Origin of the sequence: Pseudomonas putida (genome assembly GCF_025905425.1) — a bacterium.
Classification (GTDB): domain Bacteria; phylum Pseudomonadota; class Gammaproteobacteria; order Pseudomonadales; family Pseudomonadaceae; genus Aquipseudomonas; species Aquipseudomonas putida_AF.
The window spans coordinates 2471715-2587057 of the sequence record NZ_CP109603.1 but is presented as its reverse complement, the minus strand read 5'-3'; the positions used below and the strand labels follow the sequence as shown (position 1 = coordinate 2587057).

The 115343-nt window shown below is 62.5% G+C and carries 99 protein-coding genes and 1 pseudogene (2 of these 100 cut by a window edge); 75 read left to right on the top strand and 25 right to left on the bottom strand.

Annotated features, from left to right (window positions below; genetic code table 11):
• The 22 genes from OGV19_RS11575 to OGV19_RS11470 form a co-directional block, all read left to right on the top strand.
• Positions 1-615, top strand: partial view of an SCO family protein gene (locus tag OGV19_RS11575; protein WP_264313486.1) — the 3' portion only. 78 nt of this gene lie to the left of the window's left edge; the window shows 615 of its 693 coding nt (coding positions 79-693); its start codon lies beyond the left edge, outside the window; its stop codon occupies positions 613-615.
• Positions 612-1277: an SCO family protein gene (locus OGV19_RS11570; RefSeq protein WP_264313485.1), complete on the top strand. Its 666-nt coding sequence runs from the start codon at positions 612-614 to the stop codon at positions 1275-1277. Before OGV19_RS11575 ends, OGV19_RS11570 begins: the two co-directional genes overlap by 4 nt.
• A gap of 5 nt (positions 1278-1282) precedes the next feature.
• Positions 1283-2836: a cytochrome c/ABC transporter substrate-binding protein gene (locus OGV19_RS11565; protein WP_264313484.1), complete on the top strand. Its 1554-nt coding sequence runs from the start codon at positions 1283-1285 to the stop codon at positions 2834-2836.
• Between the two features lie 12 nt (positions 2837-2848).
• Positions 2849-3490, top strand: coding sequence for a SurA N-terminal domain-containing protein (locus OGV19_RS11560; protein WP_264313483.1), 642 nt, complete (start codon positions 2849-2851; stop codon positions 3488-3490).
• Positions 3491-3738: 248 nt separating this feature from the next.
• Positions 3739-4272, top strand: a complete 534-nt coding sequence (locus tag OGV19_RS11555) for a response regulator (RefSeq protein ID WP_264313930.1) — start codon at positions 3739-3741, stop codon at positions 4270-4272.
• A 61-nt stretch (positions 4273-4333) separates the two neighbouring features.
• Positions 4334-6004, top strand: a complete 1671-nt coding sequence (locus OGV19_RS11550) for a GspE/PulE family protein (RefSeq protein WP_264313482.1) — start codon at positions 4334-4336, stop codon at positions 6002-6004.
• Complete coding sequence (locus tag OGV19_RS11545; protein WP_264313481.1) at positions 5985-6779, top strand: hypothetical protein; 795 nt, start codon at positions 5985-5987, stop codon at positions 6777-6779. Before OGV19_RS11550 ends, OGV19_RS11545 begins: the two co-directional genes overlap by 20 nt.
• Position 6780: 1 nt before the next feature.
• Positions 6781-7323, top strand: coding sequence for a PilN family protein (locus tag OGV19_RS11540; protein WP_264313480.1), 543 nt, complete (start codon positions 6781-6783; stop codon positions 7321-7323).
• A complete protein-coding gene (locus OGV19_RS11535) occupies positions 7310-7873 on the top strand; it encodes a GspMb/PilO family protein (RefSeq protein WP_264313479.1) in 564 nt (187 codons plus the stop codon). Before OGV19_RS11540 ends, OGV19_RS11535 begins: the two co-directional genes overlap by 14 nt.
• Positions 7873-8382, top strand: a complete 510-nt coding sequence (locus OGV19_RS11530; protein WP_264313478.1) for a hypothetical protein — start codon at positions 7873-7875, stop codon at positions 8380-8382. Before OGV19_RS11535 ends, OGV19_RS11530 begins: the two co-directional genes overlap by 1 nt.
• The gene (locus OGV19_RS11525; RefSeq protein WP_264313477.1) at positions 8379-10244 is read left to right on the top strand and encodes a secretin GspD/PilQ domain-containing protein; all 1866 of its coding nucleotides are present in this window, start codon (positions 8379-8381) and stop codon (positions 10242-10244) included. Before OGV19_RS11530 ends, OGV19_RS11525 begins: the two co-directional genes overlap by 4 nt.
• Positions 10241-10714 carry a type II secretion system protein gene (locus OGV19_RS11520; RefSeq protein ID WP_047583339.1) on the top strand — a complete coding sequence of 158 codons (474 nt, stop codon included), beginning with the start codon at positions 10241-10243 and terminating at the stop codon, positions 10712-10714. The genes OGV19_RS11525 and OGV19_RS11520 overlap by 4 nt, the downstream gene beginning before the upstream one ends.
• A 5-nt stretch (positions 10715-10719) precedes the next feature.
• Positions 10720-11094, top strand: coding sequence for a type II secretion system protein (locus tag OGV19_RS11515; protein ID WP_264313476.1), 375 nt, complete (start codon positions 10720-10722; stop codon positions 11092-11094).
• On the top strand, positions 11069-11596 hold the full coding sequence (locus OGV19_RS11510) for a type II secretion system protein (protein ID WP_264313475.1): 528 nt from the start codon (positions 11069-11071) through the stop codon (positions 11594-11596). The genes OGV19_RS11515 and OGV19_RS11510 overlap by 26 nt, the downstream gene beginning before the upstream one ends.
• A complete protein-coding gene (gene csgE, locus OGV19_RS11505; protein WP_264313474.1) occupies positions 11593-11994 on the top strand; it encodes a curli production assembly/transport protein CsgE in 402 nt (133 codons plus the stop codon). Before OGV19_RS11510 ends, csgE begins: the two co-directional genes overlap by 4 nt.
• On the top strand, positions 11991-12404 hold the full coding sequence (locus tag OGV19_RS11500) for a curli assembly protein CsgF (RefSeq protein ID WP_264313473.1): 414 nt from the start codon (positions 11991-11993) through the stop codon (positions 12402-12404). Before csgE ends, OGV19_RS11500 begins: the two co-directional genes overlap by 4 nt.
• Positions 12405-12438: 34 nt before the next feature.
• Positions 12439-13290: a CsgG/HfaB family protein gene (locus tag OGV19_RS11495; RefSeq protein WP_264313472.1), complete on the top strand. Its 852-nt coding sequence runs from the start codon at positions 12439-12441 to the stop codon at positions 13288-13290.
• Between the two features lie 502 nt (positions 13291-13792).
• Positions 13793-14038: a hypothetical protein gene (locus tag OGV19_RS11490; protein WP_319026083.1), complete on the top strand. Its 246-nt coding sequence runs from the start codon at positions 13793-13795 to the stop codon at positions 14036-14038.
• 160 nt (positions 14039-14198) lie between these two features.
• Positions 14199-16109, top strand: a complete 1911-nt coding sequence (locus tag OGV19_RS11485; RefSeq protein ID WP_264313470.1) for a sigma-54-dependent Fis family transcriptional regulator — start codon at positions 14199-14201, stop codon at positions 16107-16109.
• A gap of 1 nt (position 16110) precedes the next feature.
• The gene (locus OGV19_RS11480; RefSeq protein WP_264313469.1) at positions 16111-17844 is read left to right on the top strand and encodes an ABC transporter ATP-binding protein; all 1734 of its coding nucleotides are present in this window, start codon (positions 16111-16113) and stop codon (positions 17842-17844) included.
• Complete coding sequence (locus OGV19_RS11475; RefSeq protein ID WP_264313468.1) at positions 17834-18511, top strand: subtilisin-like serine protease QhpE; 678 nt, start codon at positions 17834-17836, stop codon at positions 18509-18511. The genes OGV19_RS11480 and OGV19_RS11475 overlap by 11 nt, the downstream gene beginning before the upstream one ends.
• Complete coding sequence (locus OGV19_RS11470; RefSeq protein ID WP_264313467.1) at positions 18504-19796, top strand: flavin-dependent monooxygenase QhpG; 1293 nt, start codon at positions 18504-18506, stop codon at positions 19794-19796. The genes OGV19_RS11475 and OGV19_RS11470 overlap by 8 nt, the downstream gene beginning before the upstream one ends.
• Before the next feature lie 36 nt (positions 19797-19832).
• Here OGV19_RS11470 and OGV19_RS11465 read toward each other — a convergent pair whose 3' ends face one another.
• Both OGV19_RS11465 and OGV19_RS11460 read right to left on the bottom strand, forming a co-directional pair.
• The gene (locus OGV19_RS11465; RefSeq protein WP_264313466.1) at positions 19833-21146 is read right to left on the bottom strand and encodes an alginate export family protein; all 1314 of its coding nucleotides are present in this window, start codon (positions 21144-21146) and stop codon (positions 19833-19835) included.
• A 153-nt stretch (positions 21147-21299) separates the two neighbouring features.
• Positions 21300-22793: an aldehyde dehydrogenase family protein gene (locus OGV19_RS11460; protein WP_264313465.1), complete on the bottom strand. Its 1494-nt coding sequence runs from the start codon at positions 22791-22793 to the stop codon at positions 21300-21302.
• Between the two features lie 497 nt (positions 22794-23290).
• Between OGV19_RS11460 and peaA the strand changes: the two genes are divergently transcribed.
• From peaA to OGV19_RS11435, 5 genes are all read left to right on the top strand, one after another.
• Entirely contained in the window at positions 23291-24856 is a 1566-nt protein-coding gene (gene peaA / locus OGV19_RS11455; protein ID WP_264313464.1) for a quinohemoprotein amine dehydrogenase subunit alpha, read from the top strand.
• 47 nt (positions 24857-24903) lie between these two features.
• Entirely contained in the window at positions 24904-26334 is a 1431-nt protein-coding gene (gene peaB, locus OGV19_RS11450; protein WP_264313463.1) for a quinohemoprotein amine dehydrogenase maturation protein, read from the top strand.
• 1 nt (position 26335) lies between these two features.
• Entirely contained in the window at positions 26336-26659 is a 324-nt protein-coding gene (qhpC, locus tag OGV19_RS11445; protein ID WP_054891339.1) for a quinohemoprotein amine dehydrogenase subunit gamma, read from the top strand.
• A 32-nt stretch (positions 26660-26691) separates the two neighbouring features.
• On the top strand, positions 26692-27813 hold the full coding sequence (peaD, locus tag OGV19_RS11440) for a quinohemoprotein amine dehydrogenase subunit beta (RefSeq protein WP_264313462.1): 1122 nt from the start codon (positions 26692-26694) through the stop codon (positions 27811-27813).
• Positions 27814-27951: 138 nt separating this feature from the next.
• Entirely contained in the window at positions 27952-29631 is a 1680-nt protein-coding gene (locus tag OGV19_RS11435) for a fatty acid CoA ligase family protein (protein WP_264313461.1), read from the top strand.
• Between the two features lies 1 nt (position 29632).
• Here the strand turns inward: OGV19_RS11435 and mobA are convergent, their stop codons facing one another.
• From mobA to OGV19_RS11420, 3 genes are all read right to left on the bottom strand, one after another.
• A complete protein-coding gene (gene mobA, locus OGV19_RS11430; RefSeq protein WP_264313460.1) occupies positions 29633-30208 on the bottom strand; it encodes a molybdenum cofactor guanylyltransferase MobA in 576 nt (191 codons plus the stop codon).
• 61 nt (positions 30209-30269) lie between these two features.
• Positions 30270-33392 (bottom strand): multidrug efflux RND transporter permease subunit, encoded by a 3123-nt coding sequence (locus tag OGV19_RS11425; protein WP_264313459.1) that lies wholly within the window; start codon positions 33390-33392, stop codon positions 30270-30272.
• A gap of 11 nt (positions 33393-33403) precedes the next feature.
• Positions 33404-34591: an efflux RND transporter periplasmic adaptor subunit gene (locus OGV19_RS11420; RefSeq protein ID WP_264313458.1), complete on the bottom strand. Its 1188-nt coding sequence runs from the start codon at positions 34589-34591 to the stop codon at positions 33404-33406.
• 157 nt (positions 34592-34748) lie between these two features.
• Between OGV19_RS11420 and OGV19_RS11415 the strand changes: the two genes are divergently transcribed.
• Both OGV19_RS11415 and OGV19_RS11410 read left to right on the top strand, forming a co-directional pair.
• The gene (locus tag OGV19_RS11415; protein WP_264313457.1) at positions 34749-35450 is read left to right on the top strand and encodes a response regulator; all 702 of its coding nucleotides are present in this window, start codon (positions 34749-34751) and stop codon (positions 35448-35450) included.
• 6 nt (positions 35451-35456) lie between these two features.
• Complete coding sequence (locus OGV19_RS11410) at positions 35457-36758, top strand: ATP-binding protein (RefSeq protein ID WP_264313456.1); 1302 nt, start codon at positions 35457-35459, stop codon at positions 36756-36758.
• A gap of 51 nt (positions 36759-36809) precedes the next feature.
• Here OGV19_RS11410 and OGV19_RS11405 read toward each other — a convergent pair whose 3' ends face one another.
• Positions 36810-37904, bottom strand: coding sequence for a GGDEF domain-containing protein (locus OGV19_RS11405; protein WP_264313455.1), 1095 nt, complete (start codon positions 37902-37904; stop codon positions 36810-36812).
• Positions 37905-38058: 154 nt separating this feature from the next.
• On the opposite strand from OGV19_RS11405, the gene OGV19_RS11400 reads away from it, so the two are divergent.
• Together OGV19_RS11400 and ilvA are read left to right on the top strand one after the other, a co-directional pair.
• Positions 38059-38490, top strand: coding sequence for a PACE efflux transporter (locus tag OGV19_RS11400; protein ID WP_264313454.1), 432 nt, complete (start codon positions 38059-38061; stop codon positions 38488-38490).
• A gap of 181 nt (positions 38491-38671) precedes the next feature.
• Positions 38672-40234, top strand: a complete 1563-nt coding sequence (gene ilvA / locus OGV19_RS11395) for a threonine ammonia-lyase, biosynthetic (protein ID WP_264313453.1) — start codon at positions 38672-38674, stop codon at positions 40232-40234.
• Between the two features lie 67 nt (positions 40235-40301).
• Here ilvA and OGV19_RS11390 read toward each other — a convergent pair whose 3' ends face one another.
• The 4 genes from OGV19_RS11390 to OGV19_RS11375 all read right to left on the bottom strand — a co-directional run bounded on the left by OGV19_RS11390 (position 40302) and on the right by OGV19_RS11375 (position 47727).
• Positions 40302-41483 (bottom strand): DUF8534 domain-containing protein, encoded by a 1182-nt coding sequence (locus tag OGV19_RS11390; protein ID WP_264313452.1) that lies wholly within the window; start codon positions 41481-41483, stop codon positions 40302-40304.
• Between the two features lie 80 nt (positions 41484-41563).
• Positions 41564-42031 carry a VOC family protein gene (locus OGV19_RS11385; protein ID WP_264313451.1) on the bottom strand — a complete coding sequence of 156 codons (468 nt, stop codon included), beginning with the start codon at positions 42029-42031 and terminating at the stop codon, positions 41564-41566.
• A 110-nt stretch (positions 42032-42141) separates the two neighbouring features.
• Positions 42142-43761 carry an NADP-dependent glyceraldehyde-3-phosphate dehydrogenase gene (locus OGV19_RS11380; protein WP_264313450.1) on the bottom strand — a complete coding sequence of 540 codons (1620 nt, stop codon included), beginning with the start codon at positions 43759-43761 and terminating at the stop codon, positions 42142-42144.
• A gap of 120 nt (positions 43762-43881) precedes the next feature.
• Positions 43882-47727, bottom strand: coding sequence for a leucine-rich repeat domain-containing protein (locus OGV19_RS11375; protein WP_264313449.1), 3846 nt, complete (start codon positions 47725-47727; stop codon positions 43882-43884).
• Positions 47728-48059: 332 nt separating this feature from the next.
• Between OGV19_RS11375 and OGV19_RS11370 the strand changes: the two genes are divergently transcribed.
• From OGV19_RS11370 to OGV19_RS11340, 7 genes are all read left to right on the top strand, one after another.
• Positions 48060-49214 carry a GNAT family N-acetyltransferase gene (locus tag OGV19_RS11370; RefSeq protein WP_264313448.1) on the top strand — a complete coding sequence of 385 codons (1155 nt, stop codon included), beginning with the start codon at positions 48060-48062 and terminating at the stop codon, positions 49212-49214.
• Between the two features lie 44 nt (positions 49215-49258).
• Positions 49259-50377: a glycosyltransferase 61 family protein gene (locus OGV19_RS11365; RefSeq protein ID WP_264313447.1), complete on the top strand. Its 1119-nt coding sequence runs from the start codon at positions 49259-49261 to the stop codon at positions 50375-50377.
• A 410-nt stretch (positions 50378-50787) separates the two neighbouring features.
• Entirely contained in the window at positions 50788-50964 is a 177-nt protein-coding gene (gene eppA / locus OGV19_RS11360) for an EPS-associated small membrane protein EppA (RefSeq protein WP_077068395.1), read from the top strand.
• 350 nt (positions 50965-51314) lie between these two features.
• Positions 51315-51872, top strand: coding sequence for a polysaccharide biosynthesis/export family protein (locus OGV19_RS11355; protein WP_264313446.1), 558 nt, complete (start codon positions 51315-51317; stop codon positions 51870-51872).
• A gap of 23 nt (positions 51873-51895) precedes the next feature.
• Entirely contained in the window at positions 51896-53011 is a 1116-nt protein-coding gene (locus tag OGV19_RS11350; protein ID WP_264313445.1) for a hypothetical protein, read from the top strand.
• Positions 53012-53031: 20 nt separating this feature from the next.
• On the top strand, positions 53032-54591 hold the full coding sequence (locus OGV19_RS11345) for a GumC family protein (RefSeq protein WP_264313444.1): 1560 nt from the start codon (positions 53032-53034) through the stop codon (positions 54589-54591).
• Positions 54592-54602: 11 nt separating this feature from the next.
• On the top strand, positions 54603-55409 hold the full coding sequence (locus tag OGV19_RS11340) for a CpsD/CapB family tyrosine-protein kinase (RefSeq protein WP_264313443.1): 807 nt from the start codon (positions 54603-54605) through the stop codon (positions 55407-55409).
• 63 nt (positions 55410-55472) lie between these two features.
• On the opposite strand, the gene galE is transcribed toward OGV19_RS11340, so the two are convergent.
• The 3 genes from galE to OGV19_RS11325 all read right to left on the bottom strand — a co-directional run bounded on the left by galE (position 55473) and on the right by OGV19_RS11325 (position 60682).
• Positions 55473-56441: a UDP-glucose 4-epimerase GalE gene (gene galE, locus OGV19_RS11335; RefSeq protein ID WP_264313442.1), complete on the bottom strand. Its 969-nt coding sequence runs from the start codon at positions 56439-56441 to the stop codon at positions 55473-55475.
• 108 nt (positions 56442-56549) lie between these two features.
• The gene (locus OGV19_RS11330; RefSeq protein ID WP_264313441.1) at positions 56550-59150 is read right to left on the bottom strand and encodes a cellulase family glycosylhydrolase; all 2601 of its coding nucleotides are present in this window, start codon (positions 59148-59150) and stop codon (positions 56550-56552) included.
• 5 nt (positions 59151-59155) lie between these two features.
• The gene (locus tag OGV19_RS11325) at positions 59156-60682 is read right to left on the bottom strand and encodes an O-antigen ligase family protein (RefSeq protein ID WP_264313440.1); all 1527 of its coding nucleotides are present in this window, start codon (positions 60680-60682) and stop codon (positions 59156-59158) included.
• Positions 60683-60777: 95 nt separating this feature from the next.
• On the opposite strand from OGV19_RS11325, the gene OGV19_RS11320 reads away from it, so the two are divergent.
• The 11 genes from OGV19_RS11320 (at position 60778) to OGV19_RS11270 (ending at position 72927) form a co-directional block, all read left to right on the top strand.
• Positions 60778-62154: an oligosaccharide flippase family protein gene (locus OGV19_RS11320; protein WP_264313439.1), complete on the top strand. Its 1377-nt coding sequence runs from the start codon at positions 60778-60780 to the stop codon at positions 62152-62154.
• 274 nt (positions 62155-62428) lie between these two features.
• On the top strand, positions 62429-63895 hold the full coding sequence (locus OGV19_RS11315) for a GMC oxidoreductase (RefSeq protein ID WP_264313438.1): 1467 nt from the start codon (positions 62429-62431) through the stop codon (positions 63893-63895).
• 106 nt (positions 63896-64001) lie between these two features.
• Positions 64002-64619 (top strand): acyltransferase, encoded by a 618-nt coding sequence (locus OGV19_RS11310; RefSeq protein ID WP_264313437.1) that lies wholly within the window; start codon positions 64002-64004, stop codon positions 64617-64619.
• Complete coding sequence (locus OGV19_RS11305; protein ID WP_264313436.1) at positions 64612-65568, top strand: glycosyltransferase family 2 protein; 957 nt, start codon at positions 64612-64614, stop codon at positions 65566-65568. The genes OGV19_RS11310 and OGV19_RS11305 overlap by 8 nt, the downstream gene beginning before the upstream one ends.
• Positions 65569-65576: 8 nt before the next feature.
• Complete coding sequence (locus OGV19_RS11300; RefSeq protein ID WP_264313435.1) at positions 65577-66107, top strand: serine O-acetyltransferase; 531 nt, start codon at positions 65577-65579, stop codon at positions 66105-66107.
• 5 nt (positions 66108-66112) lie between these two features.
• Positions 66113-67090: a glycosyltransferase family 2 protein gene (locus OGV19_RS11295; RefSeq protein WP_264313434.1), complete on the top strand. Its 978-nt coding sequence runs from the start codon at positions 66113-66115 to the stop codon at positions 67088-67090.
• Between the two features lie 7 nt (positions 67091-67097).
• Positions 67098-68099, top strand: a complete 1002-nt coding sequence (locus OGV19_RS11290) for a VirK/YbjX family protein (protein ID WP_264313433.1) — start codon at positions 67098-67100, stop codon at positions 68097-68099.
• Positions 68100-68147: 48 nt separating this feature from the next.
• Positions 68148-69350, top strand: coding sequence for a glycosyltransferase (locus OGV19_RS11285; protein WP_264313432.1), 1203 nt, complete (start codon positions 68148-68150; stop codon positions 69348-69350).
• Complete coding sequence (locus OGV19_RS11280) at positions 69347-70534, top strand: glycosyltransferase family 2 protein (protein ID WP_264313431.1); 1188 nt, start codon at positions 69347-69349, stop codon at positions 70532-70534. The genes OGV19_RS11285 and OGV19_RS11280 overlap by 4 nt, the downstream gene beginning before the upstream one ends.
• Positions 70534-71298, top strand: coding sequence for a WecB/TagA/CpsF family glycosyltransferase (locus tag OGV19_RS11275; protein ID WP_264313430.1), 765 nt, complete (start codon positions 70534-70536; stop codon positions 71296-71298). The genes OGV19_RS11280 and OGV19_RS11275 overlap by 1 nt, the downstream gene beginning before the upstream one ends.
• A gap of 213 nt (positions 71299-71511) precedes the next feature.
• The gene (locus tag OGV19_RS11270; protein WP_264313429.1) at positions 71512-72927 is read left to right on the top strand and encodes an undecaprenyl-phosphate glucose phosphotransferase; all 1416 of its coding nucleotides are present in this window, start codon (positions 71512-71514) and stop codon (positions 72925-72927) included.
• Between the two features lie 34 nt (positions 72928-72961).
• Here OGV19_RS11270 and OGV19_RS11265 read toward each other — a convergent pair whose 3' ends face one another.
• Positions 72962-73897, bottom strand: coding sequence for a LysR substrate-binding domain-containing protein (locus OGV19_RS11265; RefSeq protein WP_264313428.1), 936 nt, complete (start codon positions 73895-73897; stop codon positions 72962-72964).
• 146 nt (positions 73898-74043) lie between these two features.
• On the opposite strand from OGV19_RS11265, the gene OGV19_RS11260 reads away from it, so the two are divergent.
• Positions 74044-75420, top strand: coding sequence for an L-serine ammonia-lyase (locus OGV19_RS11260; RefSeq protein WP_264313427.1), 1377 nt, complete (start codon positions 74044-74046; stop codon positions 75418-75420).
• 90 nt (positions 75421-75510) lie between these two features.
• On the opposite strand, the gene OGV19_RS11255 is transcribed toward OGV19_RS11260, so the two are convergent.
• The 4 genes from OGV19_RS11255 to OGV19_RS11240 all read right to left on the bottom strand — a co-directional run bounded on the left by OGV19_RS11255 (position 75511) and on the right by OGV19_RS11240 (position 80205).
• Positions 75511-76188 carry a DUF3313 domain-containing protein gene (locus OGV19_RS11255; protein WP_264313426.1) on the bottom strand — a complete coding sequence of 226 codons (678 nt, stop codon included), beginning with the start codon at positions 76186-76188 and terminating at the stop codon, positions 75511-75513.
• Positions 76189-76383: 195 nt separating this feature from the next.
• Entirely contained in the window at positions 76384-77679 is a 1296-nt protein-coding gene (locus OGV19_RS11250) for an NAD(P)/FAD-dependent oxidoreductase (protein WP_264313425.1), read from the bottom strand.
• Between the two features lie 14 nt (positions 77680-77693).
• The gene (locus OGV19_RS11245) at positions 77694-78782 is read right to left on the bottom strand and encodes a polyamine ABC transporter substrate-binding protein (RefSeq protein ID WP_264313424.1); all 1089 of its coding nucleotides are present in this window, start codon (positions 78780-78782) and stop codon (positions 77694-77696) included.
• Between the two features lie 64 nt (positions 78783-78846).
• Complete coding sequence (locus OGV19_RS11240; protein WP_264313423.1) at positions 78847-80205, bottom strand: glutamine synthetase family protein; 1359 nt, start codon at positions 80203-80205, stop codon at positions 78847-78849.
• 152 nt (positions 80206-80357) lie between these two features.
• On the opposite strand from OGV19_RS11240, the gene OGV19_RS11235 reads away from it, so the two are divergent.
• Both OGV19_RS11235 and OGV19_RS11230 read left to right on the top strand, forming a co-directional pair.
• Positions 80358-81257, top strand: a complete 900-nt coding sequence (locus OGV19_RS11235; protein ID WP_264313422.1) for a helix-turn-helix domain-containing protein — start codon at positions 80358-80360, stop codon at positions 81255-81257.
• Positions 81258-81331: 74 nt separating this feature from the next.
• Complete coding sequence (locus tag OGV19_RS11230; RefSeq protein WP_264313421.1) at positions 81332-83245, top strand: DEAD/DEAH box helicase; 1914 nt, start codon at positions 81332-81334, stop codon at positions 83243-83245.
• Between the two features lie 36 nt (positions 83246-83281).
• On the opposite strand, the gene OGV19_RS11225 is transcribed toward OGV19_RS11230, so the two are convergent.
• Positions 83282-84667: an aldehyde dehydrogenase family protein gene (locus tag OGV19_RS11225; RefSeq protein ID WP_264313420.1), complete on the bottom strand. Its 1386-nt coding sequence runs from the start codon at positions 84665-84667 to the stop codon at positions 83282-83284.
• 106 nt (positions 84668-84773) lie between these two features.
• Between OGV19_RS11225 and ptrR the strand changes: the two genes are divergently transcribed.
• The 4 genes from ptrR (at position 84774) to OGV19_RS11205 (ending at position 87666) form a co-directional block, all read left to right on the top strand.
• Positions 84774-85640: a putrescine utilization regulator PtrR gene (gene ptrR / locus OGV19_RS11220; RefSeq protein WP_264313929.1), complete on the top strand. Its 867-nt coding sequence runs from the start codon at positions 84774-84776 to the stop codon at positions 85638-85640.
• A 106-nt stretch (positions 85641-85746) separates the two neighbouring features.
• Entirely contained in the window at positions 85747-86190 is a 444-nt protein-coding gene (locus OGV19_RS11215) for a carboxypeptidase regulatory-like domain-containing protein (protein WP_264313419.1), read from the top strand.
• A 57-nt stretch (positions 86191-86247) separates the two neighbouring features.
• Positions 86248-86994 carry a phytanoyl-CoA dioxygenase family protein gene (locus OGV19_RS11210; protein ID WP_264313418.1) on the top strand — a complete coding sequence of 249 codons (747 nt, stop codon included), beginning with the start codon at positions 86248-86250 and terminating at the stop codon, positions 86992-86994.
• Positions 86995-87144: 150 nt separating this feature from the next.
• Positions 87145-87666 (top strand): acyloxyacyl hydrolase, encoded by a 522-nt coding sequence (locus OGV19_RS11205; RefSeq protein ID WP_264313417.1) that lies wholly within the window; start codon positions 87145-87147, stop codon positions 87664-87666.
• A gap of 167 nt (positions 87667-87833) precedes the next feature.
• On the opposite strand, the gene OGV19_RS11200 is transcribed toward OGV19_RS11205, so the two are convergent.
• Together OGV19_RS11200 and OGV19_RS11195 are read right to left on the bottom strand one after the other, a co-directional pair.
• Positions 87834-89960, bottom strand: a complete 2127-nt coding sequence (locus OGV19_RS11200) for a TonB-dependent siderophore receptor (RefSeq protein ID WP_264313416.1) — start codon at positions 89958-89960, stop codon at positions 87834-87836.
• 163 nt (positions 89961-90123) lie between these two features.
• Positions 90124-91014, bottom strand: a complete 891-nt coding sequence (locus tag OGV19_RS11195; protein ID WP_264313415.1) for a universal stress protein — start codon at positions 91012-91014, stop codon at positions 90124-90126.
• A 143-nt stretch (positions 91015-91157) separates the two neighbouring features.
• On the opposite strand from OGV19_RS11195, the gene hisN reads away from it, so the two are divergent.
• Together hisN and OGV19_RS11185 are read left to right on the top strand one after the other, a co-directional pair.
• Entirely contained in the window at positions 91158-91949 is a 792-nt protein-coding gene (gene hisN, locus OGV19_RS11190; RefSeq protein WP_264313414.1) for a histidinol-phosphatase, read from the top strand.
• 88 nt (positions 91950-92037) lie between these two features.
• Positions 92038-92769, top strand: a complete 732-nt coding sequence (locus OGV19_RS11185; protein ID WP_264313413.1) for a hypothetical protein — start codon at positions 92038-92040, stop codon at positions 92767-92769.
• A gap of 7 nt (positions 92770-92776) precedes the next feature.
• On the opposite strand, the gene OGV19_RS11180 is transcribed toward OGV19_RS11185, so the two are convergent.
• The gene (locus tag OGV19_RS11180; protein WP_264313412.1) at positions 92777-93751 is read right to left on the bottom strand and encodes a LysR family transcriptional regulator; all 975 of its coding nucleotides are present in this window, start codon (positions 93749-93751) and stop codon (positions 92777-92779) included.
• A gap of 414 nt (positions 93752-94165) precedes the next feature.
• Between OGV19_RS11180 and OGV19_RS11175 the strand changes: the two genes are divergently transcribed.
• The 16 genes and pseudogenes from OGV19_RS11175 (at position 94166) to OGV19_RS11100 (ending at position 110532) form a co-directional block, all read left to right on the top strand.
• Entirely contained in the window at positions 94166-95044 is an 879-nt protein-coding gene (locus OGV19_RS11175; protein WP_319026060.1) for a quaternary amine ABC transporter ATP-binding protein, read from the top strand.
• Positions 95045-95064: 20 nt separating this feature from the next.
• Positions 95065-96018 carry a glycine betaine/L-proline ABC transporter permease ProW gene (proW, locus tag OGV19_RS11170; protein WP_264313411.1) on the top strand — a complete coding sequence of 318 codons (954 nt, stop codon included), beginning with the start codon at positions 95065-95067 and terminating at the stop codon, positions 96016-96018.
• A 57-nt stretch (positions 96019-96075) separates the two neighbouring features.
• A complete protein-coding gene (proX, locus tag OGV19_RS11165) occupies positions 96076-97104 on the top strand; it encodes a glycine betaine/L-proline ABC transporter substrate-binding protein ProX (protein ID WP_264313410.1) in 1029 nt (342 codons plus the stop codon).
• 139 nt (positions 97105-97243) lie between these two features.
• Entirely contained in the window at positions 97244-98299 is a 1056-nt protein-coding gene (locus OGV19_RS11160; protein ID WP_264313409.1) for a GlxA family transcriptional regulator, read from the top strand.
• Between the two features lie 369 nt (positions 98300-98668).
• Positions 98669-99625, top strand: a complete 957-nt coding sequence (gene benR, locus OGV19_RS11155; protein WP_264313408.1) for a benABC operon transcriptional activator BenR — start codon at positions 98669-98671, stop codon at positions 99623-99625.
• Between the two features lie 131 nt (positions 99626-99756).
• A pseudogene (locus tag OGV19_RS11150) lies at positions 99757-100017 on the top strand (RHS repeat-associated core domain-containing protein); the annotation flags it as partial.
• Positions 100018-100520: 503 nt separating this feature from the next.
• Positions 100521-101879: a benzoate 1,2-dioxygenase large subunit gene (gene benA / locus OGV19_RS11145; RefSeq protein WP_264313407.1), complete on the top strand. Its 1359-nt coding sequence runs from the start codon at positions 100521-100523 to the stop codon at positions 101877-101879.
• The gene (gene benB, locus OGV19_RS11140; protein ID WP_264313406.1) at positions 101876-102361 is read left to right on the top strand and encodes a benzoate 1,2-dioxygenase small subunit; all 486 of its coding nucleotides are present in this window, start codon (positions 101876-101878) and stop codon (positions 102359-102361) included. The genes benA and benB overlap by 4 nt, the downstream gene beginning before the upstream one ends.
• Before the next feature lie 70 nt (positions 102362-102431).
• On the top strand, positions 102432-103442 hold the full coding sequence (gene benC / locus OGV19_RS11135; protein ID WP_264313405.1) for a benzoate 1,2-dioxygenase electron transfer component BenC: 1011 nt from the start codon (positions 102432-102434) through the stop codon (positions 103440-103442).
• A gap of 134 nt (positions 103443-103576) precedes the next feature.
• A complete protein-coding gene (locus tag OGV19_RS11130) occupies positions 103577-104338 on the top strand; it encodes a 1,6-dihydroxycyclohexa-2,4-diene-1-carboxylate dehydrogenase (RefSeq protein ID WP_264313404.1) in 762 nt (253 codons plus the stop codon).
• A 55-nt stretch (positions 104339-104393) separates the two neighbouring features.
• Positions 104394-105722: an MFS transporter gene (locus OGV19_RS11125; RefSeq protein WP_264313403.1), complete on the top strand. Its 1329-nt coding sequence runs from the start codon at positions 104394-104396 to the stop codon at positions 105720-105722.
• Positions 105722-106921, top strand: a complete 1200-nt coding sequence (locus OGV19_RS11120; RefSeq protein WP_264313402.1) for a benzoate/H(+) symporter BenE family transporter — start codon at positions 105722-105724, stop codon at positions 106919-106921. Before OGV19_RS11125 ends, OGV19_RS11120 begins: the two co-directional genes overlap by 1 nt.
• Positions 106922-106975: 54 nt before the next feature.
• On the top strand, positions 106976-108226 hold the full coding sequence (locus tag OGV19_RS11115; protein WP_264313401.1) for an OprD family porin: 1251 nt from the start codon (positions 106976-106978) through the stop codon (positions 108224-108226).
• Between the two features lie 117 nt (positions 108227-108343).
• Positions 108344-109420, top strand: a complete 1077-nt coding sequence (locus tag OGV19_RS11110) for a metal-dependent hydrolase (RefSeq protein WP_264313400.1) — start codon at positions 108344-108346, stop codon at positions 109418-109420.
• Positions 109421-109423: 3 nt separating this feature from the next.
• Complete coding sequence (locus OGV19_RS11105; RefSeq protein ID WP_264313399.1) at positions 109424-110128, top strand: TraX family protein; 705 nt, start codon at positions 109424-109426, stop codon at positions 110126-110128.
• 191 nt (positions 110129-110319) lie between these two features.
• On the top strand, positions 110320-110532 hold the full coding sequence (locus OGV19_RS11100) for a cold-shock protein (protein WP_027595420.1): 213 nt from the start codon (positions 110320-110322) through the stop codon (positions 110530-110532).
• 214 nt (positions 110533-110746) lie between these two features.
• Here OGV19_RS11100 and OGV19_RS11095 read toward each other — a convergent pair whose 3' ends face one another.
• The 3 genes from OGV19_RS11095 to OGV19_RS11085 all read right to left on the bottom strand — a co-directional run bounded on the left by OGV19_RS11095 (position 110747) and on the right by OGV19_RS11085 (position 114991).
• Complete coding sequence (locus tag OGV19_RS11095) at positions 110747-111757, bottom strand: aldo/keto reductase (protein ID WP_264313398.1); 1011 nt, start codon at positions 111755-111757, stop codon at positions 110747-110749.
• A gap of 269 nt (positions 111758-112026) precedes the next feature.
• Positions 112027-113547 (bottom strand): FAD-dependent oxidoreductase, encoded by a 1521-nt coding sequence (locus OGV19_RS11090; protein WP_264313397.1) that lies wholly within the window; start codon positions 113545-113547, stop codon positions 112027-112029.
• A gap of 115 nt (positions 113548-113662) precedes the next feature.
• Complete coding sequence (locus OGV19_RS11085) at positions 113663-114991, bottom strand: MFS transporter (RefSeq protein ID WP_264313396.1); 1329 nt, start codon at positions 114989-114991, stop codon at positions 113663-113665.
• Between the two features lie 160 nt (positions 114992-115151).
• Here OGV19_RS11085 and OGV19_RS11080 point away from each other — a divergent pair, with 160 nt between their 5' ends.
• On the top strand, positions 115152-115343 hold the 5' end (the start) of the coding sequence (locus tag OGV19_RS11080; protein WP_264313395.1) for a sugar diacid recognition domain-containing protein. Its footprint extends 906 nt past the window's final position; 192 of the gene's 1098 nt are visible here — the first part of the coding sequence; it begins with the start codon at positions 115152-115154; its stop codon lies off the right edge, out of view.

Below are 115343 nucleotides of genomic sequence, written 5' to 3'. Positions count from 1 at the left end.
GCCCACGCCGGGCATGACCACAGCGGCCATGCCGAGCAACCGCCTGCAGCGCGACAGGAGAAGGCCAGCCTGCGCTTCGCCGATGTCTCGCTGCTGGACCAGGACGGCATGCCGGTGCGCCTGGAGCGGGATCTGGTCGGTGATCACCTGGTGGTGATGGGCTTCATCTACACCAGCTGCACCACGGTGTGCCCGGTGGTGTCGTCGATCATGGGCAAGGTCCAGCAACAGTTGGGCGGCCGTGTGGGCGAGGAAATCCACCTGGTATCGATCAGCGTCGACCCCCAGCGCGATGACGCCAAGCGCCTGCAGAACTACGCCAAGTCCTTCCAGAAAGGGCCGGGCTGGAGCTGGCTAACCGGTACGCCGTACGCCATCACCGAAACCCTCAAAGGCCTGGGCAGCTTCAGTGCCGACCTGAGCCAGCACCCGCCGCTGATCCTGGTCGGTGACGGCCGCAGCGGGCACTGGACCCGCTACTACGGCTTCACCGACCCGGCGGTACTGGTCGAGGAAATCAACCGCCTCAGCGCCCGCCGGGTACATGCCAAGAGCACGGCCATTGCCGAGCATAGCGCCGAACACATTGCCGACGACAGCGAGGTGCAACCATGAGCCATCTGACCTCTCGCCGCGTCGGCATGCGCACGTTCGACTGGCTGGTACTGGGCGGCTGCCTGTGGATTCTTGCCTCGGTGGCCTTCGCCCATGAAGGCCATGCGCAGCAAGCACCCCAGCCACAGCCTGCGCCCCAGACCATGACCAGTGGCGGCGGCACCCGCGATGCCCAGACCTGGTTCACCGACACCGTGCTCAAGGACCAGAACGGCCGCGAGCTGCGCTTTTACAGCGACGTGCTCAAGGACAAGGTGGTGATGCTCAACGTGATCTTCACCCACTGCACTGACGCCTGCCCGCTGATCACCCGCAAGCTGCGGGAGGTGCGCGAAGCCATGGGGCCGGAGCTGGCCGGGCGGGTGACCTTCGTCTCGATCAGCAGCGACCCGCAGAACGACACCCCGGCGGCGCTCAAGGCCTTTGCCGAGAAGCAGGGCGTAGATGGCCCCAACTGGTTGTTCCTGACCGGCGACAAGGCCAGTGTCGATCTGGTACTGGGCCGTATCGGCCAGTTCCTGCCCAGCCCCGAGCAGCATTCCACGCAACTGATTGCCGGTGACGTGGCGGGCAAGCGCTGGAGCAAGATCCGCCCGGATGCGCCACCGGTGGCGATCGCGCAGCGCATGCAACTGCTGACCCAACCTCTGGCAGGGCGGTGAACATCATGAACCTTGCGCGCGCCAAAGCCCTTGTAGGCGCGGCCTTGTGTCGCGCGTGCGTGCTAGGTGTCAGCCTATGTAGCACTGCCTTCGCCCTCGACCTCACCGAGCACGAACAAGCGGGAAAACGCCTGTACCGCGAAGGCTTGTCGAGCAGTGACGCGCAGTTACTGGCGCGGGTGGGGGCCAGCGACATGAGCGTGCCGGCCAGCGTGTTGCCCTGTGCCAGCTGCCACGGCAGCGACGGCCGCGGCCGTGCCGAAGGCGGGGTGCGCCCACCGAGCCTTGACTGGCAACGCCTGGCGCTGGGCCAGGGCGAGCGACAGGCCAACGGCCGCAGTTACCCCGGTTACACCGACGCCAGCCTGGCCAGGGCGATCCAGCAGGGGGTGGACCCTGCCGGTAATCACCTCGACGCAGCCATGCCGCGTTTCGAGCTGACCTTGGCCGACCAGCGCAACCTCACGGCCTACCTCAAACGCTTGGCCGAGGACCGCGACCCAGGCGTTGAGGAGGGTGTGCTGCGGCTGGGGACGTTGCTCCCCGCAAGCGGGCCGCTGGCCGAAGCAGGCCATGTGGTGCGGGCGGTGCTCGAAGACGGCCTGGCGCAACTCAATCAGCAAGGCGGTGTGCATGGGCGGCGCCTGGAACTGGTGGTGCTCGACCCCGGCAGCGACCCGCAAAGCGCCGAGCAGGCTCTGCATCAGCTGTTGGACCAGGAGCAGGTGTTCAGCCTGATCTCGCCACTGGCGCCGATGCTCGACCAACGACTGGCGGCGGTGCTGGCGCAACAGAACGTGCCGCTGATCGGCAGTACCCCGCGCAGTGGCGGCAGTGCCCAGATCTTCGACCCCCTGCCGGGCTTGCCCGCGCAGCTGCTGAGCCTTGCCGGCCATGCCCGCACAGCCTTGGGCCTGGCTCCAGAGGGCCTGCGCGTAATCTATGCCGGTGACGAGCAAGCGCCGCTGGCCGAGCAGGTGCGCGAACGCCTAGTGCAGCAAGGCTGGTCCCCAGGCCCACTGCTGGCTTTCGATGGCCAGGCCGTGGATGGCCAGGGCATCGTCTTTCTTGGCCGCGCCCAAGCCTTTGCCGAGCTGGCTGCGACGCTCCAGGCGGCAGGCCGTCAGCCTTATCTGTTCGCGGCGTCCAGCCAGGTTGTCGGGGCGGTGGCGAGCTTGCCTGAGCAGTGGTCGCAGCGGGTTTTCCTCGCCTATCCATTCGTGCCCGAAGACTGGACCGAACAGGGCCTGGCGACCCTGGCTGGCCTGCAGCAACGCCGGGGCCTCGACCCGCGTCAGGCGTCCTTGCAGGTCAATACCCTGTGCGCCTTGCGCCTGCTCACCGAAGCGTTGAAGCAGATTGGCCGGGATGCCAGCCGCGAGCAGTTGATCAGCGCCCTGGAAGGCCTGCACGATGTCAGTACCGGTCTGACCCCGGCCTTGGGTTTCGGCCCCGGTCGCCGGCAGGGCATGGCCGGTGCCCACGTGGTTGCGGTGGCCTTGCCTGGGCCGCGTTTTACTTCGGTCACCCCGTACCGGCCTGTGCCGGACACTCCTTGAGCGGAGGTCGCCATGCGTATCCTGTTGCTGTGCCTGTTGCTGATGGTCGCCAAGGCGAGCTGGGCCGATGTGCCGGTCGCGCGGGTGAACGGTGTAGAGATCAATGCCACGCGCTTGGAGCGCTACTTCACCGAATACCTTGAAGCCCAGGGGCGAGCGGTGGCCAGCATCCGCAACCCGACCCTGTACAAGCGCCTGCGCGACCAGGCCTTGGACGATCTGATCGATAAGGAGCTGCTCTGGCAGGAGGCCCAGCGTCAGGGCATCGCCATCAGTGATGAACAAGTATCAGGCCATCTCGGCGAAGTGGAAGCGGCGTTTGGCAGCCCGACGGTGTTCGAGCGGCGGCTGGCGGAGGCGGGCTTTGATAGGGCAGAGTACGCTGAATACACCCGTCGCGAGATGGCGGCCCAGCAGGTGTATGCCCAGCTGAGTGCGGTCGACGCGCCCAGCCAGGCACACGTGGAGGCCTTCTATGAGGCCAATCGGCAAACACTGCAAGGAGCGCAGAACCAAAGTGATAACACTTCTGTCATACGGGAACAGGGCTTGGTATTGGCCAGGGCCACGCTCACGGGGCAATTGCAGGCGCAGGCCCGGCAAGCCGTGCGCCAACGTTTGCGCGAATCCGCTAAAGTGGAAATCGCCGACTGAGGCCCCTGATGGTGCTTCCCCAAAGCTGGGGAATAACGGCTTGGCAAAGTGCCATCAAGTTCCCCGGATATGGGGAACCGGGCGAGCCTGCCTGCTCGCAGCGCGCCGGGTGCTCTCGGGCACCCTTGCAAGATCAACGACTTACAGTGGTGCAGCATGACTATTCACGCCTGGCACGAAGCCTGCTCAAGCCTTATCGAGGCCGCACTTCGCAGACCGGGAAACCGGGCAGTATTTGGGAGTCGACCTTGGTGAACAGAGTATTGGTAGTCGATGACGAACAGACTCTTGCGCAGAACCTGCAAGCGTATCTGCAGGCGCAAGGCCTGGAAGTTCATGTTGCCCACGACGGTGCCAGTGGTATCGAGCAGGCTGAGTGCCTGGCACCGAAAGTGATTGTGCTGGATTACCGCTTGCCCGATATGGAGGGTTTTCAGGTCCTGGAGACCGTGCGCAAGAACAGGCAGTGCCACTTCGTGCTGATCACCGCCCACCCGACCGTCGAGGTCCGTGAGCGAGCTGCCGAAATTGGCGTGACCCATGTCCTGTTCAAGCCGTTCCCGTTGGCGGAACTGGCCCGCGCGATCTTCGACCTGATGGGCATCGAGCGCCGGCGCAGGGCCACGGACAACCCGGCAGAAGGGTTCGTCGAACGACGCCAGAACAGGAACCAATCGTTCCCCCTGCAGTTGTACGATGGTAGCTGGGTACTGGCCGACCGCCGCCGTAATGGCGCCAAGCCCCCAGGTCCCGACGACGAACAACTGCTCACAGGGGAATAGCGGCGCCCGCTGCCCTGGCTGAGCCAGCCTGCGACGCGCCCCCTGAGCGGAGTCGCAGGCCATGCCCGAAGTACTCGAGATTGTCGGTTTTTCACGCGAGCTGCTGGCCCAGGCCCGTCTGCAAGCCGATGACGAACGCCTGCTCAATTGCCTGGAACGCCTGGCCAACGACACCCCCGACACCTTCACCCGCCGCCTGGGCATCACCCTGCATTACCCGGTGCTGCACAGCCAGGCCCTGCTGGCCAGCACCCCACGCTTTGATAAGGTCAGCCTGGCCCAATGCCTGAAACGCGAGTTCGTGCTGATCGAGCAGGGCGGTGAGCTGCTGGGTGTGTTCGCCGACCCCTTCGACGCTGCCCGCCTGGCCTGGATTGACGATGTGCTGCAAGGCGCGCCGCTGTACCTGGCCCACGCCGCGGAGCTTGCGACGTTTCTGGCCCGCCATGAAGAAAGCTTCCATGCAGTCGATGCCCTTGGCCATGACAGCGAAGCCAGCAGCGAAAGCGACCCACTGCAACGCCTGTCGCTGACCAGCATCAGTGAAGATCAGAGCCGGGTGGTCAAACTGGTCAACTCGACCCTCTACGACGCCCTCAAGCTGCATGCCAGCGATATCCACCTGGGCATGACCGGCCAGGGCCTGACCATCAAGTACCGTATCGACGGCGTGCTCAATGGCGCGGGCAAGGCCAGCGGCAGCGCCTTCGCCGACCAGGTGATCTCGCGCATCAAAGTCATGGCCGAGCTCGACATCGGTGAGAAGCGCGTGCCCCAGGACGGCCGTTTCAAGGTTGCCGTGGGCGAGCGGCAGATCGACTTCCGTGTCTCGATCATGCCCAGCATCTTTGGCGAGGACGCGGTGCTGCGGGTGCTCGACAAACAGGACCTGTCCGACAAGGTCAGTGGTGTGCAGTTGCAGGCACTGGGGTTTGCCGACGAGACCCTGCGCGCCCTGCGCCGACTGGCCGCCGAACCCTACGGCATGATCCTGGTCACCGGCCCCACCGGCAGCGGCAAGACCACCACCCTGTACGCCATGATCAGCGAGATCAACCATGGCGTGGACAAGATCATCACCATCGAAGACCCGGTCGAGTATCAACTGCCAGGGGTGTTGCAGATCCCAGTCAACGAAAAGAAAGGCCTGACCTTCGCCCGCGGCCTGCGCTCGATCCTGCGCCATGACCCGGACAAGATTCTGGTTGGCGAAATCCGCGACCCGGACACCGCACAGATCGCCGTGCAGTCGGCTCTGACCGGGCACCTGGTATTCACCACCATCCACGCCAACAACGTCTTCGATGTGATCGGCCGCTTCAGCCAGATGCAGGTCGACCCCTACAGCTTCGTCTCGGCGCTCAACGCCATCCTCGCCCAGCGCCTGATTCGCCTGGCCTGCCCGCATTGCGCCACGGCGTGCGAGGTTGACGATGAAACCCTGCAGGCCTCGGGCCTGACCCGCGCCGCCGTGGTCGGCTGGACGTTCGTTCGCGCCCAGGGCTGCGGCCAGTGCCGTGGCAGTGGCTATCGCGGGCGCAGTGCCATTGCCGAGCTGCTGCACCTGGACGACGACCTGCGGCAGATGATCGTCGAACGCCGCCCCCTGTCGCAGATCAAGACACTCGCCTGCCAGCGCGGCCTGCGCTTGCTGCGGGCCTCGGCCCTGGACCTGGTCCGTGACGGCCGCACCACCCTTGAGGAGATCAACCGTGTCACATTCATTGCGTGATCGTGGTGCTCATAAATACTGTGCCGTGCTCGGCGCCGAGGGTGTAGGCCTGGGTTGCTGGCATGGCAATCAACACCAGTGGCTGGGCAGCCGCGAGTTCAACTGCGACGCTGCCCAACCGGCCTGGGAGGCCGCCGTCGAGGCGCTGGCCGCACTGCTGACCGAACACGCCGTGCGCGGTGCCCAGTTGCGGGTGCTGCTGTCAGCCCGCTACAGCCGCTTCTGTCTGGTGCCCTGGAGCGACGCCATTGGCCATCCACGCGAGCTGGAGGCTTATGCGCGGGCCTGCTTCGAGAACCTCTATGGGCAGTCGTTGGGCGACTGGCGCATCGTCCTCTCGCCGGAGCCGGCAGGCGCCGCACGCATTGCCACGGCGTTGCCTGAGGCGTTGCTGCAGCGGCTGCAGGCACTGGGCCGGGAAAGCCGCCTGAACCTGCGTTCGGTGCAGCCGTACCTGATGGCCGCCTACAACCGTTGCTCGTCGCAACTGGCACCGGGCGACTTCCTCTTCGTGCTTGCCGAGCCGCGCCGCAGCGTGCTGCTGCTGGCCGCCGGCGGTGCCTGGCAACAGGTGCTGGCGCAAGGCTGTGCCGACAGCGACCAGGCCCTGCAGGCGTTGATCGAACGCACCTGCGAGTTGTACGGCGAGCATATGCCGCAGGTCTACCTGCATGCGCCTGGCCGGGGCGACGTGCCGCAACTGGCGGCGGTGCAGCTGTGCCAACCGGCCAGCGAAGCCGACCCGCTGTGCGCCATGTGGCGGGCGGTGGCCTGACATGCGCCGCCTCGACCTGGAATTCCAGCCCCGCCGCAACGGCGCCTTGGCGTGGTCGCTGCTGGCCCTGGGCTGTGCAGTGGTGGCCGCACTGGTGCTGCTGCAACAACGCTTGCAGGTCGAGCAGGTAGACCTGGAAGACCGCCTGCACAGCCTGGAACTGCAACTGGGCCGGCGCCCGGCCACCGCAGCCCCGCAAAGCAGCGCTGCCAGCCGCGAGCAGGCCGAGCGCCTGGCGCAGATGCGCAGTGTCTCGCAGCAACTGCAACGGCCCTGGCAGCAACTGTTCGCCATGCTCGAAGCGCAGCCGCAGGACGATGTGGCGCTGCTTGGCCTGACCCCGGACGCCCGCAAGGGCCAGGTCCGTATCGCCGCCGAAGCGCGCAACCTGGAAGCGATGCTGCAGTACCACCAACGGCTGGAGGCCAGTGCCGAGCTCAGCGATGTTTCGTTGCTCAACCACGAGGTGATGATGGGCCAGCCGGAGCACCCGGTGCGCTTCACCCTTACCGCTACCTGGGAGACCGGCCATGCGCGCCCCTGATCCGCTCAGCAGCCTGATCATTCAGGAGCACCTGCGCCGCGTAGGCCCGGTGGGCCTGGCTGCCGTCGCCGTTGGTTTGCTGGCCGTCGGTGTGGCATTGGCCGGTGTGTTGCCGCACTGGCATACCGTGCGCGAACTGCGCGCCAGCGAGGCGGACGCCAGTGTGCAAGTAGGGCGGGTGCAGCGCGGCGAGCTGAAAATCGCCGTCAAACCCGAGCAGCAGGCCCTCGACACCCTGCGTCAGCAACTGCCCGGTCAGCCGCAGGCCAGCGAACTGATCGAGCGCCTGTATCACCTGGCCAGTGCCGAGCACATCAGCCTGGCACGCGGCGAATACGCCTTGGGCATCGACCCGAAAACCCAGTTGGCGCGCTACCAGATCGTGTTGCCGGTACGCGGCAGTTACCCGCAGATTCGCGGCTTCCTCAAGGGGCTGCTTGGCCAGCTGCCAACCTTGGTGCTGGAAGACCTTGAGCTGCAACGCAAACGCATCGGCGACAGCGAGCTCAACGCCCGCCTGCGCATGACCCTCTACTTGTCGAGGTCGTGATGAATACTCAACGTGCGCTGATCTGGGTTGGGTTTTTGGGGCTTTCTGCCGTGTTGGCGTGGGCGCCTGGGCACTGGTTTGGCCAGGAGGACGGCGTTGCCGCCTTCGCGGGCAAGCCCGCTCCCACAGGATCGGGGGTGCCCATGGAACCTGTGGGAGCGGGCTTGCCTGCGAACAGGCCGGAACAGGCCTCCACCGATCTGTTCCCGAGCCAGCGCTGGAGCAAACCTCAAACCCTGGCCACCGTCACCGAACAACCGGTCATCGCCGCACCCGTGGTGGTCGCCGCACCCACCGCCCCGGAGCTGCCCTTCCAGTTCGTCGGACGCCTGGGCGACCGCGATGACCTGCAGGTGTTTCTGCAGAGTGGCGAAAAGCTCTACGTCGTGCGCCAAGGCGACGTCATCGAAGACACCTACCGCCTCGACCGGGTCTCGGCCAACGAGCTGAGCCTGGTCTACCTGCCTTTGCATCAGTCGCAGACCTTGTCTGTCGGGAGCGCACCATGAAGTCATCGAAGCTGTGCAAGCCTGCTCCGTTCCTGCTGTTGGCGCTGTGCGTGGCCATCGCGGGCTGCGGCTCCAGTGCGGTACGCGAAGACAGCGCAGAACTGATGAAGGAGGGGCAGTACGAAGCCGGGATCGCGCGCCTGGAAGAGGCCCTGCGTGACGACCCGCGCGACACCGAACTGAACATCGCCCTGGCCCATGGCCGCCAGGCAGCGGTCGAGGCACTGTTGAGCCAGGCCGACAGCGACCGTATCCGTCACGACTTTGCCGGTGCGCGCATGGGCTATGGGCGGGTGCTGAGCATCGAACCGAACAACCGCCGCGCCCAGGAGGGCAACCGCCAGCTGGAGCTGATCCGCACCCTTGACGAACGTGTCGCTCTCGGCCAGGCGGCCCTGCGCCAGGGTGACTTGTTTGGCGCCGAGCGCTACATGCGCGAAGTGCTGCGCCTGGACCCGCAGAACCAGAAGGGCATGACCCTGCGCAGCGACATCGAGAACGTCCAGGCGCGCACCGCACAGCCATTCCCGCAGCTGCGCAGCAAGCTGGAGCGGCCGGTGACCCTGGAGTTTCGCGATGCCAACCTGAAGACCATCTTCGAAGTGCTGTCCCAGGTTGCCGGTATCAACTTCATCTTCGACAAAGACCTGCGCCCCGACATGAAGGCCACCATCTTCGTTCGCGAGGTGCGCATCGAGGACGCCGTGGCCCTGCTGCTGGAGCAGAACCAGCTGCGCCAGAAGATCGTCAACGACAACACCCTGATGATCTACCCCGACTCGCCGCAGAAGACCAAGGACTATCAGGAACTGGTCATGCGCACCTTCTACCTGACCAGCATCGACGCCAACACGGCGCTGAACATGGTCAAGACCATGCTCAAGACCCGTGACGTTTTCGTCGACGAGCGCCTCAACACCTTGACCATGCGCGACAGCCCGGATGCGGTGCGCATGGCCGAGAAACTGCTGCAATCCCAGGACCAGTCCAACCCTGAGGTGGTGCTGGAAGTGGAGGTGATGGAAGTGGCCACCTCGCGCATCCTCGACCTCGGCCTGCAATGGCCCAATACCTTCGGCGTGCTGACCTCCGACGGCAAGCCGGTCAGCGTGCTAGACCAGTTGCGCGGCATCGACTCCAGCCGCATCGGCATCTCGCCGGCGCCGCAGGCCAAGATCAACGCCCAGGACAAGGACATCAATACCCTGGCAAGCCCGGTGATCCGCGTCAGCAACCGCGAGCAGGCGCGCATCCACATCGGCCAGCGGGTGCCGATCATCAGCGCCACCTCGGTGCCTTCGACCCAGGGCCCGGTGATCACCGAGAGCGTCACCTACCTGGATGTGGGTCTGAAACTCGAAGTGCAGCCCACCGTGCACCTGAACAACGAAGTGGCGATCAAGATCGCGCTGGAGGTGAGCAACGCCACCCCGCTGGAAGCCACGCGCCAGGGCACCATCCCGGTCCAGGTCGATACCCGCAACGCCCAGACCAGCCTGCGCCTGCACGACGGCGAAACGCAGGTGCTGGCCGGGCTGGTGCGTAACGACCACAACGCCAGCGGCAACAAAATCCCGGGCCTGGGTGACATTCCCGGCCTGGGCCGGCTGTTTGGCAGCAACAAGGACGACATGAGCAAGTCGGAACTGGTGCTGGCGATTACCCCACGCATCGTGCGCAACCTGCCGTACCAAAGCCCTTCGGACATGGAGTTCGCCACCGGCACCGAATCGAGCCTGCAGGTGCGCCAGATGGCGCCATTGCCACCGACCGATGTACCGGGCAATGCGCCGTCCAGTGACACGCCGACCGTGCAAAGCCAGATGGCCGTAGTGCCCGCCACTGGGAGCCCGCAGCCATGAAACGCCGCATGCAAGGCTTCAGCCTGATCGAGGTGGTGCTGACCCTGGCACTGCTCGGGCTGCTCGCCAGCATGGCCGCGCCGCTGACCGAAACCGTGGTCCGTCGCGGTAAGGAGCAGCAACTGCGCGAGGCGCTGTACCAGATCCGCGATGCCATCGATGCCTACAAGCGCGCCTTCGACGCCGGGTACATCGAGAAACGCCTGGATGCCAGCGGCTACCCACCCAACCTGCAGGTCCTGGTCGAGGGCGTGCGCGATGTACGCAGTGCCAAAGGGGCCAAGTTCTACTTCCTGCGGCGCATCCCCCACGACCCGCTGCTGGCGGCCAAGGATGACGATGAGGGCGCCTGGGGCCTGCGTGCCTACGACAGCAGCCCCGACAGCCCGCGTGAAGGCGAAGACGTCTTCGACGTGTACTCCAAGGCCCGTGGCAAAGGCCTCAACAACATCCCCTACGGGCAATGGTGACGGCCATGAAACGCAGCCAAGGCTTCACCCTGATCGAACTGCTGGTGGTGATGGCGATCATCGCCACGCTGATGACCATTGCCATGCCGCGCTACTTCAACAGCCTGGAGAGCTCCCGCGAGGCCACCCTGCGCCAGAGCCTGGCGGTGTTGCGCGAGTCGCTGGACCACTTCTATGGCGACACCGGGAAGTACCCCGATTCGCTGGAGCAATTGGTCGAACTGCGCTACCTGCGCAACACCCCGGTCGACCCCATCACCGAGCGCAGCGATGCCTGGCAGCTGGTGCCGCCGCCAGAAGGCGTGGCCGGTGGTGTGGCCGACATCAAGAGCGGTGCAACAGGGAGGGCGCGTGATGGCAGCCTCTATGCCGAGTGGTAAGGCCTGTGCCGGCTTCACCTACCTGGGCGTGTTGCTGCTGATTGCAGTCAGCAGCGTGGCCCTGGCCGCCACCGGGACGATCTGGTCGAGCGCCGCTCAGCGCGATCACGAGCGCCAGTTGCTGTGGGTCGGCAGCCAGTACGCCCAGGCGCTGCGCAGCTATTACCGAGCGTCGCCGGGGCTGGCCCAGTACCCACAGGAGCTGGCCGACCTGTTGCAGGACAACCGTTTCCCCGAGGCCAAACGGCACATCCGCAGGCTCTACCCGGACCCGATCACCAACAGCGACGACTGGGGCCTGCTGCGCTCGATCGACGGCCGCATCACCGGCGTGCATAGCCGCTCGGATGCCACGCCGTTCAAACACAGTGGCTTTGCCGCCGAGTGGTCGGGTTTTGAAGGGTTGGAGCACTACAGCGACTGGCAGTTCGTCGCCGAGCAGGCGTTCGCCGACAGCCCCAATGGCCTCCAGCCCCAGGCTGGCGCGGGAGACACACCATGAAGCGCCTGGCTGCACTGTGCCTGAGCCTGCTGCTGGCGGCGTCGTCGAGCAGCCTGCTGAAGGCGGCTGAAGAGGACGAGATGATGGGGTTTATCGTCGACAACACCATCTCGCACATCGGCCACGACTTCTACTACTACTTCGCCGACCGCCTGCGCGCCACCAGCCGCCTGGATTTCAACCTGGTGGTGCGCGAACGCCCGGATGCCCGCTGGGGCAGCCTGGTTACCGTGGAGTTCGAACGCGAAGTGATGTACCGCCGTTTTCTGCCACCCAACACCACGGAACTCAAAGACGAGGCCATCGCGGCCGCCGACCTGGTCAAGCAGCAGATCATTCAACGCAAGCTGCAACGCTTGCTGCAGGACACCACCGATCTGGAGAGGGACGAGCTATGAACACCCGCATTCCCCGTTGCATCGCCGCCTGCCTGTTGGCCAGCGCCTGTGCTGCCCAGGCCACCGAGCTGGTGTACACCCCGGTCAACCCGGCCTTCGGTGGCAACCCGCTCAATGGCACCTGGCTGCTCAACAACGCCCAGGCGCAGAACGACTACGACGACCCCGACCTCAAGGACCGCGCTTCAGCCTTCTCCGGCACCACGGCCCTGGAGCGCTTCAGCAACCAACTGGAGTCGCGGATGTTGTCGCAGCTGTTGGACAACATCAGCAATGGCAGCACCGGAAGCATGGCCACCGATGCCTTCCTGATCGACGTCATCGACGATTCAGGGGCGTTGAGCATCAAGGTCACCGACCGCGTCACTGGAGAAATTTCGATCATTGAGGTCAGCGGCCTGAACCCCTGAGAGGGAAGGGCTTTTATGTTGGGGAGAGAACACCATGAAACGTCTGCTGAGCACGCTGCTGATTCTCACCGCCCTGGGCCTGCAAAGTGGTTGCAGCCTGCGCGAACCCATGTCGGCCGAACAGGACTCGGAAACCCCGACCCTGACCCCGCGCGCCTCGACCTACTACGACCTGATCAACATGCCACGCCCCAAGGGCCGGCTGATGGCGGTGGTGTACGGCTTCCGCGACCAGACCGGGCAGTACAAGCCGACCCCGGCCAGTTCGTTCTCGACCAGCGTCACCCAGGGCGCGGCAAGCATGCTGATGGATGCGTTGAGCGCCAGTGGCTGGTTCGTGGTGCTGGAGCGTGAAGGCCTGCAGAACCTGCTGACCGAACGCAAGATCATCCGCGCCTCGCAGAAAAAGCCGGACGTGGCCGAGAACATCATGGGCGAGCTGCCGCCGCTGCAGGCCGCAAACCTGATGCTCGAAGGCGGCATCATCGCCTACGACACCAACGTGCGCAGTGGCGGCGAGGGCGCCCGCTACCTGGGTATCGATATCTCCCGCGAGTACCGGGTGGACCAGGTGACCGTGAACCTGCGCGCGGTGGATGTGCGCACCGGGCAGGTGCTGGCCAACGTGATGACCAGCAAGACCATCTATTCGGTCGGGCGCAGTGCCGGGGTGTTCAAGTTCATCGAATTCAAGAAGTTGCTGGAGGCCGAGGTGGGGTACACCACCAATGAACCGGCGCAGCTGTGCGTGCTGTCGGCGATCGAGGCGGCGGTGGGGCACTTGCTGGCGCAGGGGATTGAGCGGCGGTTGTGGCAGGTGCAGGGGGATGCGGGGGATGGCAAGGCGACGGTGGACAAGTACCTGAGCCAGAATCAGCAGCCGTGATTGGCGTTTAGGGCCTATTCGCGGGCAAGCCCGCTCCCACGGGTACTGCGTAGTCTTTGATATCACGCAATCCCTGTGGGAGCGGGCTTGCCCGCGAAGGGGCCGGTGCATCCAATCAAAGTGTTACGGCAAATGCCCTCGGCTTGAAACCCTTCCCTGACCCCGGTAGTCTTTGCCCGCTGCTGTCAATCCAGCAGTCGGGTTTGGTCACCCGCAATCATCAAGGCGCACAAGCGCCCGCTCTGCGATACAGTTGGCGCTTTTTTGTGCTCGGCTGTTTCGTTTTATGGCGGCTGTGCGTGGGGCGCCTCCGTGCGCGCCGGTTTCCTTGATTCCCGGTTGACCAACCCGCGTACAGTCGCCACCCATTCGTTTGGTCACGTTGTGTGGCGGCTCCATTGAATCAAGGAGCGACACGATGACAAAAGGCTTACCTGATCCTCCCGTACGCGCCACCACGGCATCTTCCAGTTTTTCTACGTGTGAATGCAGCCACCCGCCGCTGTTTGCCGTGCGTTCGGGGGTGGACTACGAAGATGCGCTGGTGCATCTGTCTACGCTGCTCAAAGGGGCGTTTGCGACCAACCTCAAGGCGTTGGAGCTGGCCAAAGGGACTTGTCGCGATCTGCTGCTGAGCAATGACCATGGGCTAGATTCGGCCAAGGCGGTGGTGGAGGCGCTGTTGGATGGGGTGGAGGGGCAACAGTTGGCCGAACGGGGGAAGGCGGCGCAGATCCAGGGTGTTTGAGGGCTGGCTCGATTTCTGCGCGCACTCAAAACCCAAGCCATGCACGCCCAGCCATATCCCAACCCATCAACCAGATGACGCCCAGCCTTTTCTCCCGCACACTGCGCAAAATTCCCAAGCCCGTACCCCGCCACCTTGCGGGGCGCAGCCGGAGTAGAAAATGGCGCGACAATTAATAACAAACGCCCAAGACCCGCTTCACGAATCCCGCCAAGCCCGGCTCAAGCTGGCCAGCGAAGGCGAGCTGCCACTGGGCATGCTGCGCGACGAAATCGACGCGTCCTGGCGCCGCAGCCTGGGCCATGGCCTGGACTGCCTGCAAGGCGAGCAGGTTGGCCTGGGCCTGGGGCAGGGTAACGACCTGCGCATGCTGCTGGAGCGCAACCGCCTGCTGGTCGACGCCGTCACCCCCGAGCTGGACTACCTGGTCTCGCGCCAGGGCAAGGCGGGCATCATCATCCTTGGCGATGCTCAGGCCAACGTGCTGGCTATCGAAGGCCAGACCCACGTGCTCAGCCGCGAAGGCCTGCGTGACCTGCACCCCGGCAGTTGCTGGAGCGAATCCTTGCGCGGCACCAATGCCATCGGCACGGCCGTGGTGGAAGGGCGACCGACCCTGATCAACTGTGGCGAACACTACCTCGACCGCCTCAGCCCATTCTCCTGCACCTCGGTGCCGCTGCGTGACCCGCGCGGCGAGGTGATCGGCGTGCTCGACATCACCCGCGAAGGCGTGATGGCCCAGCCGCAGGACAGCCTGTCGACGCTGATGCTGGCAGCAGGCAACATCGAAGGCCGGCTGTTCGGCCTGTGCCACCCGGAGCAGCTGGTGCTGGCCTTCCACAGCCGCCCGCAGTACCTCAACAGTGCCTGGCACGGCCTGTTGGCGTTGAGCATGGACGGCGAAGTGCTGGCAGCCAACGACAGTGCCTGCCAATTGTTGCAGGTGCCGCGCCAGGAGCTGATCGGCCGCCGCAGCAGCGACCTGCTCGGCGAGCGTTCGCCTGCCTTCATTGCCAGGCTGTGGCAGGGCGGTGTCAGCAGTGTGCAGACCGCCAAGGGCGAATTCTTTTTCCGTGCGTTGCAACTGCCACGCCATGGCCAATTGAATGGCAGCGTGGCGGTAAGCAAACCGGCGCAGGCCAACAAGTCACCTGCGCTCGATGCACTGGCCGGCGGCGACCCACGCCTGGCGCGCAACCTGCGCATGGCCCGGCAGGGCCTGGGCAACGGCCTGCCGGTACTGCTACTGGGTGAGACCGGCACCGGCAAGGAGGTCGTCGCCCGGGCCCTGCACCAGGCCAGCCCGCGGGCCGACAAGCCGTTCGTTGCGGTCAACTGCGCGGCCATTCCCGAAGGGCTGATCGAGTCCGAACTGTTCGGCTACCGCGAGGGTGCGTTCACCGGCTCGCGCCGTGGCGGCATGGTCGGGCGGCTGATGCAGGCCCATGGCGGCACGCTGTTCCTCGACGAGATTGGTGACATGCCGCTGGCCCTGCAGGCCAGGCTGTTGCGGGTATTGCAGGAGCGCCGGGTGGCGCCGCTGGGCGCGGGCGACGAGCAGGACATCGACGTGGCGCTGATCTGCGCCACCCACCGCGACCTCAAGCGCCTGGTGCTCGAACAGCATTTTCGCGAAGACCTCTACTACCGCGTCAATGGCGTATCGCTGCGCCTGCCGGCCCTGCGCGAGCGAGAGGACTTGGCCGGGATCATCCAGGGCCTGCTGGACAAGTCCGGCGCCAAGGGGGTGACCCTGGACCCGGCGCTCAGCGCCTTGCTCGATGGCTTTGACTGGCCGGGCAACATCCGCCAGCTGGAGATGGTCGTGCGCACCGCGCTGGCCATGCGCGAGGACGGTGAGCAGGTGCTGACCCTCGATCACCTCACCGATTGCCTGCTCGATGAACTGGCCAGCGGCACGACGCCGTCCGGCAGCCTCAAGGACAACGAACTGGAGCTGATTCGCAGCGCCCTTGGCCGCCACCAGGGCAATGTCTCGGCCGCCGCCGAGGCCCTGGGTATCAGCCGGGCAACACTGTACCGCAAGCTCAAACAGTTGCGTAGCTGACATGGGCAGTCTGTTCGCAAGGCTGGTGGAGTCCAGCGACCCTGTGCTCATGCGTCAGGCCCTGGCCTGGCTGTATGGTTTCGTCCGCCCCCACCGGCGCGCCATCGGCGTGTTGCTGGGCCTGTCCCTGGGCGCCTCGCTGCTGGCCCTGGCGCAACCCTGGCTGGTCAAGACGCTGATCGACGAAGGCCTGCTCGCCAAGGATTACCAGACCCTGTGGCACATGGCAGCGATCATGATCGTCGCCGGCCTGCTCGGCACCGTGCTGGCCGGGGTCAACCGCTACCTGCACACGCGGCTGTCCGGGCGCATCCTGTTTGCCCTGCGTGATGACCTTTACCGGCACCTGCAACAGTTATCGCCGACCTTTTACGGACGGCGGCGCATCGGCGACATTCTCTCGCGGCTGGACGGCGATGTTGCTGAAATCCAACGCTTTGCCGTGGACTCGCTGTTTTCGGCGGTGTCTGCCGTGATCGGGCTGATCGGCGCGGTGGCCTTGATGCTCATGTTGTCCTGGCAGTTGTCGCTGTTACTGGCGCTGCTGATCCCGATCGAGGTGCTATGGCTGCGCTGGATGCGGCGCAAGGTCGAGCGCGAGGTGCGTAGCCTGCGCGAGCGTTCGGCGGATGTGTCGTCGTTTCTGGTCGAGACGCTGCCCGCCATGAAGTTCATCCAGGCGGCCGGCCAGCAGGAGCGGGAAGCCGGGCGCCTCGACCAGTTGGGCCAGGGCTACATGAGCCAGTTGCTCAAGGTTCAGGTGACCGAGTTCTTTACCCAGGCGATACCCGGCACGTTGACCTCCTGGTGCCGTGCCTGCGCCTTTCTGGTGGGCGGCTGGTGGGTGATCCAGGGCACCTGGCAACTAGGCGCGCTGATCGCATTTTCCACCTACATGGGCATGGCGGTCGGGCCGGTGCAAAGCTTGTTGGGCTTGTATGTGGCGGTACAGCGCATGGCCGTGAGCCTGGGGCGGGTGATGGAGCTCAAGCAGGAAGCCGTGGCCGTGCGCCCGGCGGCCACACCACGGCCGATACCGGAGGGGCCAGGCGAACTGCGCCTGGAAGCACTGCACTTTGCCCACGACGGGCGCCAAGGGGCGGTACTGAACAACGTGGAGGTGTGCGTGCCGGGTGGCCTGAAGGTCGCCATCAGCGGTGCATCCGGGGTTGGCAAATCGACCCTGATCGATTTGCTGCAACGGTTCTACGACCCTGACGCCGGGCGCATTCTGCTGGACGGTACCGACCTGCGCGAGCTGGATTTGGCCGCACTGCGTCGGCGCATCGCCGTGGTCAGCCAGGACATCGTGCTGTTTCGTGGCACCCTGGCGCAGAACCTCGCCTACGGGGTGCCGGAGGCCAGCCGTGCGGAGCTTGAGCGAGTGGTGCAGTTGGCGCGGCTGGACAGCCTGGTCGAAAGCTTGCCGCTGGGCCTTGACGGCATGCTGGGTGAACGCGGCCAGCAGTTGTCTGGCGGGCAGAAACAACGCATCGCCATTGCCCGCGCCGTGTTGCAGGCCCCCGCGATACTGGTGCTGGACGAGGCCACCTCGGCGGTGGACGAAGCGACCGAGCGGGAGGTGATCGCGGCTATCGACCAGTTGTTCGCCGGGCGCACGCGCATCCTCATCAGCCACCGCGCCTCGACCCTGGCCGATGCCGATTTGCACTTGCAGCTGCGCGATAGGCAGTTGCAGGTCTTGCCCCAGGAGGCCGTCAAGCATGGGCACTGAGTTGCGCGTTGGGGTTATCGACAGTGGCTGTTCGTCGGCCCAGGTAGCGCAGCTGCTGGGGGCGCGCCGGTTCTGGCTTGAGCAAGGCCTGCTGCGCGAAGGCGAAGCGCTGCCTGACCAGTTGGGGCATGGCAGTGCGGTTATCGCGGGCTTGCTGCGTGAGTCGGGCGCCGTGCCACTGCTGTTGGCCCAGGTGTTCAGCGCGCAGGCGAGCACCAGCGCGTTGCAGGTGGCCGCCGCGTTGTTGTGGCTGGTGGAAGAGGGTGCGACGCTGATCAACCTCAGCCTTGGCCTGCTTCAGGACCGGCCTGTGCTGCACCAGGCCTGTGCCGAGGCCCAGGCCGCGGGCGTGCTGCTGTGCGCATCCAGCCCGGCGCAGGGGGGGGCGGTGTATCCAGCCAGCTATCCGGGGGTGATTCGCATGACGGGTGATGCCCGTTGTGCCCCCGGGCAGTGGTCGTGGCTCGGCAGCCCTCAGGCGGACTTCGGTGGCCATGTGGGCGCAGGTGGCCTGGCCGGCGCAAGCCTGGGCTGCGCCGCCTTGAGCGGGCGGGTGGCAGCGTTGCTGCGCGAGCGGCCCGGCATGGGCCGGCAGCAGGTGTTCGACTGGTTGCGCACCCATGCGGCGTTCAATGGCCCTGAGCGGCGAGGTGGCGAAGGTGTCTGAACCGCACATCGTGGTGCTTGGCGCGGGCCCTGCGGGGGCGGCCACGGCCATCGGTTTGCGACGCCTGGGCTACCCCGTCACGGTGGTGTCCGAATGGCGCCGCTTTGCCGCCGTTGAAGGCGTTTCGCAGCGGGTGCTGGAAGGCTTGCGCCACGCGGGCCTTGGCGGCGCACTGGGGCTGGCAGCGATGCCCGCGACCCGGCAGGTGCGCTGGAACGGCCAGCACCTGCACCTGAACCAGGAGTTTCTGCTCGACCGACAACGCTTTGACCGGGCGCTGCGTGACGACCTTTCACGTGCTGGCGTGACGGTGATCGAAGGCCGGGTACGCGAGGTGTCGCAAGCCGATGGGCACCGTGTGCGCCTGGAGGATGGCCAGGTACTGGCGGCGCAGTTCCTGGTCGAAGCCCGCGGCCGCCAGGCACCGCTGGCAGCCGACCGCCTGCGCGGGCCAGAGACGGTCAGCCTGCTCAACACCTGGCAAGCTCGCCCAGGCACACCGGCATCGGCGGTGGAGAGCCTGGAGGATGGCTGGGCATGGATGGCTCGTCTTGAAGATGGCCGCTGTTACTGGCAGGTCACCCTGGACGCCGAAGGGCTGCCGGGCAAGGCCGCTCTGGCCGAGTATTGCGCCAACCGTCGGCGGCAAAGCGCGCTGGTGGCCGAGCTGTTCGATAGCCAGGCCCTGGAGCCGGCGCAGGTCCATGCCCGCAGCAGCACGGCAATCCTTGCGGGCGACTGCGTTGGGGAGGACTGGCTAAGGGTAGGGGATGCCGCCATGGCGGTTGACCCCTTGTCGGGCAACGGCATTTTCCAGTCACTGTCTTCGGCGCTGCAGGCGCCCGTGGTCATCAACACACTGCTGCGCAGGCCCGAGCGGGCAGGGTTGGCGCGCCAATTCCATCAGCAGCGCATCGAGCAGTTGTTCCTGCGCTTTGCCCGTATTGGCCGGGACTTTTATGCCCAGGAGCAAACCCGGGTGGGGCAACCGTTCTGGGCCCGGCGCCAGGGCTGGCCAGATGCGCAGCCGCTGCACCTGGCGGCGGACTGGCAGGCGGTACGGGTGGCGCGCCAGCCGGTGTTGCGTGACGGGCTGGTGGATGAAACCGAGGTCGTGGTGACGGCGGACCAGCCGCTGGGGGTCTGGCATGTGCAGGGGGTGGAACTGGCGCCGATAGTACGCGGGCTGCAGGTTGGCCAGGCGTTAAGTGTTCTGATTGCACATCAGCCCGTGGAGCAGCAGATGAGGGTGCGGCGTTGGCTTACAGAGCAGGGCTACGCCTGAGAACCAGGGGCGCAAAGCACCCCCAGAAATGTCAAATCAGAAAAACGTCCCGACTACCAACTGCATATAGGTGCCGGTATCGCGGCTGCCCATCTGCGTGCCGCCATTGGCCGCACTGCGTTCAGGCGTGTAGAACCCTACCAGCGGGCTGATCAACAGGTGGTCATTGACCATCCATTCCACATACAGGTCCAGCTCCCGCCCACCCAGGTTGCCCTGGTCGGTGTCGAGCGTGTCGAAGTCGAAATACAGCGCCCCGACGGTCAGGTTGTCGCGCGGCTTGCCCTTGAGCGCCACGTGGTGCACTTGGCTGTTGCTGTTGAACGGGCCGGCATAGTTGGCTGCCACCTCGCCTTGGAACCAGGTGCCGTAGCCACGGCTCAGGCCATAGAACAAGGGGTCGAAGTCTTTCGAGAAGCGGCTGTAGCGGTAGGTGGCGGTGGGCGTCCAGGGCAGTTCGGAAAAGGTCCAGTTGCCTTCCAGGTACCAGGCGTTCTCGCGCCCGCCCGTGCGGTCCTGGCTGACGTATTCGCCGGCCAGTTCCAGGTCTTTGACGCCCAGGTTGCCACGCCCGCGCACGCTGACCGTGTCCATGCCGTCGCGGTGTTCCAGACCCATGATCTGTGCATAACGCTGATCCACGTCCAGGCCACGGATCCAGCTGAGCCCGAGCGTGCCAGCGTCAGCGACATGCTCGATGTTGGTCACCGCCATCGACGTGTCGGCCTGGTAATGGTTGTCGGACTTGAGCCACATCAGGTCGCCGCGCCAGCCTTGCTTGCCGCCCAGGCGCAGCACGGCGGTGCGGTCAAACGCCTTGCGCGCGGCCAGGTAATAGGCGCCGCCGCGGTCGAAGTTGGCGCCTAGGTCGACCTTGCCCAGGTTGACCGGGTCGCCCTGGATCAGGAAGCCATCGCCCAGGGTCACTACCTGACGGCCGCCGGAGAGGTCGATGCCATCTTCGCCCAGAGCGGGGAACAGGTTGGCCGAACGCCAGCCCAGGTACAGGTCTTCGATGGCCGTGCGGCGTTCGTCGCCGAGGGTCAGGCCAGCGGCGTCGCCATCACCCCAGGTGGCCGAGCTGAGCAGGTTGACGGCGCCGTACAGGGCGCCACGCTCGGCCAGCGCCTGGCTGCCGCTCAGGCCGTATTTGACGTAGCCCTCACGCCAGTTACTGCTGCCGGGCTGGCGGTTGCCGGCCTGGTTGAAGCTTTCGTCGCTGTGGAAGACGCCGAACAGGGCTTCGAGGTCGGCGTTGAGGGTGGTGCCGTTTTGGTTGTAGAGCTCGTGGGCTTGGGTGAGGGATGCGGTGAACAGCAGGGCCAACGTGCAGGCGAGCGTGTGCTTCATGGTGTGCTCCATGTTTTTATTTTGGGTGTTGGATTGCCTGTGCTGGCCTCTTCGCGGGGCAAGCCCGCTCCCACAGGGACCCCACCGTTTTCAGCCTTGTGGTGATCCTGTGGGAGCGTGCTTGCCCCGCGAAAGGGCCGAAACAGGCAGACGTCAGAGCTTGATCAGCACCGACTTGAGCTCGGTGTAATGCTCGATCGCCGCCGCGCCCATCTCGCGGCCGACGCCGGACATCTTGTAGCCACCGAACGGCAGGGCCGGGTCGAGCGCGCTGTGGCAGTTGACCCACACCGAACCCGACTTGATACGCGGAATCATCCGGTGCACCGCGCCCAGGTCGTTCGACCAGATGCTGGCCCCCAGCCCATAAGGGTTGTCGTTGGCCATGCCGATTACCTCGTCAAGGTCATCGAACGGCATCGCCACCAGCACCGGCCCGAAGATTTCTTCCTGCACCAGGCGATGGCGCTGATCGACATCGACGATCACCGTCGGCTTGACGAAGTACCCTGGCCCAAAGCCTTCGCCACCGCAGGCGATGGTCGCGCCCAGCTCGCGGCCGAGCTCGATGTAGCCGGTGACCCGGTCCTGCTGCTTGGCCGAGATCAACGGGCCCATCTGTACTGCGGGGTCCAGCCCGCTGCCCAGCTTCATGCCGTTGGCAATACCGGCGATGTCCGCCACCACGTTGTCGAAGTGCTTGCGGTGCACGTACAGCCGGGAGCCTGCGCAGCACACCTGGCCCTGGTTGAAGAAGATGGCCGTGGCGGCGCCGGCAGCGGCTTCCTGCAGGTTGGCATCGGGCATGACGATGGTCGGCGACTTGCCGCCCAGCTCCAGGGTGACGCGGGTCATGTTGTCCATGGCCGCCTTGCCGATCAGCTTGCCGACCTCGGTGGAGCCGGTGAAGGTCAGCTTGTCGACGCCTGGATGACGGCTCAGCGCCGCGCCGGCATTCAGGCCGGTGCCGGTGATCACGTTGAGCACACCGGCGGGGTAGCCGGCTTCATCTACCAGTTCGGCCAGTTTGAGCGCGGTCAGTGGGGTTTCGTCGGCTGGCTTGAGCACTACCGTGCAGCCGGTGGCCAGGGCTGGGCCCAGCTTCCAGCAGGCCAGCAACAGCGGGAAGTTCCAGGCGACGATGGCGCCCACCACACCCACCGCCTCGCGGCGAACGAAGCCATGGAACTGGTCGTTGGGCATCAAAGGCATCGAGGCTTCGACGGTGCTACCCTCGATCTTGGTGGCCCAGCCTGCCATGTAACGCAGGAAGTCGATGGCCAGTTGCACGTCCATGACCTTGGCCACGGCGGCACTTTTACCGTTGTTCAGGCACTCAAGCTCGGCCAGCTGTTGCGCATCGCGCTCCATCAGGTCGGCCAGGCGCCACAGCATGTTCTGGCGCTCACGCGGGCGCAGGCGGCTCCAGGGCGAATCGTCGAAGGCTTGGCGCGCGGCACGCACGGCGCGGTCGACATCGTCGGCGTCGGCGGCGGGTACTTCGCCGAGCACCTCGCCAGTGGCCGGGTTGCGGAACGACAGGGTGCGACCGCTGGCGGCGTCCTGCCAGTCGGCGCCAATGCGCATCTTCAGCTTGCGCTCGAGAAAGGCGCGGGTGGCGGGCAGGATGGGCAGTTCGGAAAGCATGGGACGGTGCCTCTTGTCATTGGAATGTGACGGGCACTGGCGCAATGGCCGTGCCAAGGTTGTCGATTGGCTGCAAGGGCTTGAAGTACCTGGGGTTTGCTGCAGTGCAAGGGTGTGATTGCAGGGTTGCGCTGTTGCACATTGAGACGGTGTGAGACGGTGGTGAAACAGTGCCTGCGCCGGCCTCTTCGCGGGGCAAGCCCGCTCCCACAGTACTTGACCGGCCTCAAGGACAGTGGAGTACCTGTGGGAGCGGGCTTGCCCCGCGAATGGCCTGCACAGCAGGCCCCTGTCTCAACATGAAACACCCAGTCGCGAAATGGCACGGTCCGGCTGCACCCTGGTGTGCCTGCGCACCCATGCGAAAGCTGCTAAGAGGCTGAAACACAACGTTTTTCCAACATGTGGCACAGTTTCTGTATCGCAACTGTCACATGCACACCTGCTGTACCAAAACGTGCGAGAACGATAAGAACAACAACCGTGGAGGTCTGACCTTGAACACGACTCGACTCCGGCGGCATGCGGGCAAACTGGCGCTGGTCGCCGCCGCACTGCTGGGCACCCAGGCCATGGCGGCCGAGCAGGGCCCTAACCTGTTGCAATCCAAGTGCATGGGGTGCCATATCCCCGAGGGCAACGATACCTACAGCCGCATCAGCCATCAGCGCAAAACGCCTGAAGGCTGGCTGATGAGCATCGCCCGCATGCAGGTCATGCACGGCCTGCAGATCAGCGACGATGACCGGCGCACCCTGGTCAAGTACCTGGCCGACAAACAGGGCCTGGCGCCCAGTGAGACCGATGGCGTGCGCTACGCCATGGAGCGGCGGCTGAACACCGTCGAGCACTTCGACCCGCTGCTCAGCGAAACCTGCGGCCGTTGCCATTCCGGTGCCCGCGTCGCCTTGCAGCGCCGCCCCGCCCAGGAATGGGAGCACCTGGTCAACTTCCACCTCGGCCAATGGCCGTCTCTCGAATACCAGGCCCAGGCGCGTGACCGCGACTGGCTTGAAATCGCCCTCAAACAAATGGTGCCGGACCTGGCCAAGCGCTTCCCGCTCGACAACCCGGCCTGGGCCGAATGGCAGCAAGCCCGGCCTAAAGCCGACGCACTGCCGGGGCAGTGGGCGTTCAGCGGCCATATGCTGGCCAAAGGCGATGTCCGTGGGGTGATGAGTGTCAGCGCGGGCGAGGGTGACACCTTCAAGGTCGAGGTCAAAGGCAGCTACGCCGACGGTACGCCGTTCAATGGCAGCGGCTCGGCGATCCTCTACAACGGCTATGAATGGCGCGGTAACGTGAAGGTCGGCGACAACAACTTGCGCCAGGTATTCGCGGCGCTGGATGGCGAAATGAAAGGCCGCATGTTCGAGGCCGATCACGACGAGCGTGGCCTGGATTTCAGCGCGGTGAAAGAGGGCAAGGCGCGCCTGCTGGCGGTGCAGCCGGCGTTCATCAAGGTGGGTACTGAAAGTGAGATCACCCTGGTCGGCAGTGGCCTGTCGGGCAAGCCGGAGCTGGGCGCAGGCGTTGAAGTGACCGAAGTGCTGGAGGCCACCCCGACCCTGGTAAGGGTCAAGGCGCGTGCTGCGGCTGACGCCAAAGCGGGCCAGCGAGACGTGGCAGTGGGCGCACTCAAGGGCGTCAACCTGGCGGTTTACGACAAGGTCGACGAGGTCAAGGTGGTGCCGGCGTTCTCGATTGCCCGCATCGGCGAGAACGGCGCGTCGGTACCGAAGGTTCAGGGGCGTTTCGAAGCCGAAGCCTGGGGCAAGGACGCCAGCGGCCAGCCGCTGCGCATCGGTTATCTGCCCGCCAAATGGAAGGTCGAGCCGTTCAACGAACGTGCAGCCGAGGATGAGGATGTCAAATTCGCCGGGCAGATGCAGGCCGACGGCGTCTTCGTCCCCGGCGGCGCAGGGCCTAACCCGGCACGCAAGATGATGACCAACAACGCCGGCAACCTGAAAGTCATCGCCACCCTGGCTGACGGCGGCCAGACCGGCGAGGGCCACATGATCGTCACCGTCCAACGCTGGAACAACCCGCCCTTGCCATGAGGCAGGTGTGAACGCGTTTTTCAACGGATCGATTATCGGAGGTCGCCATGGGCGCACTATTGAACCTGGTCGAACGCAACCTGCACGAAGTGCAGGTCGATGCCGACCGCATGCTGTTCCATATCCCCAGCAGCTCGCTGTTCGCCACTGACGCGGTGACCGGCGGCATCATCGACACCCTGCGCCAGCAAGGCTGCTCCGCCGAGGAGCTGATGCAGCGCCTCGGCCAGCAGTTTGCCGGTGCCGACATCCAGGAGACCCTGCGCGAGCTGATCGCCCTGGAAGTGGTCAGCGACGGCTCGCCACTGACGCCTGAAATCGCCCTCAAGCAGGTCGAACGCACGGCATTGAACACCGTGGTACTCAACGTCAACACTGGCTGCAACCTCAGTTGCACCTATTGCTACAAGGAAGACCTGGACAAACCTTCGGCGGGCAAGAAGATGAGCACCGCCACCGCCGAGGCATCGGTGGAGATGCTGCTCAAGGAGTCCCCCGACGAGCAACGCTACAGCGTGGTGTTCTTCGGCGGTGAACCGTTGTCCAACCGGCCCTTGATCGAGCACATGGTGGCCTACTGCGAACGGCGCTTCGCCGAAGCCGGCAAGCAGGTGGAGTTCATCATGACCACCAACGCCACCTTGCTCACCGAAGAGATCATCGACTGGCTCAACGCCCATCGCTTCGGTTTGTCGATCAGTATCGACGGGCCGAAGACCGTGCATGACCGCAACCGCATCACCGTGGGCGGGCAGGGTACCTACGACGTGGTACGGCGCAAGGCCGAGATGCTGCTGTCGCGCTACAACAGCCGCCCAGTGGGGGCGCGGGTTACCCTGACCCGTGGCATCACCGATGTCGAGACCATCTGGAATCACTTGTTCAACGAGCTGGGCTTTGCCGAAGTCGGCTTTGCCCCGGTGACCTCGGGCGACCTGTCGGCGTTCAACCTCACAAGCGATGAGCTGGTGCAGGTGTTCGCCAACATGAAGGCCCTGGGCCGACGCTACCTGGAAGCGGCGCTGGAGCACCGCAACATCGGTTTTTCCAACCTGCACCAACTGATCACCGACATCCACGAGGGCCACAAGAAGGCCCTGCCGTGTGGCGCGGGGTTGAAAATGCTGGCGGTAGACCACGAAGGCGAGCTGAACCTGTGCCACCGCTTCACCGGCTCCAGCCTGCCGACCTTCGGCAATGTGCATCAAGGCGTGAAGCAGGCCCAGCTCAATGACTTCTTGTCGCAACGCCTGGACCGCAGCAATACGGGTTGCGAGAGCTGCCGTATCCGCAACCTGTGCTCCGGTGGCTGCTACCACGAGAGTTATGCCCGCTACGGCGACCCGCAGCACCCGACCTATCACTACTGCGAGCTGATGCGCGACTGGGTCGACTTCGGCATCGAGGTCTACAGCCGCATCATGGCCGCCAACCCGGCCTTCATCGACCGCTATATCACCCCGCGGAAGGCGCACTGACATGAAGCACTTGAAGCCCCTGAACAACAAGGCGCGCATCCTCGAACAGGCCGCTGCCGAAGACCGTGTCGAAGAAGTCATGGCGATGAGCGCGGTGGCGGGCTGTACCGCCACCACCGACCCGGGTTGGGAAGTGGACGCCTTTGGTGGCGTGAGTTCGCTGTGCCAGCCCATGGAGGCTGACCTCTACGGCTGCTCCGACCCCTGCTGGTGGCCGGCCCAGGTGCCGGACATGATGAGCACCTACCAGGACTGGAACGCCCAGGCGAGCAACTCCCAGGACGACTGGCGCAACCTCGGCACCGTGTTCCCGAAAGACAAGTGACCGGCCCAACAAGAATGACAAGGGGAAACCGCATGAAACCTGGACTCTGCGCGCAACTCGCGCTCACCGTCGCCGCCACGGCCAGCGCCTGGGCGGTACAGGCTGAGGACACCGGGCCGGCCTTGAAGGCTGGCCATGAATACCTGATCGTGACCAACTACCCAAACAACCTGCATGTGGTCGATGTGGCCAGTGATGCGCTGTACAAAAGCTGCCGCATGCCCGATGCGTTCGGCCCTGGCACCGCCATGATGGCGCCGGACAACCGCACCGCCTACATCCTCAACAACCATTACGCCGACATCTACGGCATCGACCTGGACACCTGCAAGACCACCTTCCACGCCAACTTGTCCAGTGTGCCAGGGGAGGTCGGCAAGGCGATGTATTCCTTTGCCATCAGCCCGGACGGCAAAGAGGTGTATGCCACGGTCAACCCAACCCAGCGCCTGAATGACCACTATGTGGTCAAACCGCCGCGCCTGGAGGTGTTCCGCACCGCCGACGGCCTGGCTGCCAAGCCTGTGCGTACCTTCCCGATGCCGCGCCAGGTGTACCTGATGCGCGCCGCCGACGATGGCAGCCTGTTCGTGGCCGGCCCGGACATCTACAAGATGGACGTGCAAACCGGCAAGTACGAGGTGGCGTTGCCGTTGCGCACCTGGAACCGGCCAGGCTACAGCGCCCCGGACGTGCTGTATTTCTGGCCGCACCAGAGCCCGCGGCACGAGTTCTCGATGCTCTATACCATCGCCAAGTTCAAGGATGAAAAGCGCGACCCGAATACCGCCGAGCTGCTCTATGGGTACTTGAGTGTCGACCTCAAGACCGGCAAGACCCACACCCAGGAGTTTGCCGACCTGACCGAGCTGTACTTCACCGGGCTGCGTTCGCCAAAAGACCCGAACCAGATGTATGGCGTGCTCAACCGCCTGGCGCGGTATGACATCAAGGAACGCAAACTGATCAAGGCGGCTAACCTTGAGCACACCTACTACTGTGTGACCTTCGACAAGAAGGGCGACAAGCTGTACCTGGGCGGCACCTTCAATGACCTGGCGGTGTTCGACCCCGAAACGCTGCAGAAGGTGAAGAACATCAAGCTGCCGGGTGGGGATATGTCGACCACTACGCCGCAGGTGTTCATCAGGTAAGTCGCCGGGGCTGCTGCGCGGCCCTCTCGCGCCACAAGGCCGCTCCCGCAATGGCAGCGGCCTACCTGTGTAGGAGCGGCCTTGCGTCGCGAAAGGGGCGCGCAGCGCCCCCAACAATCTAAAAGGGTGCACACGTTGATGACCCAACCCAGTTATACCCAAGGTAATACAATCAAGGCCTTGCTCAGCCAATGCATCGGCGATGCCTTCGACACGACCGTGGCCCGCTTCCCCGACCGCGAAGCCCTGGTCGTCCGCCACCAGGCCTTGCGCTACACCTGGCGCCAACTGGCCGAGGCGGTTGATCAGCACGCCCGCGCCCTCATGGCCCTGGGCGTGCAAGCCGGCGACCGCCTGGGTATCTGGGCGCCCAACTGTGCCGAGTGGTGCATCACCCAGTTCGCCAGCGCCAAGGTTGGCGCCATCCTGGTCAACATCAACCCCGCGTACCGCACCAGCGAACTGGACTATGCCCTGGGCCAGTCGGGCTGCCGCTGGGTGATCTGCGCCGACGCGTTCAAGACCTCCGATTACCACGCCATGCTGCTGAGCCTGGTCCCCGGCCTTGCCAATGGCACGCCGGGCGCACTGGCCTGTGAGCGCTTCCCCGAGCTGCGCGGAGTGGTGAGCCTGGCCGTTGCGCCGCCGCCGGGTTTTCTCGCCTGGCACGCCCTGCAGGCCCGTGCCGACGCTGTCAGCGGCGAGGCCCTTGCGGCGCGACAGGCGCAATTGCACTGCGACGACGCAATTAACATCCAGTACACCTCCGGCACCACTGGTTTCCCCAAGGGCGCCACGCTGAGCCACAGCAATATCCTCAACAACGGCTATATGGTCGGCGAAAGCCTCGGCTTGACCGAGCACGATCGCCTGGTCGTGCCGGTGCCGCTGTACCACTGCTTTGGCATGGTCATGGCCAACCTCGGCTGCATGACCCATGGCAGCACCCTGATCTACCCCAACGACGCTTTCGACCCGTTGGCCACGTTGCGGGCAGTCGCCGAAGAGCAGGCCACTGCGCTGTATGGCGTACCGACCATGTTCATCGCCGAACTGGATCATCCGCAACGCCGCGAGTTCGACCTGTCGAGCCTGCGCACCGGCATCATGGCCGGCGCCACCTGCCCGATCGAGGTCATGCGCCGGGTGATCGACGAGCTGCACATGGCCGAAGTGCAAATTGCCTACGGCATGACCGAAACCAGCCCGGTGTCACTGCAAACCGGCGCAGACGACGACCTGGAGCGCCGCGTGACCAGCGTCGGTCGCACCCAGCCACGGCTGGAACACAAGGTGATCGATGCCGACGGCGCCACCGTGCCGCGTGGCGAGATCGGCGAGCTGTGCACCCGTGGCTACAGCGTGATGCTGGGTTACTGGAACAACCCCAAGGCCACGGCCGATAGCATCGACGCCGACGGCTGGATGCAGACCGGTGACTTGGCGGTGATGGACGAGCAGGGCTATGTGCGCATCGTCGGGCGTAGCAAGGACATGATCATTCGTGGCGGCGAGAACATCTACCCACGCGAGCTGGAAGAGTTTTTTTTCACCCACCCGGCAGTCGCCGACGTGCAGGTGATTGGCGTGCCGTGCAGCAAGTATGGCGAGGAAATCGTGGCTTGGGTGCGGTTGCATCCGGGGCATGCGGCCACTGAAAACGAATTGCGCGAATGGGCAAGGGCGCGGATTGCCCACTTTAAGGTGCCGCGCTACTTCCGCTTTGTCGATGAGTTCCCCATGACGGTGACCGGCAAGGTGCAGAAGTTCAGAATGCGGGAAATCAGTGTCGAGGAATTGTCTGCAGACAACCGATAATTCAACCTTGGAGCAAATCTGGGCTGTTGAAATTGCTTAACCGCGGGTCATCCTCGGCACACTCCAACCCCTGCACCGGCTCAAGCAGCAGGGCCTTCTGCAAACTCCGCTCACCGGCTGCCCAGGCCTGCTGCAACACCGGCAGCAGCCTGCGCGGCAACACACTGAACATCGGCTGCCAGTAACCCCCCTGGCGCACCATCGCAGCACTGTCGCCAACCACCGCCAATTGCAGCAAATCCTCGATCAACCCTTGGTCAATCAGCGGTGCATCGCAGGCCAGCACCACGACCCAGTCACGCCGCGCCGCCGTCAGCCCGGCGATCACCCCGGCCAACGGCCCGGGGAAATCCAGCTCCGCGTCGCCCACTATCTGGTCGGCGTAGGTGGCGTAGGTCTTCTGGTTACGGTTGCAGGAAATCACCAAATCAGTGCTGATTGGTCGCACAGTCCGTTGCACGTGTGCAACCAATGGCTCTCCTCGCCACTCCACCAAACCTTTGTCACGGCCGCCCATGCGCTGACCGCGCCCGCCAGCGAGGATGAGAATTGAGCAGGGGGGGAGGTGGGTAGTCATGAAAAAGGGTTCCGGCAAATCGATGCCCGGAACCCTCTCATTCAATGCGATGCTTGTCCAGTCAAGCGTCGCGGGTCTGCGCCTGATCGGCGTGGGCTTTTTTGCGCCCAGCCAACCGCATCACTACTACGAAGAACACCGGCACGAACACCACTGCCAGGGTTGCGCTGAGCATCCCGCCGATCACCCCGATACCGATCGCCTGTTGGCTCGCTGAGCTGGCACCGGTGGCGATGGCCAGGGGGACCACCCCGAGGATGAAGGCCAGCGAGGTCATGACGATCGGCCGCAGGCGCAGACGGGCGGCCTGCACGGCGGCGTCGACGGCATCGACACCTTGGTCCACCAGGCTCTTGGCGAACTCGATGATCAGGATCGCGTTCTTTGCCGACAGGCCGATCAAGGTGATCAGGCCGACCTTGAAGAACACGTCGTTGGGCATGCCGCACAGGGTCACTGCCAACACTGCGCCGAGCACGCCGAGCGGGACAACCAGCAGCACGGCGGTCGGGATCGACCAGCTCTCGTACAGCGCTGCCAGGCACAGGAACACCACCAGCAGCGACAGCGCCATCAGCATCGGTGCCTGGCTGCCGGACAGCCGCTCCTGCAGGGACAGGCCGGTCCATTCCAGTCCCGTGCCGGCAGGCAACTGCGCAACCAGGCGCTCGACTTCGGCCATGGCCTCGCCCGAGCTGTAGCCTGCGGCCGGTTCACCGGAGATCGAAACCGCCGGATAACCGTTGTAGCGGGTCAATTGAACGGGACCGCTGACCCACTTCGCCTGGACGAATGCACCCAACGGCACCATCTTGCCTCTGCTGTTGCGCACGTGGATTTTCAGCAAATCCTCGACCTGGCTACGCTGATCGCCTTCGGCCTGCACCACTACCCGTTGCATACGGCCCTGGTTGGGGAAGTCGTTGACGTAGTTGGAGCCTACGGCGGTATCCAGCACCGCGCCGATGTCGGTGAACGACACACCCAAGGCGTTGGCCTGACGGCGGTCGATCTCCAGTTGCACCTGTGGGCTTTCGGCCAGCGAACCCTCGCGCACGTTGACCAGCACCTTGCTTTCGCCAGCACTGGCCAGCAACGTGTCGCGGGCTGCCATCAGTGCGGTGTGGCCCATGCCGCCACGGTCCTGCAGGCGGAATTGGAAACCCGTCGATTCGCCGAGCCCGTCGATGGGCGGCGGCAGCACGGCGTAGGCCACGGCATCCTTGAGCTGGGTGAAGGCCATGGTCGCGCGGTCGGCGATCGATTGCGCGCTATCATCGTCACCGCGCTCGGACCAGTCCTTGAGTGTGGTGAAGGCCAGTGCTGCGTTCTGCCCGCTGCCGGAGAAGCTGAAGCCGAGGATCAGCGTGGTATTGCCGACACTGGGCTCTTCGGCGTTATGCGCCTCGATCTGTGCGGCCACCTGTTCGGTGCGCATGCGGCTCGCGCCTGGCGGCAGCTGGATGTCGGTGATGGTGTAGCCCTGGTCTTCGGTGGGCAGGAACGCCGTGGGCAATTGGCTGAAGCCATAGCCCAGCACGGCCAGCAGCACGCCATACACCAGCAGGTAGCGGCCACTGCGCTTGAGCGCCTGCACCACCCAGCGCTGGTAGCCGTTGCTCATGCTGTCGAAGCGTCGGTTGAACCAGCCGAAGAAGCCCTTGCGTTCGTGGTGCTCGCCCTTGGCCAGCGGTTTGAGCAAGGTCGCGCACAGGGCTGGGGTCAGGCTCAGGGCGAGGAACGCCGAGAACAGGATCGACACCGCCATCGACACCGAGAACTGCTGGTAGATCACCCCCACCGAACCTTTCATGAAGGCCATCGGCAAGAACACCGCCACCAGTACCAGGGTAATGCCGACGATCGCCCCGCTGATCTGGCCCATGGCTTTGCGCGTGGCTTCCTTGGGCGGCAGGCCTTCTTCGGCCATGATCCGCTCGACGTTTTCTACCACCACGATGGCATCGTCAACCAGGATGCCGATGGCCAGGACCATGCCGAACAGGGTCAGCACGTTGACCGAGAAACCCAACGCCAGCATCACGGCGAAGGTGCCCATCAGCGCCACCGGCACCACCAGCGTCGGGATCAACGTATAACGCAGGTTCTGCAGGAACAGGAACATGACCGCGAACACCAGCAACATGGCCTCGAACAGGGTAGTGATGACCTGCTTGATGGACACCTTCACGAACGGCGAGGTGTCATACGGAATGTCGTATTTGACCCCATCCGGGAAGTAGCGCGACAGTTCCTTCATTTTGGCCCGCACCAGGTCGGCGGTTTCCATGGCGTTGGCGCCGGGCGCCAGCTGTACGCTGAATGCGGTGGCTGGTTTGCCGTTCAGGCGTGTGCCGTACTGGTACTCCTGGGCGCCGATCTCGACCCGGGCGACATCGCCGATGGTCACGGTAGAACCGTCCGCGTTGGCGCGCAGAACAATCGCCGCGAATTCTTCCGGGGTGCTCAGCTGGCCCTTGACCAGCACGTTGGCGGTGATTTCCTGGGTGCCACGGGCGGGCAGATCACCAATGCTGCCAGGGGCGACCTGGGCGTTTTGCGCATTGATGGCATCGGCCACATCGTTGGGCGTGAGGTTGAACCCGATCAGCTTGCTCGGGTCGATCCAGATGCGCATGGCGCGCTCGGAGCCATACAACTGGGCCTTGCCCACGCCTTTCAGGCGACGGACTTCGTTCATCACATTACGCGCGAGAATATCCGACAAGGCGGTTTCGTCGAGTTTGCCGTCTTCCGAGGTCAGGGTGGCCAGCAGCAGGAAGCCGGTGGACACCTTTTCCACCTGCAGGCCCTGTTGGGTCACAGGGCGAGGCAGGCGTGACTCGACCACCTTCAGACGGTTTTGCACATCGACCTGGGCCAGGTCGGGGTGGGTGCCAGGCTCGAAGGTGGCGGTGATGGTGGCGCTGCCCAGGCTGCTTTGCGACTCGAAGTACAGCAGGTTGTCGGCGCCATTGAGCTCCTGCTCGATCAGGCTGACCACGCTTTCGTCCATGGTCGCCGCCGAGGCGCCTGGGTACACGGCGTAGATTTCCACTTGTGGCGGGGCCACGTTGGGGTACTGGGCCACCGGCAACTGCGGGATGGCCAGGGCACCGGCAAGCAGGATGAACAATGCGACCACCCAGGCGAACACCGGGCGGTCAATGAAGAATTGCGGCATGGATCAGCCCCTCACTGGCTGTTGTGCTGTGCGATGGGCGGCGCGCCGGGCGCTGTGCCCTGGCTCGTTTCGACCTGCACCTGGTCGCCGGCCTTGACGTGCTGCAGGCCTTCGATAACCACTTGTTCACCGGGCGCAAGGCCTTCGCTGACGACCCAGCGGTCGCCCTGGGCGCTGCCCAGCACCACCTGGCGGTCGCTGATGCGGGCCTGCGGGTCGACCACCAGCACTTTTGGCACCCCGGCGCTGTCACGCAGGATGGCGCGTTGCGGCACGCTGAGGCCTTTGGGCTGCACCGCCTGCTCCAGGCGCACGCGCACGTAACTGCCAGGCAGCAGGTCGAGGTCCGGGTTGGGGAACTCGCTGCGCAGGGTGATCTGGTTGGTGCTCGGGTCGACGCTGATGTCGGAGAACAGCAATTTGCCGGGCAGCGGGTAGGCGCTGCCATCGTCCTGGATCAGCGTGGCGCGGGCCTGGCCGTCGCCGACCTGCTGCAACTCGCCGGCACGCAGGGCACGGCGCAGGACATTGAGCTCGCGGGTCGACTGGGTGACGTCGGCGTGGATCGGGTCCAGTTGCTGGATGGTGGCCAGGGGCGTGCTCTCGTTCTGGCCGACCAGTGCACCTTCGGTCACCAGCGCGCGGCCGATGCGCCCGGAAATGGGCGCGGTCACCGTGGCATAACCCAGGTTCAGGCGGGCGCGCTCCAGCGCGGCCTTGGCTTCGGCGACTTCGGCGTCGGCCTGCAGGAAGCTGGCTCGGGCATTGTCGTATTCCTGGCGGCTCACGGCCTTGTCGTCGACCAGCTCGCGGTAGCGTTGCTCCTGCAGGCGGGCTTGATACAGGGTGGCCTGGGCCTTGGCCAGGGTGGCGCGGGCACTGTCGTGGTCGGCCTTGAAGGGCGCCGGGTCGATGAGGAACAGCACGTCGCCTTGCTTGACGTCACTGCCCTCACGGTACACCCGCTTGAGTACCACACCCGCCACCCGTGCGCGCACTTCGGCGGTACGCGGGGCGAGGATACGGCCGCTGAGTTCGCTGCTGATGGCCAACGGCTGCAGCTGCAGGGTTTCCACGCGCACTTGCGGCGTGGGCATTTCTTCTTCCTGCTCGGCGCTGTCGCCACAGCCGGCCAGGGACAAGCTCAGAAACGCCAGAAGCGCCACGGGGCGCAGGCGAGGGGGGAGGCTAGTAGGCATACGGATCTTCCGATGATGACGCGGTGTATGCTACGGCAGGCGTTCCCTCGGTGGCTGTTAATACCTGTAGGGCGAGTGTGAAAAAGTGTGAAGAAGCGTCCTGCCAGGGCGTAGGATTCTATATCCTGCCTGGACTTTCTCATGTGTCAAAGCGCTTATGCCAAACCTCCTACTGGTCGAAGACGACAGCGCCCTGTCCGAACTGATCGCCAGCTACCTGCAACGCAACGATTTCCATGTTCAGGTGATCGCCCGTGGCGACCACGTGCTGGACGAATTTCGCCGGCAGAAACCTGACTTGGTTATCCTCGACCTGATGTTGCCCGGCATCGACGGCCTGCAACTGTGCCGCTTGCTGCGCCAGGAATCGCAGAGTTTGCCGATTCTCATGCTGACCGCCCGTGACGACAGCCATGACCAGGTACTGGGCCTGGAGATGGGTGCGGACGATTACGTGACCAAACCCTGTGAGCCGCGCGTGCTGCTGGCCCGCGTGCGGACGTTGCTGCGCCGCAGCAGTGTCAACGAGCCACGCCTGGACAGCGACCTGATCCAGATCGGTGGCTTGTGCATCAACTTGGCCGAGCGCACCGTCAGCTGGCGCGGCGAAGAGGTGGAGCTGTCCAGCGGTGAGTACAACCTGCTGGTGGTGCTGGCGCGCAATGCTGGCGAAGTGCTTAACCGCGACCGCATTCTCCAGCAACTGCGCGGCATCGAGTTCAACGGCACCGACCGTTCGGTGGATGTCGCCATCTCCAAACTGCGCCGCAAGTTTGACGACAGCGCTGGCGAGGCGCGCAAGATCAAGACCGTATGGGGCAAAGGCTACCTGTTCAGCCGTGTCGAGTGGGAGTGCTGACCGAGCATGTTGAAGATCCTGGTGCGCCTGTACCTGGTGATTATCGTCGCCTACGCCGGTGCGCTGCTGCTCATCCCCAACACCATCGTCGGCCTGTTCCACGAGCGCTTCATGGCCTACAACCTCGACCAGGCCAAAGGTGTGCAATCGCTGATCGTGCGCCAGTTTCACCAGGCCCCGCGTGAGCAGTGGCCAGCGGTAGAGCAAGACCTGGCCGACGCCTTCGCACCCCTCGAGGTCAAGCTGCTGCGCAGGGACCAGGCCGACCTGAGCACTGATGAACGGGCGCGCCTGGAACATGGCATGCATGTGGTGCGCATCGCTGACTGGGGTTATTACGAGACGGTGCTGGCCCCCCTCGACAAAGACTGGCTGGTGCGCCTGCATGCGCCCGAGGACCCGCTGGACATCAACGTGCTGTCGTGGGGCGTGACGGTGCTGATCGGTGCAGCCATGCTCGGTTGCCTGCTGCTCTGGGTGTGGCCGCACTGGCGTGACTTGGAGCGGCTCAAGGAAACCGCCCGGCGCCTGGGCCAGGGGCAGATGGCAGAGCGAACGCACATCTCGGCGCACTCGAACATCGGTGAACTAGCCGGGGTGTTCGACACCATGGCCACCGACCTTGAGCGCCACGTCAACCAGCAGCGCGAGCTGCTCAATGCGGTGTCCCACGAACTGCGCACCCCGCTGACCCGTCTGGACTTCGGCCTGGTGCTGCTGTTTGACGAAGTGCCGCCTACCAGCCGTAAACGGCTGCTGGAGCTGGTCGGCCATGTGCGCGAACTGGATGAACTGGTGCTGGAGCTGTTGTCCTACAGCCGCCTGTACAACGCCGATCAGGCGCGTGAGCGGGTCGAGGTGTCGCTGCTGGAGCTGGTGGACAGCGTGCTCGGCAGTTTTGCCGAAGAGTTGGACAGCCGTGGCATTGAGTGGGAAGTGCGTGCCGAGCGCGAACTGCCACGTTTCGTGCTCGACCCCCGGTTGACGGCGCGGGCGGTGCAGAACCTGGTGCGCAACGCGATGCGTTATTGCGACCAAAGCCTGCTGTTGAGGTTGCGGCTTGAGGATGACGGCGCCTGCCTGCTGACGGTCGAGGACGACGGGATCGGTATTCCGGTCGAGGAGCGTGAGCGGATCTTCCAGCCGTTCTATCGCTTGGACCGTAGCCGTGATCGCAATACCGGCGGGTTCGGCTTGGGGCTGGCGATCAGCCGGCGGGCGATCGAAGGGCAGGGCGGTACGTTGACGGTGGCACAGTCGGCGCTGGGTGGGGCGCAGTTCATGATTCGTTTGCCGGCGGGTGGGTAGGTTGGCTGTACCGGCCCTTTAGCGGGCTTGCCCGCGAAAGGGCCTAGCCTGCTAGGTGCTGCTTTCGGCCAGACGACTCGTCCACAGCACAACCCGATCCTTGCCAGTGTGCTTGGCCTCATACAGCGCCTGGTCCGCCCTGACCAGCGCCATGGTCAGGGTATCGGCACTGTCCACCTGGGCCAGCCCGATGCTGATCGTCACCGGATGCGCACCCAGGTCTTCCCGCACCCGCCTGCATAACGCCGCAACCTGTTGCTCGGCAGCCGCTTGATCCAGCCCCTGGAAGAAGATCGCAAACTCCTCGCCGCCGAGCCTTGCAAATTCATAGCCTGCCATCGACGCCTTGATGTGCACCGCCACACGCTTGAGCACTTCATCGCCAATGTCATGCCCGAAACGGTCGTTGACCTTCTTGAAGTTGTCGATGTCGATCATTGCCAGGTACTGCCCAGGTGTTTTCTGCTGCAGCTGGCGCTCGGCCTTGGCCATGAACGAGCGGCGGTTGGGGATCTCGGTCAGTACGTCAACGTATGCCTGGTCGAGCAACAGCTTGGACATGTAGAAATTGTGCAGCTTGGCCTGCCGGATACGCAGGTAGCTGTAGATCACCAGGCCACTGAGGAACACCGCGTAGCTGATCAGCATGGCGGCTTCCAGGTCGTCCGGGTTGATGTTGGTGCCGTAGAAGGGGTTGAGCATGACCCACGTGATGGCCATGGCACAGAAGAATGACCAGCGCCGCACCGGCAGTACCGAGACGCTGTACAGCACAGTGGACGTGCCCAATACCAGCCAAACCGGACGCAGGGCGATTGGAATGCCATCGATGAGCAGGCGCATGCCCAGCGTGATGACGGTGATGAACACGAGGTTGAGGACGTCGAAGTGCTGGCTTTTGCGGGTGAAGCCGAGCACCACGGTGAGGCTGCACATCAGTGTGATGAACAGGCCAGAGAGCCAGGTGAAACGTTGGCCACCCAGGTAGCTGACGATGACGTCGAAGACCAGCCAGACGGCGATGCTGACGCCGAAGATCAGTTGGCAGAAGCGGCGCGAAGCATCGAACTCGTGCTGGCGGAACTCGGCACGCAGGGCGGCGGGGGCGACCTGCTGGCGGACATGTTCCTCAATGGTCTTGAACATCGGCTGAGCTCCTTTGAGGCATGCATTGTCAACACTGGCCTCTTCGCGGGCAAGCCCGCTCCCACCGATTCACCCCACGGCCAACAAACACTTCAGGCTTTTGCTTGTGGGCCACATCTTGTAGTTTGGTAGGTCATTTTTCAGGGAGTTGAACATGCAAGGCAAGGCACGCAAGATCGTCCAGGCCCTCCTCTACGAAGCCATCGCCGTTGCCTGTGTGGCACCTGCCCTGGAACTGGCCTTTGCTGCAGGCATGGCGCAATCGACCGTGCTGTCAGTGCTTATGTCGGGCATCGCCATGAGCTGGAACATGGGCTTCAACTGGGCGTTCGAGCGCTGGGAGGCGCGCCAGCGCCAGCGCGAACGCACCTTCAGGCGCCGGGTATTGCATGCCCTGGGTTTCGAAGGCGGGCTGGTGGTGATTCTGCTGCCGCTGGTGGCGTGGTGGCTGGATGTCAGCCTGTGGGCGGCCTTCCTCACCAACCTGGCACTGTTCGTGTTCTTCTTCGTGTATGCGTTCGTTTTCCAGTGGGGGTTCGACAAGGTGTTCGATGTGCCGCTCTCGGCGCAGCAGGCAAAGTGTTGACTTGCTGCCGTGCGGCGGGATAAGTTCCCATCCCATGAACACATTCGCGCACGTGAACGCCATTATTATTACCGCCATTATCAGTTTGGCGGGCTAGCGCGTACGTGCACCTAACCCGCCCTGGAGGCGGGTTTTCACTCTCTGACTCCTGGGCAACGTGAAACAAGCCAAGGAGTCATCGATGACCAGCTTCAGCGCCAACCTGCGTACACCTGCCACTCCCCAGCAACTGCTGTCGGAGCAGGTGCGGCGCATTCTCGCCGCTCCGGTTTACGACCTGGCCATCGAAACGCCGCTGCAGGTAGCGCCTGCGCTGTCTGCCAGCCTGGGCAACCAGGTGCTGCTCAAGCGTGAAGACCTGCAACCCACCTTCTCGTTCAAGATCCGCGGTGCCTACACGCGGCTGTCGCGGCTGACACCCGCCCAGCGCGAACGCGGGGTGATCACCGCGTCGGCGGGCAACCATGCCCAGGGCGTCGCCCTGGCGGCCTCGCACCTGGGCCTGAAAGCCACCATTGTCATGCCAACCACCACGCCGTCGCTGAAGGTCGAAGGGGTGCGTTCGCGGGGTGGCCACGTGGTGCTGCACGGTGAGAGCTTCCCCCATGCGTTGGCCCACGCCTTGAAACTGGCGGACAGCGAAGGCGCCACTTTCGTGCCACCGTTCGACGACCCGGACGTAATCGCCGGCCAGGGTACAGTGGCCATGGAAATCCTGCGCCAGCGCCCGGGTGCGCTGGATGCGATCTTCGTCCCGGTGGGGGGTGGCGGGCTGGTGGCGGGCATCGCCGCCTACGTCAAATACCTGCGGCCCGAGGTCAAGGTGATCGGCGTCGAGCCGGAAGACTCCAACTGCCTGCAGGCTGCCTTGGCCGCAGGCGAGCGGGTGATCCTGCCGCAGGTCGGCACGTTTGCGGATGGCGTGGCGGTGGCCCAGGTCGGCGCCCACTGCTTCGAGCTGTGCCGGCACTTCGTCGATGAGGTGGTTACCGTCAACAGCGATGAACTGTGCGCGGCGATCAAGGACATCTACGACGACACCCGCTCGATCACCGAGCCTTCCGGTGCCCTGGCCGTGGCCGGCATCAAGAAATACGTGGCCCGTGAGGGTGTCCAGGGGCAGACCCTGGTGGCCATCGACTCGGGTGCCAACGTCAACTTCGACCGCCTGCGCCATGTGGCCGAGCGGGCTGAATTGGGCGAGCAGCGCGAGGCGATCATCGCCGTGACCATTCCCGAACAACCGGGGAGCTTCCGCGCATTCTGCCAGGCGCTGGGCAAACGCCAGATCACTGAGTTCAACTACCGCTATTACCCGGGCAAGGAGGCGCGTCTGTTTGTCGGCGTGCAGACCCATCCGCTGCACGACCCGCGGGAGAAGCTGTTGACCAGCCTTGCCGAGCAGGGCTACAGCGTGCTCGACCTGACCGACAACGAACTGGCCAAGCTGCACGTGCGTCACACCGTGGGCGGCCATGCCGCGTCGGGGGCGGATGAGCGCGTGCTGCGCTTCGAGTTCCCGGAGCGGCCTGGGGCGTTGCTGGGCTTCCTGGAGCGGTTGGGCAAACGTTGGAACATCAGCCTGTTCCACTACCGTAACCATGGTGCAGCAGAGGCGCGGGTATTTGCCGCCCTGGAGGTGCCGGCGGACGAGCAGCCAGGGTTGCCACAGGCGCTGGATGAGATGGGCTATCGGTACTGGGATGAAACCGAGAACCCGGCGTACACGCTGTTTCTGGGTTGATCTGTAGGAGCGGCCTTGCGCCGCGCAAGGCCGCTCCTACAACAACGCGTGCGTAGCCCTAGGGTGCTTAGCGCTCACGCATGAAGAAACCCGCGACAAACTTGCGGAAGGTTTCCAGGCTCTTGAAGTCGGCGTAGCGCTTGAAGTTCTCGGCATCCGGTTCCGGCCCGATCGGTTGCTCCAGCAACGACACGGACAGCACCCGGTCTTGATCCGAGGTCAGTACCAGCTCATCCATCACTTGCCCGCCGATCACTGGGCGGCGCATCTGCACCTTCACGCCTTTGCTCGCCATCCAGTCGATCAGCGACACCAGCGCCTTGAGCGGCTCGCGCTCTTCATCGCGGTACACCGGGAACAGGTGGGCGCGCGACAGCACAGGCACGCTGGCCACATGGATCAGTTCATAGAAATGGCTGCCAGCGGTGGTGGGTGAGTACAGCGCGAGCGCCAATAGCGGTCCAGCCGTGCGGCTTCCGCCCCAATAGAGGTGGTGGCCTTGGAAATCGAAACCCTCGTCGCTGCGGTTGTTGAACAGCTTTCGCCCTTTGATCTGGTCGACGCAGTCGAGCATCAACCCATGCCGACGGTGATTGCCGAACACCGTGGCCTCGCGCAGGCGGGCCTTGAGCATCATCATGTGCTTCATGTCCAGCCGGGTTTCCAGGTAATTGCCGGCCGGCACCCGCTCTAGCAGCGGGTAGCGGCTGGCAACGCTGCGCAGTTCGGCAAACTGCCCGGTGAGGTCTTTTTTCAGGTGGGTAGCGTAGAGGTTCAAGCCGCTGATCTCGATCCAGGTCAGCAGCAGCGACAGCAGCCGTTGCTGTTCGCGCCGGTCATGGCCCTCACCGCCGCCGCTGTCTGGGGCCGGGCGAAAGTCCCCGATCAGGCGCAACGGCGTGTCCGGAGGCAACCACGCGGCGGGTGGGGCAGGGTCGTCTTCGCGCTCTGCGGCTTCACGCTCGTCCTTGGTGAACGGGCAGCCAGGCGCATGCTCGGCAGTGTCTGGGTTATTTTTCAGGAACAAAGTGCCGGTGTTGCCGTTGAGGGTCACGTTCAGCACCGGCAGGGCATCCTTGCGGCAGTCGCAGGCCAGCCACTGGTTGGCGTTGCGCACCTTCATCAGCAACTGGTTAGCCTGCAGCAGGCGGGGGCCGACCAGCGCACCTGTGGTGAAGCCGACCAGCAGCTCTTCTTCGGCGGGTGTCAGGCTGCGCACCTGCGCGGCGGTTTTATCGATGATACGCATTGATGGGCAGCTCCAAGCTACAAGCCTCAAGCTTCAAGCAAAGCGGTTTCAGTTTCAACTTGAGGCTTGCAGTTGGCCGCTCAACTGCCGCTGAACATCTTCGCGGCGCGGTCGCGAATCTCATCAGGGCTAAGGTCCTCCTTGTGGGTCGAGACGAACCAGATATTGCCGAACGGGTCTTTGAGGGTGCCGCTGCGGTCGCCATAAAACTGATCCGTCACTTCGCGCAGCTGGGTGGCGCCGCATGCGAGGGCCTGGGCATAGACCTTGTCGCAGTCGTCGACATACAGGTGCAGGCCCACTGCCGCGCCAGCGAGTTTCTGGCTGGCCGTCAGGCCACCTTCCATGTCGCAGGGGTCGCCGAGCATCAGCGACGAATCACCGATCTTCAATTCTGCATGACCCACGCGACCGCCGGGGGCGTCAAGGCGAAACATCTCAACCGCGCCAAAGGCTTTTGCGTAGAACTCGATGGCTTTGGCGGCGTCGCTGATGGCCAAGTAGGGGGTGATGCTGTGCTGGCCTTCGGGGATGGGTTTGGCTGCCATGTTCGACTCTCCTTTGAAGTGGGCGCCGGGTGGCGCCCTCTTGCTTAGAGTCGTTTGCACGGATGGAAAATCGACAGTGGCGCTAGATCGATTCTCTATAACGGCGGCAGTCAGAAGATGTAATCGGTGGTCAGGAAGCTCGACTGTCGATTGCGGATGATCTCGCTGATCAACGTTTTGTTGGCTTCCTGGAACTTGGTTGCCACCAGCGTGCGGATCGAGAATACGCGCAAGGCGTCGTGCACCGACAACGTGCCTTCGGCGCTGTTCTTGCGCCCATTGAACGGGTAGGTGTCTGGCCCGCGCTGGCACTGCGCGTTGATATTGATGCGACCGACCTGGTTGGCAAAGGTATCGACCAGGCTACCGATGGTCGCCGGGTCGTTGCCGAACAGGCTCAGCTGCTGGCCGTAGTCGGAGTCGAGCACGTAGTCGATCACGGTTTCCAGGTCGCGATAGGGCACTACCGGCACCAACGGCCCGAACTGCTCCTCGTGGTACACCCGCATGTCGTGGTTCACCGGGTAGAGCAGGGCGGGGTAGAAGAACGAACCACGGCTTTGCCCACCGCCTTCGTTGATGACCCGTGCACCCTTGTCGATGGCATCGGCCACCAGGCCGTCGAGATAATCGACCTTGCCCGGTTCCGGCAGTGGCGTCAGCGCCACCCCAGGCTCCCATGGCATGCCGGGTTTGAGCGCGGCCAACTTGCGCTGGAATTTCTCCAGGAAGGCATCGACCACATCCTCATGGACGAACAGCACTTTTAGCGCGGTGCAGCGCTGCCCGTTGAATGACAAGGCGCCGGTAACGGCCTCTTCGACAGCGTTGTCCAGGTCGACCTGTGGCAGCACGATGCCGGGGTTCTTGGCATCCAGGCCTAGCGCTGCGCGCAGGCGGTGCGGGCGTGGGTGCAGTTTTTTCAGGTCACTGGCGGCCTTGTGAGTACCGATGAAGGCAAACACATCGACCAGGCCGCTGGCCATGAGCGCGCTGACGGTCTCGCGGCCGCGGCCATAGATGACGTTGATCACCCCCGGCGGGAAGCTGTCGCGGAAGGCTTCGAGCAACGGGCGAATCAGCAGTACGCCAAACTTGGCCGGCTTGAACACCACGGTGTTACCCATGATCAGCGCCGGGATCAGCGTGGTGAAGGTTTCGTTGAGGGGATAGTTGTACGGCCCCATGCACAATGCCACACCCAGTGGCGCCCGCCGGATCTGGCCGAGGGTGCCTTGTTCGAGCTCGAAGCGGCTGGAGCGGCGGTCGAGGTCCTTGAGCGCGTTGATGGTATCGACGATGTAGTCGCAGGTGCGGTCGAACTCTTTTTCTGAGTCCTTGAGGTTCTTGCCGATTTCCCACATCAGCAGCTTGACCACGGCCTGGCGCTGTTCGCGCATGCGCGCCAGGAAGGTTTCGACATGCTGAATACGTTCAGCAACACGCATCGTGGGCCAAACGCCGCGGCCTTTGTCGTAGGCCTGCACGGCGGCATCGAGCGCGGTCAGGGCGGTGTCGGCATCAAGCAGCGGGGCGCTGCCGAGAATGACCTGGTGCTCGCCGTCGGCTTGCTTGAGCCAGACCGGGCTGCGCACGGTGGCCAGCGGGCCGTCCCAGCGCCTGAGCTGGCCATTCACCAGGTAGTCGCGTTGTTCCAGGGGGGCTTCCAGACGCCAGGTGTCGGGGATGTTCTCGGCGGTGGGGAAGAGTGAATCGAGCAGACGGTCCATGGGTACTGCACCTCACATATTTGAGCGGATTTCGTGCCGGGTGAAACGCTTCAGCTTCGAGCATGCACCGGCCGCAGGAAAAACACCAGTCTGGCTCAACATTGCGCGCTGGCGATGAGTTCACAGCGGCAGGTTGAACAGGTTGTAGGGCGGGTGCGTCAACCACTCTTCGCGTAGCACCTGATCGGCATCAATGGCTGCCAGGCGCCGCCAGAATTCCGCGCGGGCTTGCCGGGGGCTCGCAAGAAAGAAGTCGCCTTCAAGCAAGGGCCTGAGGTCGCGGCGGTACTGAAGTGGCAAACGCTGCCAGAGTGCGGCCTGTTCGGGGCCCGTCTCTTCGAAGAACTCAGCATAGTCGCCTTCCCACACCAGCAAATCGACCTGATGGGCTGCATTGTAAGCATCGACCTGGGCAAGCATGCCTTCGCTGAGCCAGTCACTTTCCAGGCACAGGGCTTCGGCGACCGGTTCAGGGGTATTAAAGCCTGCAGGCAGTTGTACGAACTGGTTGTTCGAAAGGTCCAGCACGAGCGGTTCGGCGACAAGCTCCAGGCCTTCGGGTAGCTCGGTCAGCCTACAGTCAGTCAAAAACAAGGTTTTCAGGTTGGGGAGCCTGCTCAGGTCAGGGGCCTCAATCAGCGGGTTGCCCGAAAGGTCCAGCACGACCAGCCCAGAGCACTGGTTCAAGGCTACCTGGGCGTGGTTGTCCCACGTGATGCGGTTGTTATCCAGGTCAAGCCAAGTCAATCGATCGGGGTTGGCCAATCGGGGCAGGGAATCGAAACGGCAATTGGATAACCACAAACGCCTCAGGTTGGGAAAGCATTCGTGGAACTCGTCGGGGAGCTGACTGAGGGCGGGGTTGTTGCTCAGCGACAGGTGTTCAATATGGGTGAAGTCGTCTGGCAGCGCCAGGCTGGTCAAGTCCTGGTTTTCAAGTTCGAGGCCGGAGAGGTCGAGGCTGGCGATCCGGCCGCCGCTTGCGAGCGGAACACTCGAGAGGCGCCGCCAAGCGTTGACGATAGGCTGGATTGCCCGATGCCGTTGGTGCGGGCGCAGAGGGTCGGGGCGGGCCCACGCCTGCAAATCGCGGCGCAGGGTCTCCAGACGTTGTTGCAGGTCGCGCAGCCTTTGTGTGGGGGAGCGAAGGTCATTGTTGCCGTGAGGCTCATCGTCATCTTGCTCGTTTCCAAGTGCATCTTCGATCTCTGAATCGGTTGCATCGGGGTACAGTCGGCGATAGGCACCGGCCAGTGAACCCGTCTGCCGTGGGTGCGGTGGTGCGGGGTCCAGTGGCCGACCGCCGCGCAGTTGACCAGGGTGCGCGCGCCGGATGGCGCGATGCCCCCACAGTCTTTGCGCAAGGGCGTCTCTGTCTGCGTTGGCCCAGGCCTGGATGCGCTGGCGCAATGAATCGCCGTTTGCCTCGGAGATCGTCAGCGCGTCCCGGTGAGCCTGCGCTAGCACCTGTTCCACTGCACGGCACAGGTCCAGGTCTTGCGCGGCGGGAGCAGGGCGCTGCCCCAGATCCGCCTCATAGCCTTGAGCAGACTTGATGACCCGGCTGACACTTCCTGCCTGGTGGCTACCAACACTGTCAAGCAACGGGCCTTCGGGGCTACCGTCACGCAGTTCCAGGCGTACTTCGCGCGGCCAGTCAGGCAGGCCATCGAGGGCGCTGAACAGCAGGCGCTCGCTATCGGCATTGGCCCGGGCGGGTACCAGCACGCCTTCCAGGGCTCGGACCAGAGGCAGTTCGCTGTGCGTGTGTTCAATCTGCTGGCGCAGCCACGCAGGTAACGCCGCTTCGTTTTCCCAGGCAAGTGCTTCAACGGCGCTCAGAGGCGCCAACAGGCGCCTGGCAAGCGTGGCCGACAGGCGGGGGTAGGCTTGCAGTAACCGACGTGTTGCGGGTTCGACAGGTGCGGCGCCGTTATAAAGGCGTTCGAACAGGCCTTGTGGCGAGTCGCCGCCCAGTGCCTCAGCCTTGGCTTGTGCGGCCATGCGCTGCAAGGTGTCGAGCAGCAGCGCAGGTGGCGATTGCCCTTCGAGGTGCACACGGCGCAAGCCCGCAGCATCGACGCCACAAATACGCCCTGCCAACGCCAATTGCTCTGCCGTGAACGCCGTGTAAGCGTGGCCCAGGCGCCGGGCAAGCTGCGCGAACGACCACAGCGATGGCTGTTCGTGGCTGGCGCGCCAAGCACCTTGCTCATTGTGCTCCAGCGGTGGTTGCCAAGCGTCTTGCAGCTGCGGGTGGACGATACGCCACTGTTGCAGTTCGCTGTCCAGACGTTGCTCGTAGAGGTGGCCATCCATATGAATGAAACAGCGGCCATCGTGCAGGTATTGGCCCTGTGCATTGGGTTGCAGGTGTTCCGGCAACGCAGCGTGGCTGCGGTAGGGGGTGAGGTCTGCTTGCCAGAGCCTGTAGTGCCCATCGTTGCTACGCACCTCCTGCAAGCTCTCCATCAGCGGGCTTTTGAACAGTTTCGGCACCACGTGGCCTGCTGCCGCCAAGCCTGCGATCAGTGCCAGGTTCAGGCCCACCGCCTCCAGGTGACGCAGTGCCAGGTGGCGATCGCCTTGATGCCAGGCCTCATAGCCTTCGTATACCTCGCCAAGCAGTTGGCAGGCAGTGACAGCCAGCATCAACGTGCCCACGGCTGGGATGAAAAAGCCTGCAATATTGAGCGCGTCCAGGCCGCGGTCTTCCCACGCTTGCAGGCGGCTCGCCCGCGCCTTGGCATCGGCTTCGGCGGTGGGCACGGCCAGTTGGCGGGCTTCGCGCTTGAGGCGGGCAACGTGCAGCGCCTGATAGAGGCCGAACGGCTCCTCGGTGATCACCTGCCGCGTCGGGCGCAAGTCGGCCCGGGGTGCCCGCAACCATGCCTGGTCGTCGGCAGAAGTGCCCGAAGCGTCGATGTTTTGGTGCAGCAGGTCGAGAAAGTGTGGGTGCTGATCCTGTTCCAGGTACGCCATGAACGCCTGGCGGGCAAGGGGGTCGAGCAGCAGGGCCACCAAGGCCTCGTGTACGGCGTCAAGGTCGGTACATTGCCGCAAGGCCTGGTCGTGGCCTGGCAGGTAGAGCAATAGGCCGGCGCTGCCGGCGTCAATCAGCATGACCTCGTGCAGCGTGATACCAGACAGCGCCAGCTGCCAGCACGCCACGCTGCTGCCCTGCAGCAACAGGTCGACCCGGTCGCGCGCGGCGCCGCCAAGCACATGGCGCAGGTAGGCCAGGTCGGCGGCCAGGCGCAAGCGGTCCTTGTATACGGCAATTGCCTGCTCGCGCACCAGAGGCTTAGCGTAATGCTGCTCAAGATGGGCCTGGTACTGCCCCCCCAAATCCAGCGCCCGGCACAGTGTGGCGAACGTGGCGGGTGCAAGCGGCAGTCGTTGCACTTGGTAGCGTTCCGATGACAGAGGGAAGTGCGCCGGAGCTGTTTGCGGGCCAAGAATCGCGGTGCCCTGAACTTCAATGGTTGTGACCTGAATCGTGGCGCTCAGGGCGATGGCGCTCTGAGGGGTGAAGCTTTCGTCGTCGGCAAAGTTCTGCAGTGCGGCCTGCAACAGATTATCGCGACGATGGCTAAACAGGTTGCGCAGGCCTGCCCAATGCCACGTGCTTTCTACCCGCAGCAGCTCGGTGCCACGAAGTGGCGCGGTGCAGCCCTGTTCGGCAAGGGCTGCGAGCAATAGCGGTTCAGCGAACGCAGTGACTTGCTCAAGGCCCTTGAGCGAACGGGCCAGCATGGCCTGGGAACGCAGTAGGCGCGACTGGCTACGTTGCACTGCCTGGCGAAGGTCAGGCGCGGCATTGGCGTACCAGTCCTGGGTGTAAAAGCTCGGTAGTTGGCTTTGCTTCAAACTGTGCCAATCCGAGGCCGCTATTCGGTGCGTCCAAGTGGGTAACCGGTGCTTGAGCAGGTCGTGTTGCGGATCGAACTTAGATAATGCGGGCATGATGATGTTCCTTTATGAGGAGACAGCATCAAAAGGCATTTACTAATAACCAAGTGGTAGCCGAATAGTACCTGCAACTGAACATACTTCATGCATTGCGTCATGAAGTCCTCACATTTAAACAGGAAATTTGACGTCATAAAATAGGGTGGCATGCTGTCAAAGTGCTGCTTGCCAAAGCGTTGCCTTGCATCTTAAATTGTTACTGAATGTGAGAGTGATGATTCGTTAGCAATCTTTTATATATCAGTGCGTTGGGTGTGTTTGTTACGGTCAATTGTGGTCTTCATTCAAATTTGCCCATAGACAACATCAAAGGACGTCGAAGCAGAATGAAAGAGAACTTGGCGGCTGTTGCACGAAAACTCATCTCTCCCTCCACGCGCTACGAGATCAGGCTGCTCGCCAGCCAAATACGAGAAGTGCTTGGGCGAGCCTGTTTTTGGCGGTGGGAGGTCGCCAGGTTCCGGCTGCAGCAAGAAAGCCCCTACGAAATCCTCTACATCGGCCGCAAGCAGCAGCGCGAGATGGCCAAGCTGCTGATTGGTGGCAAAGTGCAGGGCAATGCCCCGGCCACAGCCAGTGGTGCAAGCCCCGACCCGTCAAACCATGTGGTGCTGGTGAGTGAAATGCCCACCACCGGGGCCTTGTCCGTGCCGCACTACTTGAGCGCGGTGGTCCCGCTGGGGCGCCCCCTGGAAGACATCACGGCACGCTATGACAGTGAGCTGCGCCGCAGTATCCGCAAGAACCGGCCGCTTTATCAAATGCGGCAGACGCTGTCGGATGAAGAAATCGCAATGGCCGACAGCCAGTTGCTGCGCCCCTATGCCACTGCAAGGCAGGGTATCCATGCCGCGCAATTTCCAACGGACGATGTGTTTCGCATCGCAAAGAGTGTAGGGCGCCTCGACCTCATCACCCTGGGCGACGAAGTGATCGGCTGTCACCTCGGCTGTGAAGTGACGCGGGGTGGAAAGCGCTACTGGAGCACCCTGCGGTTTGGTTATAGCGAAGCCGTGTTTTCAGATGCGAAAAAACTGCGCGAGGTGAACTCTATCACCACGTACATGGCGCTGGAGTGGGCGCTGGAACATGGCTTCGATTATTACGATATCGGCTTGTGCCTGGCGCGGCCGGATGACGGCTTGCTGAAATGGAAGAGACGGCGCGGTGGCGATATCGACTCGCTGGGCAATCATGCGTACCTGTTCGTGCGGCTACCCAAGACAGGCACCGCGAAGTTTCTTTGGGAAACCCCGATGTTCGCGGTCGAAGGCGACAAACTGACACTGCACCTGGGCTTGCCGGACGGGCCGAGCGACGAGGAAGTCGCCAGCCGTTATCACGAAATGGTCTTTGGTGGGCTGCACAAGATCTACCTCTACGGCGGCACGGGGTCCGGAGAGTCCTTTATCGAAACCCTGCGCAGTCGTTACGCCAATTTACAGTCGCCGCCGACGATGGAAAGGATCACATCCAACTGAGTCGTTTCAAAGGCTCGTGGCCACGCCACCCGGGGAGAAGCTTCATGGGAAGCGATATGTCGAGATTCAGCGCACCGTCCGCCGGCAAACGGCATAAGTGGACCCTTGCTGCGTACACGTACATGGCACGTAAGCGGCTCGCGCGCAATTCGGCTGTGGACCTGAAAAGCATCGCGTCAAAAAGCTGGGATATAGCACCAGGGGAAACAACCCTTTCCCCGCCGGCCTTCTATTTGCCCAATCAGCTTGAGCGGGTGACGGGGTGGGAGGCAAAGCGCTTTTACCCCTATGTGCATCCCGCGCGCACGATGGAAGGGGGGCTCAGCGTTGTGCAGGGCCCTACACGTGGTTATCTGATCAAGGACGTCTGGCTCGTGGACGGGGCGCTCTACAAAGGTAAGGCCAGCCATTGGTTGTCGTTGAAACCTAGCACCTTTCCGCGCGTTGTCGTCGAGAACGAAATCGAACGTGCGGCCATCTACTGCACGCAAAATGGCAACTCATGGTTTGGCACCTGGTTGATGGAAGACTGCGTCACCTACGCCCTGGCCTGTAACGAAGGTATACCGGTGACTACTGCGCCATCGGCCCGCTACCCTCTGTTTTCACAGGCGCCTGCCTATGAAAACTGGCTGGATATGAAGCCGCAGCGTTTGCGCAGTGCGTTTTTCCGTGAACTGGTGCTCTTTGACGACCAGAGCAATAACCACAGCCGGCATTTACGCTACCGCGCCATGGGCGAAAAACTGCTGTCGCATGTGAGCCATGAGTCGCACCCCGGCGTGTTCATTTTGCGCGGGGGGGACGGTGACTTGCGCTTCTTGCGTAATGAAATGGCTGTTGCAGAGCACTTGCGCCAGCGCAGGGGCTTTCGCGTGGTCGATCCGCTGAAGACCGATGTGCCGAGTATTATTGCCGCCTGTGCCGGCGCGAGGGTGGTGGTCGGGGTCGAAGGCAGTCAGCTGGTTCACGGTGTCAACGTGTTGCAAAGCGGCTGCTCGTTGTTGACGTTGCAGCCACCGAACCGTTTTGTCAGCTATTACAAGTACCTGACGGATCGCGACCAGCAGCATTTTGGCTTTGTGGTGGGAATGCCGGAAGGCGATGGTTTCAGGATCGATATCGAGGAAGTTGAACGCACCCTGGATCTAATGCCGGTATAGCGCACAGTAGTGCCTGGTTCAAAAGCGCCAGATTTCGGTTCGCAAGCTCAACGATTAGCATTTGGCTTCTCACCGATGAAACGGAATACCTTCCATTCTCTACGCCGATAACCTCACGGCAAAAACGATATCGCGAGCCGCCCGGGGCCTCCTGAGCGGCTGATATTGTAGAAAAATGTGTTATTTCAGAGCCTTATAGCGGGGCCGTTACTGCGACGCAAACCCGTAAAGGGCCTGCATATTTCAGGTGACGACATTTTGACGAAGTTACCCATCGCTCATTGAGATTTATTATGGTGTCGGATCATTGACGTAGTGTCATTGTGCCCATAAGCTCAAATCAACAGCGAGGAAGTCTCCCGCTAAACCCGCCAATAACTATTTTATTATCCTCTTTATAGGAGGGGGTTATGCGCTCGACACTGTTCATTAAATCAATATTCTTGTTGGTGCTTTTAAGTGGCGCAGCACGCGCTGCTGATTCCTATGTCAATCAAAACAGTGTCATTCCTGTCGCAACGGCAGGGTGGTTCTTCGCGTTTGCCGTTATTGGTTTTGTTGCAGTAGCCAATAGAAGAAAGATTTAAACTTTCACACGGTCGGCAGGGTGAAGTGTGTCTTTTATCCGGGGGTAAATTGCGTACGCCTGCAGCGCCGTCGGTAATTTGACGTCTGTGGTTTGTTTCTCGTGTCTTCGCAGCCGCTGGCAGCTTGTCAATTTTCCAACTGTTGCTATATTCCAGTAGCCAGTAATTACCAAAGACCGTAGGGTATCGCGGCTTGCTGGTAGTTCAGGATGTCGAGGTGTCAAGGTACAGGGCCTCCAGGAAGGTTGAGGCCATCGCAGCAGGTGGTGCGGTTGCGAAGTGGAGCGAGAGTTTGTGTGCCGTTCTCATTCAGTGCTCTTTGTCGGGCCAAAAAGGCCGGAGGGACCCTCATGGTACGTTCAATGTGTTCCGCTTTTTGCGTGCTGATGCTGTGGTCCGGTACCGGCAACGCGGTCGAAAATAACGCAGCTTACCTGCTCAGCCCTGGCGACGTAGTGATGGTGTCGGTCTGGCAAGAGGATAGCCTGCGCCAGGAAGCCACCGTGCTTCCCGATGGCAGTATCACCTTCCCCTTGGCAGGGCGAATCAATGTAGCCGGCCTCGATGTCACGGCGGTACAGAAACAAGTCGCTGCCAAACTCGAAAAATTCCTCCCCGACCCGAACGTCAGCGTTGTCGTCAAGAGCATAGCTGGCAACCTTGTGTACGTGCAGGGCAAGGTGATCAAGCCAGGGCCCGTACAAATGGCGGGCCCCACGGCGGTATTGCAGGCCTTGAGCATGTCGGGTGGGTTGGACAAATTCGCTGACGAAAGCGATATCAAGGTGGTCCGCGGCCAGGGGGCTTCCCAACGGATTCTGCCCGTGAGATATAAGGACTTGGTTTCCGGGCGCGACATGTCCACCAACATTCAACTCCAGGCTGGCGATACGCTGGTCGTTCCTTGATCTTGCCTTAATAAGAACACTTAATGCCTCTTCTTAGAACAACTAGCATTGCAACGGCAATCTTGGTCTTGCCGTTTACGGACGCGGTCCAGGCAGCAAATTGGCAGTCATCGGTGGTGGTACCGACCTCGGTCGAATACGACAGCAACCCGTTGTTGCTGTCGTCTGAAGAAAAGGGTGTAACGCGCACGCTCATAGCGCCCGACTACACCCTTGTCGGTACCTTCGACCGCGACGAATTACGGTTGGGGCTTGGCATGCATGTGTTGCGCTCGTCCGACACGGATATCGTCGACGACCGCGAAGACCCCAATGTGAGCCTGGGCTGGCAACGCGACACCGAGAAAGGGCGCTTTGGCCTGGTGGCGCAGTACAACGAAAGCTCTACGTTGTCTGGCACGGTTCAGGACACCGGTGTGGTGACCACCGATGGTACGCAAAAGCTGTATTCGCTGGCAGGCAACTGGAGCAGCGCCATCACTGAGCGCAGCACTTTGTCCAACGAGATCAAGTACAGCCGAGCCCGTTATGACATCAACACGCTGACCGGCTACAACGAACTGGGCAACGTGCTGACCTGGACCTACGCCTGGAATGAGCGGGCCGACCTGTATACCCGCTTTGGCGCAAGGCGCTACGAGCCCGAGCAGGACCTCACCGCGACGGCGTCCAACAGCTACACCCCCGCAGTTGGGGTCAAGTATCAGTTTACCGAGCGGCTGAGTGCGGATGCCCACTTGGGTGTGAACAAGGTTTCCGGCTCCGAAGGCGGTCGGCGCGGCGAGGGGGGGGCTTCGCTGCTGTATACCGGGGTGCGTTCCGACCTCAGCTTGAGCGCCGAACGCAGCACGGTCGCCAGCGCCGAGGGTGGTTTTGCCCAGCTCGACATGGTGCGCGGTATCTACAGTTATGCGGTCAACGAGCTGACGCGTGTCGGCGCCGATGCCTCCTGGCAAGACAGCAAAGGGCAGACGCCCAACACACTGCAAGTTTACAGCGTGTGGGCCAGCCGGGAATTTTCACCTTTTTGGGATCTGCGCCTATCGTTGATGTACAAGGAACGGCGGCAGGATGATGCACCCACTGCAGACGCTACGATTGTTGGTTTGACGTTGACGTATAGGTACCCCGACCTCTGAACTTCAGCCTGGTGGCCTTTATGAAGTCTGACTACGAGCTTTCCCTCAAAGATTACATCGCCATCATCAAGGATAGGGCCCTGTTATTGGGGATCAGTATCGTAGTCATTCTTGCCGCGACCGTGGTGGTCGCGGTGAGCGTGCCGCCTATCTACCAGTCCACCGGCACCATTTTGGTGGAGTCGCAGCAAATTTCCCCCGAGCTGGTGTCGGCAAACAACAACAGCTTTGCCGATGAGCGCATCGAGGTCATTCGCCAGCGGGTCATGACCCGCGAGAACCTGCTGCGCATCATCGACAAGTACAACCTGTTCGCTGACAAGCGGCTCAGCGAGAGCGACAAGATCGAGCAGATGCGCAATGCCATCGTGGTCGCCACGCTCAGCACGTTCGTCAGAGGGCGGGGCGAGGCCACAGTCGCATTCAATGTGTCGTTCGAGCACAAGCAGGCCCAGGTGGCTAAGGATGTCGCCAACGAACTGGTCACGCTGTTCCTCAATGAAAACCTCAAGCAACGCACTGAGCGGGCCAACGAAACCACCGAGTTCCTGACCCAGGAGGCCAACAAGCTTGGCGCCGAACTTGCCAGCCTGGAAAACCAGCTGGCGGACTTCAAGCAAGCCCATGCCAATGCCTTGCCCGAGCACCAGTCGCTGCGCATGAGCATGCTGTCGCGCTCGGAACTGGAATTCAGGGAGGTGGACCGCGACTACAAGACTGCGCAAGAAGAGCTGCGTTACCTTGAACTTGAGTTGTCGGCGGCCAACGCCGGGTTGACCACCAAGGCCGATGGGACCAGGCCGTCCAGTGCCGACCAGCCACAAGACCTGCCTAGCCTCAAGGCCGAATACACCAGGCTGCTGACCAGGTACAAAGACGCGCACCCGGATGTGGTTGCGGTCAAACGCAAGATCGAGGCACTGCAGGCCAGTGGTGGTGGTAGCAAAGCTGCGTCCTCGGTCAGCCTCGATGTGGCGCGGGTGCGCGCGCGCATCGGCGCAGCCCAGGAACGCATCGCATCACTGGCGGAGCAGAAACGTGAGCTGGTGAAGAAGATGGAAGGCTACGAGGCGGAAATTCTTGAAGCCCCGCAAGTCGAGCGTGGCCTGGTGACCTTGATGCGTGACCATGACAACGCACGCAAGAAGTACGAGGAGATCCGCGCCAAGGAAATGGGTGCGAAAATCACCGAGAGCCTGGAGCAGGAAAACAAGGCAGAGCGCTTTGTACTGCTGGAGCCGCCGCTGCTGCCCGAGAAACCAATCAAGCCAAACCGCAAGAAGATTGCTGCCCTGGGCCTGGTGCTGGCACCGGCAGGTGGCGGCGCCTTGGTGATGCTGCTTGAAATGCTTAACCAGCGGGTACGTGGCGTAGGGGCCCTGGAGAGTGTGCTGGGCAAGCGCGTGCTGGTGACAGTGCCCTTCATCACCACCCAAGCGGAGTTGGCCAAGCGCAAGCGCTGGCGCAACCTGCTGATCATCGCGGCGCTCGTGCTGATTGCTATCATGGTAGGGCTGGTGCACGTGTTCTACATGCCGTTGGATGTGTTGCTGTTCAAGGCTATGGCGCGGTTTGAATAGGGAAAGCAGTGATGGACAGGATCAAGCCGGTAGTTGGCAATAGTATTCATCAAGTTTCTCCAGGTGCCGCCCAGGTACCGCAAACCACCCCGGGGGTGGAGCAACCCGAGGTGCCAGGGCAGTTCGATTATGTGCACACCAAGGTGGTGCCGTTGCGTGCGGAGCACCTTGAGCGTAATCGGATTGTCGCGTTCAACAAGAATTCGAACATGAGCGGGCCGATCGACCTGCTGCGCACGCAGGTGCTGAAGGCGATGGAAGAGAACGGTTGGCGCACCTTGGCCATCACCTCGCCAACGCCCGAAGCGGGTAAGACGGTCCTGGCCATCAACCTGGCCATGAGCATCGCCCACCATACGACCAAGACGGCTCTGCTGGTGGACTTCGACTTGCGTCGTCCCAAAGTAGGCAGCACCTTGGGCTTGCCGATGGATAAGGCCCTCAACGAGCTGTTGACTGATCAAGCCGGGCTGGAAGAGGTGCTGGTCAACCCGACGTTGCCCCGTTTTGTCGTGCTGCCGACACGGGTGCCTATTCCGCTGTCTACCGAGATGCTGTCTTCACCCCGGGTAAGCAACCTGATCGGTGACTTGCGCAACCGCTATGAGTCGCGGATCTGCATCTTCGACCTACCGCCATTGTTGAGCTCTGACGATGCAATCACGGTGATGCCCAAGTTCGACTGTGTGCTGCTGGTTGTGGCCAACGGGATGAACAGCAAGCAGGAGATCGAGGATTGCCTGCACCACTTGGCGACGGTCAACCTGATTGGCACGGTGTTGAACAAAGCGGATGAAAAGCCGCGCACCTATTATTGAGGTGCTGGTTCACGGAGGAGCAGCACCAGGCTGCTCCTACCCGGATAGCGCATGGCCGCACGCTTACGGCTGACGCCACGGGTACTGCAGCTCCCACCCCCAGGCATGCGCCACGATCTGCTCCAGCGATGCATACGCCGGCCGCCAACCCAACACACTCATGGCCTTGCCAGCATCCGCCACCAACCTGGGCGGGTCGCCAGCGCGGCGTGGCGCATCGACTGTGTGAATCTGCCGCCCCGTCACCGCGCGGGCGGTATCGATGACTTGCTGCACTGAAAAGCCCAGGCCATTGCCCAGGTTGAATGCCGTGCTGGGCCCACCTGCCACCAGGTAGTCCACCGCCAAGGCATGTGCCGAAGCCAGGTCGGCGACATGAACGTAGTCACGAATGCAGGTGCCATCCGCGGTGTCGTAATCACGACCAAACACGGTCACCGCATCGCGTCGGCCGGAGGCGGCCTGGAGAATCAACGGTATCAGGTGGGTTTCCGGCTCATGGCGCTCGCCCAACTGCCCGTCAGGGTCGGCCCCCGCAGCATTGAAATAACGCAGGCAAACCGACTTCAGCCCGTAGGCACGATCGAAATCCTCAAGGATCTGCTCGACCATCCACTTGCTCAGCCCATAAGGGTTGATCGGTGCCTTGCCGTGCGCTTCGTCGATGGGTACATACAGCGGGTTGCCGTACACCGCAGCGCTGGAAGAGAACACCAGCCTCTTGATGCCCGCATTCACCATGGCCTGCAGCAATGTCAGGGTGGCCGCTACGTTGTTCTGATAGTACTTGCCAGGGGCGCACACAGACTCGCCCACCTGAATGAACGACGCGAAGTGGAAGACCGCATCGAAGTGGCATTCGGCGAACAGCACATCCAGCGCACGCTCGTTGGCAATGTCCAGCTCGGCCCATTGCACAGCAGGGCCAGGCGACACGAGGTCCGCTACCACCACATCATGACCCGCGGCCAGCAAATGCTTGACCATGTGCGAGCCGATATACCCTGCGCCACCGACAACCAGAAACTTCATCCGTGCCTCCTGGACGCTGCTGTTGTACAGACGCAGTGACTCGTCCCTGAATCGAACAGGTGGGATTATCAGCTACAGGTCTTCTGAGACTGTAGATGGCCAAATGCCCTATTTCAAGAACAGCCAGTTGGACATGTACGTGCCGTCGAAGGCGATGACATATCGCCCGTTCCGGTACACCGCTGGCAGTTCCTTCAACTGTGCTTGCGCGTCACGTGCGAACAGTTTCAGGCCGGCAGCGGCCTTGATGGACAACGTGCCCTCGAAGGGTTCGACATTGAAGGGCGTCTTGTCGTCGGCTTTGGGCACGGCCCGGGTGCCAAGCGAGATCAGCAGGTTCTGTGACTGGCCGAGTGGTTTTGCATCCAGGCTTTGCACGACGACGCTGGCGTAGGGCGTTTTTGCCTGTACGGCGACTTGCTTGAGGTTGATCGTTTGGCCACCCAGCCAGCCTGTTGCGGCTTGAGTAAGGGGTGTGTCGATGGTGTAGAGGCCCTGTTGCCAGTTGCGCTTGAGCTCCCCGGTATCGGTCACCGACTCGACGGCATCAGCCTCCAGCAGTGACTGAGCAGGGTCATGCAGCACCTGCGCATCGGCCGGGATGACGCTGGGTTTGAGCCACGGCAACTCCGGCGTCTGGGGCATGGCGACCTGCAGCCTGCCTTTTTCCATGGCGGTGCGCAGCAACACGGAGTTGCGCGGTGTGATGTCCTGGTCGAACAAGGTGGCGGGTGTTGGCGCGAAGACGTAGCGGGTGGTGGCCTGCTGTACATCCGCGCGGCGATAGAGCAGGGCGGCGGCGGGGAGGGTGGCGAGCATGGCCGGGTCGTTGTACGCGTGCCAGTTGTCTGCCGTGCGCCAGCCGCTGTTGAAGGCCTGCTGGCTGTAGGCATATTGCATCATGGCGTCCCAGCCTTGGTGGCTGGCCGTGCCCGCCACATACAGCGGCAGCGAGTGGCGGTCGGGCAGGGGGAAGGGCTCTGCGTTCCATTCGGTGACCGTCAGGGGTAGCCCGACTACCTGGGCAGCAGCAATCCAATTGATCATCCCGTCGCTGCTCAGCGGGTTCTTTTCGAGCTGCCCGATGGCGCCGTAGCTGTGTGCGTCGATCACATCGCCCGAGGTGAGCGCAGGCAACGCGCTCAAGCCATTGCCGCCCCAGGTGCTGGTGGTGGCGATGGGCACCTTGACGCCCAGGCTGCGCAGGTGCGCGATCATGTCGACATTGAATTGGCGCTCCAGATCATTCAGAAACAGCTTCGATGGGCCATGCTCCCAGGCACGCCAGGTGCGGTCTGCAGGCAGATCATTGCGCTTGGCGAAGGCATCTGACTGCTCCCGGTAACGCTCGGTGTGTTCGGGGACCTTTTTGTCCGGCATCAGGGCGTTGCCGTAGTGCTGGGTGATGTCGTTCTCGTTGGTGATCAGAATCGCAGCAATGGCTGGGTCGTCTTTGTAGGCAAGGCCGGTGTAGGGGTTCACATGGGTCAGGTACTGTTCGGCAAAGCGCTTCATTGCCTTCTGAATGCTCTGGTTCACGTAGGCATAGCCTTTGAGGTCAACCCTGGGCTCGCCCTTGGCCAGCTCATCGAAGTCTTCGATGTTGTCATGGGCGGTAAGGGCGCGCTGTACGTGCATGTCGAGCCACACGTAAATGCCTTCGTCCTTCAGGCGCTTGACCCACAGGTCGATCTTGCGCAGCGACTCGGCATTGAGCTGCTGGGTATCGCGAATCAGGGTGCCGTCGCCAAACACGTTCGGGCTGACCCAGGGGGAGTCATGGTGGTGCAGCCGGACGAGGTTGAAGCCCAGTGCCGACAGCCGTTTGGCCTGCTTGGCAATTTCTTCGTCTGGCGTCTTGAACAGCGAGTACGCAGACAGGTTGGTGCCCCAGAAACGCACGGGGGTGTTGTCTTCGAATACCAGTTGCTCGCCGGCGGCCTTTACAAACCCGCGCTTGCCTGCCGGTATCTCTGGCGTATTGAGAAATGACAGATCGACCGGCGACGTTTGCCAATCGAGCTGGTCGTCAGGCCACTGAGCGGGGTCTGTCAGGCCAAAGCGCTCGGTGGGGGTTGGGCCAAGCTCGATATCGCCCGTTACGTTCAACGTCGCCTTGATCTGCTGCTGGCCGGCGCTGATGGGGTTTTTGTAGAAGAACGCGCGAATCTCTGCGGTGTTGCCCGGTTCGAAGTACACCTTAGCCAGTGCGGGCTCGAAGCGCATCTCGATGCGCCTGCCTTGCGCATCTTTGCCCCAGGACCAGCCGCGGTTGTCGGGCAACAGCACGGGAGCGCCCATGTCTGCGCTGAACATGGCGGGGTCAAACTGGAACACGATGCCACCGCCCATCACGTTCGTTTGCCTGCTGTGCGCGGTCAGGTCGAATGCCCAGGTCAGGGTTTGTGCCTGTTCCTTGCGGATATCTGCCGCCAGGTCAAAGTCCAGCTCCTTGTTCTTGCCTTGCAGGGTGTAGCGGTAGGGCGCATTTACCTTGAGGGCGGTGTAGAAGCCGGTCCAGCTCCAGTTGGCGGCCCAGAAGTCGAACTTTGCTTTCATCACCGGCCCACCACCGCGTGTCACGGTGGGCAGGCCATTTTGTTCGTCGACGCTGACAATCCAGCCCGATGCCCAGCCGGCCTGTGACACCAGGGCAAGGCCAGCGAGTAGCGAAGCCCGCACGAGGGGGCGCAGAGACAAAGAGGTCATTGGCATCACCTGGGTTGAAGACGGGCATCGGCAAGGTCGCTGGCCTGGCTGGAACGCAGCCTGCGCACCCTCTGTATGTAGGCCACCCCAAGCCCTGCGACCGACCAATACACTGTGGGGATGATGGTGATGCTGCTGACGGTGAAGATGATCACCAAGATCCCGACCAGCGTCGCCAACAACGCGCGGCCCAGTTGCCGTTGCTCGTCATTTTGGTCGGGGAACGCGCGCATGGCCTTGCGGATACCCAGCAACACGGTGATGAAGAACGCCACGAAAAGTGCGAGCCCAACCAACCCGACCCGCAGTGCCAGGCTGACGTAGGTGTTGACGATGTCGATGATGCCTTCCCCCTGAATCATCGATTGCATTTCAGGGGTGTTACGGAAATCGAAGGAGCCGAACAGCGGGTTGCGCTGGATCACGATCCAGGAGTTGTCGATCAACCGTTCCCGGTAGGTAATGTTTTCTTTCTCGATGTTGCCGATGAAGGGCAACAGGTCCAGCACCTTGTCGCCCCCTGGCAGCACCGTCAGCAGCGGCAGCGCCAGCACGCCGGCGAGCGCCAGCACGGTCAGGCGCTTGACGGCGCCTTTGCCCATGGCAATGAACACGACGCCGATGATCACGGCGCCGATCCAGGGGCCTCGGGACAAGGGCGCGAAAAGCCCGGCCGCCAGCAGCAGTGCGCCGAGCACCCGCTGCAGCTGGCTGCGGACATAGCCCTGGACGAACAGGAACAAGCCGATGGCTACACTCATCACGTAACCCAGCGCAATCGCCTGGCCGGTGGTGGCGCTGGCGCGCAGCGAGCCACCGCGGCTCAGGTAGCCGGTCATGCTCCACTGGACGCCCATGGCATCGGTCAGGGCGTTGTACAGTAACCAGTGGCGGACGTACTCGGCGACGCCGATCAGGGCCAGGACGAAAGAGGCCAGCACGAACGCCAGCATGGCGTCCTTGAAATCACTGATCTCCTTTAGCCCCCGGCTGGCGACGTAATAGGGCAAGAACACATCGACATACAGGTAGAGCGCCTGGCGCAAGGTGTCGGTCAGGGTGGTTTCACGCAGGTACAGCACACTCATCAGCACCAGGCTTGCCGCCAGCAGCTTGTCGGGCCAGGTGCGGCCGAAGCGAAGGGTGTCGCTTTGTCGGCTGAGGGCCAGTGCCGCCGGCAGCAGGACGCATAGCGTCAGCAGGCGCACATGGTTGAGCTCGACCAGGTAGTTGACCACGCCAAACCCGGGTATCTGCACCGACGCCGGTGGAATCAGGAACAGCAGCATGAAAAACAGCGCCATGGCGTTGCGTTCGCGGCGCCCGGCGATAAACATGATGATGCCGGCAGCGGCCATGTATACCCAGAAGCTATGGGAGGCAAAGGCCACCAGCGTCAGGACGAACCACAGGTTTCGCCGGCGCTTGAAATCGCTGTAGGGGATGAGGTCTGTCGCCGGACGGCGCGCCATGACGAAAACGACGCCTGCCAGAAACAGAATGACGATCAGTGCACGAAAATGTTCAGGCATTGGCTATGGACACCTTTCCCTTGGTGGGCAACGGCTAGCATCATGGCTAATTGAAACTATAGTGACTTTTAGCCAATCAGTCAGAGATTGAAGTCATGCCGTCGATTGATGTGTCAGCCTCCGCGAGTCTGCGCAAGCGCGCACTGAAGGCCGGGTCATGGAACCTGGTATCGCTGGTGGCGTCACAGGTCATGCGCCTGGGCGGCAACCTGATCATGGCCCGTTTGCTGCTGCCGGAAATGTTTGGTGTGATGGTCATCGCCACCACCGTTTCGGTACTCCTGCACTTGCTTTCCGATGTCGGCCTGCGCCAGAACATCATCCAGAGCCACCGGGGGGACGACCCGGCGTTTCTCAATACCGCCTGGACCGTCCAGATCATCCGCGGCTTCGTGCTGTTTGCCCTGACTTTGCTGCTGGCCGCCGCCTCCTGGTTTGCGCAGCTTGCCAATCTGTGGCCGGCAGACTCCACTTATGCCGCGCCAGAGCTGCCGATGGTGCTGGCGGTGACCGGCCTTTCGGCCATCATCTGGGGGTTCCAATCCACCAAGATAGACGTCGCCGTGCGAACGTTCCAACAGAAGCGCGTGGTATTGGTGGACCTGGCCTCGCAAGTGGTCGGATTGATTGCGATGCTGGTGATCGGCTACTTCACCCGTTCGATCTGGTCGCTGGTGGTTGCCGGCCTGGTCAGTGCCCTGGTGGGCACCCTGTTGGGGCACATGGCCCTGCAGGGCCCGAACAACCGGCTGCGCTGGGACCGTAGCGCTTTGACGGAGTTGATTGTCTTTGGCCGCTGGATCCTGCTGTCGTCGATGGTCGGCGTGCTGGCCATGTACGGCGACCGGATCTGGTTTGGCGCCAGCATGACGGCGGGCCAACTCGGTGTGTATTCCATTGCCGTGCTGATCCTCGGGTCGGTGCAGACCGGGTTGCTGAAACTGGTCGGCTCGGTGGCGCTGCCCGCCTTCAGCGAGGCCGCCCGGGAAGGTGACAAGGCGCGTCTGAAGGCGCTGTACTACCGTTTCAGGCTGCTGGTGGACCTTGCCATGCTGTTTGCCTGCGGGGTGTTCCTGACCGCCAGCCCGCTGCTGATCGGCTGGATGTACGACGCGCGCTACACCGAGGCAGGTTCGATTCTTGCGATTCTTTCGCTGTCGTTCTTCACGCTGCGCTATACCTTGGCACACCAGATATGGATTGCCCTGGGCCTGACCAAATACCAGGCCATGGACAACATCATCCGGCTAGTCTCGTTATGGGGGTTGCTACCACTGCTGTTGGCCATAGGCGGTGTGGACTATGCGATCTGGGGAGTTGCCTTGCATACCTTCCCGACGCTGCTGTTGGTTGTCTACGTTAACTGCAAGCTCGATATCTTCAGCGTCAAGCGCGAGCTCATGGTATTGCCGATGGTGGCGGTGGGCGCGCTCTGTGGCCTGCTGGCGACCCGTTTCTTCGAGTGGCTTTGATAAGGCCACAGGTGGGCGATGTTGCACTGTGGGGCGGTCGAGTGACTGATTGTTAACACTTCATCAAGATAGGTCTGGGGATCATGGGGAAGTTTACGTTGTGTACTCCGCATTTTGGTCGTAGGGGTTTTCTCCAGAGCTGTGTCTTGCTGGGTGTTGGGGGCGCGGTGTTTGGAGTGTCCGCGGGCGTTGCACGCAAACCCGTCGAAAAAACCGGGTTCGTGGTGATCAACGGCTGGGTTTTGCCTTCTCAGTACTTTCGGAACGAGCCAGCATGATCAAGGACTATCAGCAGCAGAAAACGCTGCGTGACGGCTATGACTTCTGCATCATCGGGGCCGGCCCCGCTGGCATTACCCTGGGCTTGCGGCTGGCGGCTGCCGGCTGGCACGTCTTGTTGGCCGAGGGCGGTGGGCGCGAGTATTCGCCGCACTCGCAAGAACTGTACAAGTGCGACTCGACGGGGCTCGAGTTGTACGCCGAGGAAACGCGCCTGCGCTACCTGGGCGGCACGTCCAACCACTGGGCGGGTCGCTGCCGGCCCTTTACCCCTTCAGACTTTGCCGTGGCGCCGCCCGGCGACTTGCCCGGCTGGCCGATCCCGTACTCGGAGATCGAGGGCTACCTGGCTGCGGCCATGGATATCGTCGATTTGCCGCCAGGCTCGGAGTTTCATGCAATGAACACTGGGCTCGGCGGTGACGACTTCGAGCCTGACCGCTTTCTGCTGAGCCCACCGACGCGCTTTGCGCAGAAGTACGCGACAGCACTGAACGAGACCAACGGGCTCGATGTATTCATCAATTGCAACTGCGTCGACCTGGAGTTCGACAAAACGTCGGGCCACGTGGTGGCTGCGGTGGTTTCCGACTACGACCGTCATCGTCAGCGCGTGGTGGCCAGGAACTTCATCCTGGCCACAGGCGCCATCGAGAATGCCCGGCAGTTATTGAACAGTGAAACGCTGTTGGCCGCGGGTGTCATCAACAAGGAAGGGCTGACCGGGTGTTGCTTCATGGAACACCTGAATATTGACATGGGCACTTTCATCCTGAAGTCGGACCAGGATACTCAGATGCGCCAGTACTACACCACCGATGCCTTTGTGGCGGAGTACCAGGCCGGTAAAGGTAATATCACTGCCGCGCTGCTGTCGGACGTACAAACGTACGGCCGCACGGCCGAGGTCAAACATTTTCTGGAAAACCTCGCCTGTGACATGGGCGTTGCCAGCAAGATCGAGTTCTTCGCCAAGTTCAGTTGCCCTGGCGATGGGGTGATCGGCACGATGATCGAGCAGTTCCCCAACCGGCAAAGCCGTATTTCACTGCTGGATGAAAAAGACCAGCTGGGGGTGGCCAAGGTCAACGTCCACTGGGCGTTGAACGAGAGTGACCGGCACACCATCAAGTGCATCGGCACTGAACTGGCCAAGCAATTTGCCGACATGGACCTTGGCTTCGTCAAACTCAACGACTTTGTCTATGACACGTCGGTGCCGCTGAAGATGGCGCCCCATGCCCATCACATGGGCACCACGCGCATGGCCGCCTCAGCGGAGTTCGGTGTGGTCGACGCCAACTGCAAAGTCTTCGGTACCCAAAACCTCTATGTCGCGGGAAGCAGTATCTTCGCCAAGGGAGGCGCTTCCAACCCGACCATGCCGCTGTTGCAGTTTGCCGTGCGGCTGGCAGACCACCTCAATGAAAAGTTGAAATCGGCTACGGGTGCCGCTGTGTAACGCACGCTGTAAATGGGTTGAGTGCGATGCGGTCAGCACCTTGAATAATGAGACCGAAGTCGCCTCAGGGACAGTCCAGAATCGCTTTGATTGCGAGGCTCGCAGAATGAATGGATGGATACGGAGTGCACTGACGCGTTATGTCAACTCGACCGGGCGGGGAAGCTCGACTTACAAGAAGTTGTGCAATCCGACGGGGCGAGAGTGGGGGATCTATCAGGCCCGCTGGGGCAAGTTTCATTCGGTAGGGGACAATTTTCATATCAACCCGGGGTGCAATGTCACCGACCCCGCGCTGGTGCGCATTGGTAACAATGTCGGCCTTTCGGATTGCACACTGATCGGCCATGACGGTGTGGTGGCGTTGATTGAACTTTGCTACGGCAAACACCTCGATTCGGTCGGCTATATCGACATCAAAGACAATTGCTTCATCGGCCATGGGGCGATTGTCATGCCCCGCGTGACCATCGGGCCCGATGCGATCGTTGCCGCCGGTGCGGTGGTCACCAAGGATGTGTTGCCTGGCACCGTGGTGGGCGGCAACCCGGCCAAGTTCATCTGTACCACCGAGGCCCTGATCAAAAGGGTAGAGGAACGCTGCGAAAGTTACCCGTGGATAGACCTGGTCAAACAACGCAAAGGGGCCTATGACCCTGCGGTAGAGCCGGTGCTTGCCGCGCAACGGCGCCAGTACTTCTTCGGGGACGGTAGTAATGGATAGAAAACCCGTCGATGTGATGGTGGTCAATTTCAATACCGCGTCCTTGCTACAGCCCATGTTCGATGCGCTGCGTCAGGCCGATAGCGAAAAGCTCGCCAGTTACCTCGTGGTCGACAACGCCTCGGTCGATGATTCTGTAGAACGCATGGCCAAGGTGTGCCCAGAGGCGCTGTTGCTGAGCAACAAGAAGAACGTCGGTTTCGGTCGCGCCAATAACCAGCTGCTGGCGCACTTGAAGGGCAAGTACGCACTGCTGCTCAACACCGATGCCTTCGTGGCTGCCGATTCTTTGGCCAAGACCATCGAGTACATGGACACCCACCCTGAGTGCGGTGTACTGGGCGTGCGCCTGGAAGGCCGCGACGGCGACCTGCAACCCAGTTGCCGCTACTTCCCGACCCCCCTGAACGTGTTTGTCGGGCGTACCGGGCTCGGTCGTTTTTTCCCAGGCTTGAAAATGGTCGACGAGATGACCTGGGACCATGGCTCGGTACGCGAATGCGACTGGTTGCCTGGTTGTTTCTATCTGGTCCGGCGCGAGGTGCTGGACCAGGTGGGCTTGTTCGACCCGCGCTATTTTCTCTATTACGAAGAAGTTGACCACTGCAAGCGTGTCAAAGAGGCGGGCTGGAAGGTGGTCTTCTATCCACACACCACGGTGGTGCATATCGGCGGCGAAAGCTCCAAGTCGGTTAGCGAACTGGAAGCGGCCAGCCGGCAGATTTCCAGTTACCAGATCGAAAGCGAGCTACTGTACTTTCGCAAGCACCACGGGGTCGCCGGGCTGGCGCTGCACATGCTGCTGGTGTGTGTGGGGGACCTGGTACTGGCACTCAAAGCACTGTTGAAGGGACGAGGCCGCGCTGCGATCCGCGCCTGCTGGCGACATTGCCAGACCACCTGGTCGCTGCTGTTCAAGACCCGGTTCGCAAGCCAACCCACACGGTAGGTGAATTCATGTTCGAGAATATACGCGCGGACCTGCGTGCACACGGTGGTGATTGGGGCGCCCAGGGGTTCTGGGTGCTGCTGGTGTATCGCTTTGGGCGCTGGCGCTATGGCGTACGCCCGGCGTTGCTGCGAAAACTGTTTTCCATCCTTTACAAGATCTTGTTCAAGTTCGTGCAGATCATCACAGGGGTGGAATTGCCCTGCGAGGTGGTGATTGGCCGCAACTTCGTCATCGATCATTTCGGCGGCATCGTGATCAGTGGTTACGCCCGCTTCGGCGATGACTGCCGGATCCGCAACGGCGTGGTGGTGGGCCTTAAAAATGTCGACGAACCGATTGCACCAGTGTTCGGCAATAACGTCGATATCGGTGCAGGGGCCAAGGTGCTGGGCAATATCCGCATCGGCAACAACGTTGCCATTGGCTCCAACGCCGTGGTGTTGATCGATGTGCCAGACAACTCACTGGCGGTCGGTGTGCCCGCGACCATCAAGAGCCGAAAACCCACGCAAGCCGTGGAATACACGGTCGAGTGAGGTGCATGGAAACAGCTATCGGCGTGGTGGTGATCGGCCGTAATGAAGGGGCACGTCTGGAGCGCTGCCTGCGCTCCTTGGCGCATGGTGCCGACCAGGTGGTGTATGTGGACTCAGGCTCCACTGACGGCTCCGTACAAATGGCCCAGGCCCTAGGGGTGGAGGTACTGGCGCTCGACATGGCCCGCCCGTTTACGGCAGCCCGCGCGCGCAACGAGGGCTTTGCCTGCCTGCAACAGCTGCTGCCGACACTGCGCCACGTGCAGTTTGTCGATGGCGATTGCGAGGTGGACCCCGGCTGGCTGGCCAGTGCCCAGGCGTTTTTGCAGGCGCGCCCGGATGTGGCGGTGGTGTGCGGGCGGCGCCGCGAACGGTTTCCGCAGCGCTCGGTTTACAATTTGCTGTGCGACCTGGAATGGGACACGCCCATTGGTGAAGCCAAGGCCTGTGGTGGCGATGCGTTGATGCGCGCCGACGCCTTCGCGCAAGTGGGCGGGTTTCGCCCGGACCTGATCGCCGGCGAAGAGCCGGAGTTGTGCGTGCGCTTGCGCGCCAAAGGTTGGAAAGTTTGGCGGTTGGCCGATGAAATGACGTTGCACGATGCGGCCATGACCCGATTCAGCCAGTGGTGGCGTCGTAGCTTGCGCGCAGGGCATGCCTATGCCGAAGGTGCCTTTCTGCATGGGCGGGCGCCGGAGCACCATTGGTTGCGCGAGTCTCGCCGCGCCTGGCTCTGGGGTTTGGGTATCCCGCTGTGTACAGTGCTTGCCAGCGGCCTGGTGGGCGGGTGGGCATTGTTGCTGTTGCTGATCTACCCGTTGCAGGCCGTGCGTCTGGCACGTCGCGGTAGCAAGTCGAGGCGCGAGAACTGGTTGCAGGCGGTGTTCCTGGTGCTTGGCAAATTCCCTGAAATGCTTGGGCAGGTAAAGTTCCTGCGCAACAGGCTCGCTGCCGGCAAGGCCGCATTGATCGAGTACAAATGAGATTCCTATGATTGCCAGATCGATAGTGAAAAGTGTGCTCACCCTGCAACCCGGTTACTCGCTGCGGGCCTTGAACAACAAGGTCAAGCTGACGCTGCAGATCACCCGGGAGTGGCCCGCGCTGAAGGCGTTCATGCAACGCATGTCGGCTGCGTTGGGCGATGACCGCTTCGCACGGCTTGGGGTTGATTGCATCGGCGTCGTGCAGTGGCCCTACATCAGCAAAAACTGGGAGGCACAGGAGCGCCTGAGTGTGGTGGCTTCGCACTTTGAAATGGTTGCCAGGCAGTTCCCGAGGTTGCTGCTGCTTAGTCGGGACGACAGCCTGACCCTATGCGACCTGTCGGCCTACTCGAAAGGATGTTCCCTGGTGCTGGACCGGCCTATCTGGTTCAAACGTGAAGGCGAGCTGGTGCTCAACCTGTTCCAAGGCGATTTGCGCGTGGCGTCCCTGGCTTTCACCCTGTGCCGCCAGCACGGTGAGCCGTGCCTGTTCATTGGCGCCGTGCAGGGCATTCACAAAGGGATCGACAGCGAAACATCGCTGAACATCTACCGGGACCTGACCAAGGACTTCGAAGGCCTGCGCCCCAGGAGTTTTCTGCTGGAAGCCTTCAAGTGCATGGCCAGAACGCTGGGGGTGGTGCGCATCTACGCCGTGGGCGATGCGCACCGGCACCATCGCCATCCGTACTTTGGCGCCGACAAGGCGCAAGACCTGGCCGCCCATTACGACGTCATCTGGCAGGAAAACGGCGCCACCCCGTCAGAGCGTGAGGACTTCTTCAGCTTGCCCTTGGCTGCGGCCAAGCGCGCGGAAGACGACATTGCACCCAAGAAACGCGCGATGTACCGCCGGCGTCATGCCTTGCTGGATGAGGTATTCGCTCGCATTGAGGCGGCATTATCAGGCAATGAGCGGATCCATGGGCTACAAGGGATGAAGGGAGATGTGCGTGAGCGTGCATCGGCAGGGGGCCCGCCGCCCGCGATCGACAGCCTGAAGTAAGGGGTTGCCGCGGGTAGGGGCATTACGCAGGCATTGAATTGGATTCCTATGCGCATTGCTTACTTCATCAATCAGTACCCGAAGGTCAGCCATAGTTTCATTCGACGCGAAATACTGGCATTGGAGCGCCAGGGCATGGAAATCCAGCGCATTGCCTTGCGTGGCTGGGACGCCGAGTTGCAGGACGCTGAAGACATCGCCGAGCAGCAAAAGACGCGCTATGTGTTGCAAGACGGCCTGAAAGGCGTGTTAGCGCCGATGCTGCAGGTGCTGCGCGCCGAGCCACGGCGCTTCTTCACCACCCTGTGGCTGGCCCTGCGCATGGGCCGGCGGGCGGACCGGGGCTGGCCGTATCACCTGGTCTACCTGGCCGAGGCGTGCCAGGTTGTGCTCTGGTTGCAGGCCTTTGGCGCAAAGCATGTGCACGCGCACTTTGGCACCAACTCCACCGAGGTGGTGATGCTGGCCCATGCACTCGGCGGGCCTGGCTACAGCTTTACCGTGCACGGGCCGGAAGAATTCGATAAGCCGCAATTTCTACATGTGGGCGAAAAGGTCCGGCGCGCAGCGTTTGTCGCGGCGGTCAGCTCATACGGGCGCAGCCAGTTGTTCCGCTGGGTGGCGCACGAGCACTGGGGGAAAGTGAAGGTGGTGCATTGCGGCCTGGAGCGCGGCTTCCACGCCGTGGCCGCAGTTACCGCGCCGTCGGCGCCACGCCTGGTGTGCGTCGGGCGTCTCTGCGAACAGAAGGGCCAGCTCTTGCTGATTGAGGCGGCCCGCTTGTTGGCTGCCCAAGGCGTCGCATTTGAGCTGGTGTTGGCCGGTGATGGCGAGATGCGCGGGCAGATTGAAGCGCTGGTCGCCCGCCATGGATTGCAGGCACAGGTGCGGATAACCGGCTGGATCAGCAGCACGCAGGTGCGGGACGAAATCCTGGCTGCCCGTGCCTTGGTGCTGCCGAGCTTCGCCGAAGGCTTGCCGGTCGTCATCATGGAGGCCATGGCGTTGCGCCGGCCTGTGTTGACCACCTATGTGGCGGGTATCCCAGAGTTGGTTCGCCAGGGCGAAAATGGCTGGTTGTTCCCTGCCGGCACGGTGGAGGAGCTGGCCGCAGCCATGGCCGATTGCCTGGCGCAACCCGCCGAGGCGTTGCAACGCATGGGGGAGGCAGCGTATGAGCGGGTGCTGCAACGCCATGATATCGACACCGAGGCCGCCAAGTTGGTCAGCTATTTCAAGGCATCCGTATGATCAGCCTGTTGGCGTGGCTATTGGGCCTGGTGGCGGTTGCCATTTTACTGCCCTCGTTGGTGCTGTTCGCGCAGGTGCTGCTGGCCTGCCTGCCTGTGCGAGCACACCCTGCGCTCGATACCAAGCGCCCGCGCGTGGCGGTGCTGGTGCCTGCGCACAACGAAGGCTCGATCATCCATTCGACGCTGGCGAGCGTCGGCCCGCAATTGCTGGCGCATGACCGTTTGCTGGTGGTGGCGGACAATTGCACCGATGACACCGCGCAGCTGGCACGCATGGCGGGCGCTGAAGTGGTGGAACGCCACAATGACGCGCTGCGCGGCAAGGGGTATGCGCTGGACTTTGGCGTGCGGCACCTGGCCCAGGATGCGCCAGAGGTGGTCATTATCGTTGACGCTGATTGCCAGGTTGGCGAGGGCGCCATTGACCTGCTGGCACGCCGTTGCCTTGAAGCTGCACGGCCCGCGCAGGCACTTTACCTGATGCGTGCACCCGTCGGCGCTGGCCTGAAAGTGCAGATTGCCGAGTTTGCCTGGCGGGTAAAAAACCTGGTGCGCCCGCGAGGCTGGGTGCGCCTGGGCTGGCCTTGCCAGTTGATGGGTTCGGGCATGGCATTCCCCTGGCGGGACCTGGCGGCGGCCGATCTGGCCAATGGGCACCTGGTTGAAGACTTGAAGCTGGGGCTGGACCTCTGCCGGGCCGGCAAACCGCCGGTTTTTTGCCCTGCCGCGCAGGTTACCAGCCAGTTCCCCGTCAGCCAGGAAGGCTTGAGCAGCCAGCGTACGCGCTGGGAGCATGGCCACCTGGGGGTGATCGTGGCCGAGGTACCCAAGCTGCTATCAAGCGCGCTCGCTGGGCGCAATTGGCCTCTGCTGGCCATGACCCTGGACCTGCTGGTACCGCCGTTGGCGTTGTTGGTGCTGGCGCTGATGGTGGTGGTATGTGTGTGCTGGCTGGCGGCTTTGCTGTTCGGCATCAGCGCGCCTGCGTGGATCGCCACGGGTGCCCTAGTCATGCTGGGTGTTGCGGTACTGCTGGCGTGGGGGCGTTTTTCTCGGGAGCTGATCCCGTTTTCGGTCTTGCTCTACGCCCCTTTCTACGCCGCGAGGAAGATCCCTCTGTACCTGGGGTTCTTGATCAAGCGCCAGGTTGACTGGGTACGCTCGAAACGGGATGACAGCTAATGGGTAAATGGCAGAACAGTTGGAAAACGGTTATCGGCAAACTTCAGGTAGTGGGTGACCTTACGCAAGAGCAGCGGCTGCTGGAGGCCTTGTGCCAACCCGAGGCGCCGACGGTACTGGGTTTTGTCAACGCCCATGCCATGAACCTGGTGGCGGGTCATGCCGATTACTGCAAGGCACTGTCCTCTGCCGATGTGCTGCTGCGTGACGGTGCCGGCATGGCCATCCTGTTTCGCCGCCTGGGCCTGGACCCTGGGCTGAACATGAACGGCACAGACTTCATCCCCAAGCTGCTGGCGGCGTTCAAGGGGCGACGCGTGGCGTTCTGGGGCACCCAGGAGCCGTTCTTGAGCCAAGCGGTACAGTGCAGCGAGGCCCGTTTCGGCGTGCTGCCTGTGTCGGTTCACGATGGCTTTGCCGATGTCGACACCTACCTGGAACTGGCTCGGGCGACGCAGCCAGAGCTGATCGTGCTGGGCATGGGCATGCCGAAGCAAGAAGCGGTTGCCGCCAGGCTCATGGCCCGTGGCGGGCCCTGCCTGATCGTCTGTGGCGGGGCGATTCTGGATTTTCTTGGCGGCAAGGTCAGCCGGGCGCCGCTATGGCTTCGTCGGTTGGGCGGGGAGTGGATCTTCCGTTTGATGAGGGAGCCGAAACGGCTGTTCATGCGCTATGTGGTGGGTAACCCGCTCTTTCTGCTACGGGCCCTGTTGTGCACCAAGGCGATGACGCTCGATGCCCGGAACACGCCAAGGCGTACCTGACGATTCTGCCAGGCGAGCCGTATGAAATGGCCAAAACCCATGGCGAGGGCGATTCCGACCGCCGCGCGGGTGAGCGACTGCTACAGTGATAGCAAGCAGCCGTGGGGAGGCGGCGGGGGTTATTCACTGTACACGGTCACATTCAAAGACGGTTATTGATTGCTGGAGTAAGTTTGCAAGGCACTTGCTACGCTCAAATTAATGAGGTCTGAAATGGTTCTCGAACCCAGAAGCAGTCGTTCGTTGCTTCAGCGAAGAAGCAACGTGAGTAACGCCATTCAGGCAGGTCTTGATGGGATTGCAGTAACCGGGGTCGCGTGGTACTTGATCTATGATCAATTCGGTCACATTACTTCAGATTATGTGATCATGCTGCTTTTGTTGATTGGTGCATTGGCCGTTATTTACGACCACTATGCAATTTATCGAACGAACGTCGGCTTGTCGATCAAGGCGTTCAGGTTGTTCAAGGCCTGGTCTGCAACTTTTTGTTTTCTGGTCGTCATGGCGTTTCTTACCAAACAGAGCGAAACCTATTCGCGGTTGTTGGTGGTGCAGTTATTTATCATTGGTTATTTCGTTCAGTTGTTCTTGCACGTTGCCGTGCGTGAACTGCAAAAACGGTTTACCGCCCACGCCCGGCTGGATAACGCACTGATTATCGGGGCCGGCGACCTTGCCAATTTCCTTCATCAGAAGATAAGCAACAACCCCTGGTTCGGTGAGCGCGTGCTGGGGTGTGTGCTGATAAACGATGTGGCAGAGCAGGGCGGGGCCGACGCAAAGCAGCGCCTGCCGGTACTGGGGCATGTCACCGACCTGGACGAGATTGTTGCCAAGCACGCCATTCGCACCGTGTACCTGGTGACCCCGCTGGGTGGCTCCGAAGTGATTAATGACGTGTACTTGAAGTTGCTCGACAAGTGCATCGCGGTTAATTGGGTGCCGGATATTTTTTCGTTGCGGCTGATCAATCACAGCGTGCGGGAAATTGCAGGGATTCCGGTGTTGACCCTGTCGGAAACGCCGTTGACCGGCATGAGTCTATTTCTGAAAAACCTCGAAGACAGGGTGCTGGCAGCACTGATTTTGCTGTGTGCATCGCCCGTGTTGCTGGCGGTGGCCATTGCCATCAAGATCGACAGCCGCGGCCCGGTGTTTTTCAGGCAGGTACGGATGGGCTGGACCGGGGAATCCTTCCGCATCTGGAAGTTTCGCAGCATGCATGTTCATCAACCGGAAAATGATGTGGTCAAACAGGCTCAGAAGAATGACCCGCGCCTCACGCGGGTGGGCGCCTTTATTCGCAAGACCAGCCTGGATGAGTTGCCGCAATTGTTTAATGTGTTGACCGGCGAGATGTCGCTGGTGGGGCCGCGCCCGCATGCACTTCAGCACGACACGCTGTATTCGCAGGATATTGTCGATTACTTTGCGCGGCATAATATCAAGCCCGGCATGACAGGCCTGGCGCAGGTGCGGGGGTTCCGGGGTGAAACCAAAGACATTGAGCAGATGATCCAACGCGTCGACTCGGATATCGAGTACATCAACAACTGGTCGCTGTGGCTCGACTTTGTCATTTTGGTGCGCACGCTCAATGCGTTTACCGGCAAGCAGGCCTATTAGCTGGGGCTGTATAGAGCAGCCCCAAGGCAGGCCCTCAACTTAGCGGGTGCAACTCCCTGAACCCGCGAGCTTCTTCCACCAGCCAGTCATGCACCGCACGGGCGCCCGGCTGGGTCAGCCCGCCCGGCGGGTAATGCACCACGTAGCGCTTGTGGTTGGCGATCGCCACCCCGAACGGCACGATCAGCGCGCCCCGTTCCAGTTCATCGTTGAGCAGGGTGCGCCGCGCGATCGCCACGCCAACGCCGGCAATCGCCGCTTCGATGGTCAGGTGGTTGCGGTTGAAGGTATGCCCCCGCCGCACGTCCAGGCCGCCCGCACCGATACCCTCCAGATAGAACTCCCACTCGGCGTACTCCGAGGCGCCCCGCCAGGCGGTGATGTCGTGCAGCAGGGGGTAATGCGTCAGGTCTGCCGGCCCGTGCAGCGGTGGCCGACCGCGCAGCAACGTGGGGGAGCAGACGGGAAAGATCTGCTCGTCCAGCAGCGGCGTCGACAGCATGCCGGGGTAGCTGCCATCGTTCAGGTCGATGGCCAGGTCGAAGTCGCCTGGGTGCAGTGCCTGGGCGCTGTCTTCGGCCACCAGCCGCAGCTCGATGTCCGGATACCGCTGCTGAAAGCGCGGCAAGCGCGGGGTCAGCCATTTGGCCAGGAATGATGGAATAGAGCGCAGGCGCAGGGTACCGCGGATCTCACCGGCGTCCAGGCGTAGCAGCTCGGCCTCGATGCTGCCATAGGCTTCTGCCACTGTTTGCGCCAGGCGTTGGCCTTCGGCGCTGAGTTCGACGCCACGTGCGCGGCGCAGGAACAAGCGATAGCCCAGCCGTTCCTCCAGCTGGCGCATCTGCTGGCTGACTGCCCCAGGGGTGATGTGCAGCTCTTCGGCGCAGCGGGTGAACGATAAATGCCGGGCCGCACAGGAGAACACATGCAGCCAGACGAACATCTGGCCATTGAGTTGTCGTCGCATCGTTTAGTACCACTAAAGCCTTGCTTAGGAATTTTCGTTGGTCATCCTTGCGGGAGCAGGTCAGTATCGCTCAACTTCGCAGTAGCGTTCAATTTTCCTAAAGAACCGTGCATTGGCGATTCTGCCCAATACGGTCAGGCATTAGTATGGCTATCAATGTTTTCGACCTCTTCAAAATTGGCATCGGCCCCTCAAGCTCGCATACCGTGGGCCCGATGCGGGCAGCGGCGACCTTTGCCCAGGCCCTGCGCGAACGTGGCCTGCTGGCCCAGGTAAGCCGCGTCGAGGTGCGGCTGTATGGCTCGTTGTCGGCTACTGGCGTCGGCCACGCCACCGACCGTGCATGCCTGCTCGGGCTGATGGGGCAGTGGCCGGACCGGATCGACCCTGCCACCATCGAGCCGCGTATCGACCAGTTGATGCAGGAGCAATGCCTGATGCTCGATGGCAGCCATCCGCTGGCGTTCAACTACACCCGCGACATGCTGTTGCTAGACCAGAGCCTGCCGTATCACCCGAACGCGATGACCCTTGAAGCGCTGGACGGGCAGGGCAGCCTGTTCAGCCAGACTTACTATTCGGTGGGCGGTGGTTTCATCGTCGAGCAGGGTGAGGTCGATGCCCCCCAGAGCGAAGCGGATGCAGTCTACCAGCCGTATCCGTTTGCCAGTGCGGCTGAGCTGTTGGCGCTGTGCAAGGCTCACGGGTTGAGTGTCGCCCAGCTGATGCTGGCCAACGAATGCGCCTGGCGCCCGGAAGCCGAGGTGCGCGAAGGCCTGTTGCGCATCTGGGCGGCGATGCGTGAGTGCGTCGACAATGGCCTGCGCAACGAGGGCATTCTGCCGGGCGGGCTGAAGGTCAAGCGCCGCGCCGCGCGTTTGCACCGCAGCCTGCAGGAACTGGGCAAACCGAACGTCATCGGCTCGACCCTGAGCGCCATGGAATGGGTCAACCTCTTTGCCCTGGCGGTGAACGAAGAAAACGCCGCCGGCGGGCGCATGGTGACTGCGCCCACCAACGGTGCGGCAGGTATCATCCCCGCCGTGCTGCACTACTACATGAAGTTCAACCCGGATGCCTGCGACGACGATGTCGTGAGGTTCCTGCTCGCTGCGGCTGCGGTCGGCATCCTGTGCAAGACCAACGCTTCCATTTCCGGTGCCGAAGTCGGTTGCCAGGGCGAAGTCGGGTCGGCGTGCTCAATGGCGGCGGCCGGCCTGGCCGAGGTGCTGGGGGCTACGCCACCACAACTGGAAAACGCCGCCGAAATTGCCCTGGAGCACAACCTGGGCCTGACCTGCGACCCGGTCGGGGGGCTGGTGCAGGTACCGTGCATCGAGCGCAACGCGATTGCCGCGGTCAAGGCGATCAACGCGGTGCAAATGGCCTTGCGCGGTGACGGCGAGCACTTTATCTCGCTCGATCAGGTTATCCGCACCCTGCGTGATACCGGTGCGGACATGCATTCGAACTACAAGGAAACCTCGCGCGGCGGTCTGGCAGTAGCTTTTGTTGAGTGCTGAGTTTTAACGCGGTCAACTGTAGGAGCGCCCCATCGCGACACAAGGCCGCTCCTACAACAGATTGCGTTAACCAATGAAGTCAGGGCCGGATTAGCGGGCTTTCTGCTTGGCTTCAATGAAGCTGGCACGCATGTCCTTGGCCCAGCCATCCAGCACCGGCTTGACGTCATTCAGGGTCAGCTTCTGGGTATCGTTCTCCAGTTCTTGGCCCGCGCCTTTGCGTACCACCTGGGCCAGCACTTTCTGGCTGCTCCCGTCCAGGAACGCCGCCTCCACGCCGACATCCACGTCCTGATCACGTCCGCCCATGGCGGTGTTCACACCTGCCGAAATAAGCGCGATGGGGATCACTTCATAGGGCTTGAGGCCTTCATTGCTGGTAGATACCGCCGTGATTGCCGGGCGCACCACGATCACACCTGGGCCAGGCCCCTTGGCCAAGGGCATCACGCTGCCAATTTCACGGCGCAGGGCTTCATTGAAGTAGCGGGTGATTTCCTGCAGCGTCTGCTGCGAGATCACCGCTGTCGGCTGTGGCTTGGGGTAGAACTGGCTGGGCTCGATGAACACCTGGCTGTACTGGTTGATATTGACCTTGGGGTCGATCCAGCGCATCACCGGGTCACCCGATGGGCTCTTGGCTTCTTGCAACCGGCTGTAGTCCTTGAGGAAGCCGGAATAATCCTTGGGGTCCACGCGATTGCTGGAGCAGGCGGCCACGGCAAGCAGTGCGGCGCACAACAGGGTAATGCGAGACAGTGATTTCATGATGAAGGCGCATCCATGAGAGGTCGGCCAGAACAACGCTAGCAGGTGCGGAGCAGTTGGCCAGTGGTCAGGGGATTTCTTGGAGAGGGGGGGCTGGTTGAGAGGTGGTTGACGGTGGATTTGTGGCGCCTGTGAAATCGAGCGCCGCCCGCGCGGCGCTCGATTTCACAGGCGCAACACCCCTCAAGGCAAGCACTACCCCAACACCTCGCGCAACCGATACCACAACATCCCCAACGCCAGCAGCGGTGAGCGCAGCGCCTTGCCGCCCGGGAAGGTCAGGTGCGGTACCGCACTGAACACGTCCAGCCCGTGGCTGTGGCCAACCGCAATGCCCTCGGCCAGCAGCTTGGCTGTCCAGTGGGTCACGTTCAGCCCGTGCCCCGAGTAGCCTTGGGCGTAGTAGACGTTCGGGTGCTGGCTCAGCCGCCCAACCTGGGGGAAACGGTTGGCCGTGATGCCGATCATGCCGCCCCATTGGTAATCGATGCGCACTTCGGCCAGTTGCGGGAACACCTTGAGCACTTTCGGTCGCATGTAGGCGGCGATGTCCTTGGGGTCGCGACCGGAATAATGGCAGGCGCCACCGAACAACAAACGGCGGTCGGCGGTGAGGCGGTAGTAGTCCAGGCCGACCTTCTGGTCGCACAGCGCCATGTTCTGCGGGATCAGGGTGCTGGCGAGCGCTTCAGGCAGCGGCTCGGTGGCCACCACGTAGCTGCCGGCTGGCAGCACCTTGCCGCTCAGGCGCGGTTCCAGTTCATCGAGGTGCGCGTTGCAGCCAAGCACCAGGCTGTGTGCCCTGACCTTGCCTCGGGCGGTATGCAAGGTCACGGTGGGGCCATGCTCGATGCGTAGCACCGGGCTCTGCTCGAAGATGCGTACGCCCAGGCCTACGGCCGCGCGTGCCTCGCCCTGCACCAGGTCCAGTGGGTGCAGATGGCCTGAGCCCATGTCTACCAGGCCACCGGCGTACTGGTCGCTGGCGACGATCTGGTGCAGGTGCTCGGGGCTGACCAGGCGTGTTTCGGGGCGGTAACCCAGCGCGGCCAGGTCCTCCTGTTCAGCTTTGAAGGCGGCAAATTGGGCGGGAGTGTTGGCCAGTTCGCAGAAGCCCCAACGCAGGTCGCAGGCAATGCCGTATTGCTCGATGCGCCTGGCCACCAACGCGACCGAATCGATGCCGGCCTGTTGCAGGTAACGGACGCCGTCCTGGCCGACATAGCGGGTAAAACCACTGACGTCATGGCCGATGCCACGAATCAGCTGGCCGCCATTGCGCCCGCTGGCACCCCAGCCGATGCGCCGGGCTTCGAGCAGGATCACCGAAAGACCGCGTTCGGTAAGCTCCAGTGCGGTATTGACCCCGGTCAGGCCGCCGCCAACCACGCAGACATCGGCCGTCAGTTCGCCGTCCAGGCTGGGGTAGGGCGCCGTGTCGCGTGCCGTGGCGGCGTAGTACGAAGCGGTGTGCAGGGTATCGAAAGGCATGGTGCGTTCTCGGCTCAGCGGTTGGACTTGATCTTGCTCCAGGAGCGGGTCATCACGCGCATGATCTGGGGGCTTGGCGTGCTGGAGATGTACAGCTTGTCCAGCACTTGCTGGGGTGGATAGACCTCAGGGTTGTTCACCAGGGATGCATCCATGTAGGCCTGGGCGTCGGGGTTGGCGTTGGCATAGCCAACCGTGGCACTGACCTTAGCGATTACCGGGGGCTCAAGCAGGTAGTTGATGAACGCCAGGGCCTGGTCCGGGTTGCTGGCGTCCTTGGGGATGGCCAGCAGGTCGAACCACAGGTTGCTGCCTTCCTTGGGAATGCTGTAGGCAACCTTGACGCCGTTGTTCGCTTCCACTGCGCGGTTGGCGGCCTGAAACACATCGCCGGAGTAGCCGAAGGCCACGCAGACATCGCCGTTGGCCAGGTCCGAGACGTACTTGGAGGAGTGGAAGTAGGTGATGTAGGGCCGCAGTTCGAGCAGGCGGGCTTCAGCCTTGGCGTAGTCCGCGGGCTTTTCGCTGCGCGGGTCCATGCCCAGGTAGTTGAGGATGGCCGGGAACAGCTCGTCGGGCGAGTCCATGAAGGCCACGCCGCACTGCTTGAGTTTTTTCAAGTTCTCGGGCTCGAACAGCACCGCCCAGGAGTCGATGCGGTCGATACCCAGTGCGGCCTTGACCTTGTCGACGTTGTAGCCGATGCCGTTGGTGCCCCACAGGTAGGGCACGGCGTACTGGTTGCCGGGGTCATTCTGCTCAAGCTGCTTAAGCAGTTTGGGGTCCAGGTGCTTCCAGTTGGGCAGCTTGCTGCGGTCCAGCGGCAAGAAGGCGCCAGCCTGGGCTTGCCGGGCGAGGAAGTGGTTCGAAGGCACCACCACGTCGTAGCCGGTGCGTCCGGCCAGCAGTTTGCCCTCCAGGGTTTCGTTGGAATCGAACACGTCATAGACCACCTTGATCCCACTGCTGGCCTGGAAGTCGGCCAGGGTCGTGTCACCGATGTAGTCGGTCCAGTTGTACACGCTGACGGTCGGTGCGGCTTGGGCGGCAGCGCCGAACAGTAATGTGAATGCAGCGGGAACCAGGGATTGCAGATGACGCATGTCGACACCTCGTTGGTCTTGTTCTTGGGTTCGGTGCAAGTGGGGCGCAACGCGCCCCGGGCAATCAAACGCTGAGCATCAGGAATTCACGCTCCCAGGAGCTGATCACCCGTTTGTAGTTCTCGTGCTCGGCACGCTTGACCGCTACATAGCCCTGGACGAACTGCTTGCCCAGGTAACGCTGCACGGTCTCGCAGTCTTCCATGTGCTGCAGGGCATCTTCGATGGTGATCGGCAGGCGCAGGTTGCGTCGCTCGTAAGCCCGGCCCTGCACCGGCGCGCTCGGGTCGATCTTCTCGACCATACCCAGGTAGCCACACAGCAGGCTGGCGGCGATGGCCAGGTAAGGGTTGGCATCGGCGCCCGGCAGGCGGTTTTCCACGCGCATCGCGTCGGGGCTCGAGGTCGGCACACGCAAGCCGGCGGTGCGGTTTTCTTCGCCCCATTCGACGTTGACCGGTGCTGAGGTGTCCGGCAGGAAGCGGCGGAACGAGTTGACGTTCGGCGCGAACATCGGCAGCAGCTTGGGGATGTACTTCTGCAAACCGCCGATGTGGTGCAGGAACAGCTCGCTCATGCTGCCATCTTCATTGGCGAACACAGGCTTGCCGGTTGCGATGTCCACCACGCTCTGGTGCAGGTGCATGGCACTGCCGGGTTCGTCAGTGATCGGCTTGGCCATGAAGGTGGCCGCCACGTTGTGCTTGAGCGCCGCTTCGCGCATGGTGCGCTTGAACACGGTGATCTGGTCGGCAAGGTCCAGGGCGTCGCCGTGGCGGAAGTTGATCTCCATCTGTGCCGGGCCGTCTTCATGGATCAGCGTATCCAGGTCCAGGCCCTGCAGTTCGCACCAGTCATAGACGTCTTCGAACAGCGGGTCGAATTCGTTGGCGGCATCGATCGAGAACGATTGGCGACCGCTCTCGGCGCGGCCCGAACGGCCCAGCGGTACCTGCAGCGGCAGGTCTGGGTCTTCGCAGCGCTTGGTCAGGTAGAACTCCATCTCTGGTGCGACGATCGGTTGCCAGCCTTGGTCGGCGTACAGCTTGAGCACCTTTTTCAAGACGTTGCGCGGCGACAGTTCGATGGGGTTGCCTTGCTTGTCGAAGGTGTCGTGAATAACGATCGCGGTCGGCTCGATTGCCCAGGGGATCTGGTACACCGCGGATGGGTCCGGGCGGCACACCATGTCGATGTCGGCGGCATCGAGCAGGCTGTAGTAGATGTCGTCGTCAACGTAGTCGCCGGTGACCGTCTGCAGCAGCACGCTTTCAGGCAGGCGCATGCCGCGCTCGTGAAGAAACTTGGCGGTCGGTGCGATCTTGCCGCGGGCGATGCCGGTCAGGTCGCTGATCACGCATTCGACTTCGGTGATCCGGTGTTCTTTCAGCCACGTGGACAGCTGATCGAAGGGGGCGTTCATACAGACCTCTTGGTTGGGTTTTTGTGTGCGCGGCAGGAGCGGGTGGCTTCCCAGGTGACGCGCTGGAGACTATCTTGGTCGCAGCCCCCAGGGGCAATCTATCCACTTTATTCGGCAATCAATGCACCAAAAGAGTGCATACAGGACAATGCGTGACAACGCTCAATGCCTTACAGGTCCAGGCTTTCCACACCACCGATGTCACTGAACAGGTGCGTGCCACCCCCGGCTGGCAACAGCAGTACCGGCAAATGTCGCCGGGTCATTTCAGCGGTGAACTGCGTTGCCTGGGGCTCGATGGCGTGGAGGTGTATGAAGAACGTCTGAATACCCGTGTCGAGCAGTTCTTCCGCCCCCCAAGCGGGTCGCTGGCGTTCTGCTTCGACCGCAGTGAAAACAGCCTTTACCTGCTCAACGAGCAGAGCCGCAATATCTGGATCACCCCGGAAAACTACGAAGAAGTTGCGGTGGTGTTCGACCAGGCGTTCCTGGCTCGCCATGGCCTCGATCCGCAGCGCCTTGAAGGGTTGTTCATGGTGCCGTTGGGCAGTGGCCAGAACGCGTTGTTCGGCAGTTGGCTGAGCGCCACCTTGACCCGCCTGGGCAAAGCCGATTGCCCGCTGCAGGGCGAGGCGCTGGCAGAGCAACTGCTTGAAGATTGCCTGTTCATCCTCGACAGCGCCTGCCAGCGGCTGGACGGCGGTGCGCTGGGGAGGCGAAGTGAAGCACGCGAGATCATGCGCCGGGTCAGTGAATGGGCGGCGGATTGCCCCGAAGAAACGCTCAATCTGATGGCGTTGGCCGATGTGGCCGGTGTTTCTCTGCGCCAGTTGCAGCAGGCGTTCAAGGCCTTCACCGGTATGCCGCCGGCGCACTGGCTGCGGCTGCGCCGGCTCAATGGCACGCGCCGAGACTTGTTGCGCCAGGGGGATGTGACGGTGGCGGAGGTGGCCATGCGCTGGTCGTTCTGGCATCTGGGGCGGTTTTCCGAGAGTTACCGGCAGTTGTTCAAGGAGTTGCCGAGCGAGACCCTGAAGCGGGGCAGGGGCTGAGGGCAGCAACACGCAGTCCAGCACCCCCCACGGAAAGTTGCTATCGTGCCGACCTGTTTCCACCCGAGGTCCCGATGTTCTACCTGCCATTGCCCAGCGACCAAGCCGACCGCCTTGCCAGCGAGCCCACCGCCCGCGATTTTTTCCCGACTGCCAGCTTAATGGAGGCCGCGGCGGTGCTGTTCGTGCAGAACCTGCCGCGCCAGCCCGCCACCGCAACGGCAGACGCGCAGGAGCGGCGTTTCGCTGAAATCGTGCGTATCGCCAACGAAGTCGAAATCGCCGCACCGGGCCGCTTTCAGGGCCAGGTGGCGCAGCACTTCGACCGCGAGGCGTTCGCCATGGGCCTTGGCATGCTGGGTGAGAATGGTATCGGTCTGTTGTCTGCCGAGGTCAAGTACGACGTCGAGGACTTGCACGATGCCGAAGGCCAGTGGAATTTCCAGTTTGCCGATAGCTACCGGCAACAGGTCACGCCGCTACACCCGGTCTACCTGCCATCGTTGGCCAGCGATCTATTGCTGAGCGATCAACAAAACCGCCTGCTGCGCGAGTTTCTGTCAGGTGTCGACGAGTCTGTTGCGGTGCAAGGTTTTGCTGGAACCGGCAAGACTTTCTTGATCCACCAGTTCGCCCGCTTGCTCGATCCCCAGCGCACACTGTTGCTGGCGTTGACCGAGGGCCAGTTGCGCGCCTTGCAGGCACGCGTCAAGGATGCTCAGGCATACACCGCGCTGACCTTCGGCCAACTGGCAGACGAGATTCTGAACCGTGACCTCACCAGTAACGGTTGGCGCTTGCGCGACCCGTATCGCACCAAGCTGTCCTGGCGCCCGCAGGAAGCGCAGGTGGTGAAGTGGTTGAATATCCCCGATATCGGCCCGCTGGCCGCCCGCGATGTCGTTGCCTTGTGTATCAAGGCCGTGCGCAGCTTCTGCCGAACCGGCGATACCCAGATCGAGCTGCACCACCTGCCCTGGGCGGGCCCTGGCACGTCACCGCTGGATCAGGAAGTGCTGCTGGAAAAGGCCCGGTTGTACTGGCAAGAGCTGATTCGCCCTTCAGCGCGCGACATTCAGCTGCCGGTGCGTGACTACCACCGGGTCAAACTGCTGTCGTTGACACTGGAGGTGATCGACAGCCGGTACACCCACGTCATCGTCGATGAGGCCCATGAACTGTCGGCACCGATGCTCGCCGTGCTGGACCGCAGCCCGCAGTCGATCATCGCCTTGGGTGACGAGTTGCAGAACCTCAATGGCCTGAGCCCACACCACGGTGGCTTCATCCGTCAGCGCTATATCGACCATTCGCTGCGTGCCGGGCCTGCGATGGACAACGTTCTCAACCCATTGATTCAGGCGCACCCGGCCAAGATCCAGGCGGCGTTCAGTGGCAGTGCAGAGCACTACACCCGGGTCAGCTTCTTCGACACCGTCACAGTACCCGAACAGCCCACGGCGCTGATCGTCGATGACGAATGGGGCCTGTTCGGCTGGTTCCAGCGTCTCACTCACCAAGGTGTGCCGTTTGTGCTGCTCAAAAGTGCGCGCAAGGATTTCGAGCTGTTCGTCGAGGACTGCATCGAGCTGTACCGCTACGGCACCCGGCCGCGTCACCCGATGTTGTTCCGCTATGCCAGCTGGCAGGCGCTGGAGCAGGACAAGGGCGATGACAAGGCCTTCGTGGCGGTGGCGAACATGCTGCGCAAGGGCTACACGCCAGAGCATTTTGCCAAGGCCAAGAGCCGTTATCGCTGGGACAAGGCGCCCAAGCTGTTTTTGGGGCGGGTGCGGGACGTGAAGAACATGGAGTTCGCCCGGGTGATGGTGTCACCGGAGCTGATGGTCACGCCGGTGGCGGCGGGCAATCGCAACGAACGGGCGCGGATGCTGGCGGGCCTGTATACCGCTTGTTCGCGGGCACGGCATGAGTTGATCGTGCCGGGGGGGATGTTGGACTGGGTGAAGGATCAGGCCAGGGATTAAAGCGAGTGGGGCCGCAAGGCAGCCCCAATCCAGCAATCAGTTTCGATCCAGCCACACCGTCTGGGCATTGGTGAATTCGCGCACACCAAAGTGCGACAGCTCACGGCCAAAACCGCTCTTCTTCACGCCACCGAAGGCGACGCGGGGGTCGGATGCGCAGTAACCGTTGATGAACACGCCACCGGTATCCAGCGCCGCAGTCATGCGCTCGGCCAGGGCGTAGTCGGCCGTGTAAATGGTCGCCGCCAAGCCGAACTCGCTGTCGTTGGCCAGCGCCACCGCATGGTCGGCATCCCGCGCGGTGATGATCGCCGCCACCGGCCCGAACAGCTCCTGTTTGAACGCCGTCATTTCCGGGGTGACGTTGGCGAACACGGTCGGTGCGTAGAAGTTGCCCACGCCTTCGACCTTGTTGCCACCCAGCAGCAGGGTGGCGCCTTCGGCGAGGGTCGCCTGAACCTGGCCATCGAGTTCGTCGCGCAGGTCGTAACGGGCCATCGGGCCGATGTAGGTGTCGTCTTCCAGCGGGTTACCGACTTTCAACTGGCGCGTTGCCTCGACGAACTTGAGGGTGAACGCATCAGCGATGCTCTCTTCGACGATCAGGCGCTTGGCTGCGGCGCAGACCTGGCCGGTGTTCTGGTAGCGGCCGATGACAGCGGCCTTGACCGCGGCATCCAGGTCGGCGTCGGCCAGGACGATGAACGGGTCGGACCCACCCAGCTCCAGCACGCACTTCTTCAGGGCGGCGCCGGCCTGGGCACCGATCGCCATGCCAGCGCGCACGCTGCCGGTCAGCGTCACGGCGGCAATGCGCGGGTCGTTGATGGCGCGAGTGACGCCGTCCGGGGTCACGTTCAGTACTTCGAAAACGCCTTCAGGCAGGCCGGCATCCTTGAACAGTTCGCCCAGCAAGTAGGCACTGCCCATGACGTTCGGGGCGTGCTTGAGCACGTAGGTGTTACCGGCGAGGATCGCCGGCACGGCGCCACGCAGTACCTGCCAGATCGGGAAGTTCCACGGCATCACGGCCAAGATCGGGCCCAGCGGGCGGTACTCGATGCGCGCTTTTTCGATCTGCGTCGGCTCCGCTGCCAGCATGGCCGGGCCGTGCTCGGCGTACCAGCGGCACAGCCCGACACACTTGCTCACTTCGCCACGGGCCTGGGTGATCGGCTTGCCGATTTCCCGGCTGATCATTTGTGCAAACGCTTCGGCTTTGCTTTCGAGGGTGCTGGCCAGGGCAAGCAGGTATTCGCTGCGCTGTCCCAGCGACACCAGACGCCATTGGCCATAGCCTACCTTGGCACGTTGCAGCGCCGCTTCCAGTGCGGCGTCGGTATCGAAGGGGTAGGCGCCAATCTGCTCGCCGCTGTGCGGGTCGAGGGAGATGGCATGGGTCAGGCTGCTGATCGCGCTCATGGCGGACACTCTCGTTGTTGTTAATCAGTGACGCCAGACTAGTGGGGTAGGGATTTAATGAAAACTGAATAATAATGAGCGAAACATTCACGTTTGGAGAATGACTGTGGACCTGGTGCAACTGGAAATCTTCAAGGCAGTGGCCGAGCAGGGCAGCATCAGTGCCGCCGCGCAGCATATCCATCGGGTGCCCTCGAACCTGACCACGCGCATCAAGCAGTTGGAGGAAGACTTGGGGGTAGAGCTGTTCATCCGCGAAAAAAGCCGCTTGCGCCTGTCGCCAGCGGGCTGGAATTTTCTTGAGTACACCCGGCGTATTCTTGACCTGGTGCACGAGGCGCGGTTGACCGTGGCGGGCGAAGACCCACAGGGCACCTTTGCCCTGGGCTCGCTGGAAAGCACGGCGGCGGTGCGTATCCCGGCGTTGTTGGCGGCATACAACCAGCGCTATCCCAAGGTCGACCTGGACCTCTCGACCGGGCCTTCAGGGACCATGCTCGAAGGGGTGTTGTCCGGGCGCCTGGTTGCGGCGTTCGTCGATGGGCCGCTGCTGCATCCGACGCTTGAGGGCATGCCAGTGTTCGAAGAAGAGATGATGGTCATCGCGCCGCTAAACCATGCGCCGGTGAGCCGGGCCCAGGATGTCAACGGGGAGAGCATCTACGCGTTTCGCGCCAACTGCTCGTACCGCCATCATTTCGAGAACTGGTTTGTGCAGGACCAGGCGGTGCCAGGCAAGATCCATGAGATGGAGTCTTATCACGGGATGCTGGCGTGTGTGAGCGCCGGCGCCGGGCTCGCCATGATGCCGCGCAGCATGCTCGATAACATGCCGGGGTGCAGCACGGTCAGTGCTTGGCCGATGTCGGAGGATTTTCGGTATTTGAAGACCTGGCTGGTGTGGCGAAGAGGGACTGTTTCGCGCAGTTTGAGCATGTTTGTGAAGTTGTTGGAAGAGCAGCGCGGCAGTTGAGCCGGGTGGGGCGCCAACTCAGCTGACGACCACGCATCAGCACAAACGCTAGCGCCCCCAGAGGATCGGATAATAGGTAAACCATCCTCAGAAGGAGGGTTCTACCATGCGTAATCATCACTATGCCCTTGGCGCGGCGCTGCTGTTCACCCTGGCCTTGCCCTGGACGCTGGCGGCGGCTGCCGACCTCAATGCGCCTATCAACATGCAGGCCGTCCAGTTGCAAGAGCAAGAGCAGAACGGCGTCCGTTACCTGCAAGGCGGTATCGGCCAGGATGAAGCCAATGCCCTGCGCAAGACCAAAGGCTATGACTTGCACGTCGAACTCTCGGCAGGCCCCGGCAACGAGTTTCAGAGCGGTGCCACTGTCGACATCCAGAGCGCACAGGGCCAACCCGTGCTCAGTGTTACAGATGTAGGCCCGCTGCTGTATGTGCAGTTGCCGCCGGGCCATTACAAAGTCACCGGCAACGCCCAAGGTGAGACGGTACAGCAGCAGGTGGCCGTAGACGGCAAAGCGCCTGCCACGGTCAACCTGCATTGGCGTTGAAGGGCACAATCCGGGTGGGAGTACATTTGTACTCCTGCCGCACAGGAGCGCATCGCCATGAGCCTGGATCTGCAACTGGAGATGTTGGACGAGCGGGGTTTCGTATTGATCCCCGGTGTGCTCGAACCTCTGCGCATCGCGCTGCTGCGCTGCGCCATCGATGACCTGCAGCCGATTCATTGGGACTACCAAGGGCTGCTCGAACACTACAAATGCGTGTTCAACCGCAACCCTTTGTGGCTGCCGTTTCTTGATCTTCCACCCCTGATAAACCTGGCTGAGGCGGCGCTGGGCGAGGACTGCCACGTGATCGGCCAAACGGCCTGGCGTAGCCACCCCGGCTATCCCGGCATGGGGCTGCACCTGGACCACCTGCCCATGCAGTTGCCTGCCTGGATCAGTGAGCGAGGGGCCTTTACCCAGCCCATGCAGATACTGACCGTGCAGCTGTACCTCAGTGATATCGATCACAGCATCGGCCCGACCTGGATCGTACCGGGCAGCCATCGTGCCGCTCGCCCACCGCAGGCGGGCGAAGCGCAATGGCAAGGGCGTGAAGCGCATCCGGTGTTGTGCAAGGCAGGCGATGCCCTGGTGTTTCGCAGTGATGTCTGGCACAGCGGCGGCGCCAATTGCACACAGTCCCGCGAGCGCGACATGCTGCAAGTGCATTACGGCCGGCGCATGGTGGCGCAGAAGTTCTCACCGTACCTGCATTGGCAATTCAACCCGCACGTACTGCAAGAGGCCACACCCAGGCAGCGGCGACTGTTGGGCGAACACGAAGAGGCGGCGTACGACTGATAGTGGCAAATAGCTTTCAACTTTCTGATTATCTGGACAATAATCAGAAAAGTATTACCTCGTGTGACCGGTCTGGATGCGCCGGTCACCGCACAAGATCGAGGGGCTCAAGCCCCCACTTGCCGTGTAGACCATCAGGAGATGTCATTGATGAAAACCCGTCTCGCTGCTTCGCTGGCCGCTGCAGTGCTGGCCTTTGCCGGGGCCAATCTGGCTCAGGCCTCGCAGATATCCGGTGCCGTGGGCGCCACCGGCCAAGGCGACATGACCTACCGCATCGGCCTGTCGTTCGACTGGGACACGAAATGGCTGCAAAGCAGTACCGGATATGTGACCGGTTACTGGGATGCGGCTTACACCTATTGGGAAGGCGGCGATGCCAGCGGCGCGCATGCGCTGTCGTTCAGCCCGGTGTTCACCTACGAATTCAGCGGTTTCACCTACACCCCCTACATCGAGGCCGGCATTGGCCTGGCGGCGTTTTCCAAGACTGAAGTAGGCGACCAGCGCCTGGGGTCTGCGGTCAACTTCGAGGACCGCATCGGCTTTGGCCTGAAGCTGCCGGGGGCGCAGAAGGTGGGCATCCGCGCCATGCATTACTCCAACGCGGGCATCAAGCAGCCAAACGACGGGATCGAGTCGTACGCGTTGTTCTACAGCAAGGCGCTCTGAACACCTGCATCGGCTAGTTGAAACGGTCCAACGTTCTGGCGGCAGCTCACAACCTGTGTGAGCAACTGTCTTGTTCGAATCTCTAAAGACGGCACGATCCCTGTGGGAGCGGGCTTGCCCCGCGAACACGGGCGAAGCCCGTGCCATCCCACAAAGCCCGCGGTGAGTCAGAACGTGTACGAAACCCCGGCCTGCACCGTGCGCGGTGCCCCCGGGTAGACATAGCTATTGAACGCCCCTTCGTCATACCCCTTGTTGAAGACGTTCTTCACATCCAGGTTCAGCCGCACGTGTTCATTGACCTTGTAGAAGCTGAGCAGGTCGACCACGCTGTAGCGTTCCATCGTATAGGTCGTCGCGGCTGTCTGGCCGGCGCGATCATCCACGTACTTCAGGCCAACCCCCAGCCCCAGGCCTTTGGCCAGGCCATCCTGGAATTCGTAGGTATTCAGCAGGCTGAAAGTGTTGCGCGGGATGTTGGCCAGGCGGGTACCGGTCGGCAAGGTGGTGTCCTTGGTCACTTCGGCATCGACATAGGCGTAGCCGCCGATCACGCGCCACTCGGGGGTGAGGTTGCCGGCAATGTTGATGTCCAGGCCGCGGCTGCGCACCTCGCCTGCGGCGATGTTGAGGATGCCAAAGGGGTCGTTGGGATCGCGTGCCAGCACGTTTTCCTTGACGATGTGGTACACCGCCGCATCCACGCTCAGCTGGCGATCGAGCGCTTCCCACTTCACGCCCAGTTCGTAGGATTTACCCTTCTCGGGGTCGAAGCCGCCGCTGCCGGCAGGGGTGCCGCTGTTGGGCTTGAATGACCGCGCCGTGTTGGCATAAACCGCCACCGTGTCGGTCAGGTCGTAGATCAGGCCAAAGCGCGGGGTAACGCCGTTCTCGCCTTTGCTGAAATCGCGGGTATCGACCAACTTGTCGTCATACGCGTGCTCGAAGCGTTCGAAGCGTATGCCGGCCAAGGCCTTGAGACGCTCGGTCAACGCTACTTGGTCCTGGATGAAGAAGGCCCAGGTCTGCAGGTTCTCTTTGTCCCACGTGGTGGTGCGCGCCAGCGCGGGCCTTGGCTGGCCGAGCACCGGTTCGTAGATATCGATTGGGTAGGCCGCCGAGGAGCGCTGGATGATCGAGTTGTAATCGTAGTTTTCGTACTCGATGCCGGTCAGCAGCGTGTGGCTGAAACCACCGGTGTCGAAATGCCCGGTAAGGTTCAGTTGCCAGTCACGGTCGGTCCATTCCAGCTTGCGGTAGTTGAAGTTGCGCTGCAGGGTACGGCCATCGACGGGCGCGCCGTTGCCTTCCACCGCGTTGCCCTTGAGCGAGCCATCGAGAAACTGGAACCCGCCAGCCAACGTCCAGTTGTCATTGAGCAGGTGCTCGAAGCGCACCTGGGCCATGTTGTTGTCGTTGTGCAGCAAATTGTCGCTGCCTTTCTCCCAGATGTAGGTGTCGCGTGATGCGCTGCCGGCCTGGGTGGCATAGCGGGTCAGGCCACGGTCCAGCGGGTGGTTGTTGCGCATGAAGTCGCCTTCGAAGACGATTTTGGTGCTGTCGTTGACCTGCCAACTGACCACGGGCGCGACGTCGTAGCGCTCGCTCTCGACATCATCGCGAAAGCTCTCGCCGCCTTCACCGAGTACGTTCAGCCGGTAGGCGAGCGTGCCATCTTCGTTCAGCGGGCCAGTGGCATCGAGGGTGGCGCGGTGCATGCCCTGATCGTCGATCTGGCTGCCAAGGGTAACGTTGCGTTCAGCCAGCGGTTGCTTGCTGACCACGTTGAAGGTGCCGCCGGGGTCGCCCCGGCCATACAAGCTGGTGGCCGGGCCGCGGATCACTTCCAGGCGCTCGACGGTGTTGGCGTCGGGGGCATTGGGGTAGCCACGGTTGATCGGGAAGCCATTGCGGTAGAACTCGCCCGTGGTGAAGCCACGCACCGTGAAGGTGGTCAGGCCCTGGCCACCGAAGTTGTTGGCGCGGCCTACACCGCCGGCGTAGTCCAGGCCATCCTGCAGCCGCGTGGCGCCGGTGTCTTCAAGCACGTCCTTGGGGACCACGCTGACTGATTGCGGGGTTTCGTGCAGGGCGGTGTCGGTGCGCGTGGCACTGGCTGAACGGGTAGCCTTGTAGCCGACCACCGGGCCATCGGCACGTTCGCTGACGGCGTTACCGGTAATGTTCAAGGCCTGGAGTTCGATCCGGGCGGGGTCGCTGATCGGGTCGGGCTCAGCCCAGGCCAGCGGGGAGACAGCATGAAGCACACAAAGCGAAACGAACGTGCGACGCATCGACGGTACGATCCTGGAGTAGGGCGCTAGGAGAAGGGGTGGAAAACGCCGAAAAACTACTACGAATCATTATCAAATGCATTATTTTTAAATGGAGCGCCCGTGCCAGTTATCACCCTTGCAGGCCAACCGTTGGGAGCGGGCTAACCCGCTCCCAACGGCCTCACTGCCTCGCCTTGATCGCCAACACATTGCACAGCGGATGCTCCAGCACATGCGCCGTGGTACCGCCCAGGAAGGTCTGCATGGCGTCGTGGCGGTGGCTGCCCATGACGATCACATCGACCCGTGTATGGCTGACGAACTGGGCAATCGCACGAATCGCCGGCCCTTCCACGAAATGCCTGCGCTCCAACGGCACCTGGTGATGGTCGCCAAGGCGGTTGAACGACGCACGTTGCGCGGTCCGCACACTGCCATCGAAACCGGGCATGGTGACGGTGCCGGCGCCAAAGTCGGCGATGTGCGTCTTGGCCGCATCACACACATGCAGTAGGTGCAGCTCGGCGTTGCACTGCAGGGCCAGGGCATGGGCGCTGTGGATCACCTGTTCGTCAAGGTGCTCGCCCGCGCCATGGAAGTTAAGGTCTACCGCCGCGGCGACTTGCCGGGGCAGGGGCAGGCGGATGTCGCTGACCAGGTGCACGGCGACCGGGCTGTCCTTGAGCAACTGCCAGTCCAGGGGGGTTACCAGCAAGCGTTTGAGCACCGGTTCGTGCTGCACGTCCTTGACCAGCAGGTCGCAGCCCAGCCGTTCGATGCGCTCGATCACGCTGGCCAACGGGTCGCGAGTCAGCAGCAGTTCGGTGGACACATCCAGACCGGCGTCGGCCATTTGCTCGGCTTCATCGGCCAGCCATTGGCGATTGTCGCTGAGCAGCCGTTCACGCTCACGGCCATCGCTCATCAAGCCGAAAGTGTCGACATCGTCGACGAACACATTGATATCGAGTAGTGCACCGCTGGATTCTGCCAATGCCGCCGCGCGTTGCAACGCGGGCGTGTGGCGCATCTGCGGGCCGAGCATGACGAACAATCGCTTGAACTGGCTCATCTCACACCTCCGCGTGTGGAAGCCCCCCGGTGCATGCCTGGTGATCTGGCCCTGTTCAGTTTAGACCCACGTACGCCCCCTTGGGCGCGGCTTCGGGTTGTCGGGTATGATGCTGGCCCGACCATTTTCAAGAGGCCTGCTCCATGTCCCTGAGTGCTGAACAGATCGGCGAATTTCGCGCCTTTGCCGAGCGGCTGGCCGATGCCGCTGCGGTGGCGATCAAGCCGTATTTTCGCGCCAGCCTGGATGTCGAGGACAAGGGCGGGCGCTTGTACGACCCGGTGACGGTGGCCGACAAAGCGGCCGAAGATGCCATGCGCGAGCTGATCCAGGCGCGCTATCCCGAGCACGGTATTCTCGGTGAAGAGCAGGGCGTGGCGGTGGGCACCAGCCCGCTGACGTGGGTGCTGGACCCGATCGACGGCACCCGCGCCTTCATCACCGGCCTGCCGCTGTGGGGCACGCTGATTGCCCTGAACGATGGCGCACGTCCGGTTGTGGGGGTGATGAACCAGCCCTTTACCGGCGAACGCTTTGTCGGCACCCCAGAAGGCGCATGGCGCAGTGGCACGCCACTGAAGACCCGCGCCTGCGCCGACCTGGCCTCGGCCACGCTGATGTGCACCACGCCGGACATGTTCGACACCGCTGAGCGCAAGGCAGCATTCGAGGCGGTTGCCGGCCAGGCGCGGCTGATGCGGTATGGCGGTGACTGTTATGCGTACTGCATGTTGGCCTCGGGCTTTGTCGATGTGATCGTGGAGGCGAGCCTGCAGCCTTATGACGTGCAGGCATTGATGCCGATCATCGAAGGCGCGGGTGGTGTGATCACGGCCTGGGATGGCAGCTCGGCGCAACATGGCGGGTGTGTGGTGGCCTGTGGTGACCCGGTGTTGCATGCGCAGGTGGTGGAGATGTTGCGCCACGCCATGTGACCATCGCACTTTTTCGGTTTTCCGGGCTCTATGCTTGGCCAGGTCGCACTGATCCCCGGTGCGGCCGCCGAATATCGACCCGGTGCCGATGGTTGCAAGTTCTTCCAGAATCCTCCCCGGCCTGCTGCTGGCAGGCGCTTTGACGTGCCTGTGCGCCTGCACCCAGGAGCAGGGCCGTGACATTGTCAGCCAGTTCGGCAACGGCAAGCCCAGCGAGCTGTTCCAGACCAGTGTCGACCGCCTGGCGACGCTGTCGATGCGCGACAACCTGCAAAGCCTGTACCTGCTGATGAACAAGCTGTACCTGCGCAACCCGAACCAGTGGAAGGCTTCGGGCTACGTCGATGCCGCCACGGCCGAGCGGCAGATCCGGATTGCCATCGAACAGCGTCAACCCTTGGCGCAGTTGGGCAATCGGCGCGACCTTGCTGCCTTGAGTTATGCCCTGAGCCCCGAGTTTCGCGGGGACCGGGTCGGCGCGTTCATCTACGCCATCGGCAGCATGCTGATCACTGCCCATGGCGGGCGCACTGACTTCTACATGACGGACACCATCGACCCGCTGTTCGTCAACAACGCCGCGCGCAATATCGAAAAGGCCACCTGGATGCTCAGCCAGCGGCAGGACGCCAACGGCGTGTTGTTGCTGTTCTCCAACGAGATTTCCGAGGAGGGCAGCAACCTGAGCTTCGCGGTGGAGTTCGGCAAGATCGTGGCGCGGCTGGATTTGTTGGCAGAGTTGCTGGATGAGCGCTATCGGCGGATCGGGCTCAACTATGCGCAGAGCCTGTTGCTGATGAATTTCTTGCCGGTGCAGTGACCCGGCGTTAGGTGGCAGCCTCCAGCAACGGTTGAAATTCCGCCAGTAGCCAGTCACGCAAGCGCCGGCAGCTGGCGTCATGTTCCTTGTCTTCGTTGAACGCCAGGAAGTGGAAGGTGTCCTTGAGCACCAATTGCGCCTCGACTGGCCGCACCAGCAACCCTTGGGCAACGAGCGGGCCCACCAGGTGGTGCCAGCCCAACGCCACGCCCTGGCTGCTCAGGGCCAGCTGCACCAGCAGGTTGTAGTCATTGGCATTGAAGAAATGCGGTGCGGTGCTGGAGCGGCTCTTGAGGTCGATATCATGGAACGCCAGCCAGACGTTCCAGTCCACGTGCTCGGCCACCTGAGAGCGGCCATACGGGCTGAGGTTGAGCAACGAGCCATCGCGAATCCCTGCCAGGGTGGCCAGCTCTGGGTGCTGCGCCAGGTAGTGCGGGCTGCATACCGGGTAGACCACATCATGGTTGAGCGGGTGGCAGCTGTAGCCGGCCTGGATCTTGCCCAGCTTGGTGATGTAGATGTCCGGCCGTACCCCAGGCTCCATCGACAAAAAGTTCTGGGTGGTGACCAGGTTGATGTCGATGTCCGGGTTTTCGTCGAAGAACTTCGGCATCCGTGGCCCCAACCACAACGCGGCAAACGCCGGTGAGCAGCACAGGGTAACCACGTGTTTGGGGTTGATGTTGCTGCGGATTCGCTCGGCCGCCTGGGAGATGTTGACGAATGATAACTGCACCGCATCGAAGAAGATCGAACCGGCCACGGTCAGCTCTACCGCACGGCCCACCCGGGTAAACAGTTCGGCACCCAGGTAGGTTTCCAGCTCACGGATCTGGCGGCTTACCGCTGCCTGGGTCACGCACAGCGCTTCGGCTGCCCGGGTGAAATTCTGGTATTTGGCGGCCGCGACGAAGACCTTGACCGCGCGCAGCGAGGGCATCTTGATCAGGGTCTGATCGGGTTCGGAGTGTCTGACCATGTCGGTAGGGTTCAGATCCTTTGTAGAAGCAGCCTTGTGCTGCGAAAGGGCCCGTACAGGTACCCCATCGCTAGTGTATGAGTCGCTCTCTTCGCAGCACAAGGCTACGCCTGCGCGGGCATGCGGTATTGGCAGGCTCTGCGGCAGGCCTCAGACCGTGATTGATAACTTCAGGTAATGATTAGCGCTCTGCAAATGTCGTTGGACCCACCTAGGGCCAAGGCCTAACGTAAACCCACGGCGCGACATTGAGACATCGATGTCGAATAATTTTTTGAAGCAGGACTTTCTGCGTGCCGGTGTTGACTCACGTTCGATTTTGAACGGACTGCCAAGCGTACTCGCACTGATCTACCCGCCTTACTCAAAGTGCGAAGTTGATAGGTTGGTTAATAAGCATAATAAAGAGGTCGTATGAGCCAGGCCGATGAGATTCTTTCGGTAAACAACATCTTCAAAGTGTTCGGCCCCAACCCGAACATGGCCATGGAGATGCTCCGCAAGGGCGCCGACAAGAACGAAATCTTCAGCAAGACCGGCCACGTCGTCGGCGTGTTCGATGCAAGCTTTTCCGTCAAACGTGGCGAGATTTTCGTCATCATGGGCCTGTCGGGCTCGGGCAAATCGACCATGGTGCGGCTGTTCAACCGCCTGATCGAGCCCACCTCCGGCAGCATCCACCTCAACGGCCGCGAAATCACCGGCCTGTCCGATAAAGCCCTGCTCGATGTGCGCCGCAAGGAAATGGGCATGGTATTCCAGTCCTTTGCCCTGATGCCGCACATGAGCGTGCTGCAGAACACCGCCTTCGGCCTGGAAATCGCCGGCGTCGCCGAAGCCGAGCGCCATAGCCGTGCCCGCGAGGCGTTGAGCCAGGTTGGCCTGGCCGGCCACGAGCACAGCTACCCGCACCAGCTGTCCGGTGGCATGCAGCAGCGCGTGGGCCTGGCCCGGGCGCTGGCCAACGACCCAACCATCCTCTTGATGGACGAAGCCTTCTCGGCCCTCGACCCGCTGATCCGCAACGAAATGCAGGGCGAACTGATGCGCCTGCAGGCCGAACAGCAGCGCACCATCATTTTCATTTCCCACGACATCGAGGAAGCCATCCGCATCGGCCATCGCATTGCGATCATGGAGGGCGGCCGGGTGGTGCAGATCGGCACCCCGCAAGAGCTGATCAACCAGCCGGCCAACGACTACGTGCGCGCGTTCTTCAAGACCTTCAACAGCCGCTGCCAGTGTTCCAGCCTGGCCACCAGCGCGCCCTTGCAGTCCCTGAGCCGCCACTGAACCCACGCGAGGTTTGCCCCATGTCCGAATTCAGTCTGCTTGACCCGTTCCAGGCGGCCACCATCCCCCTGGGCGACTGGGTCACCGCGACGCTCAACTTCCTCGTGCATAACTTCCGCGAGGTGTTCCGCGCCATCCGCTGGCCGATCGACCAGGTGCTCAACGGCATCGAGTTCACCCTGCAGAGCATTCCACCGACCATCGGCATCCTGCTGTCTTCGTTGCTTGGCTGGCAGCTGGCGGGCAAGCGCATGGCGCTGCTGTGCTTCGTCACCCTGACCCTGCTGGGCTTGATCGGCGTGTGGTCGGAGTCGATGACCACCCTGGCGCTGGTGCTCACCTCAGTGTTCTTCTGCGCGGTGATCGGCATCCCGCTGGGCATCGTCTGCGCCCGCAGCAACCGCCTGGAAAGCATCATCCGCCCGGTGCTCGACGCGATGCAGACGCTGCCGGCGTTTGTCTACCTGGTGCCGGTGGTGATGCTGTTCGGCATCGGCAACGTGCCGGGCGTGCTGGTGACCATCGTGTTTGCCCTGCCGCCGCTGGTGCGCCTGACCAACCTGGGGATCCGCCAGGTGCCGGAAGACAAGATCGAAGCGGCGCGCGCCTTTGGCTGCACGCCGCGGCAGATGCTGACCCGTGTGCAACTGCCGCTGGCCACCTCGACCATCATGGCCGGGCTCAACCAGACGCTGATGCTGTCGCTGTCGATGGTGGTGATCGCCTCGATGATCTCGGTGGGTGGCCTGGGCCAGATGGTGCTGCGCGGCATCGGCCGGCTGGACATGGGCCTGGCCACGGTCGGCGGGGTGGGGCTGGTGCTGCTGGCGATCTTCCTCGACCGCCTGACCCAGGCCATGGGCGCGCGCACCAGCGCCGACCCGAGCCTGCGCTGGTACCACACCGGGCCCGTGGGCGTTGTACTGCGCCTGTTTGGCGCGGCGCAGCCACAAGGGCGGCGCAAGACCGCCTGACACAAACACATTCGTACTGCCGCACATGACATAAAAACCAGAAAAAGGTACGCGACGATGTTGGAATCCAAGTTCTCCCGCAGCATCCTGCAAGGCGCCAGCGCCCTGGCCCTGGTGATCGCCTCGCTGTGCGCCAACGCCTCGGCCGACAAGCCGGGCGAGGGCGTGAAGGTGACGCCGATCTTCCCCTCCATCGCCGAAGAGCGTTTCCGTGGCGAAGTCGCCATGGAAGGCCTGCGCGAGCTGGGCTACAAGGTCCAGGAGCCAAAGGAAACCGAGTACGGCGTGATGATGGTGGCCCTGGCCAACGGTGATGCCGACTTCACCGTGCACCTGTGGGACAAGCTGCATGACAAGTTCTACCAGCAGGCCGGTGGCAATGACGTGATGGTCAAGGCCGGCGACATCATGCCCGGTGTGTTGCAGGGCTACCTGATCGACAAGAAGACCGCCGAGCAGTACCACATCAAGTACATCACCGACCTGAAAAAACCCGAGATCGCCAAGCTGTTCGACACCGACGGCGACGGCAAGGCCAACCTCACCGGCTGCAACCCCGGCTGGGGCTGCGAGCTGATCATCTCGCACCACATTAAAGCCTATGACCTGGACGACAGCGTGCACGTCGACCAGGGCTCGTACTTCGCGCTGATGGCCGACACCATCACCCGCTACAAGGAAGGCAAGCCGATCCTGTACTTCACCTGGGTGCCACAGTGGATCGCCACTGTGCTGGTCGAGGACAAGGACGTGGTCTGGCTGGAAGTGCCGAAGACCGACTTGCCGGATGGCAACAACAACGTCGACACGATGTACAAGGGCAAGAACCTGGGCTTTGCAGTCGACAAGGTCGAGGCGGTGCTGAACAAGGAGTTTGCCCAGGAAAACCCGGCGGCCACCAAGTTCTTGTCGCTGATGCAGATCACCACGGCGGACGAGAGCGCGCAGAACCTCAAGATGCAGCAGGGTGAGAAAAAGCCTGCCGACATCACCCGCCACGCCAAGGAGTGGGTCGCGGCGCACCGCCAGCAGTTCGATGAGTGGCTGCAGGCGTCCCGCGCCGCGGCGACCCAGGCCAGCAAGTAACTTGGTCTATCGATGGGGGCTTCTTCGCGGGCAAGCCCACTCACACAGGGATCGTGCAGCTCTGGCTTACGCGCTTCCCCCTGTAGGAGCGAGCTTGCTCGCGAAGAAGCCAACGCGATTCCCGCAGTGAGTTAAAGCCATGAGCCACTTCGAAAGCACTCTCAAGAACGCCAACCTAGCCCACTTGGAACCCGCAGGCCGTACCGCGCCGTCGATCCCGTGCCAACGCGTTGCCTTCGTGCTGCGCGAGCACTTCTCCATGATGGCCTTCACTGCTGCCATGGACACCCTGGTCACCGCCAACCTGATGAGCGCCACGCCGCTGTTCCATATACAGGTGGTGGGTGATGGAACACAGGTCATGAGTGACTTGGGCATCGCCTTGCCGGTCAACACGCCACTGGCCGAGCTCGATGTGCAGGTGCTGGACACCCTGTTGGTATGCGGTGGGTTCAGGGTGCGCCTGGAAAACGCACCGCTGCTGCGCGCCAAGCTGCGTCAGGCTGACCAGCATGGCTGCCAACTCGGTGGTTTATGGAACGGCGCCTATTTCCTGGCCGAGGCGGGCCTGCTCAATGATCACGACTGCGCCTTCCACCCCGATGGCCGCGCGATGATGAGCGAGCTGTTCCCCAAGGTACGTGTCAGCCGCCAAGCCCATGTGCTGGATGGTCGACGCCTGAGTTGCGCAGGGGCCAGTAGTGCCTTGGACATGATGCTGGCGTTGCTCGAACACAGCGGCGGCCCAGCGTTACGCCGGGCGGTGGAGCAGATGCTGGCGTGCGACCGCGCGCGGCTGATGAGTGATGCCCCGGCCAGTGCCACGCAAATCGACCCAAGCCTGCCCAAGGGGGTGCTTTTGGCCCTTGAGCTGATGCATGCGAACATCGAAGACCCGATTGGCATCGACGAAATCGCTGATCATGCGGGGTTGTCGCGTCGACACCTGGAGCGGTTGTTCCGCCGCCATGTGCAGGCGACACCGCCGCGCTACTACCTGGAATTGCGCTTGACCCATGCCCGTCAGCTACTGCAACACACCAGCAAGTCGCTGACCGAAGTGGCGGTGGCCAGTGGGTTCGTGAGTTTTCCGCATTTCTACCGGCGTTTTCGTGAGCTGTTCGCCATTGCGCCGCGCCAGTTTCGTGCGAGGAGCCAGGGGTGGGCAGGGTGGCAGGAGGTGGCGGTGCATTGAAATTGACTGTAGCTGGGCCGGCCTCTTCGCGGGCAAGCCCGCTCCCACAGGTACGGCACAGCGCTCAAGGCCTGCGTTTTACCTGGGGCGGGCTTGCCCGCGAAGAGGCCAATACCGCGAAACAGATAATTATGTTCGATAAACGAACGGTCAGTATCCAAGACTTGTCCGCTGTCCGCCCAGCCATTCCAATCGTCGCATTGCCCAACCCCCGCCTTTTTGCTTAGTGTGTGCCTCTGCACCGGCTGTCGCCTGCCCCAAGTTCCCAGTGTTCAGCCCGATAGAATGACCGTGATCGACCGCAACCACAGGCCATATGGCCCGTAGGAAGCGGCGCCCAGAACAATAACGAAACCGAGTGCCTTGCCTATGGAAAGCCGCCTGCTGAGCGAGCGCAGTAGCGTGTTTCATCATGCCGACCCTTATGCTGTGTCCGACTATGTGAACCAGCACGTGGGCCAGCATTGCATCGGTTTGTCGCGCACCACACACCCCCAGGCCAGCCTCAGCCACCGCAAGTTCGCCGAACTTGACCTATGCCGCATCAGCTACGGCGGCAGCGTGCGCGTCACCTCGCCAGCGCTGGAAACCATCTATCACCTGCAAGTGTTGCTTAATGGCAATTGCCTGTGGCGCGGGCCCCAGCGCGAGCATCACCTGGTGCCGGGCGAGCTGCTGTTGATCAACCCGGACGACCCGGTTGACCTGACCTACTCGGAAGACTGCGAGAAATTCATTCTCAAGGTGCCGACGCGGCTGCTCGATTCGATCTGTGACGAGCAACGCTGGCATCGGCCCGACGGCGGCGTGCGGTTCTTGCGTAACCACTACCGATTAGAGGAGCTGGACGGGTTCGTGAACCTGTTGGCCATGGTGTGCCATGAGGCCGAGGTGAATGAGTCGTTGCCACGGGTGCAGGGGCATTACAGCCAGATTGTCGCGAGCAAGCTGCTGACGTTGATGAGCACCAACATTCGGCGCGAAAATTTGAGTGCACCGGCGGCGAGCCTGGAGCGGATTCTGGATTACATCGAGCGCAACTTGAAACTTGAGCTTTCAGCCGAGGTGCTGGCGGAGCAGGCCTGCATGAGCTTGCGGTCGCTGTACGCGTTGTTTGATCGGCACCTGGGGACAACGCCTAAGCATTATGTACGGCAACGCAAGCTGGAGCGGGTGCAGGCGTGTTTGAGTGATCCTACATGTGGCGTGCGTAGCGTGACGGAGCTGGCCCTGGATTATGGCTTTCTGCATCTGGGGCGCTTTTCCGAGGTATACCGGCAGCAGTTTGGCGAGCTGCCTTCGCAGACGTTCAAACGTCGGGGATGAGGCGCGCTCGCATGGCCACCTGATAATTTTGCCAGTTGTTTGCATTTCATGCACCGCCCACCATTTGCTCTATATTCGGGTAAGAGGCGGGAACCATGTCGACGTCGCAAATTTCCTGTTGTTCACTGCAGTACACCGTTTATGGGCATGATGGATGCGAGCAAAGCTCATCAGTGCTGCGCTTCAGCGGGCAGAGAAAAGAGCCTGCCACAGGGCATTACTTGCTGGGGAATGGATACCGTGCGTTCAATCCCGTGCTGATGAGGTTCCTCAGCCCTGACAGCTTGAGCCCGATGGGTGCAGGAGGATTAAATTGTTACGCCTACTGTGCTGGGGATCCCGTTAACAACGTAGACCCCAGTGGGCACATGCTTAAATCAATATTTAATCGGCCAGCACAACGCAGACAGGCACCAAAACCTTTCAATGTCCCTGCATCTACTGCTCAACGTCATTTCAATGAACTCATGAATTCCAGGCTGCAAGAACACGGAAAGCTCGTTCAGCAACGTCGCGTGAACGACTTTGAGCACTCAGGTCGCTTTACGGCGAACGGTATGGGGGACGAAATGGAGCGGTTATCCCAGGCTGACAACTGGTCTCAGCAGGAACACAACCTGGTGGAAGTGTTCAATTTGAACCTGCATAGAAACTTCCAAGCTTTAGATTCAACTGATAGGGCAGTTCTGAAAAATACCACTGCACTCATGAATAAAATTTCCGCCAACTTGCCCGCAGAGGCAGAAAAAGCGACAAAAGTGCACTGGAAGCTTGCCGAGGACGGAAAGCACGTCCGCATAAAAACTGGATAGCACTCTGCACAATCCGGATAGTCCCCCACCCGTCGAATCCCTAACCTGACATGGTCTGAACAATAACAATGGAGACCCTGGCCATGTCCCTGGGATTCGACTACCTCAATGCCATGCTCGAGGACGACCGTGAACAAGGCATCTACCGCTGCAAGCGCGAGATGTTCACCGACCCACGGCTGTTCGACCTGGAGATGAAACACATCTTCGAGGGCAACTGGATCTACCTGGCCCACGAAAGCCAGATCCCCGAGAAAAACGACTTCCTCTCCCTGACCATGGGGCGCCAGCCGATCTTCATCGCGCGCAACAAGGACGGGGTGCTCAATGCCTTCCTCAACGCCTGCAGCCACCGCGGCGCCATGCTGTGCCGGCACAAGCGCGGTAACCGTGCCAGCTACACCTGCCCGTTCCATGGCTGGACCTTCAACAACAGCGGCAAACTGCTCAAGGTCAAAGACCCGAGCAACGCCGGCTACCCCGACAGCTTCAACTGCGACGGCTCCCACGACCTGACCAAGGTCGCACGCTTCGAGTCGTACCGGGGCTTTCTGTTTGGCAGCCTGAATGCCGATGTCAAACCGCTGGTGGAACACCTGGGCGAATCGGCCAAGATCATCGACATGATCGTCGATCAGTCGCCTGAAGGCCTGGAAGTGCTGCGCGGCGCCAGTTCGTACATCTACGAAGGCAACTGGAAGCTCACCGCCGAGAACGGCGCCGACGGCTATCACGTAAGCTCGGTGCACTGGAACTACGCCGCTACCCAGAACCAGCGCAAACAGCGCGACTCAGGTGACGAGATCAAGACCATGAGCGCAGGCGCCTGGGCCAAGCAGGGCGGGGGCTTCTATTCCTTCGACCATGGCCACCTGCTGCTCTGGACGCGCTGGGCCAACCCCGAAGACCGTCCGGCATTCGAGCGACGTGACCAACTGGCCGCCGACTTTGGCCAGGCACGCGCCGACTGGATGATCGAGAACTCGCGCAACCTGTGCCTGTACCCGAACGTGTACCTGATGGACCAGTTCAGTTCGCAAATCCGCATTGCCCGGCCGATTTCGGTGAACAAGACCGAAATCACCATCTACTGCATCGCCCCAAAAGGTGAGAGCGCCGACGCCCGCGCCAAGCGCATTCGCCAGTACGAGGACTTCTTCAACGTCAGCGGCATGGCTACCCCGGACGACCTGGAAGAGTTCCGCTCGTGCCAGACGGGCTACGGCGGCGGCACCGGCTGGAACGACATGTCCCGAGGCGCTGCCCACTGGGTCGAAGGCGCCGACGAGGCAGCCCAGGAAATCGAGCTCAAGCCACTGCTGTCAGGCGTGCGCACCGAGGACGAAGGCCTGTTCGTGCTGCAACACAAGTACTGGCAGGACACCATGATCCAGGCGCTCAAGGATGAACAGCAGCTGATCCCCGTGGAGGCCGTGCAATGAGCCTTTACCAAACCGTGCGCGACTTCCTCTGCCGCGAAGCGCGTTATTTGGACGACGCCCAATGGGACCAGTGGCTGGAGCTGTACGCGGCCGACGCGAGCTTCTGGATGCCGTCCTGGGACGATGACGACCGCCTCACCGAAGACCCACAAAGCGAAATCTCGCTGATCTGGTACGGCAACCGTGGCGGCCTTGAGGACCGAGTGTTCCGCATCAAGACCGAGCGCTCCAGTGCGACCGTGCCGGATACCCGCACCTCGCACAACATCAGCAACATCGAGATCGTCGAGCAGGGCGAAGGCTACTGCCAGGTGCGCTTCAACTGGCACACCTTGAGCTTTCGCTACAAGACCACCGACAGCTACTTCGGCAGCAGCTTCTACACCCTTGACCTACGCGGCGAGCAGCCGTTGATCAAGGCCAAGAAGGTGGTGCTGAAGAATGACTACGTGCGTCAGGTCATCGACATCTACCACATCTGATCCGAGTTAACGCGAGCCGCTCGGCGCGCCCCATGGCGCGCTGCGGCAACGCTCGCCCGCGAGGTGCAACATGAGCTTCCAGATCGCACTGAATTTCGAGGACGGGGTAACCCGCTTCATCGAGGCCACTGGCCATGAGACCGTGGCCGACGCCGCCTACCGCCAGGGCATCAACATCCCGCTGGACTGCCGCGACGGCGCCTGCGGTACCTGCAAGTGCAAGGCCGAGTCCGGGCGTTACGACCTGGGCGACAACTTCATCGAAGATGCCCTCAGCGAGGACGAAATCGCCGAAGGTTACGTGCTGACCTGCCAGATGCGTGCTGAATCCGATTGCGTGGTACGCATCCCAGCCTCTTCGCAACTGTGCAAGACCGAGCAGGCCAGTTTCGAGGCTGCCATCAGCGACGTGCGCCAGTTGTCGGCGAGCACCATTGCCTTGTCGATCAAAGGCGAGGCGTTGAGCCGGCTGGCGTTCTTGCCGGGGCAATACGTCAACCTCAAGGTACCCGGCAGCGAGCAAAGCCGCGCCTATTCATTCAGCTCGCTGCAAAAAGACGGTGAAGTCAGCTTCCTGATCCGCAATGTACCGGGCGGGTTGATGAGCAGCTTCCTGACCAGCCTGGCCAAGGCCGGTGACAGCATGAGCCTTGCAGGGCCCCTGGGCAGCTTCTACCTACGCCCGATCCAGCGCCCTCTGCTGTTGCTGGCCGGCGGCACCGGGCTGGCGCCGTTCACCGCGATGCTGGAGAAAATCGCCGAGCAGGGCAGCGAACACCCGTTGCACCTGATCTACGGGGTGACCAACGACTTCGACCTGGTCGAACTGGACCGCCTGCAGGCCTTGGCGGCACGCATTGCCAACTTCACCTTCAGCGCCTGCGTGGCCAACCCGGACAGCCAGTACCCGCAAAAAGGCTACGTCACCCAGCACATCGAGCCGCGCCACCTCAATGACGGTGACGTGGACGTGTACCTGTGCGGGCCGCCACCGATGGTTGAGGCGGTGAGCCAGTACGTGCGTGAGCAGGGCATCACACCGGCCAACTTCTACTTCGAGAAGTTCGCCGCCGCGGCCTGAGCTTCCTTGGGGCCGCCCTTGTGGGAGCGGGCTTGCCCCGCGAACACGGGCGAAGCCCGTGCCATCCACCGTGGGGTCTGCTTCGCGGGGCAAGCCCGCTCCCACAGCGTCCGCGTCAGCATGGAGAAATACTGATGAACACAAGATTTCAAGGCAAAGTCGCCCTGGTCACCGGCGCTGCCCAAGGTATTGGCCGGGGCGTGTGCTGGCGGCTCAAGGCCGAAGGCGCACAGGTGGTGGCGGTGGACCGCTCCGAGCTGGTCCACGAACTGGCCGGGGAGGGCATGCTGACCCTCACCGCCGACCTGGAGCAGCACAGCGATTGTGCCCGGGTCATGGCCACTGCGGTCGAGGCCTTCGGCCGCCTCGACATCCTCGTCAACAATGTTGGCGGGACCATTTGGGCCAAGCCCTTCGAACATTACGAAGTGGAACAGATCGAGGCCGAAGTGCGCCGCTCATTGTTCCCGACCCTGTGGTGTTGCCACGCCGCATTACCCTACATGCTCGAACGTGGGGCAGGCGCCATCGTCAACGTTTCGTCCATCGCCACCCGTGGTGTCAACCGCGTGCCCTACGGCGCGGCCAAAGGCGGCGTGAACGCGCTCACGGCCTGCCTGGCCTTCGAAACCGCTGGCCGTGGTATTCGTGTCAATGCCACCGCCCCTGGTGGCACCGAGGCGCCGCCACGGCGCGTGCCGCGCAACAGCGCCGAGCAGAGCGAGCAGGAAAAGGCCTGGTACCAGCAAATCGTCGACCAGACCCTCGACAGCAGCCTGATGCACCGCTACGGCAGCATCGACGAGCAGGTCGGCGCGATTCTCTTCCTGGCCTCCGACGAAGCCTCCTACATCACCGGCGTGACCCTGCCGGTAGGGGGCGGTGACCTCGGCTGAGCCACACCCCAGGCAACGGTTTTCTTCCACAACAAAAACAATAGAGACAGATGCCATGCGAACCCTTGGCGTGCACCCGATCATCGATAACGCGCGCTTCACACCCTTCCATTGGATGGTCATGGCCTGGTGTGGCCTGCTGCTGGTCTTCGACGGTTACGACCTGTTCATCTACGGCGTGGTGCTGCCGGTGATCATGAAAGAGTGGGCGCTGACGCCGCTGCAGGCCGGAGCCCTGGGCAGCTACGCGCTGTTCGGCATGATGTTCGGCGCCCTGGTATTCGGCAGCCTGGCCGACCGCATCGGGCGCAAGAAGGGGATCGCCATCTGCTTCGCGTTGTTCTCCACGGCGACCATCCTCAACGGCTTTGCCACCACCCCCAGCGAATTCGGCATCTACCGTTTCATCGCCGGCCTCGGTTGCGGCGGATTGATGCCCAATGCCGTGGCGTTGATGAACGAATACGCCCCCAAACGCCTGCGCAGTACGTTGGTGGCGATCATGTTCAGTGGTTATTCACTGGGTGGCATGCTGTCGGCGGGCGTCGGTATCTTCATGCTGCCGCGTTTTGGCTGGGAATCGATGTTCTTCGCGGCCGCAGTACCCTTGCTGTTGCTGCCGGTGATTCTCTACTACCTGCCGGAGTCCATTGGTTTTCTGGTACGCAAAGGGCGTACCGAAGAAGCCCGCAAGCTGCTCAAGCAGCTCGACCCCCATTGCGACATCCAGCCTGACGACGTGCTCCAGGCAACCGACCGCAAGGGTGGCGGCAGCGCTGTCGTGGAACTGTTCCGCAACGGCCTGGCCGTGCGCACCCTGGCCCTGTGGCTGGCATTTTTCTGCTGCCTGCTGATGGTTTACGCACTCAGCTCGTGGCTGCCGAAACTGATGGCCAACGCAGGTTACAGCCTGGGTTCGAGCCTGTCGTTTCTGTTGGCGTTGAACTTTGGCGGCATGGCCGGGGCGATCCTGGGGGGCTGGTTGGGCGACCGCTACAACCTGGTCAAGGTCAAGGTCGGCTTCTTCATCGCCGCCGCGCTGTCGATCAGCCTGCTCGGCGTGAACAGCCCGATGCCGGTGCTGTACCTGCTGATTTTCATTGCTGGCGCCACCACCATCGGCACGCAGATCCTGCTGTATGCCGGCGCTGCGCAGATGTATGGCCTGGCAGTGCGCTCCACCGGCCTCGGCTGGGCCTCGGGGATCGGCCGAAACGGCGCCATCGTCGGCCCGCTGCTGGGCGGCGCGCTGATGGGCATCAACCTGCCGCTGCAACTCAATTTCATTGCCTTCGCCATCCCTGGTGCGGTTGCCGCGCTGGCCATGGCCGTGCACCTGGTCAGCGGCCGGCGCCATGGCCTGGCCACGGCGGCGCAAGCCTAATGAAAACCCTGCTCAAGGACAGCTCGCTGTCCGCCATCGTCGCCGGTTGCCTGGCAACGATGATCTCCTACGCCGGCCCACTGGTGATCATCTTCCACGCCGCCGAGGCTGCGAGCCTGTCCCATGGCCAGCTGTCGTCCTGGGTCTGGGCGGTCTCCATGGGCAGTGGTGTGCTCGGCGCATTGCTCAGCCTGCGCTATCGGGTGCCGGTGGTGATCGCCTGGTCGATCCCGGGGTCGGCGCTGTTGGTCACTGCCTTGCCGCAACTTGGGCTGGAGCAGGCCGTGGGGGCCTACCTGGTGGCAAACCTGACCCTGCTGCTGATCGGCATCAGCGGGGCCTTCGACCGCATCATCACGCGCCTGCCGGGCTCCATCGCTGCTGGCATGCAAGCCGGCATCCTGTTCAGTTTCGGCATCGAGGTGTTCCGCGCCTTGCCCGTGCAGCCGCTGTTGGTGGTGGCGATGTTCGTCACTTATGTGCTGATGCGCAGGGTTCAGCCGCGCTATGCGGTGGCCGCCGTACTGTGCGTGGGCGCCGTCGTGACCGTGGCCAGCGGCGGGTTTCGCAGCGAGGCCTTGGTGCTGCAACTGGCCTCGCCGCAATGGATTGCCCCGCAGTTCAGCCTGGCGGCGGTGTTCAGCCTGGCGCTGCCGATGGTGCTGGTGGCCCTGACCGGGCAGTTCATGCCAGGGATGGCCGTGCTGCGCAATGCCGGCTACGCCACACCCGCCAGCCCTTTGATCAGTGCCAGTGCCATCGGCGGTGCCTTGCTGGCGCCTTTCGGTTGCCACGGCCTGAACCTGGCGGCCGTTACCGCCAGCCTGTGCACGGGCCATGAGGCGCACGAAAACCCACGTAGGCGCTATGTCGCGGCCGTTGCCGGCAGTGTGTTGTACCTGCTGCTGGGGATTGCCGGGGCCACGCTGATGTCGCTGTTCGCGGCCTTTCCGGCGGCACTGATCGCAGCCCTCGCCGGGCTTGCCCTGTACGGGGCGATCAGCGAAGCCCTGGCCCGCAGCCTGGCCGAGCCTACGGAGCGCGATGCCGGGCTGTTCACCTTCCTGGTCACCGCTTCGGGGGTGTCCTTCCTTGGCCTGTCGGCAGCGTTCTGGGGGCTGCTGTTCGGCCTGCTGGCGCATGCGCTGCTTGTCCTGCGTCGGCCGCAGGCGCGGGAGGCCTTGCCCCGCACCCCGTGAATCCCGTGTTCCCAGCGCTTTATTCCATAAAAACAAGATCAAGAGAGCTTCGGAATGAACCACACCCCTTGCGTCGCTATCGGCCTGACGTTGCTCAGCCAACCGCTGCTGGCCGCTGAAGGCGGCTTCTTCGAGGATTCGAAAGCCAGCCTCAGTGCCCGTAATTACTATTTCAGCCGTGACTTCTCGGACATTGTCGGTGCCAACCAACAATCCAAGGCCGAGGAGTGGGCCCAGGGCTTCATTCTTGACTTCAAGTCGGGTTACACGCCTGGGACGGTCGGGTTTGGGGTGGATGCTCTGGGCCTGTTGGGCATCAAGCTTGACAGCAGCCCGGACCGGGTCAATACCGGGCTGTTGCCGGTGCATGGCGATGGCCGTGCTGCGGACGAGTACAGCCGCCTGGCGCCAACGTTCAAGGCCAGGCTGTCGAAGACCGAGCTGCGCGTGGGCGAACTGCAGCCCAACCTGCCGGTGCTGACATTCAGTGATATCCGCCTGCTGCCACCGACCTACCAGGGTGTCAGCCTGCTTTCGACCGAGCTGCAGGGGCTGACTCTGCAGGCCGGCCACCTGAGCGCTACCCACCTGCGCAATGAGGGCGGCGACGGCAAGATGAATGCCATGCTCGGCCACGTGCCCATGCGTCAGGCTAAAAGTGATGCGTTCAACTATGTCGGGGGTGACTACGCGTTCAATGCGAACCAGAGCAGTGTCAGCCTCTGGTATGGGCAGCTGGAAGATATCTATGAGCAGGGTTTCGTGGGCCTAAAACACAGCAAGCCTCTGGGGGACTGGGTGCTGAGCGCCAACCTGGGGTACTTCACCGCCCGCGAAGACGGCGACGCCCTGCTGGGCAGTATCGATAACCAGGCCTTCTTTTCGCTGTTCACCGCCCGTCATGGCGGTCACAGCTTCCACGCGGGGTATCAGGGCATTTACGGTGACAGCCCGTTTCCACGGGTATTCGCCAACGTTTCACCCTTGGGCAACGAGGTGCCGACCTACGAGTTTGCCTACACCGACGAGCGTTCCTATCAGTTGCGCTATGACTACAACTTTGCGGCCATGGGCGTGCCAGGGTTGACGGCAACGGTGCGCTACATCACCGGCAACAATGTCGATACCGGGTTGGGCTACGAGGGCCGTGATCGAGAGCGTGACCTGGATATCGGCTATGCCGTGCAGAGCGGGGCGTTGAAAGGCCTGGGGATTCGAGTGAGGAATGCCATGGCGCGGTCCAACTACCGCAGTGATATCGATGAGAACCGCTTGACCCTGGTATACACCTGGCAGCTGCTGTGAGTACTCAGCGGATGGCGCAACGCCCGCTTGCTGGCATCTTTTGTCACTGAGCCGCATTTGCACCACAAGGGCAGAGAGGGTTAGTTTTCCTGAGTCATCCACTCAGGAAACCCCGCCTTGGACTCATTGACCCAAGCCGTACTCGGCGCCGCCCTGCAGGGCACTGTGCTCGGACGCATCCAGGGCCGCCGTGCTCTGTTGTACGGCGCCGCGCTGGCCACGCTGCCTGACCTGGACGTGGTCATCCGCTACGCCGACCCGGTGTCGCAGATGACTTACCACCGGGGGTTCTCCCATTCCATCTTCGTCCTCACCGGTCTGGCCCTGTTACTGGCCTGGTGGGTCAACAGGTGCTGGCCAGGCAAGGGCTACACCTTGCCGCGATTGTTCCTGGCGTTCTGGTTGGTGCTGGTCACCCACCCGGTTCTGGATGCCTTTACCGTGTATGGCACACAATTGTTCTGGCCGCTGGCGCTGACCCCGCAAAGCTGGGCTGCGGTGTTCATCATCGACCCGGTCTATACCGTGCCGCTGCTGGCGGCGGTGATCTACACCCTGGCCAAGGGTGTGACGGGCCAGGCCGTAAGGCTGATGGCCCTGGCGCTGGTTTTCAGTACGGCCTACCTGGGCTTTGGCCTGGTCGGGCGCATGCAGGCGGAGCAGCGTTTTCAGGCTGCCCTGGACCAACAAGGCATCACGGTCAGCGACGTACGTGCGGTGCCGATTGCCTTCAATAGCCTGATCTGGCGTGTGCTGGCCAAAACCCCGGACGGGGCTTATTACGAAGGCGTCAGCAGTGGGTTCGATCAGCAACCGCCAGAAATGCTGCGCCTGCCGCGCCACCTCGAACTGGCCAGCGCGCTTGCCGAAGCCCCACTGCACCAACGCTTGCGCTGGTTTACCGATGACTGGCTGCGTTACGACGAGGTTGATGGCGTGCTGGTGGTGAGCGATTTGCGCATGGGCATACCAGGCAACTACACCTTCCGCTTCAACATGGCCCATCGCGACAGCCAGGGGCACTGGATTGCCGATACCCCCTCGGCGTGGCGCGGGGCAGGGGTTGCGTCGGTGTTCGACAGCCATGACATGGCCTTGATCTGGCGGCGCATCGTCAACCAGCAGCCGCCCTTGCCGCTGGCTGCCTGGAACTCCCGCTACCTGGCGCCGACGGCGGCACAGCGCGGGCACTAGGGTATGCGCTCGGCAGGGCTGGACCTGGTCAAGTGGGTGGCGATCGTCACCATGGTCGCCGACCACCTGCGCTTTCTTTGGCCGCGTGCCGAAGGTTTGTTCATCCTTGGCAGGCTGGCCTTCCCGCTGTTTTGCCTGGCTATCGCCGTCAATGTCGGGCGTCGCCACGGGGGGGCGCTGTCAACCGGGGGTAACCTGCGCTATCTGGGGGCGATGCTGGCGTTTTCTGTTATGTCCGAATGGCCCTACCGTTGGCTGGACAGCGGTTCGCAGACGTTCAATGTGATGCCGACGCTGGCCCTTGGGTTGCTGGTAGCCTGGGGCGTGCAGCAGCATCAAGTGGCAGTACGCGTACTTGGCCTGGTAGCCCTGGTGGCTGCGGCCCTGTTCAGTGACCGACTGATGTACGGCCTGGCCGGCGTGCTGTTGCCGGTCGCCTGCCTCATGGCTCGCCGCCTGGGCGCGCTGGCGTGGCTGCTGCCGTGCCTGCTGCCGTGCCTGCTGGCGATGGCGGGCAACCTGACCAACAACTGGTTGCGCCAACATCCGCTGGCGCCGTTCACCTTGCTGACCTTGGCCGCTGCCGCCATGGCGGTGCCGTTCGGCTGTTTGCTGTTACGCCGAGATGATTGGCGTGTGCCAGCGGTGGGGCGCTGGGGATACCTGTTCTACCCGGTGCATTTGCTGGTGATCAAAGCGCTTATCTGACGTGGCAGAGGGGGCTTTTTGCCGGCGAATTCGGGTACAAGATTCATCTATTTTCGGGTCTGATAGAATTGTTAGTAGCTTCTCGCCAACAAAGCGCTCAATATGTCGTCTGCAGGGGCTTGTTGTTTGACATGGCCCTCGTTGTAAATTTCACGTAAAACGCATCAAAACAGCCATCGAGGGCTCAGAGCATGTCCAACAGACAAACCGGTACAGTTAAATGGTTCAACGATGAAAAAGGCTTCGGCTTCATTACCCCAGCGGGTGGTGGTGACGATCTCTTCGTTCATTTCAAAGCCATTGAATCGGACGGCTTCAAGTCGCTGAAAGAAGGCCAGACTGTCAGCTTTGTTGCCGAAAAAGGGCAAAAAGGCATGCAGGCCGCCCAAGTGCGTCCTGAGTAAGACACGCACGCCGCCAGCTCGGCGTTCGAACAGGTGCTTGCAACCTTGCGGGTTGACCTAGGTGCTTGATCGAACGGCGTAAAACCTGGCAATTGTGTGACGTGTAAAAAAAGCTCCGCATCGGAAGATGCGGAGCTTTTTTCATTCTGGCCTTGAACTGGTTCAACTGCTCAATGGGTGGCCAAGGGCCTTTATGGCCCTTGACGTTATGCCTTCAGCTACGCGCCAGTCGCCCGCTGACAAAGTGCGCCACATCATTGAAACCTGGGGTAGAGGCGTGCCCTGGCGTCACCAACGAATCGATGAACGCCTCATCCTCTGCCGTGATCTTCACCTCAAGCGCACTGGCATAGGCGTCCCATTGGGCTTCGGTGCGGGGGCCGACAATCGCCGAACTGACGTGTTGGTTGTTGAGCACCCAGGCAATCGCAAACGCTACGATACCCACGCCCTTGGCCTCGACATAGGCCTGGATCTGGCGGGCGATGGCCAATGATTCCTGGCGCCACTCAACCTCCATGATGCGCTTGTCCTGGCGCCCGGCACGGCTGCCGGCATCCGGCACCGCGCCGGGTGCGTACTTGCCGCTGAGCACACCGCGGGCCAACGGGCTGAACGGCACCACGCCAAGGCCGTGGTGGGCCGCAGCGGTCAGTTGCTCGGGTTCTGCCTGGCGGTTGACGATGTTGTACAACGGCTGGCTCACCACCGGTTTGGCCACGCCCAGGCGCTCGGCCAGGCTGCAGAGCTCGGCAATACGCCAGCCGCGGAAGTTGGACACCCCCCAGTAACGGATCTTGCCCTGGCGCAGCAGGTCGCCGATGGCCCGCACGGTTTCTTCCAGCGGTACCTTGTGGTCCTCGCGGTGCAGGTAGTAAACGTCCAGGTAGTCCAAGTCCATGCGCGTGAGCGTCGCGTCGATGGCATTGAAGATGTGCTTGCGCGAGAGGCCGCTGCGGTTGGGCAGGCCGTCAGCCGGGCCAAAGCCGACCTTGGACGCCACGATCCAGTCCTGGCGATGGCGTGCCACGGCTTCGCCAACGATTTCCTCTGAACGCCCGGTGTTGTAGACATCGGCGGTGTCGATGAAGTTGATACCCTGGTCCCAGGCTTTTTCGATGATCCGCAGTGAGTCCTCGGTGCTGGTCTGCTCGCCGAACATCATGCTGCCCAGGGTAAGGGCGGAAACCTGCAGGCCACTCTGGCCGAGGGGACGGTAGATCATGCGGTGAGTCCTTTGCAGTGGGCTTGTCTGCCTGTTTTACACACAACCGGACGCCATTGAAAGCCCGCCGCAGCGGCTGCCACACCTGTGCCAGGTCAGCATCGGTTTTGCCATGGCTGCTGCATGCGCCGCCTGCCGGGAATGCCAGGCCGTTTGGCTGTGAGCCGTTCTGCCATGGCTGTTTAGAGGGTGCTGGATGACACTGGAAAAGCCGATCGGGCCGCGTTCGGAGGTGGGGGAAACCACAGCTGTTTTTTGTGTCGGTGAAGTCAACCAATCAGCTTGAGCGCCTCTTCTAGGCTCAGCGGCCGCTTCATCCGTTGCGACAGCTGCGCCATGGCATCCGAATAGCCCTTGGCGATGACGGCCTCGACGTGCTCATTCACACATTGCAGCGCCACGAAGTCGCCGTGTTCCGGTTCACCGACGTATTCGATGCGGTTCCAGTCCCGTGCATGCCCCAGCACCTCGTAGGTACGCCCGTGCTGGTAAGTCCAGAAGAACGGCACATCTTCATAGCGGCGCTGCTCGCCGAGCATGTTGGCTGCGGCGATCACACCGTGTTGCTGGGCCAGGCGCCAGTGTTCGATGCGCACGGGCCGGCCTGCCAGGGGGAAGGTGGCGATGTCACCGGCGGCCCAGAGCCCTTGTGCCGCCCGCAGCTCGGCATTGACGGGCAGCGATTTGTCCTCGGCCAGCGGCACCCCTTGGACGTAGGCCGTGGCCGGTTTGACCCCGGTCCCCAGCAGCACCAGTTGCGTCTGCAGCCGTTCACCGTTGGCCAGCAGTACGGCGTCGACCTTGCCCTGGCCTTCGAAAAGCTCGACTTCGGTGGGCCCGTGGAACACCACGCCTTTGCGTTCGTGCAGTTCGCGGATGCTGCGCCCGATGCGTTCACCCAGTTGCTTGGCCAGTGGCACTTCATGGCGGGTAACCAGGTGCACCTGCAAGCCGTATTTGTGCAGAGCGGCGGCGGCCTCCAGGCCGATGAAACCGTCGCCGACGATCACGACCGGCTGCCCGGGCTCTGCGGCGTCGAGCAATTGCGCGGCGTCTTCACGTGAGCGCAGGGTGAATACACCCGGCAGGTCTGCCCCAGGAAGGGGGGGGCGTAGCGCTTTGCCGCCCGTGGCCAGCAAGCAGGCGTCGTAGTCGATCTGTTGGCCGTCGGCAAGGATGATCTGGCGTTTCTGGCTGTTCAGCGTGCGGACCTTGCCGTGCTGACGGATCAGATGGCCTTTGCGCAGATCATCCGCTTCGAGCAGGGCAGGGACTTCATCGGCTGACATCTGCCCAGCGATGACGAATTTGCTGAGCGCGGTTCGGTCGTAGGCCGGCTGCTGTTCCTGGTCGAGCCAGATCAGACGGCCGGCGAAGCCGTGCGCCAGCAGGGTGGCAACGGCTGCGCTGCCGGCCGCGCCGGCACCCACCACCACGAAACAACGGGCATCGCTGTGCCGAGGTGGTTCGGTTTTGGCCAGGGGTTGGTCGTCCACCCAGACCTCGTCACCTTTGACCCAAGCACGGTAGCGGCGCAGGTCGGCCAGCGCCGGCGGTTCGCACACCGCCCCTTCGTCCACGGCAAACGCCGCCTTGTGCCAAGGGCAGACCAACAGCCCCGAGCAAATTACCCCCTCTTCGAGCGGGGCACCCGCGTGGGGGCAGTTGGCCTGGTAGGCATGCACCAGGTCGCCCTGGCGGATCAGGATGAGCTCTTCGTTACCGGCTTGGACGCGCAGGGGGCGGTTTGGGTCGAGCTGATCGAGGCGGGCCACGGCGTGCTGGGTCATGGGGCTTCTCCAAAGGGGCCTTTGCAACCATTTGACGCCTGTGGTGACGAGGTGATGGCTTGAGCCGACGGCCGGGGCAGTCCATTGCCCCGCAGGAGGATTGCTCCTGGACGTCTTAGTTAACTTTGGCCGTGGCCAGCGCTCCAGCGCGCGTTACCCGCAAAGCCACCAGGCTGCCGACCACGATCAATGCCGCCAGCGAATACAGCGCAGCATCGGTCGACCCGGTCTGGTCCTTGATGAAGCCGACCAGGTATGGGCTGAGGAAGCCGGCCATCTGGCCCACCGAGTTGATCAGCGCAAGGCCAGCCACGGCCGCACCGGCGCTGAGCAGGGCGGTGGGCATTGGCCAGAACATAGGCAGGCCGGTAAGGGCGCCCATGGTCGCGATCGACAGGCCAAGGATGGCGATGGCCGGGTTACCGGCAAAGTTGACCGCGATCAGCAGGCCTACGGCACCCATCAGCATCGGCACTACAAGGTGCCAGCGACGCTCGTTGCGCAGGTCCGCCGAGCGCCCGCAGACGATCATGAACACACCGGCCAGCAGGTAAGGAATGGCGCTCAGCCAGCCAATCAGCAAGGGGTTGTCAAAGCCCATGCTCTTGATGATCGACGGCAGCCAGAAGTTGATCGCGTACACACCGCTCTGGATACAGAAGTAGACGAAGCCGAACGTCCAGATCAGCGGGTTGGTCAGCACTGCGAGCACACTGTCACCGGTGGTCGCGGGTTTGCTGGCGGCATCGGCCTTGAGGTCGGCTTCGATCAGCTGGCGCTCGGCCGGGCTCAGCCAGGTGGCTTTCTGATAGCCGTCACTGAGCAGGCGGATGGCCAGGAAACCAAGGGCGACGGTGGGCAGCCCCTGAATCAGGAACATCCATTGCCAGCCGGCAAGGCCATGCTGGCCTGCAGCGAAGTGTTGCAGGATCCAGCCGGAGAACGGCCCACCCAACAGCCCCGACACCGGGATTGCCGACATGAACAGGGCCATGATGCGGCCACGGCGGTCGGCCGGGAACCAGCGCGAGAGGTACAGCACCACGCCTGGGAAGAAGCCGGCTTCGGCGGCGCCGGTCAGCAGGCGCAACGCGTAGAACTCGGTAGGCGTGGTGACGAACAGCAGGCAGGTCGAGAGGCTGCCCCAGGCGATCATCATCAGCGCGATCCAGCGCCTTGGGCCGAAGCGGTTGAGGGCCAGGTTGCTCGGCAGGCCGCAGAGTACGTAGCCGATGAAGAAGATACCGGCGCCAAGGCCGTATACCGTTTCGCTGAACTTCAGGGCGTCGAGCATCTGCAGCTTGGCAAAGCCGACGTTGACGCGGTCCAGGTAGTTGAACAGGTAGCAGATGAAAATGAACGGAATCAGCCGCAAGGTGATGCGCCGGTACAGCGCGTTGCGGGTGGTGTCCGTGCCTTGGTCAGGGGCGGGGCTGTGTGCCATGATCGGGTTCTCTGTTGTTATGGTTGTCACCGCGTCGCCTGTTCCGGCGCGCCCTGACGAGTCTCGGGGACTGCGGCGTGCCTGTCTTTGTGCTTTTGCACAGCTGTTGACCGGGGTCGCTGTGCCCGGGCCCAATGCCTACCACCCTAAGGACCGTTGAATGTTCGAACTCGACCATGACCTGGCTCAGGATATCGTTGATCGGGCCATGGCCATCCTGCCCTGCAACGTCAATGTCATGGACAGCCAGGGGTTGATCCTTGGCAGTGGCGAGCCCGAGCGCATCAATACCCGTCACGAGGGCGCGCAGCTGGTGTTGGCCAACGGCCGGATCGCCGAGCTCGACGTGGAC

What these genes read in the sequence shown, in the direction of transcription:
- OGV19_RS11375 (WP_264313449.1), bottom strand. Translation starts at nt 47,727, where the DNA reads ATGCCCGCATTATCTAAGTTCGATCCGCAACACGACCTGCTCAAGCAC.
- OGV19_RS11325 (WP_264313440.1), bottom strand. Translation starts at nt 60,682, where the DNA reads ATGCCTGAACATTTTCGTGCACTGATCGTCATTCTGTTTCTGGCAGGC.
- OGV19_RS11365 (WP_264313447.1), top strand. Translation starts at nt 49,259, where the DNA reads ATGGGAAGCGATATGTCGAGATTCAGCGCACCGTCCGCCGGCAAACGG.
- OGV19_RS11405 (WP_264313455.1), bottom strand. Translation starts at nt 37,904, where the DNA reads ATGTTCAAGACCATTGAGGAACATGTCCGCCAGCAGGTCGCCCCCGCC.
- OGV19_RS11350 (WP_264313445.1), top strand. Translation starts at nt 51,896, where the DNA reads ATGCCTCTTCTTAGAACAACTAGCATTGCAACGGCAATCTTGGTCTTG.
- OGV19_RS11370 (WP_264313448.1), top strand. Translation starts at nt 48,060, where the DNA reads ATGAAAGAGAACTTGGCGGCTGTTGCACGAAAACTCATCTCTCCCTCC.
- benB (WP_264313406.1), top strand. Translation starts at nt 101,876, where the DNA reads ATGAGCCTTTACCAAACCGTGCGCGACTTCCTCTGCCGCGAAGCGCGT.
- eppA (WP_077068395.1), top strand. Translation starts at nt 50,788, where the DNA reads ATGCGCTCGACACTGTTCATTAAATCAATATTCTTGTTGGTGCTTTTA.
- OGV19_RS11410 (WP_264313456.1), top strand. Translation starts at nt 35,457, where the DNA reads ATGTTGAAGATCCTGGTGCGCCTGTACCTGGTGATTATCGTCGCCTAC.
- OGV19_RS11435 (WP_264313461.1), top strand. Translation starts at nt 27,952, where the DNA reads ATGACCCAACCCAGTTATACCCAAGGTAATACAATCAAGGCCTTGCTC.
- OGV19_RS11460 (WP_264313465.1), bottom strand. Translation starts at nt 22,793, where the DNA reads ATGCTTTCCGAACTGCCCATCCTGCCCGCCACCCGCGCCTTTCTCGAG.
- OGV19_RS11345 (WP_264313444.1), top strand. Translation starts at nt 53,032, where the DNA reads ATGAAGTCTGACTACGAGCTTTCCCTCAAAGATTACATCGCCATCATC.
- peaD (WP_264313462.1), top strand. Translation starts at nt 26,692, where the DNA reads ATGAAACCTGGACTCTGCGCGCAACTCGCGCTCACCGTCGCCGCCACG.
- OGV19_RS11130 (WP_264313404.1), top strand. Translation starts at nt 103,577, where the DNA reads ATGAACACAAGATTTCAAGGCAAAGTCGCCCTGGTCACCGGCGCTGCC.
- OGV19_RS11205 (WP_264313417.1), top strand. Translation starts at nt 87,145, where the DNA reads ATGAAAACCCGTCTCGCTGCTTCGCTGGCCGCTGCAGTGCTGGCCTTT.
- OGV19_RS11570 (WP_264313485.1), top strand. Translation starts at nt 612, where the DNA reads ATGAGCCATCTGACCTCTCGCCGCGTCGGCATGCGCACGTTCGACTGG.
- csgE (WP_264313474.1), top strand. Translation starts at nt 11,593, where the DNA reads ATGAAGCGCCTGGCTGCACTGTGCCTGAGCCTGCTGCTGGCGGCGTCG.
- OGV19_RS11415 (WP_264313457.1), top strand. Translation starts at nt 34,749, where the DNA reads ATGCCAAACCTCCTACTGGTCGAAGACGACAGCGCCCTGTCCGAACTG.
- OGV19_RS11275 (WP_264313430.1), top strand. Translation starts at nt 70,534, where the DNA reads ATGGGTAAATGGCAGAACAGTTGGAAAACGGTTATCGGCAAACTTCAG.
- OGV19_RS11270 (WP_264313429.1), top strand. Translation starts at nt 71,512, where the DNA reads ATGGTTCTCGAACCCAGAAGCAGTCGTTCGTTGCTTCAGCGAAGAAGC.
- OGV19_RS11085 (WP_264313396.1), bottom strand. Translation starts at nt 114,991, where the DNA reads ATGGCACACAGCCCCGCCCCTGACCAAGGCACGGACACCACCCGCAAC.
- OGV19_RS11550 (WP_264313482.1), top strand. Translation starts at nt 4,334, where the DNA reads ATGCCCGAAGTACTCGAGATTGTCGGTTTTTCACGCGAGCTGCTGGCC.
- OGV19_RS11215 (WP_264313419.1), top strand. Translation starts at nt 85,747, where the DNA reads ATGCGTAATCATCACTATGCCCTTGGCGCGGCGCTGCTGTTCACCCTG.
- OGV19_RS11465 (WP_264313466.1), bottom strand. Translation starts at nt 21,146, where the DNA reads ATGAAGCACACGCTCGCCTGCACGTTGGCCCTGCTGTTCACCGCATCC.
- proW (WP_264313411.1), top strand. Translation starts at nt 95,065, where the DNA reads ATGTCCGAATTCAGTCTGCTTGACCCGTTCCAGGCGGCCACCATCCCC.
- peaB (WP_264313463.1), top strand. Translation starts at nt 24,904, where the DNA reads ATGGGCGCACTATTGAACCTGGTCGAACGCAACCTGCACGAAGTGCAG.
- OGV19_RS11225 (WP_264313420.1), bottom strand. Translation starts at nt 84,667, where the DNA reads ATGAGCGCGATCAGCAGCCTGACCCATGCCATCTCCCTCGACCCGCAC.
- ilvA (WP_264313453.1), top strand. Translation starts at nt 38,672, where the DNA reads ATGACCAGCTTCAGCGCCAACCTGCGTACACCTGCCACTCCCCAGCAA.
- OGV19_RS11510 (WP_264313475.1), top strand. Translation starts at nt 11,069, where the DNA reads ATGGCAGCCTCTATGCCGAGTGGTAAGGCCTGTGCCGGCTTCACCTAC.
- OGV19_RS11175 (WP_319026060.1), top strand. Translation starts at nt 94,166, where the DNA reads ATGAGCCAGGCCGATGAGATTCTTTCGGTAAACAACATCTTCAAAGTG.
- OGV19_RS11525 (WP_264313477.1), top strand. Translation starts at nt 8,379, where the DNA reads ATGAAGTCATCGAAGCTGTGCAAGCCTGCTCCGTTCCTGCTGTTGGCG.
- OGV19_RS11185 (WP_264313413.1), top strand. Translation starts at nt 92,038, where the DNA reads ATGGTTGCAAGTTCTTCCAGAATCCTCCCCGGCCTGCTGCTGGCAGGC.
- OGV19_RS11385 (WP_264313451.1), bottom strand. Translation starts at nt 42,031, where the DNA reads ATGGCAGCCAAACCCATCCCCGAAGGCCAGCACAGCATCACCCCCTAC.
- OGV19_RS11355 (WP_264313446.1), top strand. Translation starts at nt 51,315, where the DNA reads ATGGTACGTTCAATGTGTTCCGCTTTTTGCGTGCTGATGCTGTGGTCC.
- OGV19_RS11105 (WP_264313399.1), top strand. Translation starts at nt 109,424, where the DNA reads ATGCGCTCGGCAGGGCTGGACCTGGTCAAGTGGGTGGCGATCGTCACC.
- OGV19_RS11250 (WP_264313425.1), bottom strand. Translation starts at nt 77,679, where the DNA reads ATGCCTTTCGATACCCTGCACACCGCTTCGTACTACGCCGCCACGGCA.
- OGV19_RS11420 (WP_264313458.1), bottom strand. Translation starts at nt 34,591, where the DNA reads ATGCCTACTAGCCTCCCCCCTCGCCTGCGCCCCGTGGCGCTTCTGGCG.
- OGV19_RS11255 (WP_264313426.1), bottom strand. Translation starts at nt 76,188, where the DNA reads ATGAAATCACTGTCTCGCATTACCCTGTTGTGCGCCGCACTGCTTGCC.
- proX (WP_264313410.1), top strand. Translation starts at nt 96,076, where the DNA reads ATGTTGGAATCCAAGTTCTCCCGCAGCATCCTGCAAGGCGCCAGCGCC.
- OGV19_RS11530 (WP_264313478.1), top strand. Translation starts at nt 7,873, where the DNA reads ATGAATACTCAACGTGCGCTGATCTGGGTTGGGTTTTTGGGGCTTTCT.
- OGV19_RS11520 (WP_047583339.1), top strand. Translation starts at nt 10,241, where the DNA reads ATGAAACGCCGCATGCAAGGCTTCAGCCTGATCGAGGTGGTGCTGACC.
- OGV19_RS11120 (WP_264313402.1), top strand. Translation starts at nt 105,722, where the DNA reads ATGAAAACCCTGCTCAAGGACAGCTCGCTGTCCGCCATCGTCGCCGGT.
- OGV19_RS11565 (WP_264313484.1), top strand. Translation starts at nt 1,283, where the DNA reads ATGAACCTTGCGCGCGCCAAAGCCCTTGTAGGCGCGGCCTTGTGTCGC.
- OGV19_RS11535 (WP_264313479.1), top strand. Translation starts at nt 7,310, where the DNA reads ATGCGCGCCCCTGATCCGCTCAGCAGCCTGATCATTCAGGAGCACCTG.
- OGV19_RS11300 (WP_264313435.1), top strand. Translation starts at nt 65,577, where the DNA reads ATGTTCGAGAATATACGCGCGGACCTGCGTGCACACGGTGGTGATTGG.
- OGV19_RS11495 (WP_264313472.1), top strand. Translation starts at nt 12,439, where the DNA reads ATGAAACGTCTGCTGAGCACGCTGCTGATTCTCACCGCCCTGGGCCTG.
- OGV19_RS11210 (WP_264313418.1), top strand. Translation starts at nt 86,248, where the DNA reads ATGAGCCTGGATCTGCAACTGGAGATGTTGGACGAGCGGGGTTTCGTA.
- OGV19_RS11540 (WP_264313480.1), top strand. Translation starts at nt 6,781, where the DNA reads ATGCGCCGCCTCGACCTGGAATTCCAGCCCCGCCGCAACGGCGCCTTG.
- hisN (WP_264313414.1), top strand. Translation starts at nt 91,158, where the DNA reads ATGTCCCTGAGTGCTGAACAGATCGGCGAATTTCGCGCCTTTGCCGAG.
- benA (WP_264313407.1), top strand. Translation starts at nt 100,521, where the DNA reads ATGTCCCTGGGATTCGACTACCTCAATGCCATGCTCGAGGACGACCGT.
- OGV19_RS11195 (WP_264313415.1), bottom strand. Translation starts at nt 91,014, where the DNA reads ATGAGCCAGTTCAAGCGATTGTTCGTCATGCTCGGCCCGCAGATGCGC.
- OGV19_RS11560 (WP_264313483.1), top strand. Translation starts at nt 2,849, where the DNA reads ATGCGTATCCTGTTGCTGTGCCTGTTGCTGATGGTCGCCAAGGCGAGC.
- OGV19_RS11285 (WP_264313432.1), top strand. Translation starts at nt 68,148, where the DNA reads ATGCGCATTGCTTACTTCATCAATCAGTACCCGAAGGTCAGCCATAGT.
- OGV19_RS11180 (WP_264313412.1), bottom strand. Translation starts at nt 93,751, where the DNA reads ATGGTCAGACACTCCGAACCCGATCAGACCCTGATCAAGATGCCCTCG.
- OGV19_RS11230 (WP_264313421.1), top strand. Translation starts at nt 81,332, where the DNA reads ATGTTCTACCTGCCATTGCCCAGCGACCAAGCCGACCGCCTTGCCAGC.
- OGV19_RS11200 (WP_264313416.1), bottom strand. Translation starts at nt 89,960, where the DNA reads ATGCGTCGCACGTTCGTTTCGCTTTGTGTGCTTCATGCTGTCTCCCCG.
- OGV19_RS11295 (WP_264313434.1), top strand. Translation starts at nt 66,113, where the DNA reads ATGGAAACAGCTATCGGCGTGGTGGTGATCGGCCGTAATGAAGGGGCA.
- OGV19_RS11090 (WP_264313397.1), bottom strand. Translation starts at nt 113,547, where the DNA reads ATGACCCAGCACGCCGTGGCCCGCCTCGATCAGCTCGACCCAAACCGC.
- OGV19_RS11100 (WP_027595420.1), top strand. Translation starts at nt 110,320, where the DNA reads ATGTCCAACAGACAAACCGGTACAGTTAAATGGTTCAACGATGAAAAA.
- OGV19_RS11245 (WP_264313424.1), bottom strand. Translation starts at nt 78,782, where the DNA reads ATGCGTCATCTGCAATCCCTGGTTCCCGCTGCATTCACATTACTGTTC.
- OGV19_RS11115 (WP_264313401.1), top strand. Translation starts at nt 106,976, where the DNA reads ATGAACCACACCCCTTGCGTCGCTATCGGCCTGACGTTGCTCAGCCAA.
- OGV19_RS11380 (WP_264313450.1), bottom strand. Translation starts at nt 43,761, where the DNA reads ATGGACCGTCTGCTCGATTCACTCTTCCCCACCGCCGAGAACATCCCC.
- OGV19_RS11320 (WP_264313439.1), top strand. Translation starts at nt 60,778, where the DNA reads ATGCCGTCGATTGATGTGTCAGCCTCCGCGAGTCTGCGCAAGCGCGCA.
- OGV19_RS11500 (WP_264313473.1), top strand. Translation starts at nt 11,991, where the DNA reads ATGAACACCCGCATTCCCCGTTGCATCGCCGCCTGCCTGTTGGCCAGC.
- OGV19_RS11480 (WP_264313469.1), top strand. Translation starts at nt 16,111, where the DNA reads ATGGGCAGTCTGTTCGCAAGGCTGGTGGAGTCCAGCGACCCTGTGCTC.
- OGV19_RS11475 (WP_264313468.1), top strand. Translation starts at nt 17,834, where the DNA reads ATGGGCACTGAGTTGCGCGTTGGGGTTATCGACAGTGGCTGTTCGTCG.
- OGV19_RS11340 (WP_264313443.1), top strand. Translation starts at nt 54,603, where the DNA reads ATGGACAGGATCAAGCCGGTAGTTGGCAATAGTATTCATCAAGTTTCT.
- OGV19_RS11095 (WP_264313398.1), bottom strand. Translation starts at nt 111,757, where the DNA reads ATGATCTACCGTCCCCTCGGCCAGAGTGGCCTGCAGGTTTCCGCCCTT.
- OGV19_RS11280 (WP_264313431.1), top strand. Translation starts at nt 69,347, where the DNA reads ATGATCAGCCTGTTGGCGTGGCTATTGGGCCTGGTGGCGGTTGCCATT.
- OGV19_RS11160 (WP_264313409.1), top strand. Translation starts at nt 97,244, where the DNA reads ATGAGCCACTTCGAAAGCACTCTCAAGAACGCCAACCTAGCCCACTTG.
- OGV19_RS11240 (WP_264313423.1), bottom strand. Translation starts at nt 80,205, where the DNA reads ATGAACGCCCCCTTCGATCAGCTGTCCACGTGGCTGAAAGAACACCGG.
- OGV19_RS11265 (WP_264313428.1), bottom strand. Translation starts at nt 73,897, where the DNA reads ATGCGACGACAACTCAATGGCCAGATGTTCGTCTGGCTGCATGTGTTC.
- OGV19_RS11315 (WP_264313438.1), top strand. Translation starts at nt 62,429, where the DNA reads ATGATCAAGGACTATCAGCAGCAGAAAACGCTGCGTGACGGCTATGAC.
- OGV19_RS11390 (WP_264313452.1), bottom strand. Translation starts at nt 41,483, where the DNA reads ATGCGTATCATCGATAAAACCGCCGCGCAGGTGCGCAGCCTGACACCC.
- OGV19_RS11305 (WP_264313436.1), top strand. Translation starts at nt 64,612, where the DNA reads ATGGATAGAAAACCCGTCGATGTGATGGTGGTCAATTTCAATACCGCG.
- OGV19_RS11260 (WP_264313427.1), top strand. Translation starts at nt 74,044, where the DNA reads ATGGCTATCAATGTTTTCGACCTCTTCAAAATTGGCATCGGCCCCTCA.
- benC (WP_264313405.1), top strand. Translation starts at nt 102,432, where the DNA reads ATGAGCTTCCAGATCGCACTGAATTTCGAGGACGGGGTAACCCGCTTC.
- OGV19_RS11425 (WP_264313459.1), bottom strand. Translation starts at nt 33,392, where the DNA reads ATGCCGCAATTCTTCATTGACCGCCCGGTGTTCGCCTGGGTGGTCGCA.
- OGV19_RS11125 (WP_264313403.1), top strand. Translation starts at nt 104,394, where the DNA reads ATGCGAACCCTTGGCGTGCACCCGATCATCGATAACGCGCGCTTCACA.
- OGV19_RS11485 (WP_264313470.1), top strand. Translation starts at nt 14,199, where the DNA reads ATGGCGCGACAATTAATAACAAACGCCCAAGACCCGCTTCACGAATCC.
- galE (WP_264313442.1), bottom strand. Translation starts at nt 56,441, where the DNA reads ATGAAGTTTCTGGTTGTCGGTGGCGCAGGGTATATCGGCTCGCACATG.
- benR (WP_264313408.1), top strand. Translation starts at nt 98,669, where the DNA reads ATGGAAAGCCGCCTGCTGAGCGAGCGCAGTAGCGTGTTTCATCATGCC.
- mobA (WP_264313460.1), bottom strand. Translation starts at nt 30,208, where the DNA reads ATGACTACCCACCTCCCCCCCTGCTCAATTCTCATCCTCGCTGGCGGG.
- OGV19_RS11290 (WP_264313433.1), top strand. Translation starts at nt 67,098, where the DNA reads ATGATTGCCAGATCGATAGTGAAAAGTGTGCTCACCCTGCAACCCGGT.
- OGV19_RS11310 (WP_264313437.1), top strand. Translation starts at nt 64,002, where the DNA reads ATGAATGGATGGATACGGAGTGCACTGACGCGTTATGTCAACTCGACC.
- OGV19_RS11330 (WP_264313441.1), bottom strand. Translation starts at nt 59,150, where the DNA reads ATGACCTCTTTGTCTCTGCGCCCCCTCGTGCGGGCTTCGCTACTCGCT.
- OGV19_RS11400 (WP_264313454.1), top strand. Translation starts at nt 38,059, where the DNA reads ATGCAAGGCAAGGCACGCAAGATCGTCCAGGCCCTCCTCTACGAAGCC.
- qhpC (WP_054891339.1), top strand. Translation starts at nt 26,336, where the DNA reads ATGAAGCACTTGAAGCCCCTGAACAACAAGGCGCGCATCCTCGAACAG.
- OGV19_RS11515 (WP_264313476.1), top strand. Translation starts at nt 10,720, where the DNA reads ATGAAACGCAGCCAAGGCTTCACCCTGATCGAACTGCTGGTGGTGATG.